The following is an 81859-nucleotide window of genomic DNA, read 5'->3' as shown; positions in this document are numbered from 1 at the left end:
CAATCTCATCCGAAATTCACCCTCAAGATTGTCTTCATACACCCGATGATGACAATCTCATCCGAAATTCACCCTCAAGATTGTCTTCATACACCCGATGATGACAATCTCATCCGAAATTCACCCTCAAGATTGTCTTCATACCACCGTTGATGACAATCTCATCCGAAATTCACCCTCGAGATTGTCTTCATACACCCGATGATGACAATCCCATCTAAAATCCACCCTCGAGATTGTCTTCATACACCAGATGATGACAATCTCAACCGAAATTCATCTTCGAGATTGTCTTAAGGTTGTCCTCAGACAGCCGAGAAAGCCACCTACACTAGCCACGATATAGAACGAAGGTTACGCAATAGCTATTTCGTATGACTTTGTCTACAAGCTGGCAGATTAAAATATTAACCTGCCACTACCATTTCGATAATTTTTAAATTTCTAATTCACTTAACATCTTTTTCCTCGAATAAAAGTAATACACCATCTGAATAAATAGATACACTCCAGAGATTCTGGCAAAATGAACTAGAAATTGCGGGTTCTCCATGATCCCACCTACATCTTGGGAAATGGAAAGAATATATACAAATGCCAAGCTGCATCCGAGTAACGGAGCAAAGAAGAACAGCACACTCATTTCCTTCGAAACGAGTTTCTTAATCTCTCTTTTGGTTATACCAATCTTAAATAGCTTTTTATATTTGGCTTTCTCCTCTTCCATGGTGGAGAATATGTTTAGGTACAGAAGGATGAAGGAACCAAAGAAGAAAAGAATGCTGATAAAGGTGGTGACAAAGAACATGATTCTAGATGAGTTTTTGATATAGTTGTAGTTTACCACTTTAGATATTGGCTGAAGAAAATATTCTTCCTCTTCCTCACTATAGCGAAGACGGACACTTTGGTATGGTGGCGTAGTGTTGTTATATTGCTCTAATCTATCTTTCAACTCATTTGTCACTTGTTCACTAGCTTTCCAATCTTGAAAATTCAAGATGTGTACCTGCATCTTATCTCCTATTAAAGCATTGTTTATTTTCCCAAACTCCTCATCACTGATGACTATAATGGAAGTGGGAACGAGCGTTGTACGATTAATTATTTGATCAACAATTGTTTCTTTCAAGGTGTACTCTATTTTTCCACCTTCCACATTAAAAGAAAGCCCATGTTCGTAAGTGCTATCTGGAAGGGCATATTTAGGAACATCATTTATTAGATAGATATATTCTTTACTATCTAGAATTTCCTGTCTTCCGGCAATCCGATTATAATCTGATAAACCTATAAATACATACTCATAATAAGCTTCTTCCCAATAAGGATCACTCTCATAGTGCGCAAACAATTTTACCGTTTCGTGTTCTTTAACAGGATTTTCTGCTTTATCCACAATAGAATACAATTCTTGCGTGGATATATTATTTTTCGTCTCTGTCTCTATATATGTGAGGTCATTAGGATTATCATCCATCACCTGCTGCTCTCCCATAGAATTGATGATCAATATGGTCGTACTGTAAAAGATGGTGACCATGCTCATAATTGTCACAAGCAACATGATAGACGTTAGTTGTTTAAATTTATATTCTAGACTACTTAAAGAAAGGAGCTCATTGTAATAATAAAATTTATGCTTCCTGGCCAACTTCATAAAGAAACTCATTCCTTGAGACAGTGCCACGTAAAGGCCCATTAATATGCCCAAGGTACTCATGAGAAGGTATCCACCAGCATCATGAGCCATAGATGGGTTGGAAAATGTATTATAAAGTAGTACGGCACTCCCAATTATCATCAATACCCCAAGTAAGCCGAACACCGGACTTCGATGCTTAATTGCATCTGCCACTCGATCACTTTTCATATTTTGAGAAACCGTTCTTGACAGTGTCAGGTAAAGAGTGATGATAACCGAAATGAGAAATATAAAGAGGTAAGCACCGATTGAATAAATAAACATCTCAAGCGAAAGATTGAAAGGAATCTCGCCTAATCCGGTTATATTTATGAAAAGCAGAAAAATTAATCGAGAAAACACCATACCAGTTACAATTCCAGTAATGATAGAAGCAATGGCAATCAACGCATTTTCTAATAATAATAGCCTGGCTATATCCCTTTTTGACATCCCAAGTGTCATTAGAAGAGCAAATTCTTTCTTCCTTCTACGTGTAAAAATTCGATGGGCATAGGTAATGAAAAATACTGTAAATATTAATAGTCCCACACCGGGGATCGTGAGTATATCTCTTATACCCTCCATTATTTTAACCTTCTCAATCGCTTGATTTAAATAAATAGTAGAATACATGAAAAAGAACAACACCGCAAAGCTGTTACATAGATAATAAAATAAGTATTTACCCCTGTTTCCTTTTGCCATTTTCCAAACCAATTGATTAAATGTCATGGCTCCTTCCTCCCAATACGGCAAGATTGTCCATGATTTGGTTTAGGAACTCTTTTCGATCTCCTTTTCTGACAATATAAGAATCTATTTTTCCATCTTTGATGAAGACAACCTTCCTGCAATAGCTTGCAGCAAACACGTCATGTGTGACTACTACAACGGTTGTATGGAGTTCTTCCACAATCTTTTCAAAACACTCCATAATGACAGTGGAAGATTTAGAATCCAAGTTACCAGTTGGTTCGTCTGCAAAAATAATAGTCGGATCGTTTACAAGAGCCCGGCTCACAGCAGTCCTTTGCTGTTGCCCGCCTGAAATAGAAAAGGGATATTTGTTCAATATACTCTCAATGCCAAACAACTCCGATAGTTCCTTTACTTTATTCTCCATTATGTTTGCTGATTTCTGTTCCAACACCATTGGGACTAGCATGTTTTCTTTTACAGTCAGACTGTCTAGCAAATTGAATTCTTGGAATACAAAACCGAGTTGTTTTCTTCTGAAAAGGGCTAATTCATCCCCGCTCATTTCACCAATTTCTTTTCCTGCAATATATACCTCTCCGGATGTTGGGGTATCTATTCCACTCATCATGTGTAGCAATGTTGTTTTTCCACTGCCGGAAGGCCCCATGATGGCGATGAATTCTCCTTTATTTATAGAAAGATTAACGCCATCAACAGCCTTTGTTGCTCCTTCTGCACCAGCATCACCATATATTTTCACTAATTTACTGGTTTCTAAAATTGTTTCCCCCATATTAAACCCTCCTCGAGCAAATTGGAATGTAAGTTACTCCCTTTCTATGTCTTATTTTACTGAGTAACCAATACATCAACCATGGAACAATACGAAAAATACCTTACACTTTTGTAAGGTATCTAATCGTGATTGTTGTTCCTTTTGATTCCTCCGACTCTATCGTAATTCGGTGGTTCAAGCGGTCTGCAATCCTTTTGCAAAGATATAGCCCAATACCTGATGAGTTCTGATAGTCCCTACCATTTTCCCCAGTAAAGAATGCCTCAAATACCCTTTCCAAATCATATGACGGGATGCCGACCCCTTCATCTGCAATGGAAAGAATAGTAGCCTCTTCTTCTTTTTTTACATGAAATCTTATCTTTTTGCTTCCATTTCTTCCACTAGAGTATTTAATGGCATTGGATATGATTTGATCTAGCATCGTCTCATTCCACTTCGGATCCGTTATGATGAAAGCAGCTTCTTCCTCACTATTTAGAACAGGGAATGTAGATTGATAAATAAACTCACTTTTTCGGTTATTGATTAACTTCCGTAATGAGGTGAGAAGGTCCATTGATTTTATATCCAAATCATTCTCAAAGCTGTCCATTCGAATCATGGTCAATCCTTGTTCAATGGCTTTATGTAGGCGTTTGTTCTCCACCTGTAAGTTTTCAAATGCTTTTGTACTGCCATGTAGTTTTTGTTCGTTTTGAATGATCAAATCCGTGACAGATACCGGAGTCTTTAAATGGTGCATCCAATGGGAGAGGAAATATAACCTTTCCTTATTCTTTTCATTCTGCTCATTCTTTTCCCTGGAATGTTGATAGCTTAAATTCTTAATCCACTTATCAAAAGCCTTTTGTTCTTCTGTGTATATCTTCATTTCAGCATGCTGATTCTCAATCGCCCCGTTTACTTGATAATAGCGGTATCCATCAATTAGAAGGTATACAGAAAGAAGAAATATCCCCACGGAAAAAGGATACAGGATCTCTGTGTTGGAGGGCTCACTCAAATGGAAGAATGTGATGACAGAAACAATATTGAAGAGATAGAACGAGATTAGCAGCGCTCTATCCTTGAAGAAGTTCTTTAATATCCTTTTATTCATTTGTTTTGCCTATCGGAGACGGAACACTCAGCATATAGCCGACGCCTCTTTTACTTGTAATAACTTTTGGAAGTCCAAGAGAAGATAGCTTTTGTTTAATTCGGGTCATATTAACCGTCAACGTATTGTCATCCACAAAAGTTAACGAGTCCCATACGGTTTCTATCAGTGCTTCCCTTGGAATATAGGTATTATGTTCTTCCATTAATTTTTTCAGCAATATGTATTCATTTTTACTTAACTCCTGTCGATTTCCTTTGAATTGAACGGCAAGAGTTTGACTGTCCAAGGACAACCCCTCGATAGATAATTCACCTGTATCTGCTGATGCGTATTCTCCGTACACACGTCTTATCGTTGCTTTTACTTTTGCATGTAATAAATCAAAGGTGAAGGGTTTGGTTATGTAATCGTCCGCGCCAAGTTCCATCGCCATGATCTGATCCATCTCTGTACTTCTAGCAGATATAATAATAATAGGAACCGTTGATTGCTGGCGGATGCTTCTGCATAGAAAGTACCCATCATAGTATGGTAGATTTATATCTAATAAAACAAGGTCCGGCTGAACATCCAAGAGGCTGTCCATGATATGTTGGAAATCATTTGGCTTGTATATCGTGTAGCCATATCTCTCCAAATGGTTTCCTACAAGCTCGCTTAACTGCCTATCATCTTCAATAAGCATGATTTTATGCATGTTTCCATATCCCCTTTTATCTTACTATAGCTGTTTTTATGTATATTTTACCATAGAAACTATCAATGGCTGATGTTATAAAGAATCTACAATTCTTTCCATTGGGAAATTGAATGTTTATTTCCTCTATAATCTCAGTCTTTTATTCTGAATTTTCCCAATATAAATTCTTTCTTTAATATGCTAAATTATTCTTGTGTTATCAATTGAGAGGAGATGAGCATGAGGATGAAGAAAAAGGGTCAATCAAAGAAAGTGTTTTTATCCGTTTTATCAGCAGCAACCATTCTTTCCACTGTTGCGCTTAGCAGTCCATCAACAGGGGGAGCTAGCAACTTTGAACTAGATTTCAAGGGAGTCAGCCAGATAACTGAGAAGAAGACAGTATCTAAAAATGGCAAAATTGGTGAAGCTTCTTTTCTAGCAAATACAGAGAATGTCAAAATTCCAAAAGGTCTACAAAAAAAGCTAGAGGTCGTGCCAAAAGACAATAGACTCTATATTGCACAGTTTGATGGTCCGATTTTAGAAGAAACAAAAAAAGAGCTGGAGGCTACAGGAGCAACCATTGTAGATTACATACCAGACTATGCATACATTGTGGAATACAAGGGTGATGTTGCAAAGGCCACTAACGGTATCGCTCATTTAGAATCTGTAGAGCCCTTCCTTCCCCTTTATAAGATCGACCCACTTTTATTCACCAAAGGCGCTTCTGCTTTTGTAAAGGCCGTTGCACTTGATGCTAAACAAAATAATAAAGAAATCACTTTCAAAGGGATAGACGAAATTGTCGAATATGCTGCCAACCATGACGTACTTTATATCTCTCCAAAACCGGAATATAAGGTGATGAATGATGTAGCGAGAGGAATTGTTAAAGCAGACGTTGCGCAAAACAGCTATGGATTATACGGGCAAGGTCAAGTAGTGGCAGTTGCAGATACAGGTCTAGATACCGGGCGTAACGATAGCTCCATGCACGAAGCTTTCCGCGGAAAAATTACCGCGTTATATGCATTAGGAAGATCTAATAATTCCAACGACCCGAACGGTCATGGTACCCACGTTGCCGGATCTGTACTTGGAAACGGGGCAACCAATAAAGGGATGGCACCACAGGCAAACCTTGTGTTCCAATCCATCATGGATAGCAGCGGCGGATTGGGAGGCCTTCCATCCAACCTGAGCACTTTATTCAGCCAAGCTTACAGCGCCGGAGCAAGAATTCATACGAACTCTTGGGGTGCTGCGGTAAACGGCGCCTACACGACAGATTCCAGAAATGTCGATGACTATGTTCGTAAAAATGACATGGCTGTTCTTTTCGCAGCCGGGAATGAAGGGCCGAACAGTGGCACCATCAGTGCACCTGGTACAGCGAAAAATGCCATTACAGTTGGAGCTACAGAAAACTATCGTCCAAGCTTTGGGTCTTATGCAGACAATATCAATCATGTTGCACAGTTCTCTTCACGAGGACCTACTCGTGACGGTCGAATCAAGCCGGATGTAATGGCGCCAGGAACATTTATTTTATCAGCACGCTCTTCCCTTGCGCCGGATTCTTCCTTCTGGGCAAACCATGACAGCAAATATGCGTACATGGGTGGAACTTCCATGGCAACACCGATTGTTGCAGGGAACGTGGCACAATTACGTGAGCACTTTATCAAAAACAGAGGCATCACACCTAAACCGTCCTTATTGAAGGCTGCGCTAATTGCGGGTGCCACTGATGTTGGTCTTGGATTCCCGAACGGCAACCAAGGTTGGGGCCGTGTGACATTGGATAAGTCTTTAAACACTGCATTTGTGAATGAGACAAGCTCCCTGTCCACAAGCCAAAAGGCGACGTACTCCTTCAATGCAACATCAGGCAAGCCACTTAAAATTTCTCTAGTATGGTCTGATGCTCCTGCAAGCACATCCGCTTCTGTGACGTTAGTAAATGACCTTGATTTAGTCATTACTGCTCCGAACGGAACGAAATATGTTGGAAATGACTTTACTGCACCATTTGATAATAACTGGGATGGTCGTAATAACGTAGAAAATGTATTTATCAATGCTCCACAAAGTGGGACATATACGGTAGAGGTTCAGGCATACAATGTTCCTCAAGGTCCACAGGCGTTTTCTTTGGCGATTGTGAACTGATTTTGATTTTTGATTTTGTAGAAACTGCTGTAATCGAGGGGAATACCTCTCGGTTGCAGTGGTTTTTTATGGGTATTTTGTTTTTTTTTAAAATCCCGGCACTTGATTGGCTAATCCATTCACAAAAAGAGGAAATCCCGTCACAATTGACCGTTTTTTGGCTCTCTTTTTAACTTGAGTATATCTCCGAGACAACAATCCCGGCACAAGGAGGGGAAATCACAGCACAACTCAGTGTAATCCCTTCACAATATTAAAAAATTCCAGCATAACGGTGAGTAATCCCGTCACAAGAGGAGCCTCAAATAAAGAAGCACCCAGAAGTATCCTACTCCTTTTAAAAGAGCTGTCACTTCCAGGTACCTTCATTTACTCAACCTATTCTTCGTTCGTTTCACCCGTATTCGTTTCATTTTGTTCCATGTTTGTTTCGTTGTTGTTGTTCATTTCTTCATTATCAGCGGCGCATCCAGTGGCAAGAGCTAGTAATAATACGGAAGATGATAAAGCCAAAAACCATTTTTTCATGATCGGACTTCCTCCTTGAGCTATGCTTGTTTTATTGGATTACAAGTTCCATCATACAAAAAATCAGAACCAAAAAAAGCATTTTTACCAATAATTCACAACAACTATACATTGTTTACTTCAGCTTTACACCTCCAAAACATCAGTCGTCCGACTCTTCCAAGATCACCTCATCCACATGATGCTTTTTCATCTTGTTCCTAAGTTTCCGGTTTTCTTTCGATTCAAACACAATATCCATGTCGTAATCATCCGTGTATAGATCTTCCGCTTTAATATAAAGAGATAGTCGCTTGTGGTTAAAGGTCTCCATCCGTCCTTTTACCATCACCTCCACATCCCCTTTTTCATCAGCCGGCTTATAAACGATACCGAACTCCCCAAGAGAGGCAATCCTCACATTGTCGCCCTTCTTAAATATGATTTCCTGTTTGGTCTTCTCTTTTTCCGGATGCTTCATCTTTCTGACATACTTGCGATTCATCGCTAGTTGCCTTTCGAGTTCATGTCTTGGTCTATCCGTTTTTCCACTGTAATCTTTCACTTCTTTATAGGTTATTTCGTGTGCTCTTTCTATTAACTTAGGGTGCATGCCTAGACGCAAAGCGATGGCAAATGCCTGACTGTCTCCTCCTTTTCCAACGATAAGGCGGTATGTCGGTTTTAGGGTGTTCACGTCAAATTCCATCGATCCGTTACAGAAGCCCTCCCGTTCATTTGCGAACTCCTTGATTTCACTATAGTGGGTCGTGGCAAGCATCGTCGTTCCCTTGTTATATAGTTCTTCTAAGATGGAAGTGGCGAGCCCCATCCCTTCCGCTGGATCTGTTCCGGAACCTAGCTCATCCAAGAGTACCAGGGTTTGCGGTGTGGATTCTGCCAAGATTTCAATTATATTTTTCACCCTGGAAGAGAACGTACTCAATGACTGTTCGATACTTTGCCCATCGCCTATGTCCACCAGCACTTTGTGAAAGATGGCAATCTCGCTTCCTTGTTCAGCAGGGATATGCAACCCACACTGAGCCATTACCGTTAGTAGGCCCACCGTTTTTTATCGTGACTGTTTTTCCTCCAGTGTTCGGTCCTGTGATAACAAGTGCATCGTAGTCCTCACCTATGACCAGGTTTAAAGGTACAGCGTTTTTTCCAAGTAAAGGATGTCTCGCCCCGGCTAATCGTATGACATGATGCTCATTTATCTGAGGTGACGTTCCCATTACCATTAAGCTGTGCTTTGCCTTTGCAAAAATAACATCATAACTGACCATCAACTCCATCGCCAGTTTGATTTCTTTTTCATGCTCTTGTACCAAACCAGTCAGCGCAAAAAGAATCTGCTCCTCTTCGGCCTCTTCCTGATACTTCAGCATACTGATGGAATCTTGCATAATACTGATTTCTTCTGGCTCCATGAACACGGTGGATCCTGAAGCAGATACATCCAGCACAGCGCCCTTTATATTATTTTTATATTCCTTTCGAACAGGAACAACATATCTGCCATTTCTAGTACTAAATAGACTCTCCTGAAGATATTTACTGTATTTGCTCGACTTGACCAATTGCTCGATACGGCTTTTAATTCGTTCCTCCAAAGTGGAAATCTGCTTTCTTACCTTCAGCAGCTCCTTGCTTGCGTAATCATCCACCCTCCCGTTTCGAATGCAACGGATGATTTCTTCCGCCACGTGAGAAAGCTCTACGACGGAATACATATAGCTTGTGATAACAGGTGCTGCAGATTCTTTGTCTTTCATAAATCGCTTAAGTTTTTCAATGGTATCAAGGAATTCGTATAGACCAATCAGCTGGTCTGGCCTGAATGCAATCCCTTTATGGAGATTTTTGAGAATATACTCAATGCCTTGAAGTCCATGAATTGGCACGCTTGAACTAATAGAGAGTATCTTCTTCCCTTCTGTGACTTCATTTAACCAAGCTTCAATCTGTCTTTTATGAATGGATGGTTCCAATGCCATTACCGCATTTTTCCCTGGTTCTGAAATGGCAAGGGATGCCACATCTTTCTTCAAATCTGTAAATTGTAATGCTTGAATCGTTTCGTTATTCACTGTTTTTCCTCCTAGTAATTAGTTAGCAATTTGGTTGGTGCAATCACTAATTCCGTGCGAGGAAATGAAAAGATAAGAGCAAAGTCCGCAGTTTTATTACATATGCTCTGTAAAAACATACCATTGATTTTTACAGCAACCTAGCTGTTGATTGGAGCAATAGGCGAAGACTCCTAAGGGAGATAGCGTTTAGGGGAGACCCCGCAGGCGTAAGCCGAGGAGGCTCCCCAAACGCCCCCTAGGAAAGCGAAGCCTGGTGCGGAAATTAACAGCGGTGTTTAACAGAGTCATTACATAAAAAAACACAAAGAACAACACTCGTCCTTTGCGTTTTGAATGGTAGTTTTAAATTTGAATGCAGGATAGGCATATAAATACCTATACTCATGCTGTAACTATCATTTTATGAAGCAGGCGCAAACCCGTGTTCTTAACATTTCGCTATGAGAAAAAAAGCGTACTCAAACAGAGCTCGATAAAATCGAACTTTTCTCTCATATCGCACGTATTAGATTACGTTTAGTTAAGAACTACCTTTTCCATAAAACAAACTCCTTCTGTTTGAAGATATATCCATTATAATAAATGTATTTCTAAATGTCACGCCTATTTTTCCTTTATCTAAATTGCTTTAATAGGGGACTTTGTATGTGTTTCATTGAAACTCAGTTACTTACCACATAGTGCTCCGTTTTATCAGGTATATTCATCAATGCCTTTTTCAGAAATTCCGGGTAAAGGATCACGTCTTCCAGCTCGTCGATTGGGATCCATTCATAGATTAACCTTTCGCCTTCTACACCATGAAATGGTCCAACTGGTATGGGTTGTTCCATCTCGTTTGAAACGATGTAGTAAAACCCGATTTCGTGTACTTTTTTCCCACGATAGTCAAAAAAGTTTTCAACCACCCATACCAGTCTTTCAATAGTCATGGATATATCCAATTCTTCCTTAAACTCCCGTTGTAGGCTGACTGATGATGCTTCGTTCATTTCGACTCTCCCGCCAGGAAGGGACCAAATAGTATCATCACTTGCCCTATGAATTAAAATGCGGTTGTCCTTTATCCAGATGCCCGCCACTCTATAATTGAATACTTCTTGTTCAGTATGAAAAACGACATCCATGGTTATGCCCCTCCCTTCAACAAGCTTATTGATTTTGAGATTTCTTCCGTTAATGCCAACTGAGTAGGAATAATCCATATCAGAATGGCAACAAGCAATAGAAAATATATCGCAGCATACCTTTTCCAGTGTTTTTTTGGTCTAGACTCCTTGAAAGAACTCACTAAAAAAAGAGTGGTGAACAATAAAGATAATGAATAAGTCAAATTCCAATAATTGTCTGCCTCTATGATAAGTATGATTGCCTTCATTGCTTCATTAGCAGGAAGATAGATTACATGCTCTTTTACGAAATGTCCTTTTTCAATCGTTAACATTCCATTTTCATGAAAAGTATAAGAATATCCAGTCAAATTGAAACTTGTCATAGTCGTAAGTACCACGAGGCTTATATATATAAGAAAGCAAATGATAAAAAAATAGAATTTTTTCAGTATAGAGTCCCCTCTCCCATCCTATAAGAATTTCTTAAATACCACCCGATCTTGCCCCACGCCATCATAATTTTGATGGATAGGGATGCCGTTCATACTCATGTCTCCATCCTGCATGCTAAAATCCATTTTTGTATGAAAGAGGATAGAGGTTGTATTCACAGGGGAGGTCACGCAGCTCACTTCCTTGCATCCTTTTTCCTTCACCGTCTGGAAGAAGTGCTCGTAAAGTGTTCTTCCCACATTCTTTTCACGATTCTGTGGATTTACGCCAACAAAATGTATTTATGCCTGTTCCGCATGGGAAGGAGAAATGAAACCTATCAAAAAACCAATGGTTTCTCCCTCACCTTCCATGATGAAACTTGTGGCTTTAAAATGATGGATAAATAACCTTGGTAGCATATCGGCCATGTCCCTACCGCCCCACCACGTATTCAGATTGGTTGAAATACGAAGGAAATCGCCATTTTGGATATTTCTAATGTTCATCAGTTTAGCTCCTTCTGATATTTTCCCATTTCGCTTTTTATGTAGTCGCGCACGTTCCTTAACTCTTCTATTTGGAAATCACGCATGATTTTTCCGTGATAACCTTCCATCACTTTCAAAAAGGTTCCCTGGAACTCTTTGGGGAATGAAGACAGCCCATACTCTCCCGCTTCTTGCTTGGAAGAAATAACCCCTTCTTTTACAAACCAATACACCCTAACCAGATTCAGCACACAATAGATAGGATCTTTTTCAATGTTCTCCAAACAATCCCGGTAGTCTGCAAGAATAGAAGATAGATAGTGATCATGTGGAATAACGGGAAACGCCTCTTTGATTGGTGGTCCTTCAAAGCTTATCCCTTTCTCATTCAGTATGGTTATATGAGCGGCTAAATCAGGGTCAGTTTTAAGACTTTCGTTGATTGCTTCCAATTGACCTGTTGAGAGTTCCTTCTCGAACCTTTTTCGCCATGCTTCACTATAATGGAATTCGTAAGGACATGGGTGAATCCAATTCCTTAGTTGCTTTTGTGTTAAAAAGCTTATTTCAATTGGATATGGGTCGTTAGAATAAGCAAGTAAAAAATTCGCTAGTTTGCATTGAGTTTCTTTATCTAGGGGACTTTTTATTACTACCAATATGTCTAGATCACTTCTTGCTGGATTAAAGCCACCCATCGCCCAGGAGCCATGAATATAAAGACCAAGGAAGTTTGCTTTGGTTATATATTTGATGGTGTTTGTTAGTTTGTTAAAATAATAATCCATATTTATGTTAATCACCTCGAAGGATGCTAGTCTTCAGGAAGCGCCAAAAAATAATGACGTACCTCCTCTGGCAATTCCTTTACATCTAATACTTGTAATCTACTTGTACCTGGTGTAGTCATGATTAAATAAGTTTTCTCTTTGTATTCAAAAAGGGTAAACTGGGTTATTCTATTTGGTGTGTTTTCAAGTTGACTCATAAAGTCGTAATCCTTTTCCGAAAAATTTTCATTATACCCTTCAAGCATTAGTTCAGCAGATTCTTCAAAACTTTTTGAGAAGCGGATGGCTTGATAAAGTTCTAAAGAATTTTTGGGTGTATAGAACAGGACATAATATATCGCGACTCCTGCAACCATACAACCTATTAAAATGGAACCAATGATATTATATTTTTCCCCTCTCCATTTTTCCATTTAGCTATCTAGCTCCCACGTAAAAGCTTCTGCCATTTGAATCAACTGCTTCTTACTTACTTCTTTGGGGGTTAGTTTATAATAGTAGGTAATTTGGTAGTGAATATCATTCTCTTGCCATGCAAGAATACGTTTTCCTTCTTCATCAGATATGAAGGCCCCGTTTCTTCCCCCTATTTGCACTTTTTGTTGCTTCATTGACTCCAAGCCTTCCGTTTCTTTAGCACCTATATACACGTCTATATACTCCTTGTTTATATTAGACAAGGTAACAGTCAAGCTCTCTTTGTCTGCATCCAAATTACGCTGGGATACTTCCATTTCTTCAAAAGGAACCTTGGTTGGTATTTTCTTTTCAAAAGGGAGATTTTCCGCTGCCATATAGAACGGCTGTTGATCATATTCATATAGTTTTCCGTTCCAAACCCACCATCCAATAAACAATCCCACCATGAAGGTCAATAGAAGGGCAAAACTTATCATTCTTTTTTTAAACATCCATTCGCTCCCTCACTATTCAAGCGTATTCAACTTATTAAATGGATAATAACGAAGAACCACTTTCCCCATTACATTTTCTTTTGGAATGGAGCCTATTTCCCGGCTATCCCTACTGTCATTACGGTTATCCCCCATTACAAAAACGTGGTCTTTTGGAACAATTACTTCATCGAATGGATACAGCATCTCTTCTTGTATGTATGCTTCCTCCAGCTCTTCCCCATTGCGGTAAACCGTTCCCCCGCGATATTCGATTTTGTCTCCTTCCACGCCTATCACTCTCTTTATCCAGTAGTTATTCCCCTGCTGTTCTTTTAATAAGGTACTAACGAGTGGGCTTTCCTTAAAGTTATCCGCCAGATTTCTTCCGCGATCTACCCTGCTGTCTATTACTACAATATCATTATATTTCGGTTCGAGGCCCAGCATATAACCGCTCTTGAAAATGAGCACTTTATCGCCTTCCTCCTTATGAGCCCAAACATCTTCCCCAGTCAAGGTTGGTTCCATGGAGCTTCCTTTCACCGTAAAAGGCTGGACGATCAATGCACTGACAAGAAAGGCAAAGAAGAGTCCGATCACACAGGCTTTTCCCCAACTAATAATTTCATTTCTAAGTTTTTTTGTTTTCATATGTATCACCCTTGGTCTAAGACGAATTAATCGTACATTTGGTTCATTACAGAAAGAAATGCGATCAGAAGTTCTGATCGCCCATTAACACCAACTGCCAGCTATTCTCCGCCACACTTTTTGCACTTATGTTCCTTCTCAATGATGCCTACTGCATCCCATGCATACGCTCCCTCGTTATATTTTAAGTCGAGTTCCTCACCGCATAAGAAACAAGTCGCTCTCTCACTCAGTCTTGATTTATAGATAACGAAATAGGCTATTGTTGCAACAATTCCCAATGTCCCGATAAGCATTAGTATAATGTACCCCATACAAAACCCCCTCCCAATTTCTACAAACCTATTTACGAAATCTAGAGGAAAAGGTTTCGACTTTTCTAATTATTATTCTACCATTTGTAATGCTAGCTGTTTTAACTCTTCGAAACTATTTATTACCATATCTGCTTGCTCCAACTCTTCTTTTTGTGCAAAATCAAACCTGCATCCAATAGCCTTTAATCCATTTCCTTTTGCCGCATTTATGTCAGAGAGGCGATCTCCAACTACCGCTCCATGTTTAATGGAGTATTTTTTGACAATCTCCCCTACCAGTTTCGTTTTGTCCAAGGAATCAATTTGATCAATACTGAATACTTCTGTCACCCAGCGGTTCAGACCATATTGCTCCACTATCGCTTTGAGGTACGGAGTTTGTCCATTGCTTGCTATATATATATCCAGGTTCTCTTTCCTCAAAAATGCGAGAACATTTGTAACACCAGGATAAAGCGCTCCATTTCCCTTATGTATATTGTCTATCAGCTTTTCATGGAAAATTTTATTTGCTTCTACCCTTATTTCCTGAGAATGGGATGGCAAAAGAGTTTCCCACACTACAGGCAGGGGCACTCCCATAATCCTTCTGTATGTATCGATAGGAGTTGGTTCTTCTGAATGCCAAACGTTCATGTCCGCTAACAGCTGGAATGTATCATCCAAAGCCTGCTCTAGTATTCGATCGGTTTGAAAGAGAGTTCCGTCCATGTCAAAGATTATTGCTTGCATTGTTATGCACTCCTTTATCTTGTTGTCTATTTTTCTTGAAGAAGGGAGGTATCAATTGACTCTGACTCTATCACTAAAGCAAGCATTCCTGATTCGCTTCCAGATTCATGCCATTCTCCCTCTTTCCAGATAACCCCTTCACCGTTTGTGATAGGGATTCTCTTACGATCTGTTCCCGTTACCCACCCTGCCCCTTGGACGATGATGAACAACTGCTCTACACTTGCTTGATGGTATCCCACCACACCGCCAGCTTCTATTTGAATAAACCCGACGCTAGTTTCCTGCTTGTTTCTAAATACTTTTATAAAATTCGCCGCTTGTGAATCATATTGTTTTATCGGGAATCCAATTTCTTTATCAAACCGAAAAAATTTCATTGCTCACACATCCTTTTCTACTTTTTTAAGCTTCTCCGTCAAGTAATTATCATAGGCATCCCTAACTGGGTCCGGGGCTTTTGTGATTTGTGCAAGTCTTGTTTTTATGTCGAGTAACAGTGTTAAACATCTTATCAGAATGCCTAATATTATGGCACATATTAGAAAAATTGCGATTTCACCCGTAAAAGCTAACCCGATACAAATGAATGCAGATAACAAAATCCAGCCAAATAGTTTCATAGCGCGTCCTCATTTTTTATATTATTTTGAAAATATACTTGTAATTATAGAGAAGATTAGGGATAGAGTAAATAATTGGTTTACACATCCTCTCAACACAAAAAAGCCGAAGAACAAAGTTCCCCGACTTTTCGGTTTGACCTATTTCAGCCTAGCACATCCGTAATCCCGTCCATATTCTCCGAAATCCATTCAACCGCAACATCCAGGTTCTCAAACTCCTGAACCTCGAATGTTACTTCATCCTGAAGGAGCCATACGTCTTTGTCTTCATGATTGATGCCACCAATCGACCAGTGCAACAGGCTGTATGGATGATTATGATTTAAGAAGGATGCCCACGTTTTGGATTGGGCCACATTTTTCAATGAGTTGATTTTCCCCCCATTGCTCATTTTGCCCCCTCCACTACTAATAAACTCATGCGTGGATTCAAGATTTGGCTTGGACATTTCAGCATGTAGCAGTTTGCACTTTCCACAAAATCAACGGTCATGTCTTCATCAAAAAAGACCAGCTTTGACTTTTCCATTAATAAGGGACCGACGTTTGTTTCCAACTCCACATCATCTTCGTCCTTTTCCGGTGTGATCCACAGTGCGGAAACTCCGCTAACGACGCAGCCACACCCATCTGTATCATATTTTAGCTTCAACCATTTTCCTTCTTGGTTTTCAAGCTTTGCTTTTACTCTTTCTGCTGCTTTCTCTGTAAACGTTACTTTCACGTTTCATGCCTCCAACTGTTTCATTGTTAGCCTGATTGTACCATATATTGCTCATTAGTATAACTAGAAGGCATTTGGAAAGGATGGTAGTGGATAAGTTCTTGTTGTCAAAATGGATAATTGTAGGTACGATACTAATATCTTTATTAGAAGGAGGAGATTACCAATGTCAAAAGTAACAATTAAAGTAATGGATAACGGAGGCTTCCGTGTAACAGGTGATGTAGAGTTAATTGATGCAGAAGGAAACAAGTTTGAGGATAAGCCGGCTTTCACTCTTTGCCGCTGTGGGCTATCTAAAAAGTTGCCATACTGTGACGCTTCCCATAAAGGGAATTTTGAGTCCTGTGTTCGGGCTGCTCAAGTTTTGAATGACTGATTTGGTGCAGCCGTAACCAGTAAAGCTATAGCTTGGAGGGGAAAACCACTTCCCCTCCTTTTTTATGGGTTCTTTTCCCGCCGTACATACAACTACTTTCACCGAATAGAGTTAGAAAGCAGTAAAAAGTCCAATTGCCGACTTTTTACAAGTATATAGCAACAATCTTTGAGAAAAGAGCCTTATGGAAAATTGAGTCGTTGGAGTTTCGGAAGGTAAAAGGATAGAAAGATAGAACGTCCCAGACTGAAAATAACAAAAGCAAGCCAAATCCCCTGATTTTCAAATATAGGTACGAGTAACCAAGTGACAAATAAATATACAAGTAGTGCTATGAAGATAGAGTTTCTAATAGATTTGGCGTCTGTCGCTCCTGAAAATATCCCTTCTAGTTGCAACCCCCAAAAACCTACAAATGGGAATATCACCATCCAAACCAAGTTTCCAATGGCCATAGCCCTCACAGTGTCTATACTGGTAAACAACCCGACAACACTATCTCCAAATAGCAACATGAGAACAGCCAGTGTTAAAGCAGTTCCTAACCCCCATACTGCAGACAGATTTATTGCTCTTTTAAATAGGAATGAATCTTTTCTACCTACTGCCCTGCCCGTCAAAATACTGGACGCATTTGCAAATCCGCCAATTAAATAAGCCATTATATAATGAATTTGTAGCAAAATGGCATTGGCTGCAAGCGTCACCTCTCCCATACCGGCACCCTTGGATGTGAAAATACCGGTCATGATCAACAAACATACCGTTCTTAAAAAGAGGTCTCTATTAACTTTTACCATCTTCATCAAAGGTTCCGGATCTAAAATCATCCGACGATTCACATTGGAGAACCCTATTCTGTTATGTCTGGCAATGAGGAACCCACCAAAGAGAACGGCACTTATTTCAGAAGTAAGTGTGGCATAGGCCACCCCAGCTACCCCCAGTTCCAAAACCAATACAAAGACAATGCTAAGGGCTATATTCATCATATTCATGACTAATTGGGTGGCAAGCGATAGCCTTACCTTGCCCATCCCTATTAGCCACCCAATAAACACATAGCTCATTAGGATAAACGGGGCACCCCAAATGCGAATAGAAAAGTAAGTCGAGGCAAAAGAAGTTACCGCCTCGCTCCCTCCTATTACATTTAATGAAACATGAAGAATCGGCTTTTGAAAAATAATAAAAAGAAAGCCGAAAATTATTGCGATAATCATCGGTCTTAGTAACGTTAAGATGGTTTCATAACCTTTATTAGATCCTTGTGCCTGTGCAGTAAAGCCACTTGTACTTACTCTTAAAAAACCAAGTAGCCAGTACATCGTATTGAAGATGACAGCACCAATCGCCACCCCACCTATGGAAGATGGATCAGGCAACCTTCCAACAACCGCCGTATCGACCGCTCCAATTAGCGGTGTGGTGATTCCCGCTATAATCAGGGGGAACGCCAATGCTACATACTGCCTGTTACTAAAAGCTGCTTTCTCTTTTGCTACTACTACATTCATTCCTTCTTTTCCTTTCTGTCCTTAAAACGAAGCAGCCTTGATCAGCGCCTTCGTATATTCGTGTCGATTACTGAGGTAGAGATCTTCCAACCGGAATCGGTCCACCACAAGCCCATCTTTTAAAACAATTAAATGGTTACATAAAAAAGTGACAGCTCTAATGTCATGCGAAATGAAAAGTATCGTCATTTCTGTTTTTTCTTGAAGCTCCTTTAGTAATTGCAGGATTTGCTTTTGAACGGTAACATCGAGGCTTGCGGTAGGTTCATCACAAATCAGAAGGCCAGGTTCTAGACTTAGTGCCCTGGCAATACTGACACGTTGCTTTTGCCCTCCACTCAACTCGCCTGGAAAACGCTCCAATAAATGTGTTTCTAGACCGACCATTTCAAGGAGTGACATCGCTAGTTCTTTGCGAGATGCCTCTTCTCTATTTATAAACAAAGGCTGGACCTCCTTGAAATTATCTAATGGTTCCAAAACACTTCTCCATATTGGAAGTTTAGGATTAAGAGTGCTGTTAGCATCCTGGAATACCATCTGGACTTGTCTTCGATACTCCCGTAACGACTCTTTCTTTTTTGGCACGATTTGACTCCCTTCAAATGTTATGTGACCCACCTTATATGGTTGAAGACCCACTAGTACCTTCGCAAGCGTACTTTTTCCACTACCGCTTTCTCCTACAATCCCCACACACTCTCCTTTGTTTACAGCAAGAGACACATTGTCCAGGGCTTTAACTCCTTTGGAATAATGGATGGAGAGGTTCTCTACGATTAATTGACTCATATAAACATCACCTTCTCTCTAGTTGGCTGAACCCCGCTTCCTTCTCCCGGTAGAGCCAATACACAACCACATAATTTTTTCGTATAAGGGTGTCGATGATCACATCTAATCACTTCGGGAGTTCCACTTTCTACAATCTCACCATGTTCCATTACATATATCTTGTCCGTCCGCTTGTAAGCCTGTGTTAGATCATGTGTGATCATGAGAACGGCACATCCCGTCTCTTTTCTCATTTTTTCAATATAATCCAATACCTTTTCCCCACTCATGACATCAAGGGCAGTGGTAACCTCATCGCAAATTAGCAACGATGGCTTCAACGCAAGGGACATCGCTATCGCAGCCCTTTGTACCTGCCCTCCACTTAATTGAAAAGGATAACTTCTATACACTCTTTCTGCTTCTAGACCCATTCCGGTAAGTACATCCACTGCCATTTTTTTGGCTTCTTTTTTAGAGATAGGATTATGCGCCCGTATGGTTTCAATAATTTGTTTTCCTATTCGGATAAAAGGCGTGAAACTCCCTCTGTAATCCTGAAAAATAATTCCTATCTCTTTCCCAAGAAGCTTACGGTGTTCCTGATGTGACAATTCTAATAGGTTTCTATTTTTATAGAGGATTTTTCCTTTTGCATTCATCTGTCCTGGAAGCAGATTCAAGATTGTTCTAGCCGTCATGCTTTTCCCGCAACCACTTTCCCCTATCAATCCAATCATTTCCCCTTTAGCAATCTGGAGATTCAATTGGTTGATGATTGCCTTTGATTCATTTTGTTTTTCCACGACTAATTCTTCAATAGTAAGCAATGGTTCACTCATCGATTATCACTGCCCTTTCTAATGTCAAAGTGATCTTTTAATCCATCTCCCAATAAATTGCATGTTAAAACAGTTATCATGATGGCAAGACCAGGATAAATCATGAGGGAAGGTAATGCTTGAAAATATCCTCGCCCTTCATTCAACATTGCCCCCCATTCCGGAATAGGCGGTTGTGCTCCAAGTCCGATGTAGGATAAAGCAGAAATCATAAGTATCACCTTACCTACGTCAATGGCTGCCATCGCAATGATCTCCGGCAGTACTTGTGGCAAAAGGTGCATGCGAATGGTTTTCCATGTACTAGAGTGCGAAATCTTGGACACAAGAATATACTCTTTTTCTTTTTCTGCCATCACCAGACTTCGGACTACTCTCGCATACATAATCCACCTGACTAAAATGATGGCGACCACAATATTGGTCAGGTTCGGACCCAATATGCCGGCAATAGCTATCGCCAGGATAAAATCAGGAAATGCCAAGATGCCATCTATTATTCTCATGAAAACGGCATCTACTTTCCCTCCTAGATAACCGGAGAATAGTCCGATGGGAACACCAATTACTATTGCAAGGAAAATTGCAAGGAATCCAAGCCCTATGGTTAACTTGGCTCCATACAAAATTCTCGAAAAGACATCTCTGCCCAATTGATCTGTCCCAAGCCAATGGATGGATGAAGCCTCTTTTAGCCTATTTCCCATATCTATTTGGAAGGGATCATGGGGAGCCAATGCACTTCCAAACAAAATGACACCAGCCAGGAGGCTCGCTAAAATGGAACCAATCATTAAATTAGGATTGCGAACAAGACTAGTAGTTTTCCATTTTATCGTCAAGCTTTCCATTAACTTATCTCCCTTCCATGCCTAATCTGTGGATCGATGATTAAATAGAGCAAATCTACCATTAAATTGGTCATGACCACTAAGACGCCTACCACCATAATGTATCCTTGGATTAACGGATAATCCCGTTGCATCACTGCTTGTACAATCATTTCTCCCATACCCGGCCAGGAGAATAGTATCTCAATTACGGTAACCCCTCCGAGAAGACTGCCAATACTCAATCCAAACATAGTCACAAGCGGAACGAGACTACCCCGTAAAGCATGAAATAATAGAATCCTTCCTTTTCCCAATCCCCGCGCATAAGCCGATTCGATATATGTACTCTGCAAGGTAGATACGAGCCTTTCCCGCAATATTTTTATATATAAAGGTGCCATCGCAATCCCTAGAGTGATAGAAGGCAGGATAAAGTGGGAAAGCGTTCCCTTTCCCATTACGGGAAGTAAGTTCCACTTTAATGAAAAAAAGTAGATGAGTAGTAACCCAAGCCAAAAGCTAGGGATAGACGCACCGAGTATGGCAAACCATCTGCTGATATAATCCGGCCACCGCCCTTCGTATACTGCCCCTAGTACACCGAGTGGTATAGCTATTACAAAAAGAGCAACCAGGCCTCCTAGGGATAAGGCAAAGGTCGCTGGTAGTTTATCCAAAATGATTTCCAATACTGGCCGTTTAGAGATAATAGATTCTCCTAAATCCAATTGCGCTACATTCCATAGCCATTGAACATATTGGACTAAAATCGGTTTATCAAATCCATATTCCTTCATGACCCTGTCTTTATCGTCTGTGGTTGATATAACATCATCCACTTTCAATAATGCCCTGACCGGGTCTCCCGGGGTTATTTTCATCAGGACAAATGTTGCGAAGGAAAGTATAAGAACCATAATTATCAATTGGAACAGCCTTGAGCCGATAATAAAAACAGCCTTCTGCATTTTTCCACCCACTTCTATTCATGAAGAAAAGTGAAAGTATCTAGGATACTTTCACTTCATCATTTTATTTTACATCCATTTTGTTTGTTATAAGGTAGTATTCCTCTGATCCTGGCTCCCAATCTTTCACTCTATCATTTACGCCTACAATAATGTGCGGGTGCAAGATGAAGGAGTGAGGAACCTCCTTCTGAATGGTATTCACAGCTTCTTTCTGTAACTCCATTCTCTTTTCTAGATCTGCTGTAGTGTTTAATTGTTCGGTTAGTTCATTTAATTCCGGAATATTTATTTGGCCAGGATTCAACGCCCCCTCCGGCAAATAAGCAACATTAAGGAAGTAACCGCCATCCCCACGGGGAGCCGTCAGGTTAGAGTATGTCACCATATCCCATTCATCCTGTTGCTCCCATAAATAACTATCAATATTTTCAATAGTGACAATTTCTATATTAACTCCGACAGATGCAGCTTCCCCCTGTAAGTATTGGGCTAGCAAGGGAAGTTCCGGTCTTCCTGGATACGTTGCCAGTTTAAGCGTAAGCACCTCTCCCTCTTTTTCCATCTTTCCGTCCGCGTTCTTCTGATAGCCTGCCTCTTTCAACAGCTCTTCCGCCATTTCAGGATCATAACTGATTGGTTCCGTTTCACCCGCAAATGCAAAGTTAGGATTAAATGGGCCAGCCGCCTCTGTTGCATGACCATTCATAATTTCCTTTACTGCCACTGGACGGTTCACTAATAGGTCCAATGCTCTTCTCACATTTACATCCTGCAATGCAGGGTTAGCATTGTTATAGAGTAGGAAATGGACACGAAGGCTTGGTACCGACTTAACCCTTAGTTTATCGTTGCTTTCAATTGGCTCCAACGACTCAGGTGGAAGATGATAGGCAATATCTGCTTCTCCGGATTGAAGGGCGAGTGCCCTAACGTTTCCATCTGAATTAAATTTGATTTTCACTTGATCCAATTTTGCTGCTCCGTCCCAATAATCCTCATACCTTTCTAAGTTCACTTCCGTTTCTGAGGTGAAACTTGTGACCTTAAACGGACCAGTCGCTATCGGTTGCACTGCAATGTTGTCAGTATCCACTTTAACGATGGAGGCATTTGTATGTACCAACTCGGAAAGAAAGGCCGGGTATTCCTCTGTATTGACAAACGTTATTTCCTGTCCGTCCGCTTCCATTGACTCGATCTTCAAACTAGATGAGATGGCTTCATTCGTTTCCAGCACCCGCTCAAAAGAAGCTTTCACCGCTTCCCCATCAACTGGTGACCCATCATGAAAAGTGACACCCTCCCTAATCTTAAAAATCCAGGTTTTTTCATCTTTTCTCTCCCATGCTTCTGCCAGCCATGGCTGAATTTCCAGGTTTTCGTCAATTCGAACCAATGTTTCTGCCACTCCAGCACGCACCCCCATCCAGTCCTGGTGCGGATCCATTGTTTTAGAAGCAAAACTGAATAGCATCGTTACAGACTTTTCGTTGGATTCTTGTGAGGTTGTCTTTTCATTTGCGCTACTGCAACCTGTGATTGTTAATAACAATACGATGAAAATGGAAAATATCAGTGAATTTTTTGATTTCATATTTGTCTCTCCTTTTACCTATTCAGCCTTCGCCAGACTCGGTTTTATTTTAGCTTCAGAGATCTTCAGTCTGGAAAGCGCAATGGATGCGCCAATGATTAATGCACCACCTACTAGTGATAGGACTCCTAAAGTCTCTCCCCAAAAAACAAATCCCCACATGACATTAAAGAAAATCCCTATGTATCGAACAACCTCCACTACCATGATATTTTCATGTGTAAATGCACTCGTTAACACGAGCTGTCCTATTAGTGACACCACTCCGATACAGAGTAGATAGAACCATCCAAGAGGCGTCGGCCACACAAACTCATTCCACATGAGAGGGAGAGATACCAGTGTACCTGATGCGAGAAAATAAAAAACAATCTCATACCTATGATGTCTCGTGCTCAAATAACGAATCGAGGTAGCTGCACATGCCGCTAAAAAAGCGCTGAGAATTCCTACTAGTGCATAAACAGTATACGAATCATAACTAAGTGGGTTTATCAAAAGCATCGCACCCACAATAAATATAGGGAACAACATTAACATGTTCCTATTCATTTTCTCTTTAAGAAAATTGCCGGAAAGCATGATGGCAAAGAAGGGGGATAAATGTGCGAGAATACTTGCATCCCCAAGAGGAATATGGGCAATGGTAAAAAAATAAGCCAACAGATAAAGTGCTCCAAGGGCTCCACGTAACACCAGCATCGGAATGCCATTTCTTGAAAACGTCACTCTCGCTTTCCGCATAAGGAAGAAAATAAGAAAGGCTCCAATAAAGCTACGAAAAAATACTATTTCAGACACTGGAATGGTTTCACTTGCAGCTTTTACAAAAACATTCATTATACTAAATGTTAATGATGACCCAATGGCTAGTAGGATCCCTTTATTCAATACTCCCCCTCCTAGAAAAGGCTTATAAACCCTGTAAAATAGAATGACTACGATTTAAATACCATGCTGTTTTTTGATCCTTTTAAATAATTCTAGAATAAAGCGTAATGATTACTATTTGCATTTTTCACTATACACCTCCCCTTTTAAACCGTCAATAACAAAATTAAACGACGCGTATCATCGCATAATAAAAAACCTTGAAGAATAAACATTCCTTCAAGGTTTTCACATAAGTGAAAGCTAAAAAATTTCTTCCAGATCGTTAAGTGAATGAATAATATAATCATATTCTTCCACTTCTCCAAATCCATAACTAGCATAGACAAAAGGAATACCCGCTACCTTCGCTGCTTGCTGATCTCCTATCGTATCCCCTACATAAACGGGGTTTTTAAGTTGATTGCGTTCCATGATTAATTTTATATTTTCACCTTTTGAGAGTCCTGTTCTGCCTGGATTCTCATAGTCAATAAAATAAGCCTCCAATTGATGATATTTATAAAAAGCTTCTATGTAGCCTTCTTGGCAATTGCTCACAATAAAAAGTCTGTATTTTTGAGATAAGTTCTCTAACACTTCTTCTATATGATTGTAGAGCTGTCCCCCTTTTTCCTCTAAAAGCACTCTCTCCGCTTCTCCGCATTTGTTCAACAACTGAGTGCGGCTTTCTTCTTCTAAGTCAGGGAAGAAATGTTTCCCTATATCATGCATTTGAAGCCCCATGGTAGCTTTGAAATCATCACTTGTTAACTCTTTTTCGATTTGATTTTCTTTTTTCAGGATTTCATTCCAAGCTACCAGTACCGTTTCCCTAGAATCCCATAACGTACCGTCTAAATCGAATATAATGCTGTCCATTCATTACTCTCCTCCCTTTTACTTTATCCTTCTTTCCAGGTCATCTATTCTTGCTTCCAATTTTTCTATCTGCGTTTTCTTTTTAGCAGAAGAACGCATCATCACTATGATGACAATAATAAAGGTTAACGGGACAAAAAAAGCAAACAACTGAAAAATCAGGTCTCCAAGGGTTATCATCTATCTATCACCTCTATAACTAGAACTGTTTTTCTATTGTATCGTAAGTGGACATTTTTTTCGTCATTTAAGTACCAACTATTTAAAAGGATTTGCTCTCTCATTTTTTGATTTTTTGTTTTGTGATTGGTGGAAAGAACCCCTCTGGACTTCGGACAACTTGTTCTTCAGGAAACACCTCACGTACCTTCTCCAATACCTCTTGTTGAACATTTCCATCTAACCATATTCCCTTCTCTATGTCCTCATACTTTTCATAAATACCTAAACGTTCCGTTCGCTTGCCTCCACTTCCGTCCCCCGTAAAATCATCCACACATACCCTGTCCACTGTTCCCTTAAGCTGAAAAATGAAATCTTTGGAAAAGGGCAAGGCTGGTGCAATGGCCACCTGGGTTGGCACTCCCACTTCATGTAACGCTTTTAATGCCTTCATCCTTGCAGGAATGGGTGGTGCTGCTGGTGAAAATCTTTTACGCACCTCTTCTCGGTCCGTTTCTATGGTGATGCTCACCATCACGCGGTCTCCCAATTTCTTTAGGAGGTCGATATCTCTTGTCACCAATGGGCTTCTTGTTTGGACAAAAAGAAAATCCGGCGGCTCTTCTGCCATTACCTCTAAAAGGGTTCGGGTAACCTCTTCCTTTTGTTCCACTGGTTGATAAGGATCCGTACTGGATGCCATAAAAATGCTGATGGGCTGTTCTTTTTTTCTCAATAGCCGCAGTTCTTTCGCTAGCTTCTCTTTGACATCCTTCTTCACATCCACCCAGGTTCCCCATTCCTGTTTGCGAAACAGACCGACCGGGCTTTGTCTGACATAGCAATACGAACAACCAAAAGCACAGCCGATGTAGGGGTTAAGAGTGTGGGTATAGCCTTTAAGAAAGCCACTTGCTTTGGTCAGAAGTTTTTGTGGTGTTTTTTCGGTTACTTCTACTCGCATCCTTTCGCACATTCTCCTTTCCTTTACATCAATATTTTTCTCTTGTTGTTTCCATCTTTTTCTTTATACTTAAAGTATCACATTACAAAGGGGTAGATACATATGGTACTTACGGTGCTAAAGCCTATTTTTGCTGAGTCTGCAAGCAATCTTGTGAATACAATCAGTTCTTATTCCGGAACGGTTTTATTTAAAAAGGAGCATTGGGTAGTCGATGCAAAGAGCCTGCTTGGTGTATTGGCACTAGCCCTTCAGCCAGGACAGGAAGTAGAAGTGACTTCTGATGAGGGCGAAGAAGTATTTGAGGCCATTTTGGCATTAGGGTATTTTGAAAAGAAATAAAAAAGTGAGCATCCTTCCTCATGCGTGGGAAGGATGTTTTTTATGTTAGGAAATATCCAAAATATCGTCTACACATAAACTGCCTGCTTCGCCGAATTTATCGACCACGTGCAATCGTCTTTGGTAAGCATCAAGATGATGTACCGCTCCTACAAATAGATGGTACCTTCTTTTTTCATAATAGGTAATGGTTACTTCTTTACCCGTTTCCATCGCTTCGCAAAACAGTTCATTCATTTCTTCGAGCCGCTGTTCGTCCATTTCCGGCTTGGTTTGGTATAGATCTTCTTTGGTCCAATCGCGCAGCATTTTGACATGCTCTGGTAGCATCATGGACGTCCATTTGATCGTTCCGCGATCTCGTATCATCCTCATCATCCTTTCTTAAGTTCTAGTTATGGCAACTCCGCTATGCCTTATGTCCACCAACCAGCCTGCTTCTATGCACAGCAGTTCCGGCATTGGTATAGGACACAGCCCGCAATAGCGCATTGGTCCCGTACTTTCCGCGGATGGTGTCCATTACATAGCCCAATTCCCGCTTTTTCGGCTGTTCGAGTTCAAATAGGCTCAGCTGCATTTCGCTATCCTCCACGATATTGGAGAGGGAGACAGCAATTTTCCGGACAGTTTTTGGTTCATAGTTTTCCTCGAATAGCTCAAGACAAGTACGGTATAAGTCCATCGTGACATTGCTTGCCCGTTCCATCGTTCGGGAGCGGTAGAATCCACCGCCGAGTTCATCGCGACTATAGCCGATTCCAAGGCTGATGGTGCGACCGGCTTTGCGGTGATGGCGTGTTCTTCTGGCGACTTCCTCGCAGATTTCCAGGATGACCTGTTTGACCTCCTTGGGGTCTGTATAGTCGCGCATTAGAATCTGGCTTTTACCAAAGCTGATTTGACCCTGTATGATTGGGGCGCCAAGCTCTGATAGATCAATCCCCCAAGCGTGATAGTAGAGTTGATTTCCCATCACACCAAATTTTTTCTCCAGCAGCTCGAGGGGGTAACTTGCGAGCTGTCCCACATTGAAAATTCCCATTCGATTTAATGTTTTTTGCACTCTCGATCCGATTCCCCACATTTCACTGAGCGGGGAAAGTGGCCAAAGCTTTGTTTTCACATCTTCATAGGTCCACTCAGCAACGCCCTTATTCTTGGCTTCAAGATCCAGGCAAAGCTTTGACATCAGCATGTTCGGACCAATTCCGATGGCGCATGGAAGCTGAAATTCCCGCTCCATGTCCTCTTTGATTTTTTCAGCAATCGTAGTGGCATCTCCCCAAAGCGCCTCCACCCCGTCGACTTGTAAAAAGCTTTCATCGACACTATACGTATGGATGGCATCCTTTGGCACATAACGGTTGAAAAGCCGAGTGATTTCTGTGGAGATGCGCAGATAGGTTGCCATCTTGGGGTTCACTATATGGATGCGTTCGTCATTTGGAATCTCAAACCGACGGGAACCCGTCTTGATTCCAAATTCCTTTTTCAACATGGGAGAGGCCGCAAGTACGACACTCCCCTGTCGTTCCGTATCCCCAACCACCGCCAAGTAGCAAGTGAGTGGATCGAGTCCCATCATCACTGCCGAGCAGCTGGCATAAAAGCTCTTCATATCTACACATAAAATCTTGTTGTTTGGCATCTTGCTGTAATCCATGTCCACGAACTTTCACACCTCACTAAAACAGAAAGTATGTTCGTATTAGTAGTATATACCCAATAATAAGCGAATATACGTTCGGTTTCAATGGTAAATTCCACTACATATTTCGACAAATGTCATTTTGATGTTCTTGTTTAGGGAGCAAAACCTTTATAATAAAGGATAATGAGGTGAACAATGTGGAAAGAAACTTAGTGAAAAAAATGATCCGAAATTGTTTTATTCAATATCAACATGATTTTGAATCCATTCCACTTAGTGAGGAAGAGTATGAAAAGATGGCAAAGGAAGTAAACCATATAATGACTGAACATCCTATATCGGATATATTTGAAGTGGTCCATGATGTGGTATATGAGTATTTAAGCAAGTAGTAGCACTATTCCAATAAGGAATGGTGCTTTTTGTTAATATTTTATAGGAACATGTAAATTAATTCATAAATCCCATGCAATTACACAAGATAAATGCAGAAGCTTATTACAATGAGGAGGGACATCATGAAAAAAAAACCTGTGCTAGTATTATGGATTATGGTATTCATTTCTTTATTGACGCTCCCTTTTCTTGGATGGCAGCATTTTAAACGCTACTTGCCAGGGACTCTGTTTATGTCCGTTTTAATTGCACTGGAAAGCATCGTTGCGGAAAAATATAAATGGTGGGCCATCTACAAGAAAATCCCTCCATATTTCATAAATGAATTTGCATTTATAGTAGGTCCGTTCTTTGCGGGCTCACTTTGGATTTTACGTCTAACTTATGGAAGATTCTATTTATACTTCTTATTAAATGCATTTGTGGATGCCATATTTATGTATCCCGTATTTACATTGTTTAAAAGCATGGGGATATTTGAAATGAAGAAAATGAGCCGCCATCAGCTTTTTGGATTATTTTTAATCAAGGCTTTATTAATGTACGGGTTTCAGGCGATTTGGGAAAAGATCTTCCGTAACAGGTCCCAGCAGAAATCGACTGGGACAACAGCCCAGGAAGTTGAAAAAGAAAGACCCTACGCCATTTCCACAGCAGAATGAGCGCCCTTGTTGCGAAGCCATCCCACTAATTTTTCGTCTGAATCATCACGACGGATTGCTGCATCAAGCGGAGTATGCCCATCATAACCAATCCAGTTGATGTCGGCTCCATGATTGAAGAGGAACTCTGCTGCACGGAGCTCGCCGCCATGACATGCCAGCCAGAAAGCTTGTGTGATTTCAAAAGTGGAAGGAAGCTGTTCACATGCAAAGTATGCTTGTAATTCATTCATCATCCCAAGCGCAGCAGTATTCCACAGGTTGGTCTGCGCTCCTGCCTCAACCAGCCGGCGAGCTGCATTCCACTGTCCGAAGGCCACCGCGTCGTCCAAAGGGGTTCCTCCAGCAATGACTGCTCCTGTGGCATTTATGTCCGCACCTGCATCGAGAAGCGTCTCGAGCACTTCTACATCATTACTGCTGGCAGCCCAATGAAGAGGTGTTTCCGTGTGATGACCAGTGAATCTAGCATCCACCTCTGCTCCCGCCTCCACTAAAGTGCGCACGATTGTGGATCCATTGGGAAAATGGCCAGGCCAATCAGTGGCCACATGCAGCAATGTGCGGGACACTCCATATGTATCAGAATTTTCATCATGATAACCTCTTGAGATTATTCTTGCCGTGGCGAGCTCGGGATAATCAGCAAGTAATCCTTTAAGAGATGGGACATCTCCAATTTGAATGGCATGCATGACCTCGATACCTAAATTCTCCTCTTCTAAAATAAAATTCATCTATTAATCCTCCTTTTGATTCCGACCATCACCACTTACTGTCGAAAAAGGCCTTTTTATTATCCGTTTCGCGGAAAATACTGTCCGAACTTTTATAATACAAGCTAAACTCATCTACTTACTTTTCCAAACTCAAGCAATACATGCAAATCGACAAATTCCAACAAACACCGACAAAACCAAACGACGCTAAGGAGCTTCTAGTAAACAAAAAGACGCCCTGCAACTATCACACAAGACGTCTCAAAAGGGCATTATCCCTCTTCCACTTCCACCTCAATGTCCACAGGCTCGCTATCATCTAACAGATTCTTCAAGGTTACCTTATACGATTGCTCTCCTTGTTCCGTCACTTCCTCGACGTGCCACGGGTTCCCTGCTTCCACTTCTTCCAACGCCTTGGAAACTGCCTGTTGCTCATGCTCATCCTGCTCCGCATCCACCACAACTTTTATGGCGCCAGACTGGGCTGGAAAGGATTCGGCTACAATGCCGGAATTCCAGACTGTCACTTTCATTCCTACCTTAAGGTCTGCTGCTTCCAACGTCTCACCCTCAGAGTCTTCCACCTTAGTGCTTTCCTCAAGTGTGTACATGGTAGCAGATGTACCTGAGCCACCACTGCTTGGGTGCTGACCTGTCACTAACATGCGCGTTTGCCCTTCATCAGAGAGAGAAACGATATAACCTGTCAAATCCTCGACTGCCTGCTCCTCGCCATCTACTGGTTCTTCATTGGGGACTTCTTCACCAGAACCCGGATTGGATCCCGTCCCACTGTTGTTGTTTCCACCTGTTGTTCCACAGCCAAACAAAAGAAGGAAACAAGACAGTAATGAAATGAATTTTACTGTTTTCATACTCTTATCACCTCTTGCCCTATTGGACGGAAGGCTAAATAAAAAGTTACAGAAAGTTCATTATTTTTGTCGAAAAGCCTTGCCGCCGAATTTTTCCACCACTCCTGGAAATACCTGATACAGTTTGCTTGCCATGTTCATCCAGCCAGGAAGGTTAATTTCCCGGGTACGCGTGAACATCGCATCCGCGATCCGCTTTGCAACATATTCAGGCTCAAGCATCCATTTGTCCACTTTCTTCTTATAGCTGCCGGATGAATCTGCAATATCAAAAAACTCCGTCCTGATTGGACCTGGATTAACAGATGTCACAAAAATATTGGTATTATAAAGCTCCATTCGCATGCTATTGGTGAAACCGAGAACAGCATGCTTCGTTGCAGCATATACACTTGATTTCGGTGTGGCAATCTTCCCAGCCTGTGAAGCAATATTGATGATATGTCCTTGGTTTTGCTCCAACATGGACGGCAAGACCATTTTCGTACAGGCAATTAAGCCATAGACATTCACCTCAAACATTCCGCTCATGTCATCTAATGAAAGATCAGCAATATCATCAAACTTCCCATACCCTGCATTGTTTACCAGCACATCTACAGCCGGAATTTCCGTCATTAATTTTTCGAACGTACGCTCAATATCAGCTTGCTTCCGGACATCCAATTGATAAAAAGGCGTTTCAATCTGGTGATTCATTTTTATTTGGTTTGCCACCTGCTCTAATTTATCCAAGGATCGAGCCATAAGTACCGGTGTCGCTCCTCGCTTGGCCACCTCAAAAGCAAGTGCTTTTCCGATTCCACCTGAAGCACCAGTGATAACAATATATTTACCTTGAAGACTAGCCATCGATTACTCTCCTCCCGCTTTATACATATATGGCTTGGAAGATGTATCTTCTATTATCAAGCCTTTATCAAGTAAATAGTCAATCTGACCAAGTGTTTCAGAAAGCGTGAGTAATAGTTGCTTCTCATAAACAGATTTGAAAAGGAACTGACAGACCTCATAAGCGGTTGCAGGGTTTTCCTTTAGGAATTTCAGCACCTTGTTTGCACGTTTATCCTGCTGCTTCAAACGGATTTCCAGTAATTCTGGAACATTTCCAACAATATCCCCATGCCCAGGCAGGACTCGTGTGATTGGCAGGCGTTTCATTTTTTCAATGGAATGTATGTATTCAAGCATCGATTTCTTTCGATCCGTTTCCCCAACATATGGCGGTTCCACCAATGGATTCGGAGAGATATCCGAAAGAATTAGATCTCCCCCTATTAAGGTCCCGCTCTTTTCATCAAACAGAACCAGGTGGCTGCTTGCATGTCCCGGCGTTTCGATGATGCGCCAATTTACCAGCCCTTCTAACCGATCTTCTTCCCCGATAAAGGAAGTAAGACCACGATGGCAGGAAAAACGTAATGGCTTATCAATGGCATTCAACAATGGATAGAAGCGCTGCTCTACTCCCATCTGCTCAAAAAGCTCTTTATAATAGGTTTCATGAATGGAAAAATAGCGTTGATCCTGTGTCATCCATGGATGTGCACGCTTATGACCGTAAACAGGAATATTCGATGGCATGAAATCAAGTAGGCCGACATGATCTGGATGGTGATGTGTCACTACCACCTGATCAATGTCCAGTACTTTCAATCCATGCTTGTTCAGTTCACGCTGAAACACTTCCCAAGCCTCCATCGTCTTGACTCCAGCATCCACCAATGTCACTTTGTCCGTAATGATAATGTAAGTATGTACGTCCCCAACCGCAAACGGGGTCGGGATTGTAATTTGCTTTATCTCTTGCTTACAAGAAACCTTGTTCATCATAATCCCCTTTTAACTCATTATTGTATATATAAATGTAATAAGTGTTTAATAAAATTATAACAAAATAATAGCCTGAAAATGATAAGTGAATAACCATTCAATAATAGAATGCACTAAATAAGGAAAAAAAGAAAGGGTTATTCCTCAATAACTAATAAAATTTCCCAGTTCATTTTTTTGAAATAACGTCAAGTGCGATTGAGCATTTGTCCGTGCTACTGAATGTGCATGTCACAACTCCTATTACGCGCGGATTTCCCTCCCGCTACTGATTTTGTGTGTCATACATCCCCTATGACGCGCGGATTTCTCTTTCGCTACTGATTTTGCGTGTCATACAACCCCTATGACGCGCGGATTTTCCTCCCGCTCCTAATTTCGCGTGTCATACAACCACTATGACTCGAGGATTTCCCTCCCGCTACTGATTTCGCGTGTCATACAACCACTATGACGCGCAGATTTTCCTCCTGCTACTGATTTTGCGTGTCATACAACCCCTATGACGCGCGGATTTCCCTCCCGCTACTGATTTTCCGTGTCATAGGCTTGAGATAGGCGGCCTAACACCTCCTAAAAAAAATAAAAGTCATGACAAATATCCCCTTGACTTTCCCCTCCTTCCATTGCATAATGTATAAAATTACAAATGATAACGTGACGAATGGGACCAGTAGAAAGTTGCAAGATGAAAAGAGATGGAGGTTCACCGGCTGAAAGACCTCCTCATCCCCTGCACTTTTGAACCTACCCAGGAACAATCAGGAAAACCTGATCGTCCTCCCACGATACGGGAAACAAAGCTGGGTTTAACCAACCAATCAAGGTGGTACCGCGGATAAGACCTATCCGTCCTTACATACAGGACAGATAGGTCTTTTTTCTATTCTTAAAAGGAGCGTGTTAACGATGAAGATAGCATTTATTGGTGCCGGATCGATGGCAGAGGCGATTATGGCAGGACTGTTGAAACAGAAAATCTGTGCAAAAGAGGATATTACGGTGACGAACAAACAGGATCAATTGCGCCTAGAAAGCCTTCAATATAAGTACGGCGTCACCATAGTGGAAAATAAAGAGGCAGCAGTAAAAGATGCAGATGTGATTTTTTTGGCCATGAAACCGAAGGATGCCAAAGATGGAATTCAGGCAATTAGAGCCTTCGTAAAGAAAGAGCAGCTAATTGTTTCTGTACTGGCAGGTATCTCGAGCGAAGTCATCCAAGATCTCTTTGAGCAAGATTTGCGTGTCATCAGATCTATGCCGAATACGTCTGCGGCCATTGGTTTATCTGCGACAGCCATCGCCAAAGGGGACTTTGCTACTGAAGGCGACCTAGTGCTGGTACAATCATTGTTTTCAGCAATCGGCCTATGCACCATCGTCGAAGAAGACCAACTCCATGCCGTAACAGGTGTTTCCGGAAGTGGTCCGGCCTATATCTATTACATTGCAGAGGCGATGGAAAAAGCTGCACTGGCTCAAGGTTTGGATGTGGATGTTGCCAAAAAACTTGTCAGTCAGACCTTGATTGGAGCCGCACACATGCTCCAAGAGACAGATAAAGAAGCAGCAGTATTAAGAAAAGAAGTCACCAGTTCAGGGGGGACCACTCAGCGCGGAATATCTGTGTTGGATGACAAAAAGGTTTCCGAAGCATTCGAGAGCTGTATTGAAGGGGCTACAGAACGTTCCAGGGAGATGGGAGAGGAACTTGGGGAAAAATTGAAAGCGAAGACATCTAATTAATCAATTAAAAGCAATAAAGCACTTGGAGATAACCTGCTCCAAGTGCCTTTGCTATTCCCCTACCACCTTTTTTTATGGATGGATAGGAAATTCAGATCCGCCATACCTATAAACCATTTCAAACCCACAAGCCTCTGCGACTGCAATGGATGCCTTGTTCTGCTCCACACAATCCCAGTAAGGTATCTTGTTCGCATCCACACATGCATTAATGAAATGATAGGTTAAATGCTGGGCTAGCTTTTTTCCACGGTGCTCTTCCGCCGTTTCAATGGCAATGGAGTGAATATCTCCATTTGTGAAGACAGAGAAACAAGAACTTACAATTTTATTTTCATACGTTATGCAATAACCAATCCCACTCTTAAAAGAACTTTCCATAGAAGACCATGATTCCAGGACTTTAACAACCATCCTTTCCATGTTGATCGCTTGGTTATTAGCATAAAAATAGCTGTCCAATTTATGTACTTTGTATCTATCATCCAAAGTACAGCCTTTCTGTATTTTGGAAAATTTCCCCTTATATTGATAGACTCGTTGATTCCAACTGCCTAGTGGACGGTGTTGAAAAGTTCTTTCTAAGCTTTTATGCCAATCCGCATGATCTCCAAGGGCTTCAAACCACTTTAAACCCACCTTGGCTGCCTCGGGCTTTATTACACCTTCAATAAACGAATTCAATTCTTGGTTAAACGCAAGATTGGCTTCATTTCCAAAAAAGATGAAACCATCATTATTTCCTAACCACACAAACCCTGTGGTAGGAACATTCTGATCATCTACAAATACTCGGCCTGTATTGATTCCTTCAATGATTGCCTTCACTTCTATTAGTCCATTTTCATGTAATATGTCTCTACATTTATAAAAATCTTCCTTCTCTAACTCAATAATCATTGGTTACCCCTTCTTTGAGAAACATCTTTATCATTCAGCCTCAAAACTTTCTTGTAATATTGCTTGATAAACATTGTTGAAGCCATTGTAATACTTTGGTAAATCTGTAGGTTCGATAAAAATCCTTTCGGAGGATTCATGTTCTGCCCTAAAGGTGTGAAACTTCGTGATATCCATTCTATAAAAGACCTGATAACCTACTTTCGGATAAGGACTATCCTCATTCCAGTTTGGATTGTCATGATGATCGACCACTATGGATCCGAGCAAGCGGCAATCTCCTTCCACATCCCCCTCCTCCATTGCTTCCCTTTGAAAACACATTTCTGGTGTTTCATTGAGTTCGATATGCCCACCAGGAAAGTCCCAGCCTCTGTCCCTGAGATTGACGAGCATCAATTTATCCTGATAAAAGCAATAGCCGTGAGCACTGGTAATCAAATCTCTAGGTGGTAGTTCAGACTGCTTTTCCCAGATTAATCGAACGATAGAATCGCCCCAGTTTACTCGAATAGTTGTCATACCATCAAACTCCAATCGTTAATCATATATTGATTTTAACATAATTAACCAATCAAGATGGGGATTTTTTACATGAAAAAGCCTGTTTGAAAAGACTACTCTTTCCAAACAGGCTACCTCATCATTATAAATTCTTAACAAAATCAGCCAATATCGGCGGAAACTCCTCAAATGAAAACTTAACATTCAACCTCTCCGTCCATTGATGAGGGTCCTTCCCAACCGGCCCCAAATTGAACACCGGCATCTGCAACGCTTCCATCTCGGCAAAAGGTAAGGAATATGTTGCCCCATAGACCGGAATATTGAATGGAAGACGATCTTTAGCAGAAAAGTCCCCTTTCCCGATGAAACTCAAATCACATAAACCTGAGAAATAACGTTGCTCATTGAATTCTACATCTGCCTCCACTTTCCACTTTTGGATAAACTTACGGGCAGAACCCAATAATTCCTTATGGTCCGTTGCTACTGCCGGATAGTATGGCGGTGCAAAAAAGAGGATGATCATCGGCCCCAAGTCCTTACATAGGGAAGCGACTTCTTCTACAACTTTGATGGACTGCTCCCTTTCATCAAGGTGGGAGTTCGACACAATGATGGATGATATTCGCATATCCATCTCCTGATCGCCATGGATTGCTTTTGCTTTTTCCAAAAGCTCTTCGTAGGTATAGACCGCTACGTCCACCGGCATTTCGGTAAAAGACGTGAATTGTTTAAACTGTTCTGCTTTCCCTTTGCAAAATTCATTGATGTTTTTTGCCGCCTGCTTTGCGATACGAAGAAAATCTGCCTCCCACTCAGTCAACGACTTTTCCATAAATAAAACATTATATAATGTCACCGCGGTGTGTGGGATTTGTACGGAATACTCCGTTTTCAAATCCTTTTGAATCAGGCTTGTAGGAGGCGGTGTGACTTCTGTACCTACCTGTTCACACAGATCCGTATTCCACTCCATCAGTTTTTGTATCTCTGAAACCATCAAATTGGCATTAAGGCCAGCCAATGGCTCTCCAACATGTGTTTCTTTTCCATAGCAGAAAAACCCCGGTAAAAGCTTTCCAATGGCACCTGTATAAAGGTAAAGGTTGTTGTCCCCTGGGTATTTTTGAAACATCGGTTCGGAATTGACGCAAGCTTTATAATTCAAATCATGCCTTGAAGCTAGATCAGCCAAAGCAGGCAACGCCTGCAGCATTCCTTGTGAGTTCACTTCTTCATCCGGAACCGCCAATAAGAGGAGGTTTACATCCCATTTTTCCTCAATCGCTTTTTCCAGGAGAGACATTTGAAGAGCAAGTCCTGCTTTCATGTCCATGACCCCTCTTCCAAAAAGCCAATCGCCTGATAAGAGGTGTTCCTTCGCTTCACTAGGAAGGGCATCTGCATTATGTTCTAACTCACGGGTCAGTTCAATGGGCTGGAAAGCAAGATCTTTCAGGAATCCGTAATCTTCCACTCCTACCACATCAAAATGACTGACAAGCACAATCGTGTCCTTCTTCTGAGATTGCTTCACTAAAGCGGTTACAAAAGAACGCCCATCCTCCATCCGGTGAAGCTCCAGATTACCAGGGTTCTCTTGGAAATAATCGAGATGATTCAATTGATAATAAATAAAGGAAGCCAAACGCTTCTCTTCTCCCGATAATGTCACACTTCCGTGCTGGACAAGGGATACAAGTAGATTTGTCAACTGCTCTTTCGTTTGCCAGTGCATCTCCCATCCTCCTCTAGATAGTACTATTTTGCTCCTATCATACTACTATTTTCTTAAATTGAACACCTATCTTTTGGTGGGAATAAAAACGTTTGATATAATATTTTAGGAACTCGAAATATATAGGAGGAATCATTTATGAAATCAGCATTATTTTCCCCATATACAGTAAAAGGTGTGACAATGAAAAATCGGATTGTCATGTCCCCGATGTGCATGTATTCCAGTCATAATGAAGACGGACATGTTCAAGATTGGCATATGACCCATTATGTATCCCGTGCAGTCGGCCAAGTAGGGCTGATCATGGTGGAAGCAACAGCAGTCCAGCCACAAGGGCGCATCTCTCCACAAGACCTTGGGATTTGGAACGACGACCATATCCAAGGCTTCCAAGAACTAAATAGACAGATCAAGGTCCATGGTTCCAAAACAGCCATTCAACTTGCACATGCCGGAAGAAAGGCAATGGTAGATGGCGACATCTATGCCCCATCCGCATTGGCGTTTAACGAGAAAATGAAAACTCCCGTGGAGATGTCCACCGAAGATATAAAAGAAACCATAGCGGCATTTGTAGAAGGTGCCAAGCGTTCCAAGGAGGCAGGATTTGATATTATTGAACTTCACGGTGCCCATGGATATTTAATCAATGAATTCCTATCTCCTCTTACGAACAAACGTAAGGATGAATACGGTGGAAGTACAGAAAACCGCTACCGCTTCCTTCGTGACATCATTGATGGTGTAAATGAAGTATGGGATGGTCCATTGTTTGTCCGTGTATCAGCTAATGACTACCACCCTGAAGGCTTGACTGCAGAAGACTATGTAACATATGCAAAATGGATGAAGGAGCAAGGAGTGGACCTTGTGGATGTAAGCTCAGGTGCAGTGGTGCCAGCAGCCATTGACGTTTACCCAGGTTACCAGGTTGGCTTTGCTGAAACCATTAAAGCGGGTGCTGCCATCGATACAGGTGCGGTTGGACTGATCACTTCCGGTTTGCAAGCAGAGGAAATTTTAAGAAACAACCGTGCAGATTTAATCTTTGTTGCAAGGGAACTATTGCGTGACCCTTACTGGCCAAGAACAGCCGCGAAAGAACTTGGTGTTGAAATGGAATCGCCAAAACAATATGATCGTTCTTGGTAATTGAAATGGCCACTCCGGAGAGTGGCCATTTTTCTTTTCTCTCTATACTAATTAGAAGACTCAAGAAGGTTTTTCTTTTCTTCTCTTACAGAAAACAAATCTTCTTCCATCTCGTTTCGCTGGGCTTTCAAGCTACTGAGCAATCTGGAAACCCTTCCGATTATCTGGGACGTCTGGTCATAGCTTTGTGTTATCTTCCCATGTACCATCCAATCCACTATCAGTCCATCAAAGAAATAGTCAGCAAATGTCAACATCCCTCCCACTTCAATCGTGGAATCAAAGTGATGCTTGATATCGAGTAACTCATCTTGAAAAACACGAAGCTTTTTTTGAGCTTGATGAATATGTTTCTTGGCATCATCCAAGCGGCTATGCTTCATCGCAGTGGATACCATTCCCCCTCCAAACATATCAAACGTAGACCATCCCTTAGCAGAATCCAGGGAAGATAGCGCACTCTCTAATGCAACAAGTGCCAAATCACCAGCACCAATCGCTTCATTGTACTCATTCAGATTCGTTTGCAGATCTGCCTCTTTATCTGCTATTTCATATAATTTGACACTCCAAATAGAATCGGAGTCTTGTATAAGCCTTTCTTTCTCACGGATAATAGCTTGGTATCTGATAGGAGCATTGACAACAGGGGCAAGTAGCGCTCGGAATTCTGACAGCTCCTGCTCCACGTCCTCCATCGTCTCGATCACTTCTGTATATTTCAGTTTTGCAGCAAGTACTTCCTTTTGCTCTTGATCAAGCTTTTCCAATTTTTTGCCGATCATCGAATAGAAGACACTCGTTAATGTAAATCGTTCTAAACGTGCAACATCCTCTTCTTCTTTTTCAAGAAGAGACTCCAACTGATATTTTTTCCGCTTTTCTTCTGCTAAATATGTATCCAACCTTTCTATATGTTCTTCATACTTCGCTTTTTTACGCAGGTTGTCTTTAACCTCTAATAATTCTTGGTTCAAATCTGTGAACAAAATGACTCCCCCTTTTCTTCCTATGTTATTTACGTATAGAAATAGTTTTGGTTTCAAGTAATCAAATTCTATTTAACTCTCATCAGACTCGTCCATAAAAACTCCTCACCAAACACTTCTGCTGGTTGCGACGCCTTTACCATTTCCCTAAATTCAAGGATATCAAAGTCCGCTTGAAAAAGACGTTTCAACCTTTCTTCTGAATACCCAATTCCTCCGTTCATGCTTCTTTGTGCATAAACATCCCAGTCTAAAGTTTCTGATGCACCTTTCTTATTAAAACAGACCAATCCTAAGTGACCGCCACCTTTAAGGGCTTTCTTTATCGTTTCTATATAGCTAAGTCGGCGATGTGGGGCAAGATGATGGAACATGCCACTGTCATATACGAAATCATAAGTGTTGGGTTCCAATTCAAACTCAAAAAGGGAGGAATGGTGAAAGTTAATATCTACATCCTCAGAAAGAGCCCTTTCTTTTGCCCAAATAAGTGCATTTTCCGAAATATCGATAGCATCTACTACACAGCCTTTTTTTGCTAAATATATCGCATTTCGTCCAGGACCACATCCAATCTCTAACACTCGTTTAGGTGACAGCCCATTTTCAATATAGGAAACTAGGTTTTCATCCGGACCATTTATTTTAAAGAATGGAATCTCCTTGTTTCGGTTCTCATAAAAGTCATCCCAAAAAGCCCTGGGATCACGTAGAAATCCGTCTAACATTTCGTAAAGATCTTCATTATTTATAATTTCTTTAGCCATTTTCTCTCCCCCTTACTTTATATGTAATATTGTACCAATCCTCTATCTTTCTATTGTTACAAGACTTTTAAAGTTAGGTAAAATAGCTAAAATTGGAAACCAGCCTTCCTTGCTAAACCTCTATCTAGTGCAGATCTATAGCCTCTATTTTTTCTTTTATACCATTAATTGGCCTGAAGGATTACTACTCTTTAAAAGAGGTTATTTCCCTTCTAAAATCATTCAGGATAACAATGGTTATCTAGTTTATCCTCCACCTTCGTAACATTTGTAACATAAATGTAATACAGAAACCAAAAAGAACGATTCCCTCGATAGTAATCACTCCCTCTTATATAAAGGCTATTATTGTAAAGTCCTGTAAAAAGTCCAATTGCTGACATTTTACTAGTGAATAGAAACAGAATTGGAGAAAAGTGCCTAATTAAAAAACTCCATATGATTCTTTTCCTGTTTATAATAGTCCAATCTATCCTTTAATGTCCCAGTATGGAATTCAAACTTATGACCATCCAAATCAGTGAAATAGATAGACTTTTTGTCCTTTTCATCTCTCGGTCTTCCCGCAAGTATAGTGACATTTAGTCGATAAAGTTTTTCTGTCATTTCATCAAAATCCGATGGATCAACGGAAAAGGCTATGTGTGTATAGGAATGCTCAATCTCAGCCCTAGGAATATACTTTTCTTCATTCAAAGCAAGCCATATCCCGTTCAAATCAAAATAAGCCGTACTTTTCCCTTTTACTAAAAGTTTTGCACCAAATACGCTTTGGTAGAATCCAATCGACTTTTCAAGGTCGGAAACAGAAAATAATAAATGATTGATTCCCTGTATCATGGATGATCCCTCACTTTATTTCAATCACATCAAAATCATTTACCACTAATGTGTTGGGGAAAGCCGCTCTTGCCTCTTCAAGTAACATCGTTACCTCTTCTTTTTGGTACCTGGCACTTATATGGGTAAGCAACAATTGCGAGGCACCTGCCTCCTTGGCGATTTTTGCGGCCTGAATGGTCGTCGAATGAAAATATTCTTTTGCCAACATTTCATCCTTCGCTGCAAACGTAGCCTCATGGATAAGAACATCAGAAGCTAATCCTAACTCAATCGATGTCTCATTGTACCTTGTATCCCCAAGGACCGTAATAACTTTTCCTTTTTTGGGAGGGCCGATGAAATCTTTCCCATCCACTATTCTCCCATCAGCTAGCGTAACCTGCTTCCCTTCTTTCAAGCATTGAAGGTGTGGCCCTGATGGGATATTATTTTCCTTGACCTTATCCATCAATAAGGCTCCAGGCAAATCCTTTTGGACAATGCGGAAACCATAAGAAGGAATCCCGTGAACCAGCTTCTTCCCTTCGATATAGTAATCCTCTTCGTCACAAAATAATCCTTCCTCATCAAACTCTTCAATGATAAGAGGATACTTCACGTGCGTCATGCTCACTCGCAAAGACGTTTCTATATATTCTCTGACCCCTTTAGGCCCATAGACCGTTAAGGCTGTTTCCCCACCTTGAAAAGAGCGACTGCTTAAAAGACCTGGCAAGCCGAAAATATGGTCTCCATGTAAGTGTGTAATAAATATCTTTGTTATCTTCCTTGGTTTTAAAGATGTATGTAAAATTTGATGCTGCGTTGCTTCTCCACAGTCAAAAAGCCACACGGATCCTTCTTTGTCATCTATATGTAATGCTAAAGACGATACATTTCGATGCTTCGCAGGTACACCAGATCCAGTACCTAAAAACGTCAATTTCATATTCATCCGCTCCTCTTGTTCCATTATACTCAATTATAGAAATTTCCATAAGAGTATGGAGGAATATAGTACAATGATAATATTACGGAAAAGGAGACTAGCTATGGAACATTTAAAAACAATTGTATTTGACCTCGATGGAACTTTATACGAGGATACCCATCATTTTCAGTACTATGCCAACCTACTGAAAGGTAAACTGCCTTTCGAAAAACAGACCCTATTTGAGGAAGACTACATTGCGGTCGGAGAAGGAACACACACTTTAAAGATTGGTAGGGTTTATGATGCCAAAAAGGACCTTATTCTAGCGCATCTTAATGGGAAGGTAACGAACGGCTGGACATGGGAAGGAGTAGAAGTGACAAAAGAAGAACTTACTTCTCATTATCCTGACTCACTCTCATTTGACCTATTCGATATGCTCAGTATCGGGGACTTATGGTGGGTACCGGTTTCCATTGCGAAGCACTATGGATTAACTAGTGAACAAGCATATGCTGCCTTCCTCCAAACAAGGGAACATATGATGACCGATGACTTTATATTAGAACCACTCAAAGAGTTTGCCCAAGTATTAGAAAAGTTGCATACCAAGTACACATTAGTCTTAATGACCAATAGTCCCCAGACAGATAGTGATGTCATTTTGAAAAAGTTGGGATTCACATCTTTTTTCCATGATAAGATCTATGAAGCAAATAAACCGATAAATACAACAGATCGTCTTACATATATATCTAAGCAACACCATGTCCCCTATAATCAAATGTTGAGTGTGGGTGATAACTATATTAACGAAATTCTCCCTGCTGCCATTATGGGTTGCAAAACCATTTGTATCGATCCTTTTGAATTATTTAAAGATAGTGAAGCCAACTATACAGTAAAAGACTTATCAGAACTATCTGCCCTATTGGATAAATCTCTATTAAAATAACACTTTATAAAGGTGTTATTTTTTTTTCATTTAACACTTGCTTTTAGAACGTTTGTTCGACTATAATGAAAACAGAACAAATGTTCTAAATACTGATGAGGTGATAATTATGAAATTAATCCAACACTCTTTTTACGTTATTCTAAAACTTTTGGCCGTTTCAGGTTTTGCCATCCTTTTTTATGTCATGATGACAGATAAGACAAGCAATGCCCCTATGTTCATGCTCAGCCTTATGACTTCCCTAAGCCTGATTGCAATTCCAGGTATGAAGAATATCATCAATACTCATGAAGAGTCTCACCATGAATCCTGATACTTCCTATCCTTCAAAAGAAACAGCACTCGAAATTGCAAAAAGATTGATTACCTATAAAGTTACCAATGACTTGGATATAATTAGCTCTGTCGTGGATGTTTGTAAAGAAGATGTGGTTGCCTACCTTAAAAAGCCAGACGTCCAAAACAAAAAAAGTCCTGCGATCGGACACCACAGGACAGGATAATCAGTTATTATTCTTTTCCTCTTCCACCGGATTTTCAGGAATAATAACTGGTGCAACCCCTCCACCACCGTTACCGCTTCCTTGATAATACATAGGGACCTTACCAGGGATAATCAAATCGCCTATCTTCACAGAGTTATTAATTTCCATCGGTTGCTCTACCAATGGAATGATGATATTCATTTTCACACTTACATTAACATAGATTTCAATGACCGTATTATTTATTCCTGTTTCAATAACTTTTGTTTCAACATTGGAAATAACATCTCCTAATATCTCAAAGCGAACCGGGATCTTTGGTCCTAGGTTTGAGAAAAGCGTCGTTTTGGTCGCCATCCCCAACGGGACATTATAGACAATACCGTTTTGCTTTTTTGATTCTTCATAATCTATATTCAAATCATTTTTATATGATTCCAGGCCTTCCAAATTACCTTCCTCTAGAAAATCCAAATATCTTTGTACTCTTAACGTAGTCTCGGAAATAACCCTATTTACAACTCTATGATTTGTACCAAAAGCCACGTGATCTGTTCCTTCGTTCAAAACTATAATCAATTCCTCGGGATTCAAACTATCTGCGATCTTTTTTGAAACCGCATCATTGATGGCTTGTGTTGCAATCTGACGTGCCTTGGTCTCTGCTATACTCCTTAAGCTTGGTTCCAAATTCTTATTAATGATAATCAAACTGAAAACCGTCAAAATGTTAAATAAAATAAATGTAATTAAAAATACGTACTTTATAGGCAATGGCCCACTTTTTAAAAGGGAAGTCCGACGCATTCTCTTCATGGTTGCAATCCTCCTCCCCTTATATATATAAGTTTATGGGACAGATTATTAATCATTTTTTTATCATTTAAAGACATAAAAAAAAAACTGCAAACCTATGGTTTATAGTTCCAGTGTATAGACAACGTCCAAAAATGATGATAGTTTCTAGTTGATCGCAGTGGAAGGAGCAGAGACTCCTGCGGGAGGAAGGGACAGGGAAGACCCCGCAAGGCGTAGCCTGAGGAGGCTTCCGGACCGCCCGCGGAAAGCGAAGCTCCTGCAACGCAGATCAACTGTTTCAACAGTTAACCTAACTAAATTATAGTTTGTGAACAGTCTGAAACTGCAAACCAATATGGTTTACAGTTCAACATTCCTATTCCAAGAAATCCTTTTGAAAACTTGTTGTAATTTTAGCCTTTGACCCAGCATCTGCTGTATTTTTATTCTTAATTCCTTTTTTTATAATACCTTTCCCAAATTTCTCTTCCAGGTCCTGAAGGGTTTTATGTAATGGTTCTTGTTTGGCATCTTCTTGGAAGGTAAAGAGATCTAGCTGTTTAACGGAATCATCTTTTTCAACCAATTCTTGTGCTGTGACACCTAGTAATCGAACAGGTTCTCCATTCCAATGCTTTCTTAACAAAAACATGGCAGCTTCTTTTATTTGGGGTTCGGATTCTATTGGATTAGATAACTTTCTACTTCTTGTAACTGTATGATGTATGCCATACCGAATCATCAGCTGAATGTTTTGACTAAGCACTGATTTTCTTTTCATTCTAGCACTTACTGATGCTGCAAGCTTCTCAATGGTTTGTTCTATCATCCGCTCATCATCCGTATCCTTTGGTAATGTAGTAGAGTTCCCTATGCTTTTAAACTCTGATACACTATCTGGATCAACAGGGCGATTATCTACACCATTTGCTCTCTTCTTCAACCTCTCACCATTAATACCGAGAAGATGTTTTAATTGATAGTCATTTCCCTTAGCTAGGTCACCTATGGTATCAATTTCTATTGTTTTAAGTTTTTCTGCAGTTTTAGATCCAACTCCATGCATCTCCCCCACATTTAAAGGCCAGAGGATTTTTTGAAGTTCCCTTTTTCTTAAAATAGTAATTCCCATTGGCTTTTTCATATTTGAGGCCATTTTTGCCAGGAACTTATTCGGGGCGATTCCAATGCTGCAGGGAAGCAATAATTCTTTTTGCAACCTTGTTTGGATTTCCTCCGCTATTTGCAAGGGAGACAAAGATCCTGAGTAATCTGTTACATCCATATATCCTTCATCAATTGAAACCGGTTCAACTAAATCTGTATATTCTCTTAACAGCTCAAACATTGCTTGAGAACTTTTTCTGTACCTATCAAAATTAGGCTTCCGTACAATAAGCTGGGGACATTTTTGCCTTGCCTCCCACAACGGCATCGTGGTTCTAACCCCAAAAGCCCTTGCTTCATAACTGCATGTGACGATAATTCCCTTACGTTCTTCCACGTTTCCAGCAATAGCCACCGGTTTTCCTTTAAGGGCTGGATCATAGGCCATCTCAACAGATGCGTAAAAGCTATTCATATCTACATGAAAAATAATCCGATGTCTTTTTGTGATTTTTTCACTCATACTATCCATCCTAAACTTTCTTGCCTTTTTAATTTCCACTAAATACCTCAATAGATAACAGTTAGCCGTTTATCTTTCTACCAGTTTTGATAAAAGGTTGCTTAACACTTGCAAATCATTTGTATCTAATGATACTTGTTCCAGAAATTTAGTGGGAATGCATTCTACCTCTTGGTTAATTTCCTTACCTTTTTGGGTAAGAGATATGACCACAACGCGTTCATCTTTTTTAGATCGGTTTCTAGTAATTAATTGATTTATTTCCATCCGCTTAAGCATTGGAGTTAATGTCCCAGAGTCAAGCATGAGCTTTTCACCTAACTCCTTCACAGAAATATTATCCTGCTCCCATAGTACCAATAGCACTAAGTATTGAGGATAAGTAATTCCAATTTCGTCTAAATAAGCTCTATATAATTTGGTCATCTTTTTTTCTGCCGAGTAAATCTTAAAACACAATTGATTCTCTAGCCTTAAGTTGCTTTCCATTCATCTGTCTCCTTTAAATCTATCCATAATACTATTGTACCTATCCAGTATCACTTAAACAAATATCTTTTGCACAACTTATCAATTGACTAAATAATTTTTGCACGTTATTATAGGGAAGAATTAAGTTTTGCACAATATAATTTTACACAATTAAAAGGAGTGGAGATTACATGGAAGCACTTTATACTGCAAAAGTTACAGCCTCAGGTGGAAGAGCAGGAAAAATACAAAGTGAAGATGGCACATTAGATTTGGCACTTACTATGCCCAAGTCTTTGGGTGGAACGGAAAAAGAAGGCGCGACGAACCCGGAACAACTATTTGCTGCAGGATATTCCGCTTGCTTTGACAGTGCTTTAAACCTGGTTGCACGACAAGCAAGGCAGAAAATTGAATCTGAAGTCATTGCAGAAGTTTCGATTGGTAAAGATACGGATGGCGGCTTCAGGCTGGCAGTTGTGTTAAATGTAAACATAAGTGGTGTTTCACAAGCGGAAGCAGAAAAGCTTGTAGAACAGGCACATACCGTTTGTCCTTATTCAAAAGCTACACAGGGAAATATTGACGTTAAATTAAATACAAAAGCAATAGCTTAATGTACTAAAACAAGACCACTCGCGAGGAAACGAGTGGTCTTGAATACATATCAGCATGGTTTTTTCATCGACTTTAAAGCGTAGCGGTTTCGAGGGCACCCTTGATGTGTTGAATATTTCGCAGACTACCAATTAAGTTATCAGGTTCAATAATTGCAATTAACCGATTTTCAAGATTGACCATACCACTAATATAAGGAGTTGACTGAAACGCTAAGAGATCTTTAATAGCTTCTTCGTTTACGTCCAAAATCTCTTTTGCATCTTCCACTAATAATCCTATCGAAAGTTCTGATGTCTTTATCACTATCAAACGTGTTTTGTCATCTTTGAGGATGTAGTCAGTAAATAATACATACTTACTATCCAATACGGGAATTAACTCGTCTCTCACTTTTGTTATTCCCTTTAGATAGCTTTCCATTTCTGGCAAAGCATTGACTGTCCCCAATTTTTCTATGGAAACCACATATTCCACCGGTATACCATATTCTTCTCCATTTGCTTCAAAGATAACTAGTTTTTTGGATTCCATGACTTTTCTCCTATTCGCCCTTTTTCTCTATTATAAAACAAGGTATAAAAAAAAGCTTGGCAAATTCACCAAGCTTTCCCATTTTTTATTTTGCTACTTCCTTCATGATGCTTACTACAAGTTCAGTTGTTTTAATCAATTCTTCAATTGGCATTCTTTCATTTGTCGTGTGTATCTCTTCGTATCCAACTGCAAGATTTACCGTTGGAACGCCAAACCCTGCGATAACATTGGCATCACTGCCTCCACCGCTACGTTGTAGTTCAGGCGTTCTTCCAATCTCAGTAACCGCACGCTTTGCCACTTCCACCACATGATCGCCATCAGCAAATTTGAAGCCAGGGTACATAACGTCTACCGTTACTTCCGCACGGCCACCCATATCTGCTGCAACTGTTTCAAATGCATCCTTCATTTTCGCCACTTGCTCTTCCATTTTTTCAGGAACTAATGAACGAGCTTCTGCTAGTATATCGACACGGTCACAGACAATGTTTGTTGGACCGCCACCTTCAAAACGTCCAATGTTTGCAGTTGTTTCTTCATCAATACGACCTAAAGGCATTTTTGCAATGGATTTAGCAGCAATCGTTATCGCAGAAATCCCTTTTTCTGGTGCAACTCCAGCATGAGCCGTCTTTCCGTAAATAGTTGCTTTTACTTTTGCTTGGGTTGGTGCTGCTACAATGATGTTTCCAACAGTCCCGTCGCTATCAAGGGCAAAACCGAATTTTGCAGTTACTAAAGCTGGATCTAGAGCTTTTGCTCCTACAAGACCGGATTCTTCACCCACTGTGATAATGAACTCGATTTTTCCATGTTCGATGTTATTTTCTTTTAGTATTTTTACCGCTTCAAGCATTGCAGCAAGACCTGCTTTATCATCTGCTCCTAGGATAGTCGTACCGTCAGTCACAATGTAGCCATCTTTAATGGATGGTTTGATACCCTTACCAGGAACTACCGTGTCCATATGGGACGTGAAATAAATGGTATCAACACCATCTTTTGTGCCTTCAAGTGTACAGATCAGGTTACCTGCACCATGACCAGTCTCATTCATGGTATCATCTTCTACTACTTGGACACCAAGCGCGGTGAATTTCTCTTTTAATACTTTGCAAATCTCTGCTTCGAATTTTGTTTCTGAGTCTACCTGTACAAGCTCTAAAAATTCTTCGACAAGTCTGTCTCTGTTAATCATATGTATGTTCCTCCTACTACTTTTTGAATCCCATCCTATTATAACCTAATCAAGCGATTATTTCCTTGATTATTATGGCTAAGCATTGGTATCGAACTCTTGAATAGATCTTCTATATTCATCATATCGCTCTGTAAAAGTGTTACTTGTATATTCCTTAATTGTTTTTCTCCAAAAAGCCTGGGCTGGATAGTTGTTTTCAATTTGATGCACCTCCCACTTACCAGGGAACATAGAAAAAAGCTGTTGAGCGGCAATTTTCCCCAGCCCTTTGCCATGAAACTTTCTCAAGATTAAGAACTCTTCTATAACACTTGGAGCATCTCCCTGTCCCTCTTCCACCAAGGCAAAACCAGCAAGTTCCTCTCCTGATTTAACAAAAAATGCATGGTACTCTTTTTCACTCCAATACTTTTCCAAATTAAATGGTTTATACTTCCCATCCATTTCTAGTTGAATTTGTTTATTAAATCTTGTGAACTCGTAAATATAGAACTGTATAAGATTATGAAGGACCTCTTCTTCCCTTTGCTTTACTTTTACCAGAATAACCATGCCATTCTTCCCCTTTTTAGTAAAAAAAGATAGCAGGCCCTTATCAACCTACTATCTTTCTTAATGAATTATAGCGGGATGTTCCCGTGTTTTTTATATGGTCTTGTTTCCTTTTTATTGCGGAGCATTTCTAGCGATTGAATCAATTTTACCCTTGTCTCTCTCGGATCGATCACATCATCTACCATCCCTTGACTTGCTGCAACATATGGGTTGGCAAACTTTTCACGATACTCTTCAATCTTCTGGGCGCGTGTCTCTTCCGGATTATCGCTCTCATTGATTTCACGGGCAAAGATGATGTTTGCTGCTCCTTGAGGACCCATTACTGCGATTTCGGCATTAGGCCATGCAAATACAAGGTCTGCACCAATGGATTTACTGTTTAGAGCTACATATGCCCCACCATATGCTTTACGTAAAATCACGGTCAGCTTTGGCACAGTCGCTTCCGAATAAGCGTAAAGGATTTTGGCACCATGACGGATGATTCCGCCGTGCTCCTGTTTAACACCCGGGAAGAATCCTGTGACATCTTCAAATGTAATCAATGGAATATTGAATGAGTCACAGAATCGTATGAATCTGGACGCTTTATCGGATGAATCGATATCCAAGCCGCCTGCCATGACTTTTGGTTGGTTACAAACAAGCCCTACGACTTCTCCCTTTAACCTTGCTAATCCGACCACGATGTTTTTGGCAAAATCTTTATGAACCTCCATGAATGAACCTTCATCCACCACCTGGTTGATGACAATTCGAACATCATACGGTCTGATTGCGTCAAACGGAATGGCATCCGCTAAATCCGGCCGGTAGTCATCACCTTGTTCACAAGAAATTCGTTCCGGCTTTTCGTCATTGTTTTGTGGAAGGTAGCTTAGCAGGTTTCGTACCTGTGCCAATACCTCTTCCTCCGATGAACTGGAGAAGTGGGCATTACCGCTTATCGCGTTATGTACTTTTGCCCCGCCGAGGTCTTCTGAGCTGATTTTCTCCCCTGTTACCGTTTCGATTACTTTTGGTCCCGTGATAAACATCTGACTCGTCTTTTCCACCATAAAAACAAAATCTGTAATGGCTGGTGAATAGACAGCCCCACCCGCACATGGTCCCATAATGACAGATATCTGTGGAATCACACCTGAATAAATGGAATTTCTGTAAAAAATATGTCCATATCCATCTAATGAAAGAACACCTTCCTGAATTCGCGCTCCACCGGAATCATTCAAGCCGACAATCGGTGCACCATTTTTCGCTGCCATATCCATGACATTGGCGATTTTCTTTGCATGCATTTCCCCTAAGGCTCCACCAAACACAGTGAAGTCTTGAGAGAATAAATAGATTGGTTTGCCGTTCACTTTTCCATACCCTGTAACGACCCCATCTCCAGGGCCTTTCTTTCCTTGCAGTCCAAAATCATTGCAACGGTGCTCGATAAATGGATTAAGCTCTACAAAAGTCCCTTCATCCACAAGAAGTTCGATTCGCTCTCTAGCCGTCAACTTCCCTTTTTCATGCTGCTTGTCAATCCGGTCGTCTCCACCGCCAAGTTCTACTTCGCGACGTTTGTCATAAAGCTCGTTAATTTTTTCATAGATATCAATTGTCATGGTGTTTCGCCGCCTTTTCGCAGAATTCTACCAGTACGCCATTGCTTGCTTTCGGATGCATGAAAGCGATATTCGCCCCGCCTGCCCCGACACGGGATTGCTTGTCAATCATCGGGATTCCCTTTTCAATCATTTCTTGAATTCTATCTTCTATGGATTCTACACTTAAGGCTACATGGTGGATACCTTCCCCACGCTTTTCAATAAATTTGGCAACCGGGCTATCAGGAGAGGTCGGTTCCAACAACTCCAGCTTACAATTCCCGGCATTGATGAATGCCACTCTTACTCTTTGCTCTGCTACATGTTCGACGGCTTCAAAAGTTAACCCCAGTGTCTCTGTATAAAATGGAAGCGCTGTCTCAATTGAGCTTACAGCAATCCCAATATGATTTACATTTTTAATCATGCCAATCCCCCTTGTTGTATGTCCCCTAACTATGACTCTATAACATTTCGACTTATTGTGCAAAATTCCTTCCTTATTCGTCTAGAATCCTAACTTGAGAAAGAAATGAAATCCATGTAGAATAGGGATAGTAGAATAAATGGGGAGTGAATGAACTCAAATGATGAACCGCAAATTCCAAAAAGTTGTCGTATATTTAATGATTGGCGTTATGCTAATTACGACACTACTAGCTGGAGCGTCCATGTTTTTTTAATAGATTGATAAAGAAAAACGAGCCAGGAATGATCTTGGCTCGTTTTTTTATTCATTATACTTAAGAGTAGAGGTCAATTAGTAAATCAATATTAAACATAAAAACAATGAAAACCAGACTCATTAACAAAGTGATGATATATTCCTTAGATTCTTTAATAAAGATGTATTGAATAATTGCTTGGAAAATAAACAGAACCGAAAACATTATCATAAATAAGTATTTTAGCTGAATTACCCCGTTGTCAAGAAGTGGTGGAAAGGTCACAAAAAGTATAACAGCACAAAGGATCCTGCCCAACATATCTATTTTTTTTGCTTTTGGATCCGTCAGTTTGACACGCTTAATGTTCAACGCCTTTCGTACTACCACGTCAACAAGCACAAGTGCTAAAGCAACCGTCAACATCAACCATACAAAGGTCATTTTATCTCTCCTCCTATCCTATAATACTTTTCTAAAATGAGAGATTTGAATTAAGAGAATTATTTCCATCACAAATAAAAAAATTGCAACGGCGATTACTGGGAGTGCCAAGACTTTCTCATAAACAACTACAAACGGCGAAGCTACTAGGATAAAAATATTTGCTGTGGCATAAAGGGTTAATCTGAACCTTGCCTTTTGGACAATATCAAATACCCCTTTTCTTTCTGCTGCTTTTATCAGTCTTGTAATGACAAAATACATCAATATAAAGTGTAAGACCAAAAGGGAGGTAAAATATAAATCCTCCAAATAATACCCTTCAGCAACCGGTGCAAGTAAATTACGATTAGGTATAAAAAAAGAAGGAAATGAAAAAATTGCTATTCCCGCTGCCCAATTTCGCTCTTTTTCGAAATCTAGTTGCATCAAACCATATGCCACCATAGCATAGCCGATAAAATCCGGAACAATATCTACATATTCAATGTTTATGTCTATTAAAACTAAAAGAAATCCCCAGAGAACTTTTGTAAGCCCTCTATATGTATCGTGCATGATATCCCCCTCCAAAAAACTATCTCTACATAAATACGCAAGGAGACTCCTGAGGTTTCATTTATTTTACAAAGAAAAAAACCGAACCAATTCGGTCCGGCCACCTCTTAGAAACCTAGCATCCTCGGGATAAATAAAACCGCGTCCGCCCAATATGTGATAATCACCAGAATAAGAATTCCCATGATCAAAAATGGGGTTGTAGCCTTTATCAGCTTTTCGATTTTCACATCCGCAATGGAAGAGACAACAAACAATCCAGTGCCAACAGGTGGGGTTAACAGCCCAATGGTCAAATTGATACAGATGATGACCCCAAAATGGATAGGGTCTATCCCAAATGCAACAACAAGAGGCATTAATACAGGAATCAGAATAATTAATGCGGCAATGCCGTCTAAAACGGCTCCAAGCAACAGGAGCATCAAATTAACCATCAATAAGAAAACAAGCGGATTTTCCGAAATACTTAGCATGCCATCGGCTACAAGTTGTGGTATTTGTTCGAAGGCAATCATCCAGCCAAAGATGTTTGCCATCGCAATGAGGAACGTTACGGTGGCTGTACTTATCACCGTGTTCATCAATAGCTTTGGAATATTCTTCAGCTTCAATTCCTTGTAGAGGAACATACCAACTATCAGCGCGACGAAACATGCGACCGCAGCCGATTCCGTCGGGGTAAAGGCACCGCTTAAAATACCGAAGATAATGATAAATGGAACACTTAATGCAGGTATGACATACAACCCATGATGCAGGATCTCTCTAAAGGACGAACGTTCACTTTTGGGAAAATTGTACTTATAACCCATAAAAGCGATGAGACCAATAAACCCCAAGCCATAAATGATTCCGGGAATTATTCCTGCCATAAATAATCCACCTATGGAAGTGCCAGAGAGAGTCCCATAAATAATGAATATCATACTTGGAGGAATGATGGGGGCGACAATGGAGGAAGCAAGGGTGAGCGCGGAGGAAAACTCTCTTTTGTACCCTTCTCTTTCCATTTCCGGGACCATGACTTTACTCATCATCGCAGCTTGAGCATTTGCTGAACCTAATATGGATGCAATAAACATATTGGATATAATCGTCACATATGCTAGGCCACCTCTCACGTGTCCAATTAATGTTTTAGAGAATTTCACAAGCCTTGTCGTAATTCCACCGCTATTCATCAATTCCCCTGCAAGCATGAAGAGTGGAATCGCCAATAGACCGAAATTTTCAAGTCCAGAATATAAACGCATAGGTGTGGATTGAAGAAGCACAGGACTTCCTACAAGTAAGAAGTACAAAACAGTTGTCATTCCCAGGACGAGAGAAATTGGGATACCGATTAGTAAAAATACAAAAAATAAGACAATTACCAGTATCGTCAATTTACTTCCCCCTCTCTTAATACAACTAGTAAATTTGTCAAGATATGAAAAGCTGCACAAGTCAGACCAATTGGGACTGCGCTATATGGTATCCACATGGGTAAAAGAATACCACTGGATTTCTGCAAAGCTACATTGGGTGATAGTATCCAAGCATAGGTATAATATAAAATGATCAGTAGAAAGAACAACATACATAGATGACCAATCAGGATCATTATCTTCCTTATATGTAATGGCACATACTCCAAGAATATCGAAACAGAAGCTTGGGACTTATATTTCAGTCCCAAGCTACCCCCAATAAAGCTGATCCAGATTAATAGAAAGATAGATACTTCCCCGGCCCATGACAGGGGGGAGTTCAGGAAGTATCGGAAGGCAACTGATAGTGTAATGATAACCGCCATGCACAACATCAAGAATGCACCGAGAAATTTCTCGACTTTGGCTATTCCGTCACTGATTTTCATCATCTCGTGACTTCCCCCTTCAAATCCTATTTTCTATACGCTTCAATAAATTCTTTAATTAGAGGGTCTGCTTCTTTGTATTTCGCATCAAACTCTGCAATCTGATCTGCAAAAGCATCCGCAGGTATATCATAGATTTTCATTCCGTTTTCACTTAACGTTTTCCTGAACTCTTCCTCTTGACCAGAACGAGTGTTTACTGCAAAGTCGGTGGCCACTGTCAATGCATCACGAACTAACTTTTGGTCAGCTTCAGACATTCCCTCAAATGTGGATTTATTCACGATGGCAACCGATGGCCAAACCATATGGTTGGTAACAGCTCCATATTCTACGACTTCAAAGTATTTATTGGTGATTGCAGCATCCAAATCCATATCCATACCATCTATTACACCTGTTTGAACGGCTGCATAAACTTCAGGAAGTGGCAATCCTTCAGGAGAGGCACCTGCGGAACGGTAAAAATCTTGCATCGGCGGACTTGGCGTAACACGTAACTTTAAACCGGCCATATCTTCTGGTGAAGTCACTTCCTTGTCTTTAAACAGCATGACACGTTGACCGGCAAATAGATAATCCAATCCAACAAGACCTTGCTCATCCAATGTAGCCAAAATTTTCTTAGAAACATCTGAGGTCCTTGCTTCATGGGCGGCATTGATATCTTCAAAAGCATATGGCATAAACCATGCGGCAAAAGAAGGAGAGCGGGAACTCATATAAGCCGCCGTGATCAATCCAAAGTCTACAGATCCTGCCTCAATTTGTTGCACCATATCTGCTTCTGTTCCAAGCTGGCTTGCAGGATAGATTTCCACTTTCATTCTTCCATCGGATTTGCTTTCCAGTTCTTCTGCAAATTTTTCCGCAGCCTGATGCCACATATGGTTGGTTGGGGTAATATGTGCTAATTTAAAGGAATAAGTCTTCCCTGTTTCATTACCGCTAGCTTCGTCTCCTCCACATGCTGTCAGTAACAATACCAATGACATGACCATGATCATGACTATATTTCTTTTTACCTTTTTCATCGTTCTCCCCCTTTATTTTCCTTTAGACTCAGATTAAACGGGCCAACCTAGTAAGGAGAAAGCTTGTTTGTTTTCTCCTCTGCTGACCAACTCTCTTATCCTTGAGGATGAAATGACTTTTCCATTCGAACAAAATACTGGCTCGATAACTTTTACTTTAAAACATTGCTTCAATAGGGATATGTCCCCAGTACGATTTTTTCCGAAGCGAAAGTCTTTCCCTACCACAACTTCTACAGGATTCAATTGTTGAAGTTCATACATGAATTGAAACGCAGTTTGTTGCAAATATTTTTGATTGAATGTAGCAACAATACAATGATCCACCCCTAATGCTTGCATCCTCCTTATCTTTTCATGTATAGGGGAAAGCGTTCGGGCATCTTGTAAAAATGCTCGAGGTGGTGGATCAAATGTGTAAACGACACTTGGCACCTTTAGCCTGCGCCCCTTTTGCGCAATTTCCTTGATAAGTGTTTGATGGCCTCTATGTACACCATCAAATGCCCCTATCGTCACGATGGTTTTTGGTAAGCTGACATTTCCAGCTCCATGAATCAACAATTTTTGTCCCTCCTTCTTAGTTGCTCTACCGATCAGTTTGTGCCTTTGTAACCCCGCCGGTTCCCCAATTTTCTTTAGGTATCTCCATGAGCAACACCCTAACTTGTTCAGGAGTGGTTCCGAGGGTTTGGGTGATGGCTTGAGTGACATTTTGAATCAATTCTTGTTTTTGTTCGACACTTCTGCCTTCCAACAAATGAATGTGGGTAATTGGCATATTGCTTCTCCTCTACAACTCGACGTTCAACTTCATTGTTCCTAAATGATCGTAGTGAACCTCTATTACATCCCCGTTGTAGACATTGATTGCTTCCGTAATTCCACCAGCAAGAACCACCATACCCGGATGGACGGAAAGTCCTTCCCGATGAAGCATCTTCACCAATTCCACAATAGACTTCACAGGATGATCCAATACTGCCGCTCCCACTCCGGATTGAACCGTCTCCCCATTTCTAGTCATTGTCACCCCGACCTTATCCCAAGAAGTAAAATAAGGGGAAAAAGCTTGATTGCCTAGAATGAACTTGGATGATGATGCATTGTCAGCCACAACATCCTCTAAAGTAAAGGAGAAATTACGATACCTGCTATCAATGACCTCTATGGCAGGAAAGATGCATTCTGTTGCCATCCAAACATCACGAACTGTAATTTGATCTCCTTTCAATTCTTTGTTGAGAATAAATGCAAACTCAGGCTCCACTCTCGGATGAATGAGATTGCCAATATGTAAGGTTGGTTCCGTCAATTCCATGGAAGAAGTCAATCTACCATAAATGGCCTCCTCCACTCCCACTGACACTTGTTTTGCCTTACTGGTCAATCCCATTTTCCAACCGATTAACCTGTCTCCGTTGTTTATTGCCTGATCCATGCTTAGTTTTTGAATTTCATAAGCATGCTCCACATTCATTTCAGGGTGAGTGAGAGTGATTTTATCCATCTCTTGTCCATTTTTTTGGTGATCTGCCACATGTTTTGCAATTTGAAGTAAGTCCATTATAGATCCTCCTTTTAAGCTTTCACGGTCTTTTTGGCCATCTCGGCAGCGATATCGATAATCATATCTTCTTGTCCGCCGACTACTTTTCGTTTGCCTAATTCTATTAATATATCTTTTGCATCTACCTTAAACTGTGATGCCGCTTTATTGGCATGAACCAAGAAACTTGAGTAAACGCCTGCATAACCAAGCAATAGCCCTTCCCTCGTGATTTCTTGTGGCTTCTGCAAAATAGGAGCGACAATCTCTTCTGCCACATCCATCATTTTATAAACATCAATACCAGTTTGGATATTCAGCCTGTCAAGAACAGATACCAACACTTCTGTCTGTGTATTACCAGCCCCTGCCCCAAGACAACGAATGCTTCCATCTATTCTGGTTGCCCCTTGTTCTATTGCAACTAAGGAATTGGCCACCGCTAATGAGAGGTTGTTGTGGGCATGGAACCCAATAGGTATATCCAAGCTGTTCCGCAAACAATGAATCCTTTCTTTTACTTGATGTGGTAAAAGAGCACCCGCAGAATCAACTACATAAACAACGTCCGCTCCATAGCTTTCCATCAAGCTTGCCTGTTCGAGCAACTTTTCTGTTGGTGCCATATGAGACATCATCAGAAAACCAACGGCTTCTAAGCCAAGCTCCTTTGCAAAAGAAATATGTTGCTTTGACACATCCGCCTCTGTAACATGAGTAGCAATTCGGGCAATTTTTGCACCACGGCTTGCGGCTTCTTTTAAATGCTGGATTGTACCTATCCCCGGAAGCAACAAGACGGCTATTTTAGCCTTGGTAACAATTTCTGTTGCAGCGCTGATCAGGTCCATTTCATTTGTGTGTGACAATCCATATTGAAGGGAAGATCCTCCAAGTCCATCCCCATGTGATACTTCAATTACAGGGACATCCGCATCATCCAAGGCTTTGGCAACACTTTTTACTTGATCGACGGTAAATTGATGACTGATGGCATGACTCCCATCCCTTAGGGCAACCTCTGTAATCCATACATCACGTCTCAACCTTTAGTCCTCCCCTCTCTTATGTTGCTTTAACTGTTTTAATTCTTTTTCCTACCAATCTACTTGCTTTCTCTTCTCCTACTTTAACTGCAGCTGCGGTCATGATATCCAGATTACCTGAGTAGTCTGGCAGGTAATCCCCCGCTCCCTTTACTTCTATGAAAATACTGACCTTATCTCCATCAAATATCGGTTCCGTGCGAAGTCTATATCCAGGTACATATTCTTGAATCTCTTCAACACGTCTAGTTATCGCGGCACTTATTTGTTCTTCTTTTCCTTTCAAATTTTGTACTTGGCAGTATACAGCATCTCTCATTAAAATTGGTGGTTCCGCAGGATTAAGAATGATGATGGCCTTTCCATTCTTAGCACCACCTATTTTTTCGATGGCACGGGCTGTAGTAGTGGTAAATTCATCAATATTCATGCGTGTCCCGGGACCAGCACTTTTGCTTGCAATGGTTGCAACGATTTCCGCATACTCCACATGACATACTTGACTGACAGCATGAATAATTGGTATGGTTGCCTGTCCACCGCAAGTAACCATGTTTACAACAGGTTCATTTATATGCTCCATCAGGTTTACTGTCGGAACGACAAATGGACCGATAGCTGCCGGAGTAAGATCGATTAGATGTTTCCCCGTATTTTTCAATGCCTCTGCATGCCTGTAATGTGCTTTGGCAGAAGTTGCATCAAAAAGTATGTCTGCAAGTTCCGGCTTTTCTAGGAAACCATCCACTCCATTCATGATGATGGTATGCCCATATGCCTTTGCACGTCTAAGGCCGTCTGAATGAGGATCTATGCCAATCATGGCAGTCAGTTCAAGGGATTTGGAACGATGGAGTTTAAGCATTAGATCTGTACCGATGTTTCCTGAACCTATGACCGCTACTTTCACTTTCCCCAATGGGTATTCCCCCTTTATTTAAAAGAAACTGTTATAAGCCGCTGTTGCTCTCCGCAAAAGGCTTCGAGTCTCCTCGGCAAGCCTGCGGGTTCTCAGCATTGTCGCTACTCTCTCGCTGGAGTCTTCGTCTTTTGCTCCGATCAACATCTAGAAATCTACTCATTATTTAAAATTCACTTTTACTTCTCCGAGGGTTTGAAATTCAGCCACAAATTCATCGCCCTCTTCCGCGTTTACTGCCGCAGATAAAGCACCTGAGAGGATTACCTCATTGGCTTTCAATGTGATTCCGAACTCAGATAGTTTATTTGCTAGCCAAGCGACACAAAAGGCGGGATCTCCTAAAGCCGCTTTACCGGCACCTTCATTGATTAATTGTTCATTCTTATAAAACGACATCTTTTCTTTCTTAAGGTCTAGTTGATGTGGAGCCAACTTTTTTTCACCTAGTACGTAAAGACCAGAAGAAGCATTATCCGCAATCGTGTCACAAAGTTTAATTTTCCAACCTGCCACCCGACTGTCGACAATCTCCAATGCAGCAACTACATATTCTGTAGCACCCAATACATCCTCAACCGTCACATTGGGTCCCTTGAGATCTTTTTTTAGAAAGAATGCTATTTCTCCTTCCACTTTCGGTTCGAGAAGCTGCTTTCGAGAAATAACCCCGTTATTATCCACTTCCATGGATTGCAGGAGATGGCCATAGTCGGGTTCGTTCACCCCGAGAAGCTGTTGCATGGCCAGAGAAGTAAGTCCGATTTTTTTACCACTGATTATTTCCCCGTTTTCTAGCTTCACCTGAATATTATCCAATTGAATGTTGTATGCTTCTTTCACTGTTAAATCGGGCTTCATTTCCGTTAAAGGTGTCACACCTGTTCTAGATTTTTCTGCACTCAATAATAGGTCTGAAAGGTTTTTCGTTTGAATGGTCAATTTCTGGACTCCTTTCTAGGATTAAAGTTTTACCGTTACATTCGACAATTCACTGTAAAAATCAAAGCTATGCATGCCGCCTTCCCTGCCGATTCCGCTTTGCTTCATCCCTCCAAATGGAGTCCTTAAGTCTCTTAAATACCAAGTATTGATCCAGATGATTCCCGCTTCAATCTCCCTTGCAACACGATGTGCGCGGCGAAGGTCATTCGTCCAAATTGTTGCACCTAGCCCATAATGAGTATCATTGGCTTGCTCTAATACTTCTTCTTCTGTTTCAAAAGGGATAACGGTGACAACAGGCCCGAAGATTTCTTCTTTGACACATCTTGCATGTCGATCTAGACCAACGACAATAGTCGGTTCAATGAAATACCCTTTATCAACAGAGTCCGGTCGGCCTCCACCTGTTAAAATGGTCCCGCCTTCTTCTTTCGCTATTTCAATATAGGAGAGGACTCGTTCATAGTGTTCTTTACTGATAACCGCACCTACTTTTGTAGCAGGGTTAAAAGGATCCCCGGTTTGTAGTTCTTTGGTTCTGGCAGTGAACTTTTCAAGAAACGATTCATAAATAGAACTTTCCACATAAATTCTTGAACCGCAAAGACACACTTCCCCTTGGTTCATGAAACTCGATTTGAGCGTTGTATCAATGACCTCATCCAGGTTGGAGTCTGCAAAAATGATATTCGGGTTTTTCCCCCCGAGCTCATAGGATAACTTTTTAAGTGTAGGAGCTGCCGCTTTCATGATGGCGGATCCTGTTTTCGTTTCCCCTGTAAAAGTAATCGCATCCACACCAGGATGCTCGGTTAATGCAGACCCTGCTGAATCTGCTCCAAAACCATGAACGAGATTAATGACCCCATCCGGTACACCCGCATTCTTGCAAATTTCCACCAAAACAGTGGCTGTCATTGGGGACCATTCAGCAGGCTTCATGACCGCAGTATTTCCTGCCGCTAGACATGGGGCCAATTTCCAAGTCAGTAAGAGTAAAGGAAGATTCCAAGGATTGATCATCCCAACGACTCCAACCGGTCTTCTAATAGAATAATGGAGCGCAACATTATCTTGTTGGTAGGATTCCCCTCCCATTGAGGTTAAAAAATCAGCAAAGAAGTAAAAATTGTAGGCAGATCTTGTGATGTCCATTTCAAGTGCCAATTCGTAGGGCTTGCCTGTATCCATGGATTCCAAGACAGCCAATTCTTCTTTTCGCTGTAATATTCCATCACCGATCCTTCTTAATAAGTCGGATCGCTCCTTGGTCGTATACTTTTTCCATGGACCCTTTAATGCTTTTCTTGCTGCCTTAACAGCTCTATCAATTTCTTCTTTCCCACCTTCTGCAACATTTCCAATCACTTCTTCTGTAGCAGGATTTACATTATCGAAGGTTTTCAAATTAATAGAATCGATGTAATCGCCGTCAATAAAATGGCGACAATCTATTGGTTTGATTTTTTTATCCACACTTTCTTTTACTTGCATCAGACAACCCACCCTTTCATTAAGACGGTTTTCGTAAGCTTGTTACTGCTTCGAATACTCAAACTAGCCGTTATATTACTTGCTGGCGTGCTCTTTTCTCTGATTCCAACTCATACTCCTTGTGAGCTCGAGAGTAAATAAGCCGTAAAAAGTCCAATTGCCGACTTTTCACCAGTGAATAGCCACTACCTTTGAGATAAGAGCTCCCAAAATGAAGACTCCCTCTCAGCCAAGAGAGAGAAGGAGTCGTTTACTCTGCAACTTCAACAATCAGTTCTATTTCAATAGCCGTATTGTTTGGCAGCTGTGCCATGCCTACTGCAGAACGGGCATGTCTTCCTCTATCACCGAATACCTCCACCAATAAGTCAGATGCCCCGTTCATCACCTTAGGTTGATCAGTGAAATTTTCTGTACTATTGACAAAGCCCAACATCTTCACTATTTTTTTTACCCTGCTTAATTCACCTAACTCATGCTTTAACACACTTAACAAATTAAGCATCGACTGGCGGGAAGCAAGGTACCCTTCTTCAATGGTAAATTCCCTGCCCAATTTGCCATGATATTGATCGACTCCCTGGCCAGCGGTAAAAATTAAATTCCCCACTCTGACATGACTGACGTAATTACCGACTGACGGCCGAACATCTTTTAACTCAAGACCTAATTGTTTCAGCTTTTCCTCTGGTGTCATCAGCTTTTGTTCCATAGTCGGTCTCCTTTATATTCAAAAATTCCAAAGCATTCTTCCCTAACAGCAGATTTTTGTCCGCTTCTGACAGGTCCTCCATTTCATCTACCACTTTTCCTGGTGGAATTTCTCGTAACAGAAAAGGATAATCAGAACCCATAATCACTTTATCGATACCAAATCGTTCTATTAAATATTTCATAGTAAGCGAATCATAGTTTAAAGAGTCAAAATAAAACTTCTTTGCATAATGACTCGGAGGATGTGTCGTAAGCCTGAGGTGCGGCCATACCTCCCACCCCTTATCCAAGCGCGGTAGTATATATGGGAAAGACCCACCGCCATGGGCAAAACAGATTCTAAGGTTTGGGAATTTTTCCATTACCCCACTCCAAATCAAGCTTGCCGCAGCAAGAGCTGTCTCGCTTGGCATCCCGATCGTGTACATAAAATTATGTCTTGGGGTACGGTCTTTCGCCATCGTTTCCCAAGGGTGAATAAAGAGAGGAACATCCCACTCTTCTGCCATCTTAAAGAACTCTGTCAAATGAGGGGAATCGAGATTCTCCCCATTTACATTTGTGCCGATTTCTATTCCGGCAAGCTTCAGATCGTGGATACATCGATCCATCTCCTGAATGGCAACCACCGTATCTTGAAGCGGTACAGTTCCAAGACCAATGAATCGCTCAGGATATTCTTTAACCGTATCTGCAATAAAATCATTTTGCAGTTGTGCCATTTCAAGCGCCGCCTCTTTGTCAGCCCAATATGAAAATGTCACAGGAATGGGAGAGAGTACCTGGATATCCACACCTTCTCTATCCATGTCCTGAATTCGCTTATGCGGACACCACACTTGATCGGTCACTTCCCGAAATACCTTTCCTGCAACCATGATGTTTGCTCCACATGTACATGTCTGATGCAGTGTCGGCCAGCGGTCTCCACCATATTTTTCGGCAAAGTCCGGAAATTCCTTTGGAATGATATGCGTATGAAAGTCTATTCGCATTTCCACACATCTACTTCCTCTGGCATTACATGTCCGCAATGGTCACATGTGCGCAGTTCTTCGCTTCCGTTAAACTCCTCTATCGCTCCCTTTACCTGAGTCTCAATATTGGTCAATTGAACCGTCACCCGGTGCATTTCTTCATTACAGTTATCACAGAACCAAACAAAGTCCTCTAACTCCCCTTTGTCCCGTTTTCTTTCTAGAACAATTCCGTACGTATCCGCCACACGGTGCGGGGAATGGGGAACATTTGCGGGTAGCATAAACATTTCCCCTTCCTTGACCGTTACCAATTCACGTTCTCCATTATCATTGATGCATTCAACGTAGCAGTCCCCCTTCACCTGATAAAAGAATTCATCCGATGGATCAACATGGAAATCCCTTCTTCTGTTTGGTCCGCCAAGTAGCATCGCAATAAATTCAGAATCCTCCCAAAGAACTTTGTTATTAACCGGCGGCTTTAAAAGATGTTTATTGTCCTCTATCACTTTCATAATGTTCATAGACCTTGTTTTCAATGCCATATCTAATTCCTCCTCATAATTTTGTAAGCGCTATCAAATTGCGCTAATATAACCAAGCTCTTTTGATATTTGCCTGGATGTCCGCAAAACACTTTGAATGATCGCCTGCTTTTGCTGTCCTTGCATATAGGAAATGGGACCAACCATATTCAGTGCGGCTACAGTTTGCCCTGTATAGGAATGAATCGGTGCAGCAATTCCGTATAATCCCAACTCATTTTCATTATTACTGATGGCATATCCTTGTTCTCTTATTTCTTCAAGCTCTTTTTTTAATTTCTTCACACATGTAATGGTATTTGGCGCTCTTTGTAACAGGCCTTTGGAAATAGTAGGCTGGATGAATGATGGATTGAAAGACAATAATATTTTTCCTGTACTTGTACAATAGGCAGGCTTTCTGGCACCGACAAAAGTAGGAACAGGCACTGAATTTTTGGCAGAAACCTTCAGGACAAAGCGTACTTCCCCAGCATCAAACATACCGATATGGACCGTTCCATTGTATTGTCTGACAAGGTCCTCCACAATGGGAATGGCTTCGCTATAGATTTCCTGCTGATACATGACGTGATTGCTCCACTCAAGCAATTTCCAGCCGAGCCGATACTTTTTTCTGCTGTCCTGTATCAGAATTCCTTCATGGCATAGTGTACTGACAATATGGTGCACCGTACTTACATTCATCCCCAATTTCTCTGCAATCTCCTGGTTACCCAAAACCGGCTCATTCCCTGTAAAACAGTCCAAAATCTTTGTAACTTTCAGCACAGAGGATATCATGTCTTCGCCCCTTTTCCATCAAAGTTCTACTATAAGTATCAGAATATATGTAATATTCTAATATTTATACAAAGAACGCCAATTTCCTCTAAATTATATGAGATTAATTTCGGTTTTTGCTGTATCCTCCAGGGCTTGTTCAGCCATGTTGAATTTATTTTTCCGTTTATACTGATTGTAAAAAATCGCTCTTTTTCGGATGGGATCTCCCGTATAGTAGCGCTCATATTGTAATAGTCGTTGTCCGAATGCTTCTCCGCAAAGGTCCCATGCCAGCTTAAATATTCGAACACGTTCTTCTGCTGACACCCCTTCCCTTCCCCCGAAATACTTGTCCAAATCAGGACGCAATTCCGTATTTTCGAAGTCGGCACCAGTAGGAGACATTAACAGGCCACCCGCCCCAATAATTTGCATCACTTCAATTGCCCGTGGATACATTTTCGGTAATAGACCTCTGATTGTTTCAAGAGGCGCCGGAGCCGGACGATATTCTCCATCCTTTGTCACTTCATACTCATATTCGGATACACGTAATAATGCTCGTATAGTTTCCACTGCCTGAACCAACTCACCAAGGTCATTTTGTACATTCAAAAATCCATCTACTCCGATGGAATCAGCTACTTTACACGCGACCTCCGTTGCAAAGGCCAGCTTCACATACCCTCTGACACCAGACTGATGAGCTGGCTGCTGAGCAATTCCTGTCATTGGATATAATGAATTGGCGGCTTCCACATTGTTATACATGAACACCCTGTCCCATGGCACTAATACATCATCAAACGCAAGGATGGCATCCATTTCTTCGTACCTTGAAGCCAATGGATGATCAAATACGGACCGCTTTCCATCCTGCATCGGTTCTCTGCAGATAATCCGTAAACCAGGTGTATCGATAGGAATCGCAAAGGCCAATGCATAACGCTCGTCTCCAGCTTGAAAGCCAGGGAAGGAATAGATGATTACTTCGTCTGTAATAGGAGCCAATGTAGCCAACATTTTCGCACCTCTGACAACTAATCCACCCTTCGTTTCTTTTACCGTCCCTAAGTGGGTAAACAAATCCTTTTGTTCATAGGAAGCTTTACTTCTATCATTCTGTGGATTAATGATGGCGTGTGTTAAAAACAGATCATTATCCCTGATATGGCGGTAATAGTTTCTGATATTCACCGACCAATCCGGATTATATTTATCCAAGAACCAAGAGTTGCTTGCCATGGAGGTAACCACTACATTCAAGAAATCAGGGGTTCTTCCCATCAGGCCGAATGTTGCTCTGGCATACGCTTCAAATAATCTGCTGCGGGCCATAAGATCTTCCTGCGATCTTGGAACGAGGAATGCATTGTTTACCCGTTCCCCTGTTTCTGCACAAACATGGGTAATTTTGTCCTGGTATTCCGGGTCAAACTGGAGATCATAAAGTTTGGCAATTTCATGAATCGGCTGTTTGAATACATCTTCGTTATACAAATCCTCCACTTTTCTCCCCCCAAGCCAGACCTCTGGCTTTCTGGATTTCAAAGCGTTAATGTATTGCTCACCTGTTCTAATTCCCATCACATTTCCCCCTTTTATGTATGAGTCAATTACTTGTAATCGCTTTCAAAATTAGTTGTGTTACTTATCAATGAAGTTCTCACCTCCAGTGAAACTTTCTTTTTATACTATAGGTCTTACGATTTATCAAAACAATCTAAAAATTTCAAATAGTGAAATTTAATTACTTTTTTTGACGAAAAACAGTTATAAATCTCTCTAAAAGTCCATATGAAAAAGATCCAGTCTTCTTCCACTTAGAAAGAACTGGATCTTGATAAATGAGTATTCATGATTCATCTAACACGTCTTACCTCAATACACCTTTTTCCCTTCCCAAGTCTTCAAAAGATCTCCCTGTCTTGACAATCCATATTTTCGTCCCGACTGGCACTCTGTCGAACAATGCTTCTGCATTTTTATTTTCCAATCGTATGCAACCTTGTGTAACATATCCACCGATGGAATATGGATTATTTGTGCCATGAACACCATAGGTACGTCCGTCGGTATCCTCTGCATCAAATCCGATCCATCTTGTCCCTAGTGGATTTTTCGGGTCGCCACCGGCGATGTCTTTTTTACGATAATAAGGATTGATTGCCTTTACGGTGATAGTGAACTCGCCTTCCGGGGTAAGCTCTTTAGATTTCCCAGTGGCCACAGTATAGACCTCTTTCAGTTCTTCTCCTTGAAAGTAGGCAAGTTGATTTGTCTGTTTGTTAACGATAATATAAGGGTCGCCTGGAAGAGGATTAGGCCCAAGCGGCCATAGAGGTGATGTCACCAATGCAAAGATCAACGTAAAAATGAACATCTTTCTACCACCTGCCTTTTAGGTATAGTGTGGTTGAAAGCTGTTCATTCCATTCGTTTACTTAGAAGTTTCCAAACCGATAAAATCACTTTTAAGTATTAAATATTGTTCAAATTCTTTTAGAAGATGACGAAGGGCCGCTCTCGTCTCAAACTCTTCACGGGATTGTGGCAATGGCATTTCCTGAAACATATTGTGCATGTCGCGCAAGCGCTGTAAAAATAGGTAAGCTGTATTGCCAGCATGGATGGCGTGCTCGAGATCCTCGATAAAGTCAGCCACAATATGTGCCTGCTCCACATCGTGTTCAATGGTTGCGACAATGGGGAGCATCCTTTCCATGACATCTAACTGTTTTTCCCTCATTTTAAAATAAAAATAGTGATGATTTTCCTCCCGCTTGAAGTGATTTTCTACATCGCGGAAGGCTAGACTCTTCGCTTCCTTCAATATTTTGTTGGTTTCCGGAATCTCTTGCCCACCCCACCCGCGATCTCCGTGTCGAAGAAAATGAGCTATTTCTGTAAACACCTTATGGAAATTCTCTTCTATTTTCAGTTGATAGCTCTTCAATTCCTTATCCACACTTGGCATGTATGTATTTAGAATAAGCGCAACCCCAATCCCAATGGAAATGATGCTTAATTCATTTATAACCAGTCCTATTGTGAAGGCTTCCACCGAATATACATGAAGTAGTATCACCGAACTGGTAGCAATCCCTTCTGTTATTTTCAGCATTACTGTAACAGGGATAAAAAATAACAACAGTAAAGCAATGGAAACCGGATTGGATCCCAAAAGCTCAAAGAATACAAAGCCAAATAGCAGACTTAAAGAACATGCAAAGAAACGAGCAGTCGCCACTTTCCATGACTTCCGTACTGTATTTTGAATACAAAGGATTGCAATAATCCCGGCTGATGCATAAAAGTCCAAATTCAACAGCTGGGCAATACTAATGGCAATCGCTGTCCCCAAAGCAGTTTTGGCTGTCCGATAGCCAATCTTGAATTTTCTCATACTTCAAACTCTCCCGACTTTCGTTTGTTCAATGTATCACATAGTTCTACTATACAGGAAAATTGGAGGGAGATGTTTAATTAACCGTTATTTAATAGCTCCTCAAATTCATTAACAAGTTCCTCATACCTTTTCAACGACTCCACAATCGGCTCTTTTTTACTCATATCGACTCCTGCGCGCTTTAATAGTTCAATTGGTGGTAGGCTACCACCTGAAGAAAAAAGTTCTTTGAGTATTTTATTTTGCGCTTCAGCCCCGCCAGCCTCAAGTTGCTCTGCTAGTGCAGCAGAAGCGGCAAAGCTTGTGGCGTACTGATAAGTATAAAAGCTTGAATGAAAGAAGTGTGGAACTCTGGCCCATTCCATGGCAATTTCCTTGTCGACTTCTATGCTTTTTCCATAATACTTCTTATTCAAATCGAAATAAACGGATTTAATGGCATCAGCATGCAAAGATTCTTCATTCTGACCCATTTCATGTATGATCTTTTCAAACTCCGCAAATTGTGTTTGACGGAAAAGGGTGACACGGAAATCTTCTAAATATTGATAAAGGGCATGAAGCTTTTCCTCCTTGGTTGACGCCTCGTCCATCAATTGCTTATGAAGTAAATGCTCTTGCAACGTAGACGAAACTTCTGCCGTAAATGTCACATATCTTGCATCCTGGTAGGGTTGATTCTTATTGGAAAAATAAGAATGCATCGCATGCCCCATTTCATGAGCTAGGGTCAAAACGTCACTTGGCAGACCCTGATAATTCAATAATACAAATGGATGGGAGTCATATGAACCAATCTGATAGGCGCCCGTTGCTTTCCCTGGTGTGTTATAGACATCCACCCAATTGGAGGAAAGGCCTTCTGATAATGTTTTTAAGTAAGTTTCCCCTATCGGCGACAGTCCTTTTATGACAATATCTTTTGCTTCTTCATAAGGAATCTTTTCTTCAGGTGTATAAGGAGATGGGGCAGATAAATCGTACATATGCATGGCATCTATCCCGACATATTTTTCTTTTAATTGAAGGTACCTTTGTAATATAGGAAGGCCTTCTTCCACGGTCTCAATGAGCTGTGTGTATACTTTCGGATCAATATCCTTTCCTTCCAAATGGGCTTCAAGCGAGGAAGGATAATTTCTGGTTGTCGCAAAGAAGTTATTCGCTTTCACAATATTCGCAAGCATCGAAGCAAACGTATCTTGGTAATTTTCAAGTGTGTGATAATACGTCTGGAAAGCAGCCTTCCTCACTTCCCTATCCTTGCTCGACATATAAACAGAATATAAAGGTGCTGACATTTCATAAACTTTGTCCCTTACTGTAAAGTTTGGCAGGACTAGATCTTTTGACATCATCTTAAAAAGCTCACTCGGTGCATTTACAAAGGGCATCGTCTTTATCAGAATCTTCTCCATGTCGGGAGGCAAGGAATGTATCTTTTCCTCATACGTATCTTTCAAATGATTGTAATATGGCTTTAGTTTCGGACTTTCCATGAGGCTATCCCATTTGTCCTTGTCTATTGCTTGCAATTCATTGGAGAACCATGCCGTCCGCTCCACCACATACATCATCATATTTTGTCCCTCATCCGATAACGCTTGTGCAGATGTGTTTCCAATATCCACATCAAGATTGATGCGTGAATAGACAAAGATTTTCTCCATCAACCGAAACAGCTCAAAGTAATCCTCCAATAAGTGTAGGATTTGCTTGTCGCTATCCAGTTTTTCTTCCTTTTTGGCAAAGCGATCTGCCAACTTTTTGGCCTTATAAACATCCTGCTTCCATTGTGTTTCATTTTTATAAAGGGTCTGAAGATTCCATTTGTATTCAGACGGAATGTCAGAGCGTGATGTGTAGGCAGGGCTTTCTGCGTAGGTGAATGTTGTAGTAAAAGCAAGCATGATAGTCATGAAAATGGTCGTGATGATCCGTGTCGTTTTCATCGTGGTCCTCCCTTAGTTTTCTGCTAAGGGTTAGTGTTTGTTTTCCAGCTTTTTCTATACATTTGGTTTTGGTGGGATGTTAGTCTTGGGGGAAAGTAGATTTCGGGTGGAGTATGAAGACACTATTGGGATGAATTTCCACACCAATAGTGTCTTCAAGTTTATGCTAAAGATAAAGATGAATCAGCGTGCAAATCCAGCTACCATTTCAATTGATTCACTAATGATACTAATTTCTCAGTATCTTTTCCCGGCCATTGCTTAATCTCTTGTTTCAAAGCAGAGAGGGTACCATAACCTTTTACAAAGCTGTTTAACCTCGCTACTAAAGTTGCCTTGTTAAATGCCTCCTCCGTTAGGAAGTAATCTCTTAACTTTTGGGTCGCATTTGAATACCTTTTCAGGTAATATTTCTGGTGTCTTTCTTCTGCAAGTGTGAAATGAGCAAGGGGTCCCATTTCTGTTCCTATTGAATGAGAAGTTGTTTCTTGTATTTCTTGCTTTATTTTCTCTAGGACTTCTTTTTGAAAATCATCATGATATAAAAATATGGAAAGGTATTGCCTGCCCTTATAATTCCCGCGATTGGAATTGTGTGAGCTCCAAAAGTGACGGACAATTTCATCAAAAGATATTTGGGTCGGATCAAAGTCTATTTGTAGACACTCGGTGTGATCTCCCATTTGTTTATAGGTGGGTGCAGGAGTGGTACCACCTGCGTAGCCTACCCTTGTGCGAATGATTCCTCTTAAATACCCGAACCGGGCATCAGTTCCCCAGAATCAGCCCATGCCGAGAGTGGCAGTTTGGAGGTTGCGGTGGTTGGTCATTGTTTGTGCTCCTTTCTTTTTCTGTTATATTGTTAGTTTTAAGTTAGCATGAATTATTATGTATGGAAAGCAGATGAATGAGCAGGTTATACCAAGTTTAGTGTTACATGAGGACATTGTTTTGCTTTGACCGCTTACTTTGTCTTCATACACGCTCTATGAGGACTTTGTTTCTGTTTTTCCGCTTACTTTGTCCTCATACACACTCTATGTGGACATTGTTTCTGTTTTTCCGCTTACTTTGTCCTCATACACGCTCTATGAGGACATTGTTTCTGTTTTTTCGCTTACTTTGTCTTCATACACACTCTATGTGGACATTGTTTCTGTTTTTCCGCTTACTTTGTCCTCATACACGCTCTATGAGGACATTGTTTCTGTTTTTTCTACATACATTGTCCTCATACACGCCTAATGAGGACATCGTTTCTGCTTTTCTGCTTACTTTGTCCTCATACGAACTTGTTTCCGCTTACTCCACCAAACTTTGTTCTGCAACATAATAAATAAAACCAGCTCTTAAACAAAGAGCTGGCTCCACCTCATTCCTACAACATCTTTTCCAAAAATACTTTCGCACGCTCGGACTTTGGAGCTGTAAAAAACTCTGCTGGCGGTGCATCCTCCACTAGCATTCCATCATCGAGGAACAATACGCGGTCTGCCACCTCTCGGGCAAAGCCCATTTCGTGTGTAACTATAGCCATCGTCATTCCCGTATGCGCTAAGGCCTTCATTACTTCAAGCACCTCTTTTACCATCTCTGGATCCAATGCGGATGTTGGTTCATCAAACAACATGACTTCCGGGTCCATCGCAAGGGCTCGTGCAATCGCAACACGCTGCTTTTGACCCCCGGACAGGCGATTAGGATATTCTTTCGCTTTCTCAGCTAGTCCCACTTTGGCAAGCAGGTCCATCCCTTTCGCTTCCGCTTCCTTTTTCGAAATACCTTTTACAGAAACCGGAGCATACGTTAAGTTTTCCAGAACACTCTTGTGAGGAAACAGGTGAAAGTGCTGAAACACCATTCCCAAATTCTGACGCACTTTATTAATGTTGGTTTTCTTTTTTGCAACATCCTGGTCTTTAATCCAGATATGACCGGAAGTTGGCTCTTCTAAAAGATTCATACAGCGAAGTAAAGTGGATTTTCCGGAACCAGAAGGCCCGATGATTGCCACTACTTCCCCTTCTTTAATTTGTGTAGAAATCCCCTTTAGCACCTCTAGCTTGCCAAAGGATTTATGCAAATCTTCTATTTTAATCACTGCGTCTCATTCTCCTTTCAATGAGCTTGCCAATGAAGGTTAAGATCATTACTAACACGTAGTATATTAATCCGGCAAACATGAAGGCTTCCAAATATGCATAGGTATTCGAAGCCGTCATAAATGAACGCCTCATGACATCCATTACCCCAATGACTGTAACAATAGCCGACTCTTTCGTAAGCGTAATATATTCATTCATAAGTGCAGGTAAAATGTTTTTCAATGCTTGCGGTAAGATAATGTCTTTCATCATTTGGCGATATGGTACACCAAGAGCCATGGCTGCTTCTCGCTGCCCTTTATCAACCGCCATAATTCCAGCACGGATAACCTCCGAAATATAGGCTCCAGAGTTTAGTCCGAATGCAAGGATGGCAGCAGTGACCGGTTCAAATGTTATTCCAGTTGCTTGCGGCAGTCCAAAAAATATCAACATTAATTGAAGAACAAGCGGTGTTCCTCGGAAAATGGATGTATAAACATCCGCAAAAATTCTAAGTAATTTAATTCTGCCGATTTTACATAAAGCCAACAGCGTTCCAATGATAAAACCAATGATCCCTGCTAGTGTTACGACTTGAAGGGTTACCTTCACACCGGCAAGAATATAATCCATCGAACCCGTGATGGCGCTAAAATCTAAGAAGTCGATCGTCAAGTGCTACCAGTCCTTTCTATCATTTTAACAAGAAAATCAAAAGGGCAATAAAAACACCCTTTTGATTTCAATTAGGTTTATTCTTCTTCTCCACCAAACCATTTGTTGATTAACTCTTCCATTTCCCCGTTCTCTTCCATTTCTTTAAGAACACGGTTGAAATCCTCTGTTAAATCACTGCCCTTTGGAAGGGCAATGGCAGAACCTTCTTCATCAGACTCTAGTGTAAATCCAGTCAAATTTGGATCTTTTTCCATGAAGCCTTTCATGACCGTATCTTCAATGATTGCTGCATCAAAGCGACCTGTTTTCAAGTCTTGTACAATTTGCGGGACGCGGTCGCGGTTTTCAATCGTGATATTCACTTCTTCCGCAATCTCTTCCGCTTTATCATATTGGATGGATCCCATTTGGACTCCAACCGTTTTACCTTCTAAATCTTCCAGGCTAGTAATATTGCTATCTTTCAATGAAACGATCATATGGTTGGCAGTGTAATAAATATCCGTAAAATCTACCTGTTTTGCTCGATCCTCTGTAGGAGTCATACCTGCTAAGATTATGTCAATGTTACCTGCCTTCATAGCAGTAATTAGACTTCCAAAGTCCATGTCCTGAACTTTCAATTCATATCCAAGCTTTTCTGTAATAGCTTTTGCAAGATCCACATCAAAACCGATAATCTCTTCTCCTACTTCTGTATCAATGTACTCAAATGGTGGATAGTCAGCGGAAGTTCCCATGACTAATACTTTCTTTCCATCTTCACCTTCTCCACTTGTCCCATCCCCATTGTCTGTTGTTCCACAAGCGGACAACAAGCCTACTACTAAAATACTAATGAATGAATACAAAAACCATTTTTTCACAATAACTTCCCCCTATTCTATTTTTCAGAAAAATAAAAATTTAATTTAATTATGAAATAAACCTACATTTAAATCAAGTATTATTATGATGTATGTTTATTCGGATAAATGTATTTTAACACATGTTAATATTTATGCAATATAGTTAATAAAGATAAATGAAGTTTTTATTTTTTTATTATTCTGAAATAGGCGGTTCTTGTTATCGTTCCATCTGTCTAGTTTATATTATAAATACAAAGAACTAGATAAAGGATAAAAAGCAGGGAACACTCTTTATTAGAAGTGTTCCCTGCCCCGTTATCCCCTTAAGCACTCAACTCTACAGCCATACGCTCTTTTAACTTCCTTCTAGCTCTATGGATCTTTGACTTCACTGTAGCAGGATTCAACTCCAACGCCTTGGCAATTTCCCGCTCCTTTAGTCCTTTTTCCATTTTTAAAACGATCAGTTTCTTATCTTCCTTTGAAAAGTCTTTCATTTTTTCATCTAGGAGGTCTTTCAACAATTTTGCTTCTACTTCTGCTAAAACATTATGCCCTGCTTCTTTTCCAAGACTATCTAACACATCTAATTCCATCGGACATCCTTTATTTTTTCTCTCTCGTCTGACGAAATCTATAGCAGTTCTGGTTGCAATTATACAAAGCCATGCCCCTGCTTTTTCAATATCCTCGAGGCTATCCCACTTCTTGTACGCCTTTATGAAGGTTTCCTGCACATTGTCTTCAGCCAACTGGCGATCGCGAATAACGGCGAAACTTACGTAAAACACTCTGTCATAATGCACCTTATATAATGTAGTGAAATCCATTTATTCCACCACTCTCAAACAGATATTCACTTTGAATAAATCCCCATCAGTTTCAATGTCGAGACTACCTTCATGAAGGTCGATGATGGATTTTGCTATCGCAAGACCAAGGCCAGATCCTTCCGTATTCCGTGAGGTATCCCCTCTTTTAAAACGTTCGTATAATTCCTCACTTTGATCATTCAATTCGTATTTTGATACATTTTTAAACGTGATTTTTGCTTTATCATTAAATTGTTGGACTTGTATATATACACGTGAGTTTTCCAATGAGTACTTCACAATGTTTCCAATTAAGTTATCAAATACTCGCCACATTTTCTGTCCATCCACCATGGCATATAAAGGTTTATCCGAATTGGCAACACGGAATTGCAGATTAGATTCCTTTAATGAATCATCATATTCCGCCAGGGCTTGTTGAAGAAGCTGATTTAAATCTACACGCTCTTTTACAAGCTCGATATTCCCGCTTGCCATCTTTGATACCTCAAATAAATCTTCCATTAACCCTTTTAAACGTTGTGACTTCCTATCAATAATTTCAAGGTACGCGGACCGATCATCAGCAGTCAGGTCGCTTTTCTTCAGAAGCTCCGTGTAAGTGATTATGGAGGTCAACGGTGTCCGAAGATCATGACTGACATTTGTAATCAGCTCCGTTTTCAAGCGCTCACTTTTTGCCTGCTCGTTTAAAGAAACCTTTACCCCTTGATTCAATACGTTTAGGTTTGCTGCCATTTTAGACAGAACGGAATTCCCCTTTACTTCTATTGGCTCCCCTAATTTACCTGATGCCATCTCCTCTGTTTTGATGGAGATCTTATTGAAGTAACCGATACTCTTTATTAAAAGAATGAACGTTGGCACTCCTATGACAACAGCGAAGAGGATATATAGCAGGAAGAAAGCTATATCGATAAAAATCATAAAGAAACCTAATCCTAGTCCAAAGACTATTGCCAGGAGAATGAACACTTGGATGCCTGTCGTTGTATTTAGGAATGCTTCTTTTACGATACGGAAGAGCTTTTTATTCACCTTTTTACAAAATCTTAATCCTCTAAGAAGCACACTTTTTGTCCATGCTTCCTTAAAATCAGACATATGTCGCATGGTTGCTATCAAATATCTTAATTGGTAGTAAGTTAGTAAACTCATGCATGCTGAGATTAGAATACTAATTATTAATTCAGTAGCCCATGCAGTTGATAAGCTGTATGTCAATTGATTAATGCAGTCATGCACCCACATTAAACTGAACAATAATATAAAAGTAGAGACTCCCACCGCTGCAATCCTAAGGTCAACCGGAATTTTTTCATAGAGGTTTTGCCACTTGGCCGCTTGCAATGGCAGAGAAATAATTTTCAACATGGTGACAAACCATAATAATAATGCAATCAGTGAACTTATCCCAAGTCTCCAAAACCAAGTCCTATTCTCTTCATAACTAGTTTTTAAAGTCTTCAATAGGCTATCGGAAGCAAGATCTGATGGCACACCAATCTTCCCTTTAAAATCACCTCTTGCATCCGCCAGTGCTTGGTACAACCAATCCTCGTAGGGCCAATTGTATGAATGAAAATACCTATCTCCATGTATCGTGTAATTAGTAACATATTGCATGTTGTTTTCACTGAATAATTGTTCTAATGTATTAATTTGGGCATCTGTATTGGTATAAATCTCTCCGTTTTGTTCAAAAAAGTATAAGATCTCATCGTTAAATAGAGATGAAACGGGAGGGAAGTTACTCTCATCATTAAAGTAATTATCCACTAATTTTTCCTTTTCTTCTCTTATTTTCTTCTCTATATGCTCATCACTTGAGAAATTTTTTCGAATATCCTCTAATTTTGCATCCCTTTCAGCTATTACCTCCTCTGGATTCTCACTAGATTCTCCGTTTTCTGCTAGTTGAATTCTTTCTTCATATTGATAGCGGATATTATCTAGCTGGGCGTCCAATGAACCGTACTCATATCGATGTTCTTCTATTTCTTCCATGGTAACGGTAATTTTTTCTTTTACACTTTCTACTGACATAGTTCCAAGTTGTTCGCTTCTAATTAAAGTGTTTGCATATCCGTCAAGCTCACTATGGAACTCATCTGTTTCAAAATAATTTTTCTGTCCAAATCGTTCTAAGTTATTGATAAAATAAAAGCTTCCACTTAACGCACAAACAAAAACTAGCGCCATTATAAAAGCCATTATTCTATTTCTCCATCTTGTACCCAATCCCCCATACCACCTTTAAATATCTTGGATTTTTCGGATCTATCTCTATCTTCTCTCTAATTTTGCGAATATGTACCGCCACTGTATTTTCCGCATTGTAGCCAGGTTCTTTCCAAACCCGCTCGTATATATCATTGATGGAAAATACCCGGCCGGCATTGGTCATCAGCAGCTCCACTATTTTATATTCAATCGGCGTCAATTTGACCGGATCTCCTTGAACCGTAACTTCCTTCAATTCTTTATCAATGGTCAGGCCATTCAGATCAATCACTTTTTTAATTCCTTCAAACGTTCCAAGTGTGACATACCTCCTGAGCTGCGATTTCACCCTTGCGACAAGCTCCATCGGATTGAACGGCTTTGTTACATAATCATCCGCTCCGACCTGCAGCCCAAGAATTTTATCGGTATCCTCACTTTTTGCACTTAAGATGATGATTGGAATGTTCTTCTCTTCGCGAATCCTGTGCGTCGCAGATATCCCATCGAGCCTTGGCATCATCACATCTAGTAAAATTAGATGCACTTCATTTTCATGAAGCATTTCTAACGCTTCCACACCATCTTGAGCTTTTAAGACCCTAACACCTTCATTTTTCAAATAGATTTCAATTGCATCTCTTATTTCCTTCTCATCATCCACTACCAATACCGTATAGTTCGCCATCTCTCACCCTTCTCCCACTTACCATTCTTTCTCTATGTACACATCATATATGGTAAATCTTAAGTATTATTGAAGTATTTTCTTAAGAATTTCTTAAGTTACTAACCTATTATATAATTCTTCGGAAGTGGGAAACGATTTCACCCTGAAAATTTGATGAAATGTGAGATTAATATTTGTTAATTGGGGTATTTTTACAAACAGTAGGACTTTCTTCCATGAAAAACATCAATATCCAATTAATTAGTTGGCTCGTTCCTGCTACCAATCTCCCATTTTACATTATTTAGGTAACTTTTGACCATCCTGTATTTTATTAAAGAACACTATCAGTTAGAATTAGGTGAATGTATAACATCCACTTGGGAGGACAATAACGTGAAATTAAACAATAGATTATTAATTGGAAGTATAGGTCTATCACTAATGTTAGGTGGGTGCGGAAATATGAATCAAACAAACGCCAATGAAGGAAATGAACAAACTGAAACAACAAACGTTGATAATCAAAATTCTGATGACAGATTAGTCCGAGTTCAAGATTACACAGGTGAAGGTTACACCCTTAGAAATGGAGAAAAAACCGATAAAATAGCCCAGGAAAATAAAGAAGAAATCACAGAGGCTGTGGAGAAATTCTTTCTAGAAAAGTACAAGACAGAAGTGATTGTACATAATATGGTGGGGGCGGTTGATGGCGCTACAGTTTTCGTAGAATCGGTTGGAGAACCCCATTTTTATACGTATGCCATTGTTCCAATTGATGTAGAGCAGAGAAAAGTTCTCAGTGATAATGTGTGGTCTCAAGAGGGGCAAGTGGAGAATGCTATTAAAACCGGACTTTATGCAATGATCTTTCAAGAGGAAATTACCAAATTAGAAAACTATCTTGAAGAAACTGTTGAGTCCAAACCAATAATAGGCATTACTCAAGAAGCATTAAAAAGTGTTCGTGCAACAGGTTATAGCACTACCCATTATTACGCAAGTACAATGGGTAATTCTCTTGACTTCCTATTTAATGAATACATGAATAACCAAGAAATATCAAAATCAGATTGGAAAACCATTATTGAGCAAAACCCGTATTCCCCAGATTCAATACTATTTACTATTTATTTGTATATGGAAGAGGAGAAATCGGAACCAGATGAAGAAATATTCAATCAAATCGTAACAGAAATAGAAGAGATGGATGGGATCCCAAAAGGGGCTTATAGCATTATTTTAAATGATAATATGATTAACAAAACGACAGCAGTAGGAGCAAAAGATAATTCATTAGAACGTTCATATCCAAACGATATTATAAAAGAATAGGGTGGGAATATTTAATGACAACACTGGATAAAGATGTCAATAAAAGTTTCACTCGCGATATTGATCTTGTTGAGTTAGCAGGTTACCACAGTTATTTAGCTCTAGATAGAGGTAGTGAAATTTCAGTAAACGGTCAGTCATTTCGTATACTAGACACTAGTTATGGAAATTCATCAGGTTTAGATGCACTCACTGTTGTTAACCAAGCAAATAAAGAAATTACAATAGCATATGTTGGAACTGATACCAATCAGTTAGCTGATATAAAAACCGATGTACAATTATTAAGTAAACTTACTCCAACCCAACTGGAAGAAGCAAGAATGTATTTTAATAAAATGCAGGAGAGATACAAAGATGTTGGAGGCGTCACCTCCATCACAGGTAATTCATTAGGAGGTGCCCTTGTTGCTGCTGTTGCAATTGAAAATCCGGAGGTCAATGCTATAACGCTTAACCCTGCCTTGTTACCAGAAGGAATGTTGGACCCTAATGAAACTTATGACAACATAACAAACTATTTCAGCACCTATGATGCCCTCACACAGACTTTAATGGCGCTCAATCTAGATAGAATTCCTGGCCACCGTCATGAAATATACAACGGTATCCCTGATTTTGCAATGCTTGGAACCAACCACACGGGATATCTTCGTAACAGTGAAGGAACACAATATTATGAAATCGGTATTAAAGGACAGCCTGGTTATGGAAAGATTTATATTGATGCCGACTCGCATATTGTAACGAGTATTTGGACGGGTGCCCCCCTATATGGAGGAAACTCTGAGAGAATAGAAATCAGTAAGGAACAATTAGTTGTATTAGCAGATGCCCTAAGCAGTGTTGTTACGGAAAGATTGGAGCTTGCCAGCAGTTATATGGGTAATTCTGTTGATATCGTAGAGCATGAAGGTAATAACTTGTACCAACGGATGAAAATATTACAGGAACAATTTGAAGATATGTTTAACAATCTTGTAGGGGACCCTTTATTTCGAAATATTGCAGCGGTCTCCAATCGACTGAAATCGGAAATTGACCGGCTCATAATTCTACTGGACCTAGCCGAAGTAAGATGCAGATCGCTGAATTATGTATTAAACTCCCCTCCTGCCGAGCTACTTGAGTTTCTTTTTAATAAGAATGTTAGTGTAGAAACAGTTTTCGGGGAAGCACGTCGACAATTGAACGAGCTACGCGAGGATGTAGATGGTTTAACAAACATCCTTCACTCCATCGTCATGGATTTGATACCAGAACTCTTCCAGGGCGGCCAAGAAGCTTGGTATGATGCAGTAGTCGGTGAACTTAGGGCACATTATGGTATCGTGAATGGAAACAGAGAGAAACTACTCACAAATATAGCTGAATTCAAAAAACAGGTCATAGATGTTTCAGAAGCCTTTGATAAAAGGGATCAATCTTTAGGACAAGCGATCCGTAATAACGGTGGTGCTTTACTCGGAATTGACGGTGTGCAACATACCAATACTTACAACCTTGAACAATCCCCTTATCTCCTGATGAAAATGAAACTAAAGGAAGCCCATGTAGAACTCGCTTTTTCTAGATTTTCCACTTTAAGTCACGGGATGTTGATTCCACTTCTGAGCAAATTACATGTACTCACCTTTGCTATCGAAGGTTCACTTGATACAATTAGTACTTCTATAAAGGGAGCAACCCACTTTGCTTTTAATGGAACGTTGACTGGGAAACTTATTGGTTTATTTTCTGATTTCGATGATCAAGTAAAAAGCAAAGTGTACACTTCTTTAGAACCCATTGATGAACTGGCTTCCACCATTAGAGGAATACGTAAAGGCCTAAATCAATTGATTCTTGGTTATCCTAATCTTTTAACAAATTTTAAACCTTATTTGGATAGCGCGATATTCAGTAACAACAATTTTTATAACGTCCATCTCTACAACCTTGCTTCTATTAATATTCTTAAAGAAATGGAAATTCTTTTTGCAGATATCATACATCAGCTTTCTTCTCAGCAGGCAGTTAGTATTGATGTATTGGTTGAGGTTTCAAAAAAGGTAAAACAAAACATGGGGATACTTCAAGAACAAGTGGAACGAGGTACAATCTCGTAGACTAAAATACACGTATATGGAGATACGTGTATTTTAGTTTTTTTAGAGATTATTACAGAGTTGATATGAGTAGTAAGACCGTACCAACCACCCAAATCTTGACCAATATTAACTTTTCCAATGGAAAGATTCTACATTGGCCGAGGGACTTGCTCCCATAGCTTATAATAGCGAATAAAGTTATCATCTCTGGAAGAAGCATTGGATTCCAATAGTTCAACATAGAAGGACCAGTCATGGCTTAGGTTATCCTCAGTAAGAACAAGACTGTATTCCCAAACTTCATTTTCACTATATGGGATACATTCTCTGAATATAGCTTCCGCCGTAATGGAGTGACTTTCATTAAAGCAAACAAACCGAACCTTTTTATTGCTTAATGAAGACTTAATTATAACCGTTCCAGTAAGATTGTCATGATGTAGGTATAATTGATGATGCTTAATTTTTGTATTTTCCATGATAATTTCCCCATGTCTCCCCCCAATATAATAAGCATCCGTCATATAGGAAGAAGGAAAGCTTAATCGAAATGAAAAACCTTCAGAAACCAGTCCAGACTGTTTTACTATAAAGTCCACAAACTTAACGACTTCAAAATTATCCATTACCATTACTTTTGTATAAGGAATGGATCTATCATTCCCACCTATAGAGTAGTTTATCATCAGTTGCTCGTTATCGATTGTGCTATGCATTCTCACATAGCCCTCTAATTTACAGAGGTTATATGAATGATTTATAAGCTCTGCATGGAGCAGCGTAATGTTCACCATATAGAAACCCTTCTCTCTTATCCAACCTTTATTGCTTCACCCAAACCGAAACGGACCCTCCATTAACAGAGAAGTTACCCCATCCGTCTGCATTAATTGTGACGGTGCCTGTCCTATTTCCGGTAATATCTCTCCAAACTTGTCCCGCTTTATTTCTCCCGACATACATCCATTTGTTACCACCTGGACCATCTGACATA

General features: G+C 40.5%; 90 protein-coding genes and 3 pseudogenes (1 of these 93 only partly in view). 14 read left to right on the top strand and 79 right to left on the bottom strand.

Translation table 11 applies throughout. The features are described 5' to 3' along the window. Nucleotides 1-436: 436 nt before the first annotated feature. From EKQ44_RS14910 to EKQ44_RS14895, 4 genes are all read right to left on the bottom strand, one after another. On the bottom strand, nt 437-2419 hold the full coding sequence (locus tag EKQ44_RS14910; protein WP_237664333.1) for an ABC transporter permease: 1983 nt from the start codon (nt 2417-2419) through the stop codon (nt 437-439). Next, a complete protein-coding gene (locus EKQ44_RS14905) occupies nt 2409-3179 on the bottom strand; it encodes an ABC transporter ATP-binding protein (protein ID WP_237664332.1) in 771 nt (256 codons plus the stop codon). The genes EKQ44_RS14910 and EKQ44_RS14905 overlap by 11 nt, the downstream gene beginning before the upstream one ends. Before the next feature lie 103 nt (nt 3180-3282). Further along, a complete protein-coding gene (locus EKQ44_RS14900) occupies nt 3283-4284 on the bottom strand; it encodes a sensor histidine kinase (RefSeq protein WP_237664331.1) in 1002 nt (333 codons plus the stop codon). Next, the gene (locus EKQ44_RS14895; protein WP_237664330.1) at nt 4277-4984 is read right to left on the bottom strand and encodes a response regulator transcription factor; all 708 of its coding nucleotides are present in this window, start codon (nt 4982-4984) and stop codon (nt 4277-4279) included. Before EKQ44_RS14895 ends, EKQ44_RS14900 begins: the two co-directional genes overlap by 8 nt. Before the next feature lie 228 nt (nt 4985-5212). Between EKQ44_RS14895 and EKQ44_RS14890 the strand changes: the two genes are divergently transcribed. After that, nucleotides 5213-7144, top strand: a complete 1932-nt coding sequence (locus EKQ44_RS14890) for a S8 family serine peptidase (protein WP_237664329.1) — start codon at nt 5213-5215, stop codon at nt 7142-7144. 378 nt (nt 7145-7522) lie between these two features. On the opposite strand, the gene EKQ44_RS14885 is transcribed toward EKQ44_RS14890, so the two are convergent. The 15 genes and pseudogenes from EKQ44_RS14885 to EKQ44_RS14810 form a co-directional block, all read right to left on the bottom strand. Then, nucleotides 7523-7672, bottom strand: coding sequence for a hypothetical protein (locus EKQ44_RS14885; RefSeq protein WP_237664328.1), 150 nt, complete (start codon nt 7670-7672; stop codon nt 7523-7525). Nucleotides 7673-7814: 142 nt separating this feature from the next. Further along, nucleotides 7815-9747 (bottom strand): annotated as a pseudogene (locus tag EKQ44_RS21635) (endonuclease MutS2). A 665-nt stretch (nt 9748-10412) separates the two neighbouring features. After that, the gene (locus tag EKQ44_RS14870; protein ID WP_237664325.1) at nt 10413-10877 is read right to left on the bottom strand and encodes an NUDIX hydrolase; all 465 of its coding nucleotides are present in this window, start codon (nt 10875-10877) and stop codon (nt 10413-10415) included. A gap of 2 nt (nt 10878-10879) precedes the next feature. After that, nucleotides 10880-11245, bottom strand: a complete 366-nt coding sequence (locus tag EKQ44_RS14865; protein ID WP_237664324.1) for a hypothetical protein — start codon at nt 11243-11245, stop codon at nt 10880-10882. An 87-nt stretch (nt 11246-11332) separates the two neighbouring features. Next, nucleotides 11333-11803 (bottom strand): annotated as a pseudogene (locus tag EKQ44_RS14860) (N-acetyltransferase family protein). Further along, nucleotides 11803-12573, bottom strand: coding sequence for an aminoglycoside adenylyltransferase domain-containing protein (locus tag EKQ44_RS14855; RefSeq protein ID WP_237664323.1), 771 nt, complete (start codon nt 12571-12573; stop codon nt 11803-11805). Before EKQ44_RS14855 ends, EKQ44_RS14860 begins: the two are co-directional and overlap by 1 nt. A 26-nt stretch (nt 12574-12599) precedes the next feature. Next, a complete protein-coding gene (locus EKQ44_RS14850) occupies nt 12600-12989 on the bottom strand; it encodes a class III extradiol ring-cleavage dioxygenase family protein (protein WP_237664322.1) in 390 nt (129 codons plus the stop codon). Then, nucleotides 12990-13487, bottom strand: a complete 498-nt coding sequence (locus EKQ44_RS14845) for a DUF4367 domain-containing protein (protein WP_237664321.1) — start codon at nt 13485-13487, stop codon at nt 12990-12992. It lies immediately after the preceding gene. A 15-nt stretch (nt 13488-13502) separates the two neighbouring features. Continuing rightward, nucleotides 13503-14123, bottom strand: a complete 621-nt coding sequence (lepB, locus tag EKQ44_RS14840; protein ID WP_237664320.1) for a signal peptidase I — start codon at nt 14121-14123, stop codon at nt 13503-13505. A 101-nt stretch (nt 14124-14224) separates the two neighbouring features. Beyond that, complete coding sequence (locus tag EKQ44_RS14835) at nt 14225-14437, bottom strand: hypothetical protein (protein WP_237664319.1); 213 nt, start codon at nt 14435-14437, stop codon at nt 14225-14227. 72 nt (nt 14438-14509) lie between these two features. Then, nucleotides 14510-15172, bottom strand: coding sequence for an HAD hydrolase-like protein (locus EKQ44_RS14830; protein WP_237664318.1), 663 nt, complete (start codon nt 15170-15172; stop codon nt 14510-14512). A 26-nt stretch (nt 15173-15198) separates the two neighbouring features. After that, nucleotides 15199-15552 carry a cupin domain-containing protein gene (locus EKQ44_RS14825; RefSeq protein ID WP_237664317.1) on the bottom strand — a complete coding sequence of 118 codons (354 nt, stop codon included), beginning with the start codon at nt 15550-15552 and terminating at the stop codon, nt 15199-15201. A 3-nt stretch (nt 15553-15555) separates the two neighbouring features. After that, nucleotides 15556-15795 carry a hypothetical protein gene (locus EKQ44_RS14820; protein WP_237664316.1) on the bottom strand — a complete coding sequence of 80 codons (240 nt, stop codon included), beginning with the start codon at nt 15793-15795 and terminating at the stop codon, nt 15556-15558. A 146-nt stretch (nt 15796-15941) separates the two neighbouring features. Further along, a complete protein-coding gene (locus EKQ44_RS14815; protein WP_010194233.1) occupies nt 15942-16190 on the bottom strand; it encodes a DUF2552 family protein in 249 nt (82 codons plus the stop codon). Further along, nucleotides 16187-16522 carry an iron-sulfur cluster biosynthesis family protein gene (locus tag EKQ44_RS14810; RefSeq protein ID WP_237664315.1) on the bottom strand — a complete coding sequence of 112 codons (336 nt, stop codon included), beginning with the start codon at nt 16520-16522 and terminating at the stop codon, nt 16187-16189. The genes EKQ44_RS14815 and EKQ44_RS14810 overlap by 4 nt, the downstream gene beginning before the upstream one ends. A gap of 166 nt (nt 16523-16688) precedes the next feature. Between EKQ44_RS14810 and EKQ44_RS14805 the strand changes: the two genes are divergently transcribed. Further along, entirely contained in the window at nt 16689-16901 is a 213-nt protein-coding gene (locus EKQ44_RS14805) for a CDGSH iron-sulfur domain-containing protein (RefSeq protein ID WP_063560517.1), read from the top strand. A gap of 182 nt (nt 16902-17083) precedes the next feature. Here the strand turns inward: EKQ44_RS14805 and EKQ44_RS14800 are convergent, their stop codons facing one another. The 10 genes from EKQ44_RS14800 to EKQ44_RS14755 all read right to left on the bottom strand — a co-directional run bounded on the left by EKQ44_RS14800 (nt 17084) and on the right by EKQ44_RS14755 (nt 26310). Beyond that, the gene (locus tag EKQ44_RS14800) at nt 17084-18418 is read right to left on the bottom strand and encodes an MATE family efflux transporter (RefSeq protein WP_237664314.1); all 1335 of its coding nucleotides are present in this window, start codon (nt 18416-18418) and stop codon (nt 17084-17086) included. Between the two features lie 21 nt (nt 18419-18439). Further along, a complete protein-coding gene (locus EKQ44_RS14795; protein WP_237664313.1) occupies nt 18440-19210 on the bottom strand; it encodes an ABC transporter ATP-binding protein in 771 nt (256 codons plus the stop codon). Continuing rightward, nucleotides 19207-20034 carry an ABC transporter ATP-binding protein gene (locus tag EKQ44_RS14790; protein WP_237664312.1) on the bottom strand — a complete coding sequence of 276 codons (828 nt, stop codon included), beginning with the start codon at nt 20032-20034 and terminating at the stop codon, nt 19207-19209. The genes EKQ44_RS14795 and EKQ44_RS14790 overlap by 4 nt, the downstream gene beginning before the upstream one ends. After that, a complete protein-coding gene (nikC, locus tag EKQ44_RS14785) occupies nt 20031-20885 on the bottom strand; it encodes a nickel transporter permease (protein ID WP_237664311.1) in 855 nt (284 codons plus the stop codon). The genes EKQ44_RS14790 and nikC overlap by 4 nt, the downstream gene beginning before the upstream one ends. After that, complete coding sequence (nikB, locus tag EKQ44_RS14780; protein ID WP_237664310.1) at nt 20885-21835, bottom strand: nickel ABC transporter permease; 951 nt, start codon at nt 21833-21835, stop codon at nt 20885-20887. The genes nikC and nikB overlap by 1 nt, the downstream gene beginning before the upstream one ends. Before the next feature lie 64 nt (nt 21836-21899). After that, the gene (nikA, locus tag EKQ44_RS14775; protein WP_237664309.1) at nt 21900-23432 is read right to left on the bottom strand and encodes a nickel ABC transporter substrate-binding protein; all 1533 of its coding nucleotides are present in this window, start codon (nt 23430-23432) and stop codon (nt 21900-21902) included. Between the two features lie 18 nt (nt 23433-23450). Beyond that, nucleotides 23451-24323 carry a DMT family transporter gene (locus EKQ44_RS14770; RefSeq protein WP_237664308.1) on the bottom strand — a complete coding sequence of 291 codons (873 nt, stop codon included), beginning with the start codon at nt 24321-24323 and terminating at the stop codon, nt 23451-23453. Nucleotides 24324-24566: 243 nt separating this feature from the next. Continuing rightward, complete coding sequence (locus EKQ44_RS14765; protein ID WP_237664307.1) at nt 24567-25184, bottom strand: HAD family hydrolase; 618 nt, start codon at nt 25182-25184, stop codon at nt 24567-24569. An 18-nt stretch (nt 25185-25202) separates the two neighbouring features. Beyond that, entirely contained in the window at nt 25203-25364 is a 162-nt protein-coding gene (locus EKQ44_RS14760) for a hypothetical protein (RefSeq protein WP_237664306.1), read from the bottom strand. A 100-nt stretch (nt 25365-25464) separates the two neighbouring features. After that, nucleotides 25465-26310: an SPL family radical SAM protein gene (locus EKQ44_RS14755; protein ID WP_237664305.1), complete on the bottom strand. Its 846-nt coding sequence runs from the start codon at nt 26308-26310 to the stop codon at nt 25465-25467. Nucleotides 26311-26412: 102 nt separating this feature from the next. Here EKQ44_RS14755 and EKQ44_RS14750 point away from each other — a divergent pair, with 102 nt between their 5' ends. Then, a complete protein-coding gene (locus EKQ44_RS14750; RefSeq protein ID WP_010194213.1) occupies nt 26413-26652 on the top strand; it encodes an HPr family phosphocarrier protein in 240 nt (79 codons plus the stop codon). A 45-nt stretch (nt 26653-26697) separates the two neighbouring features. Here EKQ44_RS14750 and EKQ44_RS14745 read toward each other — a convergent pair whose 3' ends face one another. Further along, nucleotides 26698-27021, bottom strand: a complete 324-nt coding sequence (locus EKQ44_RS14745; protein WP_237664304.1) for a YolD-like family protein — start codon at nt 27019-27021, stop codon at nt 26698-26700. A 40-nt stretch (nt 27022-27061) separates the two neighbouring features. Further along, nucleotides 27062-28318 carry a Y-family DNA polymerase gene (locus tag EKQ44_RS14740; protein ID WP_237664346.1) on the bottom strand — a complete coding sequence of 419 codons (1257 nt, stop codon included), beginning with the start codon at nt 28316-28318 and terminating at the stop codon, nt 27062-27064. Nucleotides 28319-28503: 185 nt separating this feature from the next. Here EKQ44_RS14740 and EKQ44_RS14735 point away from each other — a divergent pair, with 185 nt between their 5' ends. Next, nucleotides 28504-28698, top strand: a complete 195-nt coding sequence (locus EKQ44_RS14735; RefSeq protein ID WP_237664303.1) for a YqzH family protein — start codon at nt 28504-28506, stop codon at nt 28696-28698. Nucleotides 28699-28824: 126 nt separating this feature from the next. Further along, nucleotides 28825-29364, top strand: coding sequence for a hypothetical protein (locus tag EKQ44_RS14730; protein ID WP_237664302.1), 540 nt, complete (start codon nt 28825-28827; stop codon nt 29362-29364). On the opposite strand, the gene EKQ44_RS14725 is transcribed toward EKQ44_RS14730, so the two are convergent. The 4 genes from EKQ44_RS14725 to EKQ44_RS14710 all read right to left on the bottom strand — a co-directional run bounded on the left by EKQ44_RS14725 (nt 29340) and on the right by EKQ44_RS14710 (nt 32794). After that, complete coding sequence (locus EKQ44_RS14725) at nt 29340-30101, bottom strand: ankyrin repeat domain-containing protein (protein WP_237664301.1); 762 nt, start codon at nt 30099-30101, stop codon at nt 29340-29342. The genes EKQ44_RS14730 and EKQ44_RS14725 overlap by 25 nt on opposite strands. A 254-nt stretch (nt 30102-30355) precedes the next feature. Continuing rightward, complete coding sequence (locus EKQ44_RS14720; RefSeq protein WP_237664300.1) at nt 30356-30961, bottom strand: DUF3221 domain-containing protein; 606 nt, start codon at nt 30959-30961, stop codon at nt 30356-30358. A gap of 60 nt (nt 30962-31021) precedes the next feature. Further along, the gene (locus EKQ44_RS14715; RefSeq protein ID WP_237664299.1) at nt 31022-31813 is read right to left on the bottom strand and encodes an SDR family NAD(P)-dependent oxidoreductase; all 792 of its coding nucleotides are present in this window, start codon (nt 31811-31813) and stop codon (nt 31022-31024) included. A gap of 3 nt (nt 31814-31816) precedes the next feature. Beyond that, nucleotides 31817-32794 carry an MBL fold metallo-hydrolase gene (locus tag EKQ44_RS14710; RefSeq protein ID WP_237664298.1) on the bottom strand — a complete coding sequence of 326 codons (978 nt, stop codon included), beginning with the start codon at nt 32792-32794 and terminating at the stop codon, nt 31817-31819. Between the two features lie 909 nt (nt 32795-33703). Here EKQ44_RS14710 and proC point away from each other — a divergent pair. Further along, a complete protein-coding gene (gene proC, locus EKQ44_RS14705) occupies nt 33704-34543 on the top strand; it encodes a pyrroline-5-carboxylate reductase (RefSeq protein ID WP_237664297.1) in 840 nt (279 codons plus the stop codon). A gap of 72 nt (nt 34544-34615) precedes the next feature. Here the strand turns inward: proC and EKQ44_RS14700 are convergent, their stop codons facing one another. The 3 genes from EKQ44_RS14700 to EKQ44_RS14690 all read right to left on the bottom strand — a co-directional run bounded on the left by EKQ44_RS14700 (nt 34616) and on the right by EKQ44_RS14690 (nt 37691). Further along, nucleotides 34616-35443, bottom strand: coding sequence for a GNAT family N-acetyltransferase (locus tag EKQ44_RS14700; protein ID WP_237664296.1), 828 nt, complete (start codon nt 35441-35443; stop codon nt 34616-34618). Nucleotides 35444-35473: 30 nt separating this feature from the next. Beyond that, nucleotides 35474-35965 carry an NUDIX hydrolase gene (locus EKQ44_RS14695; protein ID WP_237664295.1) on the bottom strand — a complete coding sequence of 164 codons (492 nt, stop codon included), beginning with the start codon at nt 35963-35965 and terminating at the stop codon, nt 35474-35476. 124 nt (nt 35966-36089) lie between these two features. After that, nucleotides 36090-37691 carry a M20/M25/M40 family metallo-hydrolase gene (locus EKQ44_RS14690; RefSeq protein WP_237664294.1) on the bottom strand — a complete coding sequence of 534 codons (1602 nt, stop codon included), beginning with the start codon at nt 37689-37691 and terminating at the stop codon, nt 36090-36092. Nucleotides 37692-37829: 138 nt separating this feature from the next. Here EKQ44_RS14690 and namA point away from each other — a divergent pair, with 138 nt between their 5' ends. Continuing rightward, entirely contained in the window at nt 37830-38846 is a 1017-nt protein-coding gene (gene namA / locus EKQ44_RS14685; protein WP_237664293.1) for an NADPH dehydrogenase NamA, read from the top strand. Nucleotides 38847-38893: 47 nt separating this feature from the next. Here the strand turns inward: namA and EKQ44_RS14680 are convergent, their stop codons facing one another. From EKQ44_RS14680 to rnz, 4 genes are all read right to left on the bottom strand, one after another. Further along, entirely contained in the window at nt 38894-39835 is a 942-nt protein-coding gene (locus EKQ44_RS14680) for a hypothetical protein (protein WP_237664292.1), read from the bottom strand. 68 nt (nt 39836-39903) lie between these two features. After that, nucleotides 39904-40602 carry a class I SAM-dependent methyltransferase gene (locus tag EKQ44_RS14675; RefSeq protein ID WP_237664291.1) on the bottom strand — a complete coding sequence of 233 codons (699 nt, stop codon included), beginning with the start codon at nt 40600-40602 and terminating at the stop codon, nt 39904-39906. A 420-nt stretch (nt 40603-41022) separates the two neighbouring features. Further along, nucleotides 41023-41442 (bottom strand): FosM family fosfomycin resistance protein, encoded by a 420-nt coding sequence (gene fosM / locus EKQ44_RS14670; protein WP_237664290.1) that lies wholly within the window; start codon nt 41440-41442, stop codon nt 41023-41025. A 10-nt stretch (nt 41443-41452) separates the two neighbouring features. Then, nucleotides 41453-42373 (bottom strand): ribonuclease Z, encoded by a 921-nt coding sequence (gene rnz, locus EKQ44_RS14665; RefSeq protein WP_237664289.1) that lies wholly within the window; start codon nt 42371-42373, stop codon nt 41453-41455. A 103-nt stretch (nt 42374-42476) separates the two neighbouring features. Here rnz and EKQ44_RS14660 point away from each other — a divergent pair, with 103 nt between their 5' ends. The 3 genes from EKQ44_RS14660 to EKQ44_RS14650 all read left to right on the top strand — a co-directional run bounded on the left by EKQ44_RS14660 (nt 42477) and on the right by EKQ44_RS14650 (nt 43819). After that, a complete protein-coding gene (locus tag EKQ44_RS14660) occupies nt 42477-43313 on the top strand; it encodes an HAD family hydrolase (RefSeq protein ID WP_237664288.1) in 837 nt (278 codons plus the stop codon). A 109-nt stretch (nt 43314-43422) separates the two neighbouring features. Further along, nucleotides 43423-43629 (top strand): hypothetical protein, encoded by a 207-nt coding sequence (locus EKQ44_RS14655; RefSeq protein ID WP_237664287.1) that lies wholly within the window; start codon nt 43423-43425, stop codon nt 43627-43629. Next, on the top strand, nt 43619-43819 hold the full coding sequence (locus EKQ44_RS14650) for a hypothetical protein (protein WP_237664286.1): 201 nt from the start codon (nt 43619-43621) through the stop codon (nt 43817-43819). The genes EKQ44_RS14655 and EKQ44_RS14650 overlap by 11 nt, the downstream gene beginning before the upstream one ends. On the opposite strand, the gene yunB is transcribed toward EKQ44_RS14650, so the two are convergent. From yunB to EKQ44_RS14635, 3 genes are all read right to left on the bottom strand, one after another. Beyond that, nucleotides 43820-44617 (bottom strand): sporulation protein YunB, encoded by a 798-nt coding sequence (yunB, locus tag EKQ44_RS14645; protein WP_237664285.1) that lies wholly within the window; start codon nt 44615-44617, stop codon nt 43820-43822. 358 nt (nt 44618-44975) lie between these two features. Continuing rightward, nucleotides 44976-46229 carry a DNA polymerase IV gene (locus EKQ44_RS14640; protein ID WP_237664284.1) on the bottom strand — a complete coding sequence of 418 codons (1254 nt, stop codon included), beginning with the start codon at nt 46227-46229 and terminating at the stop codon, nt 44976-44978. Nucleotides 46230-46298: 69 nt separating this feature from the next. Then, a complete protein-coding gene (locus EKQ44_RS14635) occupies nt 46299-46718 on the bottom strand; it encodes a MarR family winged helix-turn-helix transcriptional regulator (protein WP_237664283.1) in 420 nt (139 codons plus the stop codon). Nucleotides 46719-46891: 173 nt separating this feature from the next. Between EKQ44_RS14635 and EKQ44_RS14630 the strand changes: the two genes are divergently transcribed. After that, on the top strand, nt 46892-47317 hold the full coding sequence (locus EKQ44_RS14630; protein ID WP_237664282.1) for an organic hydroperoxide resistance protein: 426 nt from the start codon (nt 46892-46894) through the stop codon (nt 47315-47317). Nucleotides 47318-47390: 73 nt separating this feature from the next. Here EKQ44_RS14630 and EKQ44_RS14625 read toward each other — a convergent pair whose 3' ends face one another. From EKQ44_RS14625 to mce, 5 genes are all read right to left on the bottom strand, one after another. Next, nucleotides 47391-47852, bottom strand: coding sequence for a chemotaxis protein CheW (locus EKQ44_RS14625; RefSeq protein ID WP_237664281.1), 462 nt, complete (start codon nt 47850-47852; stop codon nt 47391-47393). A gap of 85 nt (nt 47853-47937) precedes the next feature. Then, on the bottom strand, nt 47938-49056 hold the full coding sequence (locus EKQ44_RS14620) for a tripeptidase T (protein ID WP_237664280.1): 1119 nt from the start codon (nt 49054-49056) through the stop codon (nt 47938-47940). 78 nt (nt 49057-49134) lie between these two features. Beyond that, nucleotides 49135-49611: a GNAT family N-acetyltransferase gene (locus tag EKQ44_RS14615; protein ID WP_237664279.1), complete on the bottom strand. Its 477-nt coding sequence runs from the start codon at nt 49609-49611 to the stop codon at nt 49135-49137. Nucleotides 49612-49679: 68 nt separating this feature from the next. Then, nucleotides 49680-51227 (bottom strand): acyl-CoA carboxylase subunit beta, encoded by a 1548-nt coding sequence (locus EKQ44_RS14610; protein WP_414491327.1) that lies wholly within the window; start codon nt 51225-51227, stop codon nt 49680-49682. Continuing rightward, nucleotides 51223-51642 carry a methylmalonyl-CoA epimerase gene (mce, locus tag EKQ44_RS14605; protein WP_237664277.1) on the bottom strand — a complete coding sequence of 140 codons (420 nt, stop codon included), beginning with the start codon at nt 51640-51642 and terminating at the stop codon, nt 51223-51225. The genes EKQ44_RS14610 and mce overlap by 5 nt, the downstream gene beginning before the upstream one ends. Nucleotides 51643-51802: 160 nt before the next feature. On the opposite strand from mce, the gene prli42 reads away from it, so the two are divergent. Next, a complete protein-coding gene (gene prli42, locus EKQ44_RS14600) occupies nt 51803-51898 on the top strand; it encodes a stressosome-associated protein Prli42 (RefSeq protein ID WP_010194162.1) in 96 nt (31 codons plus the stop codon). A 60-nt stretch (nt 51899-51958) separates the two neighbouring features. Here the strand turns inward: prli42 and EKQ44_RS14595 are convergent, their stop codons facing one another. The 27 genes and pseudogenes from EKQ44_RS14595 to EKQ44_RS14465 form a co-directional block, all read right to left on the bottom strand. Continuing rightward, nucleotides 51959-52324, bottom strand: coding sequence for a DUF4181 domain-containing protein (locus EKQ44_RS14595; protein ID WP_237664276.1), 366 nt, complete (start codon nt 52322-52324; stop codon nt 51959-51961). 18 nt (nt 52325-52342) lie between these two features. Beyond that, complete coding sequence (locus tag EKQ44_RS14590) at nt 52343-52882, bottom strand: hypothetical protein (RefSeq protein ID WP_237664275.1); 540 nt, start codon at nt 52880-52882, stop codon at nt 52343-52345. A 107-nt stretch (nt 52883-52989) separates the two neighbouring features. Next, the gene (locus tag EKQ44_RS14585) at nt 52990-54270 is read right to left on the bottom strand and encodes a TRAP transporter large permease (RefSeq protein ID WP_237664274.1); all 1281 of its coding nucleotides are present in this window, start codon (nt 54268-54270) and stop codon (nt 52990-52992) included. Beyond that, a complete protein-coding gene (locus EKQ44_RS14580; protein WP_237664273.1) occupies nt 54267-54746 on the bottom strand; it encodes a TRAP transporter small permease in 480 nt (159 codons plus the stop codon). Before EKQ44_RS14580 ends, EKQ44_RS14585 begins: the two co-directional genes overlap by 4 nt. Nucleotides 54747-54769: 23 nt before the next feature. Then, nucleotides 54770-55777 carry a TRAP transporter substrate-binding protein gene (locus EKQ44_RS14575; protein WP_237664272.1) on the bottom strand — a complete coding sequence of 336 codons (1008 nt, stop codon included), beginning with the start codon at nt 55775-55777 and terminating at the stop codon, nt 54770-54772. Between the two features lie 33 nt (nt 55778-55810). Next, nucleotides 55811-56341 carry an FAD synthetase family protein gene (locus EKQ44_RS14570; protein ID WP_237664271.1) on the bottom strand — a complete coding sequence of 177 codons (531 nt, stop codon included), beginning with the start codon at nt 56339-56341 and terminating at the stop codon, nt 55811-55813. A gap of 25 nt (nt 56342-56366) precedes the next feature. After that, nucleotides 56367-56558, bottom strand: a complete 192-nt coding sequence (locus tag EKQ44_RS14565; RefSeq protein ID WP_237664270.1) for a 2-hydroxymuconate tautomerase — start codon at nt 56556-56558, stop codon at nt 56367-56369. A 12-nt stretch (nt 56559-56570) separates the two neighbouring features. Then, nucleotides 56571-57344: a 2-keto-4-pentenoate hydratase gene (locus EKQ44_RS14560; protein WP_237664269.1), complete on the bottom strand. Its 774-nt coding sequence runs from the start codon at nt 57342-57344 to the stop codon at nt 56571-56573. A 14-nt stretch (nt 57345-57358) separates the two neighbouring features. Beyond that, a complete protein-coding gene (dmpG, locus tag EKQ44_RS14555; RefSeq protein WP_237664268.1) occupies nt 57359-58372 on the bottom strand; it encodes a 4-hydroxy-2-oxovalerate aldolase in 1014 nt (337 codons plus the stop codon). Nucleotides 58373-58391: 19 nt separating this feature from the next. Continuing rightward, nucleotides 58392-59291 (bottom strand): acetaldehyde dehydrogenase (acetylating), encoded by a 900-nt coding sequence (locus tag EKQ44_RS14550; RefSeq protein ID WP_237664267.1) that lies wholly within the window; start codon nt 59289-59291, stop codon nt 58392-58394. Nucleotides 59292-59453: 162 nt separating this feature from the next. Further along, nucleotides 59454-60233, bottom strand: a complete 780-nt coding sequence (locus tag EKQ44_RS14545) for a 2-keto-4-pentenoate hydratase (protein WP_237664266.1) — start codon at nt 60231-60233, stop codon at nt 59454-59456. A gap of 21 nt (nt 60234-60254) precedes the next feature. Then, nucleotides 60255-61730: an aldehyde dehydrogenase gene (locus tag EKQ44_RS14540; RefSeq protein ID WP_237664265.1), complete on the bottom strand. Its 1476-nt coding sequence runs from the start codon at nt 61728-61730 to the stop codon at nt 60255-60257. Between the two features lie 250 nt (nt 61731-61980). After that, entirely contained in the window at nt 61981-62442 is a 462-nt protein-coding gene (locus EKQ44_RS14535; RefSeq protein WP_237664264.1) for a RidA family protein, read from the bottom strand. Beyond that, a complete protein-coding gene (locus EKQ44_RS14530) occupies nt 62390-63439 on the bottom strand; it encodes an amidohydrolase family protein (protein WP_237664345.1) in 1050 nt (349 codons plus the stop codon). The genes EKQ44_RS14535 and EKQ44_RS14530 overlap by 53 nt, the downstream gene beginning before the upstream one ends. Further along, nucleotides 63430-63969 (bottom strand): 3-hydroxyanthranilate 3,4-dioxygenase, encoded by a 540-nt coding sequence (locus EKQ44_RS14525; protein WP_237664263.1) that lies wholly within the window; start codon nt 63967-63969, stop codon nt 63430-63432. The genes EKQ44_RS14530 and EKQ44_RS14525 overlap by 10 nt, the downstream gene beginning before the upstream one ends. Before the next feature lie 33 nt (nt 63970-64002). Then, on the bottom strand, nt 64003-64752 hold the full coding sequence (locus tag EKQ44_RS14520; RefSeq protein ID WP_237664262.1) for an IclR family transcriptional regulator: 750 nt from the start codon (nt 64750-64752) through the stop codon (nt 64003-64005). Nucleotides 64753-64845: 93 nt separating this feature from the next. Continuing rightward, nucleotides 64846-66321, bottom strand: a complete 1476-nt coding sequence (locus EKQ44_RS14515; protein WP_237664261.1) for a 4-hydroxyphenylacetate 3-hydroxylase family protein — start codon at nt 66319-66321, stop codon at nt 64846-64848. A 289-nt stretch (nt 66322-66610) separates the two neighbouring features. Further along, the gene (locus EKQ44_RS14510) at nt 66611-67117 is read right to left on the bottom strand and encodes a L,D-transpeptidase (RefSeq protein ID WP_237664260.1); all 507 of its coding nucleotides are present in this window, start codon (nt 67115-67117) and stop codon (nt 66611-66613) included. A gap of 57 nt (nt 67118-67174) precedes the next feature. Then, nucleotides 67175-68140: an aromatic acid exporter family protein gene (locus EKQ44_RS14505; protein WP_237664259.1), complete on the bottom strand. Its 966-nt coding sequence runs from the start codon at nt 68138-68140 to the stop codon at nt 67175-67177. An 80-nt stretch (nt 68141-68220) separates the two neighbouring features. Continuing rightward, nucleotides 68221-70095, bottom strand: coding sequence for an oligoendopeptidase F (pepF, locus tag EKQ44_RS14500; protein ID WP_237664258.1), 1875 nt, complete (start codon nt 70093-70095; stop codon nt 68221-68223). A gap of 200 nt (nt 70096-70295) precedes the next feature. After that, nucleotides 70296-70865: pseudogene (locus EKQ44_RS14495) on the bottom strand (peptide-methionine (S)-S-oxide reductase MsrA); the annotation flags it as partial. Between the two features lie 608 nt (nt 70866-71473). Next, nucleotides 71474-72196 (bottom strand): amino acid ABC transporter ATP-binding protein, encoded by a 723-nt coding sequence (locus tag EKQ44_RS14490; protein ID WP_237664257.1) that lies wholly within the window; start codon nt 72194-72196, stop codon nt 71474-71476. Then, nucleotides 72189-72815 (bottom strand): amino acid ABC transporter permease, encoded by a 627-nt coding sequence (locus tag EKQ44_RS14485; RefSeq protein WP_237664343.1) that lies wholly within the window; start codon nt 72813-72815, stop codon nt 72189-72191. Before EKQ44_RS14485 ends, EKQ44_RS14490 begins: the two co-directional genes overlap by 8 nt. Nucleotides 72816-72934: 119 nt before the next feature. Beyond that, a complete protein-coding gene (locus tag EKQ44_RS14480; protein WP_237664256.1) occupies nt 72935-73726 on the bottom strand; it encodes a transporter substrate-binding domain-containing protein in 792 nt (263 codons plus the stop codon). A gap of 308 nt (nt 73727-74034) precedes the next feature. Continuing rightward, on the bottom strand, nt 74035-74541 hold the full coding sequence (locus EKQ44_RS14475) for an RNA polymerase sigma factor (RefSeq protein WP_237664255.1): 507 nt from the start codon (nt 74539-74541) through the stop codon (nt 74035-74037). Further along, on the bottom strand, nt 74542-76758 hold the full coding sequence (locus tag EKQ44_RS14470) for a sensor histidine kinase (protein ID WP_237664254.1): 2217 nt from the start codon (nt 76756-76758) through the stop codon (nt 74542-74544). A gap of 4 nt (nt 76759-76762) precedes the next feature. After that, nucleotides 76763-77455 carry a response regulator transcription factor gene (locus tag EKQ44_RS14465; protein WP_226679895.1) on the bottom strand — a complete coding sequence of 231 codons (693 nt, stop codon included), beginning with the start codon at nt 77453-77455 and terminating at the stop codon, nt 76763-76765. 378 nt (nt 77456-77833) lie between these two features. Between EKQ44_RS14465 and EKQ44_RS14460 the strand changes: the two genes are divergently transcribed. Together EKQ44_RS14460 and EKQ44_RS14455 are read left to right on the top strand one after the other, a co-directional pair. After that, nucleotides 77834-78775, top strand: a complete 942-nt coding sequence (locus EKQ44_RS14460; RefSeq protein WP_237664253.1) for a DUF1672 family protein — start codon at nt 77834-77836, stop codon at nt 78773-78775. Nucleotides 78776-78789: 14 nt separating this feature from the next. After that, nucleotides 78790-80883 (top strand): SA1320 family protein, encoded by a 2094-nt coding sequence (locus tag EKQ44_RS14455; protein WP_237664252.1) that lies wholly within the window; start codon nt 78790-78792, stop codon nt 80881-80883. 131 nt (nt 80884-81014) lie between these two features. Here the strand turns inward: EKQ44_RS14455 and EKQ44_RS14450 are convergent, their stop codons facing one another. Together EKQ44_RS14450 and amyS are read right to left on the bottom strand one after the other, a co-directional pair. Further along, nucleotides 81015-81659, bottom strand: coding sequence for a hypothetical protein (locus EKQ44_RS14450; protein ID WP_237664251.1), 645 nt, complete (start codon nt 81657-81659; stop codon nt 81015-81017). A 28-nt stretch (nt 81660-81687) separates the two neighbouring features. Next, nucleotides 81688-81859 carry the 3' end of an alpha-amylase gene (amyS, locus tag EKQ44_RS14445; RefSeq protein ID WP_237664250.1) on the bottom strand. 1379 nt of this gene lie beyond the right edge of the window, so the window shows 172 of its 1551 coding nt (coding positions 1380-1551); its start codon lies off the right edge, out of view; it ends in the stop codon at nt 81688-81690.

This window comes from Sutcliffiella horikoshii (assembly GCF_021991925.1).
Taxonomy (GTDB): Bacteria; Bacillota; Bacilli; order Bacillales; family Bacillaceae_I; genus Sutcliffiella_A; species Sutcliffiella_A horikoshii_F.
This window is presented reverse-complemented; position numbering and strand designations above follow the sequence as displayed.

Bases quoted from the DNA above. Each gene is read 5' to 3' on its own strand.
- EKQ44_RS14910 (WP_237664333.1), bottom strand. From the start codon at position 2,419: ATGACATTTAATCAATTGGTTTGGAAAATGGCAAAAGGAAACAGGGGT.
- EKQ44_RS14905 (WP_237664332.1), bottom strand. From the start codon at position 3,179: ATGGGGGAAACAATTTTAGAAACCAGTAAATTAGTGAAAATATATGGT.
- EKQ44_RS14900 (WP_237664331.1), bottom strand. From the start codon at position 4,284: ATGAATAAAAGGATATTAAAGAACTTCTTCAAGGATAGAGCGCTGCTA.
- EKQ44_RS14895 (WP_237664330.1), bottom strand. From the start codon at position 4,984: ATGCATAAAATCATGCTTATTGAAGATGATAGGCAGTTAAGCGAGCTT.
- EKQ44_RS14890 (WP_237664329.1), top strand. From the start codon at position 5,213: ATGAAGAAAAAGGGTCAATCAAAGAAAGTGTTTTTATCCGTTTTATCA.
- EKQ44_RS14885 (WP_237664328.1), bottom strand. From the start codon at position 7,672: ATGAAAAAATGGTTTTTGGCTTTATCATCTTCCGTATTATTACTAGCT.
- EKQ44_RS14870 (WP_237664325.1), bottom strand. From the start codon at position 10,877: ATGGATGTCGTTTTTCATACTGAACAAGAAGTATTCAATTATAGAGTG.
- EKQ44_RS14865 (WP_237664324.1), bottom strand. From the start codon at position 11,245: ATGACAAGTTTCAATTTGACTGGATATTCTTATACTTTTCATGAAAAT.
- EKQ44_RS14855 (WP_237664323.1), bottom strand. From the start codon at position 12,573: ATGGATTATTATTTTAACAAACTAACAAACACCATCAAATATATAACC.
- EKQ44_RS14850 (WP_237664322.1), bottom strand. From the start codon at position 12,989: ATGGAAAAATGGAGAGGGGAAAAATATAATATCATTGGTTCCATTTTA.
- EKQ44_RS14845 (WP_237664321.1), bottom strand. From the start codon at position 13,487: ATGTTTAAAAAAAGAATGATAAGTTTTGCCCTTCTATTGACCTTCATG.
- lepB (WP_237664320.1), bottom strand. From the start codon at position 14,123: ATGAAAACAAAAAAACTTAGAAATGAAATTATTAGTTGGGGAAAAGCC.
- EKQ44_RS14835 (WP_237664319.1), bottom strand. From the start codon at position 14,437: ATGGGGTACATTATACTAATGCTTATCGGGACATTGGGAATTGTTGCA.
- EKQ44_RS14830 (WP_237664318.1), bottom strand. From the start codon at position 15,172: ATGCAAGCAATAATCTTTGACATGGACGGAACTCTCTTTCAAACCGAT.
- EKQ44_RS14825 (WP_237664317.1), bottom strand. From the start codon at position 15,552: ATGAAATTTTTTCGGTTTGATAAAGAAATTGGATTCCCGATAAAACAA.
- EKQ44_RS14820 (WP_237664316.1), bottom strand. From the start codon at position 15,795: ATGAAACTATTTGGCTGGATTTTGTTATCTGCATTCATTTGTATCGGG.
- EKQ44_RS14815 (WP_010194233.1), bottom strand. From the start codon at position 16,190: ATGAGCAATGGGGGGAAAATCAACTCATTGAAAAATGTGGCCCAATCC.
- EKQ44_RS14805 (WP_063560517.1), top strand. From the start codon at position 16,689: ATGTCAAAAGTAACAATTAAAGTAATGGATAACGGAGGCTTCCGTGTA.
- EKQ44_RS14800 (WP_237664314.1), bottom strand. From the start codon at position 18,418: ATGAATGTAGTAGTAGCAAAAGAGAAAGCAGCTTTTAGTAACAGGCAG.
- EKQ44_RS14795 (WP_237664313.1), bottom strand. From the start codon at position 19,210: ATGAGTCAATTAATCGTAGAGAACCTCTCCATCCATTATTCCAAAGGA.
- EKQ44_RS14790 (WP_237664312.1), bottom strand. From the start codon at position 20,034: ATGAGTGAACCATTGCTTACTATTGAAGAATTAGTCGTGGAAAAACAA.
- nikC (WP_237664311.1), bottom strand. From the start codon at position 20,885: ATGGAAAGCTTGACGATAAAATGGAAAACTACTAGTCTTGTTCGCAAT.
- nikB (WP_237664310.1), bottom strand. From the start codon at position 21,835: ATGCAGAAGGCTGTTTTTATTATCGGCTCAAGGCTGTTCCAATTGATA.
- nikA (WP_237664309.1), bottom strand. From the start codon at position 23,432: ATGAAATCAAAAAATTCACTGATATTTTCCATTTTCATCGTATTGTTA.
- EKQ44_RS14765 (WP_237664307.1), bottom strand. From the start codon at position 25,184: ATGGACAGCATTATATTCGATTTAGACGGTACGTTATGGGATTCTAGG.
- EKQ44_RS14760 (WP_237664306.1), bottom strand. From the start codon at position 25,364: ATGATAACCCTTGGAGACCTGATTTTTCAGTTGTTTGCTTTTTTTGTC.
- EKQ44_RS14755 (WP_237664305.1), bottom strand. From the start codon at position 26,310: ATGCGAGTAGAAGTAACCGAAAAAACACCACAAAAACTTCTGACCAAA.
- EKQ44_RS14750 (WP_010194213.1), top strand. From the start codon at position 26,413: ATGGTACTTACGGTGCTAAAGCCTATTTTTGCTGAGTCTGCAAGCAAT.
- EKQ44_RS14745 (WP_237664304.1), bottom strand. From the start codon at position 27,021: ATGATACGAGATCGCGGAACGATCAAATGGACGTCCATGATGCTACCA.
- EKQ44_RS14740 (WP_237664346.1), bottom strand. From the start codon at position 28,318: ATGGATTACAGCAAGATGCCAAACAACAAGATTTTATGTGTAGATATG.
- EKQ44_RS14730 (WP_237664302.1), top strand. From the start codon at position 28,825: ATGAAAAAAAAACCTGTGCTAGTATTATGGATTATGGTATTCATTTCT.
- EKQ44_RS14725 (WP_237664301.1), bottom strand. From the start codon at position 30,101: ATGAATTTTATTTTAGAAGAGGAGAATTTAGGTATCGAGGTCATGCAT.
- EKQ44_RS14720 (WP_237664300.1), bottom strand. From the start codon at position 30,961: ATGAAAACAGTAAAATTCATTTCATTACTGTCTTGTTTCCTTCTTTTG.
- EKQ44_RS14715 (WP_237664299.1), bottom strand. From the start codon at position 31,813: ATGGCTAGTCTTCAAGGTAAATATATTGTTATCACTGGTGCTTCAGGT.
- EKQ44_RS14710 (WP_237664298.1), bottom strand. From the start codon at position 32,794: ATGATGAACAAGGTTTCTTGTAAGCAAGAGATAAAGCAAATTACAATC.
- proC (WP_237664297.1), top strand. From the start codon at position 33,704: ATGAAGATAGCATTTATTGGTGCCGGATCGATGGCAGAGGCGATTATG.
- EKQ44_RS14700 (WP_237664296.1), bottom strand. From the start codon at position 35,443: ATGATTATTGAGTTAGAGAAGGAAGATTTTTATAAATGTAGAGACATA.
- EKQ44_RS14695 (WP_237664295.1), bottom strand. From the start codon at position 35,965: ATGACAACTATTCGAGTAAACTGGGGCGATTCTATCGTTCGATTAATC.
- EKQ44_RS14690 (WP_237664294.1), bottom strand. From the start codon at position 37,691: ATGCACTGGCAAACGAAAGAGCAGTTGACAAATCTACTTGTATCCCTT.
- namA (WP_237664293.1), top strand. From the start codon at position 37,830: ATGAAATCAGCATTATTTTCCCCATATACAGTAAAAGGTGTGACAATG.
- EKQ44_RS14675 (WP_237664291.1), bottom strand. From the start codon at position 40,602: ATGGCTAAAGAAATTATAAATAATGAAGATCTTTACGAAATGTTAGAC.
- fosM (WP_237664290.1), bottom strand. From the start codon at position 41,442: ATGATACAGGGAATCAATCATTTATTATTTTCTGTTTCCGACCTTGAA.
- rnz (WP_237664289.1), bottom strand. From the start codon at position 42,373: ATGAAATTGACGTTTTTAGGTACTGGATCTGGTGTACCTGCGAAGCAT.
- EKQ44_RS14660 (WP_237664288.1), top strand. From the start codon at position 42,477: ATGGAACATTTAAAAACAATTGTATTTGACCTCGATGGAACTTTATAC.
- EKQ44_RS14655 (WP_237664287.1), top strand. From the start codon at position 43,423: ATGAAATTAATCCAACACTCTTTTTACGTTATTCTAAAACTTTTGGCC.
- EKQ44_RS14650 (WP_237664286.1), top strand. From the start codon at position 43,619: ATGAATCCTGATACTTCCTATCCTTCAAAAGAAACAGCACTCGAAATT.
- yunB (WP_237664285.1), bottom strand. From the start codon at position 44,617: ATGAAGAGAATGCGTCGGACTTCCCTTTTAAAAAGTGGGCCATTGCCT.
- EKQ44_RS14640 (WP_237664284.1), bottom strand. From the start codon at position 46,229: ATGAGTGAAAAAATCACAAAAAGACATCGGATTATTTTTCATGTAGAT.
- EKQ44_RS14635 (WP_237664283.1), bottom strand. From the start codon at position 46,718: ATGGAAAGCAACTTAAGGCTAGAGAATCAATTGTGTTTTAAGATTTAC.
- EKQ44_RS14630 (WP_237664282.1), top strand. From the start codon at position 46,892: ATGGAAGCACTTTATACTGCAAAAGTTACAGCCTCAGGTGGAAGAGCA.
- EKQ44_RS14625 (WP_237664281.1), bottom strand. From the start codon at position 47,852: ATGGAATCCAAAAAACTAGTTATCTTTGAAGCAAATGGAGAAGAATAT.
- EKQ44_RS14620 (WP_237664280.1), bottom strand. From the start codon at position 49,056: ATGATTAACAGAGACAGACTTGTCGAAGAATTTTTAGAGCTTGTACAG.
- EKQ44_RS14615 (WP_237664279.1), bottom strand. From the start codon at position 49,611: ATGGTTATTCTGGTAAAAGTAAAGCAAAGGGAAGAAGAGGTCCTTCAT.
- mce (WP_237664277.1), bottom strand. From the start codon at position 51,642: ATGATTAAAAATGTAAATCATATTGGGATTGCTGTAAGCTCAATTGAG.
- prli42 (WP_010194162.1), top strand. From the start codon at position 51,803: ATGATGAACCGCAAATTCCAAAAAGTTGTCGTATATTTAATGATTGGC.
- EKQ44_RS14595 (WP_237664276.1), bottom strand. From the start codon at position 52,324: ATGACCTTTGTATGGTTGATGTTGACGGTTGCTTTAGCACTTGTGCTT.
- EKQ44_RS14590 (WP_237664275.1), bottom strand. From the start codon at position 52,882: ATGCACGATACATATAGAGGGCTTACAAAAGTTCTCTGGGGATTTCTT.
- EKQ44_RS14580 (WP_237664273.1), bottom strand. From the start codon at position 54,746: ATGATGAAAATCAGTGACGGAATAGCCAAAGTCGAGAAATTTCTCGGT.
- EKQ44_RS14575 (WP_237664272.1), bottom strand. From the start codon at position 55,777: ATGAAAAAGGTAAAAAGAAATATAGTCATGATCATGGTCATGTCATTG.
- EKQ44_RS14565 (WP_237664270.1), bottom strand. From the start codon at position 56,558: ATGCCAATTACCCACATTCATTTGTTGGAAGGCAGAAGTGTCGAACAA.
- EKQ44_RS14560 (WP_237664269.1), bottom strand. From the start codon at position 57,344: ATGGACTTACTTCAAATTGCAAAACATGTGGCAGATCACCAAAAAAAT.
- EKQ44_RS14540 (WP_237664265.1), bottom strand. From the start codon at position 61,730: ATGCAAGTAAAAGAAAGTGTGGATAAAAAAATCAAACCAATAGATTGT.
- EKQ44_RS14535 (WP_237664264.1), bottom strand. From the start codon at position 62,442: ATGGAACAAAAGCTGATGACACCAGAGGAAAAGCTGAAACAATTAGGT.
- EKQ44_RS14530 (WP_237664345.1), bottom strand. From the start codon at position 63,439: ATGCGAATAGACTTTCATACGCATATCATTCCAAAGGAATTTCCGGAC.
- EKQ44_RS14525 (WP_237664263.1), bottom strand. From the start codon at position 63,969: ATGGCATTGAAAACAAGGTCTATGAACATTATGAAAGTGATAGAGGAC.
- EKQ44_RS14520 (WP_237664262.1), bottom strand. From the start codon at position 64,752: ATGATATCCTCTGTGCTGAAAGTTACAAAGATTTTGGACTGTTTTACA.
- EKQ44_RS14515 (WP_237664261.1), bottom strand. From the start codon at position 66,321: ATGGGAATTAGAACAGGTGAGCAATACATTAACGCTTTGAAATCCAGA.
- EKQ44_RS14510 (WP_237664260.1), bottom strand. From the start codon at position 67,117: ATGTTCATTTTTACGTTGATCTTTGCATTGGTGACATCACCTCTATGG.
- EKQ44_RS14505 (WP_237664259.1), bottom strand. From the start codon at position 68,140: ATGAGAAAATTCAAGATTGGCTATCGGACAGCCAAAACTGCTTTGGGG.
- pepF (WP_237664258.1), bottom strand. From the start codon at position 70,095: ATGAAAACGACACGGATCATCACGACCATTTTCATGACTATCATGCTT.
- EKQ44_RS14485 (WP_237664343.1), bottom strand. From the start codon at position 72,815: ATGGATTATATTCTTGCCGGTGTGAAGGTAACCCTTCAAGTCGTAACA.
- EKQ44_RS14475 (WP_237664255.1), bottom strand. From the start codon at position 74,541: ATGGATTTCACTACATTATATAAGGTGCATTATGACAGAGTGTTTTAC.
- EKQ44_RS14470 (WP_237664254.1), bottom strand. From the start codon at position 76,758: ATGGCTTTTATAATGGCGCTAGTTTTTGTTTGTGCGTTAAGTGGAAGC.
- EKQ44_RS14465 (WP_226679895.1), bottom strand. From the start codon at position 77,455: ATGGCGAACTATACGGTATTGGTAGTGGATGATGAGAAGGAAATAAGA.
- EKQ44_RS14455 (WP_237664252.1), top strand. From the start codon at position 78,790: ATGACAACACTGGATAAAGATGTCAATAAAAGTTTCACTCGCGATATT.
- EKQ44_RS14450 (WP_237664251.1), bottom strand. From the start codon at position 81,659: ATGGTGAACATTACGCTGCTCCATGCAGAGCTTATAAATCATTCATAT.